General features: G+C 61.2%; 108 protein-coding genes and 2 tRNA genes (1 of these 110 running past the window's edge). 61 read left to right on the forward strand and 49 right to left on the reverse strand.

Features of this window, described 5'->3' with window-relative positions:
* The first annotated feature begins 67 nt into the window (after positions 1-67).
* The 7 genes from AMK05_RS08975 to AMK05_RS09000 all read left to right on the forward strand — a co-directional run bounded on the left by AMK05_RS08975 (position 68) and on the right by AMK05_RS09000 (position 4622).
* Positions 68-466 carry a DUF1236 domain-containing protein gene (locus AMK05_RS08975; protein WP_064838151.1) on the forward strand — a complete coding sequence of 133 codons (399 nt, stop codon included), beginning with the start codon at positions 68-70 and terminating at the stop codon, positions 464-466.
* Between the two features lie 110 nt (positions 467-576).
* Complete coding sequence (locus AMK05_RS08980; protein WP_064838152.1) at positions 577-1401, forward strand: DUF1236 domain-containing protein; 825 nt, start codon at positions 577-579, stop codon at positions 1399-1401.
* 46 nt (positions 1402-1447) lie between these two features.
* Complete coding sequence (locus tag AMK05_RS35165) at positions 1448-1615, forward strand: hypothetical protein (protein ID WP_190237338.1); 168 nt, start codon at positions 1448-1450, stop codon at positions 1613-1615.
* The gene (locus tag AMK05_RS08985; RefSeq protein ID WP_064838153.1) at positions 1612-2193 is read left to right on the forward strand and encodes a BA14K family protein; all 582 of its coding nucleotides are present in this window, start codon (positions 1612-1614) and stop codon (positions 2191-2193) included. Before AMK05_RS35165 ends, AMK05_RS08985 begins: the two co-directional genes overlap by 4 nt.
* Before the next feature lie 92 nt (positions 2194-2285).
* Entirely contained in the window at positions 2286-2600 is a 315-nt protein-coding gene (locus tag AMK05_RS08990; RefSeq protein WP_064838154.1) for a hypothetical protein, read from the forward strand.
* Positions 2601-2700: 100 nt separating this feature from the next.
* Positions 2701-3585, forward strand: coding sequence for a hypothetical protein (locus tag AMK05_RS08995; RefSeq protein ID WP_064838155.1), 885 nt, complete (start codon positions 2701-2703; stop codon positions 3583-3585).
* Between the two features lie 44 nt (positions 3586-3629).
* A complete protein-coding gene (locus AMK05_RS09000; RefSeq protein ID WP_064838156.1) occupies positions 3630-4622 on the forward strand; it encodes a L,D-transpeptidase family protein in 993 nt (330 codons plus the stop codon).
* A gap of 43 nt (positions 4623-4665) precedes the next feature.
* On the opposite strand, the gene AMK05_RS09005 is transcribed toward AMK05_RS09000, so the two are convergent.
* Positions 4666-5457 carry a phenylalanine 4-monooxygenase gene (locus AMK05_RS09005; RefSeq protein ID WP_064838157.1) on the reverse strand — a complete coding sequence of 264 codons (792 nt, stop codon included), beginning with the start codon at positions 5455-5457 and terminating at the stop codon, positions 4666-4668.
* 125 nt (positions 5458-5582) lie between these two features.
* Here AMK05_RS09005 and AMK05_RS09010 point away from each other — a divergent pair, with 125 nt between their 5' ends.
* Entirely contained in the window at positions 5583-6044 is a 462-nt protein-coding gene (locus tag AMK05_RS09010) for an Lrp/AsnC family transcriptional regulator (RefSeq protein WP_064838158.1), read from the forward strand.
* Positions 6045-6086: 42 nt separating this feature from the next.
* Here the strand turns inward: AMK05_RS09010 and AMK05_RS09015 are convergent, their stop codons facing one another.
* Complete coding sequence (locus AMK05_RS09015; RefSeq protein WP_049733185.1) at positions 6087-6587, reverse strand: Lrp/AsnC family transcriptional regulator; 501 nt, start codon at positions 6585-6587, stop codon at positions 6087-6089.
* A 129-nt stretch (positions 6588-6716) separates the two neighbouring features.
* Between AMK05_RS09015 and hppD the strand changes: the two genes are divergently transcribed.
* Genes hppD through maiA form a run of 4 tightly spaced genes read left to right on the forward strand, consistent with a single transcriptional unit; the run spans position 6717 to position 10920 of the window.
* Entirely contained in the window at positions 6717-7826 is a 1110-nt protein-coding gene (hppD, locus tag AMK05_RS09020; protein ID WP_064838159.1) for a 4-hydroxyphenylpyruvate dioxygenase, read from the forward strand.
* Positions 7827-7885: 59 nt separating this feature from the next.
* Entirely contained in the window at positions 7886-9247 is a 1362-nt protein-coding gene (hmgA, locus tag AMK05_RS09025; protein WP_064838160.1) for a homogentisate 1,2-dioxygenase, read from the forward strand.
* A gap of 18 nt (positions 9248-9265) precedes the next feature.
* Complete coding sequence (locus AMK05_RS09030) at positions 9266-10291, forward strand: fumarylacetoacetate hydrolase family protein (protein WP_064838161.1); 1026 nt, start codon at positions 9266-9268, stop codon at positions 10289-10291.
* Positions 10288-10920, forward strand: coding sequence for a maleylacetoacetate isomerase (gene maiA / locus AMK05_RS09035; RefSeq protein ID WP_064838162.1), 633 nt, complete (start codon positions 10288-10290; stop codon positions 10918-10920). The genes AMK05_RS09030 and maiA overlap by 4 nt, the downstream gene beginning before the upstream one ends.
* A gap of 55 nt (positions 10921-10975) precedes the next feature.
* Here maiA and AMK05_RS09040 read toward each other — a convergent pair whose 3' ends face one another.
* The gene (locus AMK05_RS09040; protein ID WP_064838163.1) at positions 10976-11446 is read right to left on the reverse strand and encodes an MEKHLA domain-containing protein; all 471 of its coding nucleotides are present in this window, start codon (positions 11444-11446) and stop codon (positions 10976-10978) included.
* Between the two features lie 135 nt (positions 11447-11581).
* The gene (locus AMK05_RS09045; protein WP_237352198.1) at positions 11582-12664 is read right to left on the reverse strand and encodes a hypothetical protein; all 1083 of its coding nucleotides are present in this window, start codon (positions 12662-12664) and stop codon (positions 11582-11584) included.
* A 35-nt stretch (positions 12665-12699) separates the two neighbouring features.
* On the opposite strand from AMK05_RS09045, the gene AMK05_RS09050 reads away from it, so the two are divergent.
* Both AMK05_RS09050 and AMK05_RS09060 read left to right on the forward strand, forming a co-directional pair.
* Entirely contained in the window at positions 12700-13968 is a 1269-nt protein-coding gene (locus AMK05_RS09050; protein ID WP_064838165.1) for a patatin-like phospholipase family protein, read from the forward strand.
* A 917-nt stretch (positions 13969-14885) separates the two neighbouring features.
* Positions 14886-15191 (forward strand): immunity protein TriTu family protein, encoded by a 306-nt coding sequence (locus tag AMK05_RS09060; protein ID WP_143535823.1) that lies wholly within the window; start codon positions 14886-14888, stop codon positions 15189-15191.
* Between the two features lie 65 nt (positions 15192-15256).
* Here AMK05_RS09060 and AMK05_RS35500 read toward each other — a convergent pair whose 3' ends face one another.
* Together AMK05_RS35500 and AMK05_RS09070 are read right to left on the reverse strand one after the other, a co-directional pair.
* Complete coding sequence (locus AMK05_RS35500; protein ID WP_335725711.1) at positions 15257-15892, reverse strand: ornithine cyclodeaminase family protein; 636 nt, start codon at positions 15890-15892, stop codon at positions 15257-15259.
* Between the two features lie 309 nt (positions 15893-16201).
* Complete coding sequence (locus AMK05_RS09070) at positions 16202-17302, reverse strand: mandelate racemase/muconate lactonizing enzyme family protein (RefSeq protein ID WP_064838167.1); 1101 nt, start codon at positions 17300-17302, stop codon at positions 16202-16204.
* A gap of 144 nt (positions 17303-17446) precedes the next feature.
* On the opposite strand from AMK05_RS09070, the gene AMK05_RS09075 reads away from it, so the two are divergent.
* Entirely contained in the window at positions 17447-18337 is an 891-nt protein-coding gene (locus tag AMK05_RS09075; protein ID WP_064838168.1) for a LysR family transcriptional regulator, read from the forward strand.
* A gap of 434 nt (positions 18338-18771) precedes the next feature.
* On the opposite strand, the gene AMK05_RS09080 is transcribed toward AMK05_RS09075, so the two are convergent.
* The 10 genes from AMK05_RS09080 to AMK05_RS09125 all read right to left on the reverse strand — a co-directional run bounded on the left by AMK05_RS09080 (position 18772) and on the right by AMK05_RS09125 (position 31103).
* A complete protein-coding gene (locus tag AMK05_RS09080) occupies positions 18772-19272 on the reverse strand; it encodes a DUF6998 domain-containing protein (protein WP_210282605.1) in 501 nt (166 codons plus the stop codon).
* Positions 19273-19295: 23 nt separating this feature from the next.
* Positions 19296-19706 carry a hypothetical protein gene (locus AMK05_RS09085; RefSeq protein ID WP_143535824.1) on the reverse strand — a complete coding sequence of 137 codons (411 nt, stop codon included), beginning with the start codon at positions 19704-19706 and terminating at the stop codon, positions 19296-19298.
* Positions 19707-19811: 105 nt separating this feature from the next.
* On the reverse strand, positions 19812-20582 hold the full coding sequence (locus AMK05_RS36185; protein ID WP_442966257.1) for an E2 domain-containing protein: 771 nt from the start codon (positions 20580-20582) through the stop codon (positions 19812-19814).
* Positions 20551-22140 carry an adenylate/guanylate cyclase domain-containing protein gene (locus AMK05_RS09095; RefSeq protein WP_064838171.1) on the reverse strand — a complete coding sequence of 530 codons (1590 nt, stop codon included), beginning with the start codon at positions 22138-22140 and terminating at the stop codon, positions 20551-20553. The genes AMK05_RS36185 and AMK05_RS09095 overlap by 32 nt, the downstream gene beginning before the upstream one ends.
* 13 nt (positions 22141-22153) lie before the next feature.
* Entirely contained in the window at positions 22154-23359 is a 1206-nt protein-coding gene (locus tag AMK05_RS09100; protein ID WP_082935635.1) for an adenylate/guanylate cyclase domain-containing protein, read from the reverse strand.
* 115 nt (positions 23360-23474) lie between these two features.
* Positions 23475-27290: a vitamin B12-dependent ribonucleotide reductase gene (locus AMK05_RS09105; RefSeq protein ID WP_064838173.1), complete on the reverse strand. Its 3816-nt coding sequence runs from the start codon at positions 27288-27290 to the stop codon at positions 23475-23477.
* Between the two features lie 590 nt (positions 27291-27880).
* The gene (locus AMK05_RS09110) at positions 27881-28468 is read right to left on the reverse strand and encodes a hypothetical protein (protein WP_064838174.1); all 588 of its coding nucleotides are present in this window, start codon (positions 28466-28468) and stop codon (positions 27881-27883) included.
* Between the two features lie 194 nt (positions 28469-28662).
* Positions 28663-29157 carry a xanthine phosphoribosyltransferase gene (gene gpt, locus AMK05_RS09115; RefSeq protein WP_049734206.1) on the reverse strand — a complete coding sequence of 165 codons (495 nt, stop codon included), beginning with the start codon at positions 29155-29157 and terminating at the stop codon, positions 28663-28665.
* A gap of 218 nt (positions 29158-29375) precedes the next feature.
* Entirely contained in the window at positions 29376-30218 is an 843-nt protein-coding gene (locus AMK05_RS09120) for a universal stress protein (RefSeq protein ID WP_064838175.1), read from the reverse strand.
* Positions 30219-30326: 108 nt separating this feature from the next.
* Entirely contained in the window at positions 30327-31103 is a 777-nt protein-coding gene (locus AMK05_RS09125; RefSeq protein WP_064838176.1) for a competence/damage-inducible protein A, read from the reverse strand.
* An 876-nt stretch (positions 31104-31979) separates the two neighbouring features.
* Between AMK05_RS09125 and AMK05_RS09130 the strand changes: the two genes are divergently transcribed.
* The 3 genes from AMK05_RS09130 to AMK05_RS35960 all read left to right on the forward strand — a co-directional run bounded on the left by AMK05_RS09130 (position 31980) and on the right by AMK05_RS35960 (position 34681).
* Positions 31980-33911: a hypothetical protein gene (locus AMK05_RS09130; protein WP_064838177.1), complete on the forward strand. Its 1932-nt coding sequence runs from the start codon at positions 31980-31982 to the stop codon at positions 33909-33911.
* Between the two features lie 26 nt (positions 33912-33937).
* The gene (locus tag AMK05_RS09135; protein WP_049734210.1) at positions 33938-34156 is read left to right on the forward strand and encodes a hypothetical protein; all 219 of its coding nucleotides are present in this window, start codon (positions 33938-33940) and stop codon (positions 34154-34156) included.
* 393 nt (positions 34157-34549) lie between these two features.
* The gene (locus AMK05_RS35960) at positions 34550-34681 is read left to right on the forward strand and encodes a hypothetical protein (RefSeq protein ID WP_257784959.1); all 132 of its coding nucleotides are present in this window, start codon (positions 34550-34552) and stop codon (positions 34679-34681) included.
* On the opposite strand, the gene AMK05_RS09140 is transcribed toward AMK05_RS35960, so the two are convergent.
* Complete coding sequence (locus tag AMK05_RS09140; protein ID WP_064838178.1) at positions 34678-35034, reverse strand: antibiotic resistance protein VanZ; 357 nt, start codon at positions 35032-35034, stop codon at positions 34678-34680. The two genes, AMK05_RS35960 and AMK05_RS09140, sit on opposite strands and share 4 nt — an antisense overlap.
* A 218-nt stretch (positions 35035-35252) precedes the next feature.
* Between AMK05_RS09140 and ilvA the strand changes: the two genes are divergently transcribed.
* The 4 genes from ilvA (at position 35253) to AMK05_RS09160 (ending at position 39765) form a co-directional block, all read left to right on the forward strand.
* Positions 35253-36503, forward strand: a complete 1251-nt coding sequence (ilvA, locus tag AMK05_RS09145; RefSeq protein WP_064838179.1) for a threonine ammonia-lyase — start codon at positions 35253-35255, stop codon at positions 36501-36503.
* A 37-nt stretch (positions 36504-36540) separates the two neighbouring features.
* Positions 36541-36867 (forward strand): HlyU family transcriptional regulator, encoded by a 327-nt coding sequence (locus AMK05_RS09150; protein ID WP_064838180.1) that lies wholly within the window; start codon positions 36541-36543, stop codon positions 36865-36867.
* Between the two features lie 255 nt (positions 36868-37122).
* Positions 37123-38394 carry a GGDEF domain-containing protein gene (locus AMK05_RS09155; protein WP_064838181.1) on the forward strand — a complete coding sequence of 424 codons (1272 nt, stop codon included), beginning with the start codon at positions 37123-37125 and terminating at the stop codon, positions 38392-38394.
* A 180-nt stretch (positions 38395-38574) separates the two neighbouring features.
* A complete protein-coding gene (locus AMK05_RS09160) occupies positions 38575-39765 on the forward strand; it encodes an MFS transporter (RefSeq protein ID WP_064838182.1) in 1191 nt (396 codons plus the stop codon).
* 38 nt (positions 39766-39803) lie between these two features.
* Here AMK05_RS09160 and AMK05_RS09165 read toward each other — a convergent pair whose 3' ends face one another.
* Positions 39804-40580, reverse strand: coding sequence for an SDR family oxidoreductase (locus AMK05_RS09165; RefSeq protein WP_064838183.1), 777 nt, complete (start codon positions 40578-40580; stop codon positions 39804-39806).
* Between the two features lie 160 nt (positions 40581-40740).
* On the opposite strand from AMK05_RS09165, the gene AMK05_RS09170 reads away from it, so the two are divergent.
* Positions 40741-41316: a TetR/AcrR family transcriptional regulator gene (locus tag AMK05_RS09170; RefSeq protein WP_064838184.1), complete on the forward strand. Its 576-nt coding sequence runs from the start codon at positions 40741-40743 to the stop codon at positions 41314-41316.
* Positions 41317-41364: 48 nt separating this feature from the next.
* Here the strand turns inward: AMK05_RS09170 and AMK05_RS09175 are convergent, their stop codons facing one another.
* Entirely contained in the window at positions 41365-41979 is a 615-nt protein-coding gene (locus AMK05_RS09175) for an FMN-dependent NADH-azoreductase (RefSeq protein ID WP_064838185.1), read from the reverse strand.
* Between the two features lie 137 nt (positions 41980-42116).
* Between AMK05_RS09175 and AMK05_RS09180 the strand changes: the two genes are divergently transcribed.
* On the forward strand, positions 42117-43085 hold the full coding sequence (locus AMK05_RS09180) for a LysR family transcriptional regulator (RefSeq protein WP_064841317.1): 969 nt from the start codon (positions 42117-42119) through the stop codon (positions 43083-43085).
* Between the two features lie 39 nt (positions 43086-43124).
* Here AMK05_RS09180 and AMK05_RS09185 read toward each other — a convergent pair whose 3' ends face one another.
* From AMK05_RS09185 to AMK05_RS09200, 4 genes are all read right to left on the reverse strand, one after another.
* A complete protein-coding gene (locus AMK05_RS09185) occupies positions 43125-45113 on the reverse strand; it encodes a bifunctional 2',3'-cyclic-nucleotide 2'-phosphodiesterase/3'-nucleotidase (protein WP_064838186.1) in 1989 nt (662 codons plus the stop codon).
* 274 nt (positions 45114-45387) lie between these two features.
* Entirely contained in the window at positions 45388-45795 is a 408-nt protein-coding gene (locus AMK05_RS09190; protein ID WP_049734219.1) for a PilZ domain-containing protein, read from the reverse strand.
* Between the two features lie 85 nt (positions 45796-45880).
* On the reverse strand, positions 45881-46762 hold the full coding sequence (locus AMK05_RS09195) for a DMT family transporter (protein WP_064841318.1): 882 nt from the start codon (positions 46760-46762) through the stop codon (positions 45881-45883).
* 62 nt (positions 46763-46824) lie between these two features.
* Complete coding sequence (locus AMK05_RS09200) at positions 46825-47286, reverse strand: Lrp/AsnC family transcriptional regulator (RefSeq protein WP_049734221.1); 462 nt, start codon at positions 47284-47286, stop codon at positions 46825-46827.
* A 155-nt stretch (positions 47287-47441) separates the two neighbouring features.
* On the opposite strand from AMK05_RS09200, the gene ald reads away from it, so the two are divergent.
* Positions 47442-48560 carry an alanine dehydrogenase gene (gene ald, locus AMK05_RS09205; RefSeq protein WP_064838187.1) on the forward strand — a complete coding sequence of 373 codons (1119 nt, stop codon included), beginning with the start codon at positions 47442-47444 and terminating at the stop codon, positions 48558-48560.
* Positions 48561-48576: 16 nt separating this feature from the next.
* On the opposite strand, the gene AMK05_RS09210 is transcribed toward ald, so the two are convergent.
* From AMK05_RS09210 to AMK05_RS09235, 5 genes are all read right to left on the reverse strand, one after another.
* Positions 48577-49086, reverse strand: a complete 510-nt coding sequence (locus AMK05_RS09210; protein WP_064838188.1) for a DUF1203 domain-containing protein — start codon at positions 49084-49086, stop codon at positions 48577-48579.
* A 345-nt stretch (positions 49087-49431) separates the two neighbouring features.
* A complete protein-coding gene (locus AMK05_RS09220; protein WP_049734224.1) occupies positions 49432-49992 on the reverse strand; it encodes a GNAT family N-acetyltransferase in 561 nt (186 codons plus the stop codon).
* A gap of 5 nt (positions 49993-49997) precedes the next feature.
* Complete coding sequence (gene sseA / locus AMK05_RS09225; protein ID WP_064838189.1) at positions 49998-50867, reverse strand: 3-mercaptopyruvate sulfurtransferase; 870 nt, start codon at positions 50865-50867, stop codon at positions 49998-50000.
* A gap of 18 nt (positions 50868-50885) precedes the next feature.
* On the reverse strand, positions 50886-51623 hold the full coding sequence (locus AMK05_RS09230) for an alanyl-tRNA editing protein (RefSeq protein ID WP_064838190.1): 738 nt from the start codon (positions 51621-51623) through the stop codon (positions 50886-50888).
* Between the two features lie 6 nt (positions 51624-51629).
* Entirely contained in the window at positions 51630-52667 is a 1038-nt protein-coding gene (locus AMK05_RS09235) for a cysteine synthase A (RefSeq protein WP_064838191.1), read from the reverse strand.
* A 225-nt stretch (positions 52668-52892) separates the two neighbouring features.
* Here AMK05_RS09235 and AMK05_RS09240 point away from each other — a divergent pair, with 225 nt between their 5' ends.
* Both AMK05_RS09240 and AMK05_RS09245 read left to right on the forward strand, forming a co-directional pair.
* The gene (locus AMK05_RS09240) at positions 52893-53552 is read left to right on the forward strand and encodes a ChrR family anti-sigma-E factor (protein WP_171899765.1); all 660 of its coding nucleotides are present in this window, start codon (positions 52893-52895) and stop codon (positions 53550-53552) included.
* A 98-nt stretch (positions 53553-53650) separates the two neighbouring features.
* A complete protein-coding gene (locus tag AMK05_RS09245) occupies positions 53651-54484 on the forward strand; it encodes an SDR family NAD(P)-dependent oxidoreductase (RefSeq protein WP_064838192.1) in 834 nt (277 codons plus the stop codon).
* On the opposite strand, the gene AMK05_RS09250 is transcribed toward AMK05_RS09245, so the two are convergent.
* The 3 genes from AMK05_RS09250 to AMK05_RS09260 all read right to left on the reverse strand — a co-directional run bounded on the left by AMK05_RS09250 (position 54485) and on the right by AMK05_RS09260 (position 57816).
* The gene (locus AMK05_RS09250) at positions 54485-55744 is read right to left on the reverse strand and encodes an SAM-dependent methyltransferase (protein ID WP_064838193.1); all 1260 of its coding nucleotides are present in this window, start codon (positions 55742-55744) and stop codon (positions 54485-54487) included.
* A 121-nt stretch (positions 55745-55865) separates the two neighbouring features.
* Positions 55866-57344, reverse strand: a complete 1479-nt coding sequence (locus AMK05_RS09255) for a cryptochrome/photolyase family protein (protein ID WP_064841321.1) — start codon at positions 57342-57344, stop codon at positions 55866-55868.
* Between the two features lie 145 nt (positions 57345-57489).
* Positions 57490-57816 carry a hypothetical protein gene (locus tag AMK05_RS09260; RefSeq protein ID WP_064838194.1) on the reverse strand — a complete coding sequence of 109 codons (327 nt, stop codon included), beginning with the start codon at positions 57814-57816 and terminating at the stop codon, positions 57490-57492.
* Between the two features lie 203 nt (positions 57817-58019).
* Between AMK05_RS09260 and AMK05_RS09265 the strand changes: the two genes are divergently transcribed.
* Both AMK05_RS09265 and AMK05_RS09270 read left to right on the forward strand, forming a co-directional pair.
* Positions 58020-58337 (forward strand): hypothetical protein, encoded by a 318-nt coding sequence (locus tag AMK05_RS09265; RefSeq protein WP_064838195.1) that lies wholly within the window; start codon positions 58020-58022, stop codon positions 58335-58337.
* Positions 58338-58457: 120 nt separating this feature from the next.
* Positions 58458-59135 (forward strand): HAD-IA family hydrolase, encoded by a 678-nt coding sequence (locus AMK05_RS09270; RefSeq protein ID WP_064838196.1) that lies wholly within the window; start codon positions 58458-58460, stop codon positions 59133-59135.
* 22 nt (positions 59136-59157) lie between these two features.
* Here the strand turns inward: AMK05_RS09270 and AMK05_RS09275 are convergent, their stop codons facing one another.
* From AMK05_RS09275 to AMK05_RS09300, 6 genes are all read right to left on the reverse strand, one after another.
* Positions 59158-61815, reverse strand: a complete 2658-nt coding sequence (locus AMK05_RS09275) for a nitrate reductase (protein ID WP_064838197.1) — start codon at positions 61813-61815, stop codon at positions 59158-59160.
* Positions 61815-62165: a nitrite reductase small subunit NirD gene (gene nirD, locus AMK05_RS09280; protein WP_064838198.1), complete on the reverse strand. Its 351-nt coding sequence runs from the start codon at positions 62163-62165 to the stop codon at positions 61815-61817. The genes AMK05_RS09275 and nirD overlap by 1 nt, the downstream gene beginning before the upstream one ends.
* A 4-nt stretch (positions 62166-62169) precedes the next feature.
* Positions 62170-64620 (reverse strand): nitrite reductase large subunit NirB, encoded by a 2451-nt coding sequence (nirB, locus tag AMK05_RS09285; RefSeq protein ID WP_064838199.1) that lies wholly within the window; start codon positions 64618-64620, stop codon positions 62170-62172.
* Positions 64621-64637: 17 nt separating this feature from the next.
* Complete coding sequence (locus tag AMK05_RS09290) at positions 64638-65879, reverse strand: MFS transporter (protein WP_064838200.1); 1242 nt, start codon at positions 65877-65879, stop codon at positions 64638-64640.
* Positions 65880-66274: 395 nt separating this feature from the next.
* Positions 66275-67558 (reverse strand): CmpA/NrtA family ABC transporter substrate-binding protein, encoded by a 1284-nt coding sequence (locus AMK05_RS09295; protein WP_094447768.1) that lies wholly within the window; start codon positions 67556-67558, stop codon positions 66275-66277.
* A 34-nt stretch (positions 67559-67592) separates the two neighbouring features.
* A complete protein-coding gene (locus tag AMK05_RS09300) occupies positions 67593-68180 on the reverse strand; it encodes an ANTAR domain-containing response regulator (protein WP_064838202.1) in 588 nt (195 codons plus the stop codon).
* A 241-nt stretch (positions 68181-68421) separates the two neighbouring features.
* Here AMK05_RS09300 and AMK05_RS09305 point away from each other — a divergent pair, with 241 nt between their 5' ends.
* The 3 genes from AMK05_RS09305 (at position 68422) to AMK05_RS09315 (ending at position 72214) form a co-directional block, all read left to right on the forward strand.
* Positions 68422-70251, forward strand: a complete 1830-nt coding sequence (locus tag AMK05_RS09305; protein WP_064838203.1) for a TRAP transporter large permease — start codon at positions 68422-68424, stop codon at positions 70249-70251.
* 16 nt (positions 70252-70267) lie between these two features.
* Entirely contained in the window at positions 70268-71266 is a 999-nt protein-coding gene (locus tag AMK05_RS09310; protein ID WP_064838204.1) for a TRAP transporter substrate-binding protein, read from the forward strand.
* Positions 71267-71554: 288 nt separating this feature from the next.
* Complete coding sequence (locus AMK05_RS09315) at positions 71555-72214, forward strand: peroxiredoxin (protein WP_017960145.1); 660 nt, start codon at positions 71555-71557, stop codon at positions 72212-72214.
* A 187-nt stretch (positions 72215-72401) separates the two neighbouring features.
* Here the strand turns inward: AMK05_RS09315 and AMK05_RS09320 are convergent, their stop codons facing one another.
* Positions 72402-72977, reverse strand: a complete 576-nt coding sequence (locus tag AMK05_RS09320; RefSeq protein ID WP_064838205.1) for a hypothetical protein — start codon at positions 72975-72977, stop codon at positions 72402-72404.
* 438 nt (positions 72978-73415) lie between these two features.
* On the opposite strand from AMK05_RS09320, the gene AMK05_RS09325 reads away from it, so the two are divergent.
* Positions 73416-74372, forward strand: coding sequence for a lytic transglycosylase domain-containing protein (locus tag AMK05_RS09325; RefSeq protein ID WP_064838206.1), 957 nt, complete (start codon positions 73416-73418; stop codon positions 74370-74372).
* A gap of 91 nt (positions 74373-74463) precedes the next feature.
* Entirely contained in the window at positions 74464-75420 is a 957-nt protein-coding gene (locus tag AMK05_RS09330) for an NAD-dependent epimerase/dehydratase family protein (RefSeq protein ID WP_064838207.1), read from the forward strand.
* Here the strand turns inward: AMK05_RS09330 and AMK05_RS09335 are convergent.
* Positions 75417-76682 carry a glycerate kinase type-2 family protein gene (locus AMK05_RS09335; RefSeq protein ID WP_064838208.1) on the reverse strand — a complete coding sequence of 422 codons (1266 nt, stop codon included), beginning with the start codon at positions 76680-76682 and terminating at the stop codon, positions 75417-75419. The two genes, AMK05_RS09330 and AMK05_RS09335, sit on opposite strands and share 4 nt — an antisense overlap.
* A 200-nt stretch (positions 76683-76882) precedes the next feature.
* Between AMK05_RS09335 and AMK05_RS09340 the strand changes: the two genes are divergently transcribed.
* The gene (locus AMK05_RS09340; protein WP_064838209.1) at positions 76883-77182 is read left to right on the forward strand and encodes a DUF6074 family protein; all 300 of its coding nucleotides are present in this window, start codon (positions 76883-76885) and stop codon (positions 77180-77182) included.
* A gap of 13 nt (positions 77183-77195) precedes the next feature.
* Here the strand turns inward: AMK05_RS09340 and AMK05_RS09345 are convergent, their stop codons facing one another.
* A complete protein-coding gene (locus AMK05_RS09345; protein ID WP_064838210.1) occupies positions 77196-78287 on the reverse strand; it encodes an extracellular catalytic domain type 1 short-chain-length polyhydroxyalkanoate depolymerase in 1092 nt (363 codons plus the stop codon).
* Positions 78288-78497: 210 nt separating this feature from the next.
* Here AMK05_RS09345 and AMK05_RS09350 point away from each other — a divergent pair, with 210 nt between their 5' ends.
* Entirely contained in the window at positions 78498-78905 is a 408-nt protein-coding gene (locus AMK05_RS09350) for a low affinity iron permease family protein (RefSeq protein ID WP_064841322.1), read from the forward strand.
* Between the two features lie 8 nt (positions 78906-78913).
* On the opposite strand, the gene AMK05_RS09355 is transcribed toward AMK05_RS09350, so the two are convergent.
* The 3 genes from AMK05_RS09355 to AMK05_RS09365 all read right to left on the reverse strand — a co-directional run bounded on the left by AMK05_RS09355 (position 78914) and on the right by AMK05_RS09365 (position 82658).
* On the reverse strand, positions 78914-79273 hold the full coding sequence (locus AMK05_RS09355; RefSeq protein WP_064838211.1) for a low affinity iron permease family protein: 360 nt from the start codon (positions 79271-79273) through the stop codon (positions 78914-78916).
* A gap of 156 nt (positions 79274-79429) precedes the next feature.
* Complete coding sequence (locus tag AMK05_RS09360; RefSeq protein WP_064838212.1) at positions 79430-81544, reverse strand: catalase; 2115 nt, start codon at positions 81542-81544, stop codon at positions 79430-79432.
* Positions 81545-81737: 193 nt separating this feature from the next.
* Positions 81738-82658 carry a hypothetical protein gene (locus AMK05_RS09365; RefSeq protein WP_064838213.1) on the reverse strand — a complete coding sequence of 307 codons (921 nt, stop codon included), beginning with the start codon at positions 82656-82658 and terminating at the stop codon, positions 81738-81740.
* Between the two features lie 359 nt (positions 82659-83017).
* On the opposite strand from AMK05_RS09365, the gene AMK05_RS35505 reads away from it, so the two are divergent.
* Positions 83018-83197, forward strand: a complete 180-nt coding sequence (locus AMK05_RS35505; RefSeq protein WP_082336857.1) for a hypothetical protein — start codon at positions 83018-83020, stop codon at positions 83195-83197.
* 835 nt (positions 83198-84032) lie between these two features.
* Here the strand turns inward: AMK05_RS35505 and AMK05_RS09370 are convergent.
* Positions 84033-84107: transfer RNA gene (locus AMK05_RS09370), tRNA-Asn, on the reverse strand.
* 117 nt (positions 84108-84224) lie between these two features.
* Here AMK05_RS09370 and AMK05_RS09375 point away from each other — a divergent pair.
* Positions 84225-84542 (forward strand): hypothetical protein, encoded by a 318-nt coding sequence (locus AMK05_RS09375; RefSeq protein WP_064838214.1) that lies wholly within the window; start codon positions 84225-84227, stop codon positions 84540-84542.
* A gap of 101 nt (positions 84543-84643) precedes the next feature.
* Complete coding sequence (locus tag AMK05_RS09380) at positions 84644-84982, forward strand: hypothetical protein (protein WP_064838215.1); 339 nt, start codon at positions 84644-84646, stop codon at positions 84980-84982.
* Here the strand turns inward: AMK05_RS09380 and AMK05_RS09385 are convergent.
* Positions 84979-85314 (reverse strand): KTSC domain-containing protein, encoded by a 336-nt coding sequence (locus tag AMK05_RS09385; RefSeq protein ID WP_064838216.1) that lies wholly within the window; start codon positions 85312-85314, stop codon positions 84979-84981. The genes AMK05_RS09380 and AMK05_RS09385 overlap by 4 nt on opposite strands.
* Before the next feature lie 259 nt (positions 85315-85573).
* Between AMK05_RS09385 and AMK05_RS09390 the strand changes: the two genes are divergently transcribed.
* Both AMK05_RS09390 and AMK05_RS09395 read left to right on the forward strand, forming a co-directional pair.
* Positions 85574-85647 (forward strand) — tRNA-Cys (locus AMK05_RS09390).
* 470 nt (positions 85648-86117) lie between these two features.
* Complete coding sequence (locus AMK05_RS09395) at positions 86118-86783, forward strand: protein-L-isoaspartate O-methyltransferase family protein (RefSeq protein ID WP_171899766.1); 666 nt, start codon at positions 86118-86120, stop codon at positions 86781-86783.
* 50 nt (positions 86784-86833) lie between these two features.
* On the opposite strand, the gene AMK05_RS35170 is transcribed toward AMK05_RS09395, so the two are convergent.
* A complete protein-coding gene (locus AMK05_RS35170) occupies positions 86834-86989 on the reverse strand; it encodes a hypothetical protein (RefSeq protein ID WP_171899767.1) in 156 nt (51 codons plus the stop codon).
* Positions 86990-87071: 82 nt separating this feature from the next.
* On the opposite strand from AMK05_RS35170, the gene AMK05_RS09405 reads away from it, so the two are divergent.
* The 5 genes from AMK05_RS09405 (at position 87072) to exoR (ending at position 94129) form a co-directional block, all read left to right on the forward strand.
* Positions 87072-87965 (forward strand): PopZ family protein, encoded by an 894-nt coding sequence (locus AMK05_RS09405; protein WP_064838218.1) that lies wholly within the window; start codon positions 87072-87074, stop codon positions 87963-87965.
* Positions 87966-88080: 115 nt separating this feature from the next.
* On the forward strand, positions 88081-90924 hold the full coding sequence (locus tag AMK05_RS09410; protein ID WP_064838219.1) for a valine--tRNA ligase: 2844 nt from the start codon (positions 88081-88083) through the stop codon (positions 90922-90924).
* 399 nt (positions 90925-91323) lie between these two features.
* Complete coding sequence (locus AMK05_RS09415; RefSeq protein WP_064838220.1) at positions 91324-92604, forward strand: OmpP1/FadL family transporter; 1281 nt, start codon at positions 91324-91326, stop codon at positions 92602-92604.
* A 231-nt stretch (positions 92605-92835) separates the two neighbouring features.
* On the forward strand, positions 92836-93303 hold the full coding sequence (locus AMK05_RS09420) for a hypothetical protein (protein ID WP_082935638.1): 468 nt from the start codon (positions 92836-92838) through the stop codon (positions 93301-93303).
* A 22-nt stretch (positions 93304-93325) separates the two neighbouring features.
* A complete protein-coding gene (gene exoR, locus AMK05_RS09425) occupies positions 93326-94129 on the forward strand; it encodes an exopolysaccharide production regulator ExoR (RefSeq protein WP_064838222.1) in 804 nt (267 codons plus the stop codon).
* A gap of 75 nt (positions 94130-94204) precedes the next feature.
* Here exoR and xth read toward each other — a convergent pair whose 3' ends face one another.
* Both xth and erpA read right to left on the reverse strand, forming a co-directional pair.
* Complete coding sequence (gene xth, locus AMK05_RS09430; RefSeq protein WP_064838223.1) at positions 94205-94996, reverse strand: exodeoxyribonuclease III; 792 nt, start codon at positions 94994-94996, stop codon at positions 94205-94207.
* 124 nt (positions 94997-95120) lie between these two features.
* Complete coding sequence (gene erpA / locus AMK05_RS09435) at positions 95121-95453, reverse strand: iron-sulfur cluster insertion protein ErpA (protein ID WP_064838224.1); 333 nt, start codon at positions 95451-95453, stop codon at positions 95121-95123.
* 222 nt (positions 95454-95675) lie between these two features.
* Between erpA and AMK05_RS09440 the strand changes: the two genes are divergently transcribed.
* The 13 genes from AMK05_RS09440 to AMK05_RS09500 all read left to right on the forward strand — a co-directional run bounded on the left by AMK05_RS09440 (position 95676) and on the right by AMK05_RS09500 (position 111171).
* A complete protein-coding gene (locus AMK05_RS09440) occupies positions 95676-96893 on the forward strand; it encodes a deoxyguanosinetriphosphate triphosphohydrolase (RefSeq protein ID WP_064838225.1) in 1218 nt (405 codons plus the stop codon).
* Between the two features lie 62 nt (positions 96894-96955).
* Complete coding sequence (gene argS, locus AMK05_RS09445; RefSeq protein WP_064838226.1) at positions 96956-98713, forward strand: arginine--tRNA ligase; 1758 nt, start codon at positions 96956-96958, stop codon at positions 98711-98713.
* 61 nt (positions 98714-98774) lie between these two features.
* A complete protein-coding gene (locus AMK05_RS09450) occupies positions 98775-102038 on the forward strand; it encodes an SPOR domain-containing protein (protein ID WP_064838227.1) in 3264 nt (1087 codons plus the stop codon).
* A gap of 110 nt (positions 102039-102148) precedes the next feature.
* On the forward strand, positions 102149-103162 hold the full coding sequence (gene nagZ, locus AMK05_RS09455) for a beta-N-acetylhexosaminidase (RefSeq protein ID WP_064841324.1): 1014 nt from the start codon (positions 102149-102151) through the stop codon (positions 103160-103162).
* 18 nt (positions 103163-103180) lie between these two features.
* The gene (locus AMK05_RS09460; RefSeq protein ID WP_064838228.1) at positions 103181-104038 is read left to right on the forward strand and encodes a segregation and condensation protein A; all 858 of its coding nucleotides are present in this window, start codon (positions 103181-103183) and stop codon (positions 104036-104038) included.
* Positions 104035-104751, forward strand: coding sequence for an SMC-Scp complex subunit ScpB (gene scpB / locus AMK05_RS09465; RefSeq protein WP_064838229.1), 717 nt, complete (start codon positions 104035-104037; stop codon positions 104749-104751). Before AMK05_RS09460 ends, scpB begins: the two co-directional genes overlap by 4 nt.
* A 186-nt stretch (positions 104752-104937) precedes the next feature.
* Positions 104938-105129, forward strand: coding sequence for a twin-arginine translocase TatA/TatE family subunit (locus AMK05_RS09470; protein ID WP_003538990.1), 192 nt, complete (start codon positions 104938-104940; stop codon positions 105127-105129).
* 51 nt (positions 105130-105180) lie between these two features.
* Positions 105181-105804, forward strand: a complete 624-nt coding sequence (tatB, locus tag AMK05_RS09475) for a Sec-independent protein translocase protein TatB (protein ID WP_064838230.1) — start codon at positions 105181-105183, stop codon at positions 105802-105804.
* A complete protein-coding gene (tatC, locus tag AMK05_RS09480; protein ID WP_064838231.1) occupies positions 105801-106628 on the forward strand; it encodes a twin-arginine translocase subunit TatC in 828 nt (275 codons plus the stop codon). The genes tatB and tatC overlap by 4 nt, the downstream gene beginning before the upstream one ends.
* Positions 106629-106727: 99 nt before the next feature.
* Positions 106728-108011, forward strand: a complete 1284-nt coding sequence (gene serS / locus AMK05_RS09485; protein ID WP_064838232.1) for a serine--tRNA ligase — start codon at positions 106728-106730, stop codon at positions 108009-108011.
* 4 nt (positions 108012-108015) lie between these two features.
* A complete protein-coding gene (gene surE / locus AMK05_RS09490) occupies positions 108016-108789 on the forward strand; it encodes a 5'/3'-nucleotidase SurE (protein ID WP_049734268.1) in 774 nt (257 codons plus the stop codon).
* On the forward strand, positions 108786-109439 hold the full coding sequence (locus AMK05_RS09495; protein WP_064838233.1) for a protein-L-isoaspartate(D-aspartate) O-methyltransferase: 654 nt from the start codon (positions 108786-108788) through the stop codon (positions 109437-109439). The genes surE and AMK05_RS09495 overlap by 4 nt, the downstream gene beginning before the upstream one ends.
* A 139-nt stretch (positions 109440-109578) precedes the next feature.
* A complete protein-coding gene (locus AMK05_RS09500) occupies positions 109579-111171 on the forward strand; it encodes a peptidoglycan DD-metalloendopeptidase family protein (protein WP_064838234.1) in 1593 nt (530 codons plus the stop codon).
* Positions 111172-111224: 53 nt separating this feature from the next.
* Here the strand turns inward: AMK05_RS09500 and AMK05_RS09505 are convergent, their stop codons facing one another.
* Positions 111225-112097 (reverse strand): ATP-binding protein, encoded by an 873-nt coding sequence (locus AMK05_RS09505; protein ID WP_064838235.1) that lies wholly within the window; start codon positions 112095-112097, stop codon positions 111225-111227.
* 202 nt (positions 112098-112299) lie between these two features.
* Here AMK05_RS09505 and yajC point away from each other — a divergent pair, with 202 nt between their 5' ends.
* Both yajC and secDF read left to right on the forward strand, forming a co-directional pair.
* A complete protein-coding gene (yajC, locus tag AMK05_RS09510; RefSeq protein WP_003573534.1) occupies positions 112300-112647 on the forward strand; it encodes a preprotein translocase subunit YajC in 348 nt (115 codons plus the stop codon).
* A 42-nt stretch (positions 112648-112689) separates the two neighbouring features.
* On the forward strand, positions 112690-113172 hold the 5' portion of the coding sequence (gene secDF / locus AMK05_RS09515) for a protein translocase subunit SecDF (RefSeq protein WP_064838236.1). It continues 2058 nt past the right edge of the window; only the first 483 of its 2541 coding nucleotides appear in the window; it begins with the start codon at positions 112690-112692; its stop codon lies off the right edge, out of view.

Here is a 113172-nt window from a genome sequence, read left to right on the forward strand (position 1 = left end):
ACCCCGTCTCCAACAGGTTGGTTTGGCAGCGGTCACCAGGGCCGCTTCAAAACAGAAGGAGGAAAATATGCTCTCCAAGCTTATCGTCTGTGCGGCAACTGCCGCGACCCTCATGTCAGGCGTGGCATTCGCCCAGTCATCGACCGTCAATGGCGCGGCCGGCGGCGCAGTCGCGGGCGCGATTGTCGGTGGCCCGGTTGGCGCTGCTGTCGGCGGTGTTGCCGGCGCCGTCGTCGGCACCGCGATCGATCCGCCGCCGCAAAAGGTGGTCACCTATGTCCGCGAGGCTCCGGCACCTTCGGCGCGCGTGGTCGTAAAGGAGAAGGTTGTCGTCGGGCAGCCGCTGCCGGAAACGGTCGTGGTAACGCCAATCCCGGATGATCCGACCTATGCCTACGCGGTGGTCAACGATGAACGTGTCATCGTCGAACCGTCGTCCCGCAAGGTAATCCAGGTCATCAAGTGACCTGATGCCCAACGCGGCCCTCTGCCGCGTCTTACTTCACAAATCATCGTTTAGATCAGCCGCACGATGGACGGCAGCGTCGTCGTGCGGCCAAAATCAGTGAGATTGTTATGAAGAGCAAGACACTCGCCGTTTTGATGACGGCACTCTCGATCGGCGTTTCTCCGGTCGGCATGATGTCCGCCTCGGCGCAGGATGCGCCCATCCTTCCCAAGAAGGGTGCCGCGCAGAGCGGCCAGTCCAGCGACGGTGCGGCCCAGCAGCCGGATGCGGGCGGTGCTGCTTCGGGCGGCGCAGACGCATCGACCAGCCAGAAGACGCAGCAGCCTTCGGGCTCCGATGGAAGCTCGTCGGGTGCATCCTCGGGAACCACTGAGCCTGGTGCCAAGACTCAGTCCGGCGCCAAGACGCAATCCGGAAACTCGGACAGTTCGACGACGCAGAAGTCGGGGCAGTCCGCGACGGAAGGCCAGAAGCCTGCCGGCAGCAAAGAAGGGACGTCGACCGGCACCTCGAACAGTTCTGGCGAAACACCAAAATCCGGCGATGCCGCGACGTCCTCCGGCGGCTCGACCGAAACCCAGTCGAACAGCAAGACGAACGTCGAGAACAACAATACCTCGGTCGACGCCAACGCCAAAAACGCCACCAAGACCGAGACGAACAACACGACAAACGTCAACATCTCGGTCGAGCAGCAGACGGAAATCCGGACTGTCGTGAAGGAGGTTCATGTTGAGCCGGTGCGGGACGTGGACTTCACGGTCTCGGTGGGCACGACCATTCCGAAGAAGATCAGGCTGGAGCCACTGCCGCCGCGGATCGTGGAGATCGTTCCGCAATACAAGGCCTATCGTTTCTTCATCCTCGCCGACGGCCGGATCGTCATCGTCGATCCTTCCGCGTTCACGATCGTCTACATCATCACGGCATAGCAGCCGGCGCCCGGCGGCCTTGCGCCGCCGGGACGAGGAGAGGAACATGATCTATTCCGAACAGAAATCCACTGGTCTGGCCCTGCCGCTCGTCGCCATTCTGCTGGCGATCGCCGGTATCCTCGCCGTGCTTGTCGCCACCGGCGGCCGGCACGGCGACACGGCCGGCCGCGTCTGGGTTCCACAGGCGCAACAGCAGGGGGCGGGGCAATGAACGGCCTCGCCTCCGTCGCCTTCGGCATCGTCAGCTCGGTGTGTGCCTGCATAGCAGCAACATCCGTTGCCTCGCACGTCGTGGCGGATACCGAAACCCAGGCCTTGCAAGATGTTGCAGAGCCGGATCTCTGGACGACGGGGCCGGTCAAAATCGATCCTCGGCAGCAGCGTTATCAGCGGATCGCGCCCCTCTATTCCAGCTATGTCACTGAGGCGCCGGCTATGATGACGGCAAGGGCGAAGCCGCAACCGGCTGGCCCGTCAACCGAACGCCTGGCACCGCAACCGCAATTTCCGCCCGAACATCTCGCCTGGTGCGCACAGCGTTACCGCTCCTTCGATCCTGCGACCAACAGCTATCGATCCTACAGCGGGGAGATCCGCGCCTGCTCTTCGCCGCACCAGCCGGATGTCGCCGCGGCCGACGAAGGCGGGGGCATAAAAGTGAACCCGCAGGCGGCGGCCTGGTGCGCCGCTCGCTACAGGTCGTATCGGCCTGAGGACAATACATATCAGCCGTGGGACGGCCCGCGGCGCAGCTGCGACGCGCCGGTCATCGTGGCGGCGAGCAATTGATCACCGCCACGCCGCGCCAATGTCGGACCAAAGTCCGTGTTTCAAACGCTACGGTTGTGATATCGGTTGTATTGAGGGGTGGAGATCAGGGGATGGCGACGACGCTTGTAACGGAAATCCAGAGGGCGCAGGCAAGGCTCCGGTTCCTGAGCAGGGCGGACCGAGGCGCCCTTATCGTCCGTATTCTGCGCGAGCTGCAGACGCATCGGCACGAGGTTCTCGGCCATGTGCCGGCCGATCGCTGCGTCTGGATCGACAGGCTCATTGCCTCCGTTTCCTCGACGATAGCGGAGATCATCGGCATGCCCGACGCCGAATTCAATCGCGTCTTGAGCGAATTCGAAAAGCTGATGGCGACGCTGCATGATATCTCGCATGACGAAACGCGATTGAAGACAATTCACTGAAGAGGAATTGCCGGCGGTTATCCTGTTCTTCCGCGTGCAAACTGGGCGCTATCGGCCGCCCCACCGGAAACCGATCCCTTCGCGCAAGCGTTCTCCTTCCATGAGCGAAACGAAATCCCCGACCAATCGTGACGAGGTGTTGTCCAGCGATGACGCCCCCAAGCCGGGCGCCGACGTTTCCTTTCCTTACGACAGAATGACCGTCGAGCAGTTCCGAAAGCGTTTCCCCCGTGCCCGGTGGAGCGACGTTCGCAAGGCCTGGTTCGTTCCCGGACGCACGGCGCCCCGCCGCATCGGGAAATGGCTTGCCGAGCTGGAGGCCGAAGCCGACGCCCATGCCGATGCGAAGGGACGCGACGCCTTCGTCTTCGAGCCGATCGACAGTCCCTATCTTCAACTCGGCAAGGCAGGCTTTCGAATCCGCACGCCATACTCGAAAACCGTTGTCGATGAACTGCGTGAAGTGCCGTTTTCCCGATGGGACGGCGATCTCAGGCTATGGCACGTTCCCTTCCGATCCTATGAGGACCTCAGACACAGATGGCCCGCTATCGAAGCGGCAGCGCGCCGAAACGAGCCGGAGGAGAGACGGCGCCGCGCCGAGGAGCGAAAGGGGACCGAACAGGAGATGCGCAGCAGGCTGCGCTCGGCGGAACGAAAGCGTCATCGCTACCCGCTTGCCGGCGACGATCTGCCGCCGATCGGCAGACCGGTCGCCGTCTCCTATGGCATTGTCGTCTTTACCGAGATCACCGGCGAACTGGCCGAGCCGGGTATCGTGGCGGACTTCTACCCCAGCGTGACCGAGGATCACGTCTGGGGATATTGGCGGGCGCCGACACTCGAAGAACTTGTCCGCACATGGCCTGCGAAAACCCCTCCGGCTGAGGACGCCACGTGGTGGCTGCCGACGATCGAGGAACTGAGGCCGGCGCGCCGCGCCGCAAGATCGCGAGAAGCCAAAAGCTCTGCGAAGATGCCGTGATCTGGACCATGGAACAAGTTCCGGCGTCGGCCATTTTGTCGTCTATGAAAACAGCCCTGCCGATGTCGCTGCTCGCTCTAATCGTCTCCGTTGGCGATGCCGCCGCGGTGGACCTCAAACCCGATGCAATCAACGCCGCTTCGATTGCTTCAATCAAAGCAGAAAAGCGCTCGTCCGAAGATCCTGACCCGGCAATCGTCCGCCTTCAGGTCCTGCTCGACCGTGCCGGCGCGTCTCCCGGCGTCATCGACGGGCTCGCCGGCGAGAACGTCAGCAAGGCGGTGGCCGGTTTCGAGGCGATGAACGGGCTTCCTGTCGATGGCAGGCCGGATGCCGAGGTGGTGTCCCGCCTGGAAGGCGATGCCACGATCGTCGAAAGCTATGTCGTTTCGGCCGACGATGCCAAGGGCCTCGTCGACAAGATACCCGAGGATTATGGCGAGAAGGCCAAGATGCAGAGCTTGGGATATACCAGCGTTGCCGAAAAGCTCTCCGAGCGGTTTCACATGGGCATCGATCTCGTCAACGCGCTCAACCCGGCTTCGCCGTTTGCTCCAGGCGATACGGTGTGGGTGGTGAACCCCGGCCCCCCAAGGGAAGGCAAGGTCAAGAGGATCGAGGCTGACAGGAAGACGGGGCAGGTTCTGGCCTATGCCGAGGACGGAGCGCTGCTGGCCGTCTATCCCGCGACGATCGGCAGTAAAGACAATCCGTCGCCCTCGGGAAAACACAAGGTCAAGGGCGTCGCCAGGATGCCGGTCTATCGCTATGACCCGGAGCTGAACTTCAAGCAGGGAAAGAACGACAAGGTCCTGACCATTCCGAAAGGGCCGAATGGCCCGGTCGGCACCGTCTGGATCGACCTGACCGAGCCGACCTATGGCATCCATGGCACGCCGGAGCCGAAGCTCATCGACAAGGTCGGCTCGCATGGCTGCGTGCGCCTGACGAACTGGGACGCCGAAGAGCTGGCCGGCATGGTCAAGCTGGGCGTCCTGGTCGATTTCGTCGATCGCAGTCCCGCCGCTCCGAAGTGAGACGCGGCATTTCGAACACCGACCGTTTCCCGTCGGGTAGCGGTTACGAGGCCTTGGCTTCGAAAGCCGGGGCGAAATCACCCAGCGATTTCGCCTTGAGGATCATGCCGCCGATATCTTGCTCCACGATCGCTTCCAGATCGGCAAAGCTGTCGATGACATAGTAGATCGGCTGGAGGATATCGATGCGGTAGGGGGTCCTGAGAACGCTCATCAGATCGAACGGCCGGAATTCGCACGCCGTGCCTTCGGTTGCCGCCTTGGCTTCGCTCGGCGACGAGACGATGCCGGCGCCGAAGCAGCGGCGGCCTTGCGGCGTGTTGATCAGGCCGAATTCGACGGTGAACCAGAATATCCGGAACAGATGCCAGGAATAGCCTTTGCCGAGGCGGGCGGCGGCTTCGCCGAAATGCCTGACGAAATTGGCATAGCTCTGGTTGGTCAGGAGCGGGCAGTGGCCGAAGACCTCGTGGAACAGGTCCGGCTCCTCGATATAGTCGATATGCTCGCGGCGGCGCAGGAAGGTTGCCAGCGGGAATTTGCCTTGCGACAGAAGCTCGTAAAAGCGCGAGGGCGGGATCAGCGCCGGCACGCCTTCGACGCCGAAGCCGGTAGTTTCGTGCAGGCGTCTGTCCACATCGAGAAGCTGAGGCACTTTCTCCGGCTTGAGCCCCAGCAGATCGACGCCATCCAGGTATTCCTGGCAGGCCGTGCCGGCCAATATCTTCATCTGACGCCGGTAGAGTTCGCCCCAGATCGCATCTTCCTCGGGGCTGTAGTCGTAGAGGCCGTCCGGGCCGGGCAGTTTCGCGGTGTAGCTGCTTTCTTTGGTCATCGGCACTGATCCTCCCAGGAATGGCGCTATGTCTGCGATTATGCTCCGGGGCCGGCGGATTTTCTTTTCTTTTGTGCCGCTTCTCGCCATAGTGATGAAAAATATTCTCGATCAAAGGGGCGAAAATGAAAGAAACTGGGAACTTTCGACGCACCCTTCTGCAACTCATCCAGGCCGACGGCAGCCTTTCACTGGCAGATTTGGCTGAGAAGGCCGGCATGTCGCAAAGCTCGGCCTGGCGGAAGATCCAGGAACTGGAAGCCGACGGCGTCATCCGCAAGCGCGTGACGCTGCTCGACCCCGGCAAACTCGACCTCAAGCTCTGCGTGATCGCCCATGTCACGCTGGAGGATCATCACGAAGAGGCGGTCGCCTCTTTCGCGTCGGTGGTGCTGGAGCGGCCGGAGATCATGGAGTGCTACGCCTTGTCGGGCGCTTTCGATTACATGCTGAAGATCCGGGCGCGGGACGTGGAAAGCTACGAAGCCTTCATGACCCGTTATCTCATGCGCAACCCGCATGTGCGCACCGTGGTATCGAGCTTCGTGTTGCGCGAGCTCAAATTCTCGACCGAACTGCCGCTTTGACGCTTGTGGCCAAGCAAGTCTCCGGTCGGTGACGATTGAGGGTCATCGCGCGCTGTCGCCGTGCCAGCTGCCCGGCATGCGCACCGGAAAGCCTTCGAAGGTCTTCAGCGTGTCGAGCACGATCGAGGTCTTCACGTGCTGCACAGACTCGTGCGGCAACAGAACGTCGTTCACGAATTTGGAGAGGTCGGCGAGCCCGCGGGTGGCCACCTTCAGATGGTAGTCCATTTCGCCGGTCAAAGCATAGGCTTCGAGAACCTCCGGCAGTCCGTTGATCAGTTGGGAGAAACGCTGGGCATTGTCTCTGTTGTGGGTCGCAAGCGTCACCGAAATGACCACCAGCATATCCAGACCCAGCTTTTCCCGGTCGAGATAGGCCCGGTAGCTGCGGATATAGCCCTCGGCCTCCAGCCGTGTGCGCCGGCGCGAGCATTGTGAGGGTGAAAGCGCGATCCGATCGCCCAGCTCGTTATTCGTCAGCCTGCCATCCTTTTGCAGCTCTTGCAGCAGGCGCAAATCCAATTTGTCGATCTGTTCATCCATTGCGTAAAATCTCCAAAACACTCACGAACCGTGCATAATATCTTCCGCAAGCATGAAGAATGCAAGGATATTGCACGCGTTTTGGGTCACACTTTGCGCAGTTAAACTCCATCTCGTCAGGAGGAGAAAATGGGTCCTTTCCCGCATGATGCGCCGCCATCCGAAATCACCGCCGACAACCCGGCCGGCACCGACGGCTTCGAATTCGTCGAGTTCGCGCATCCAGAACCCGAGAAGCTCAGCGAACTCTTCACACGCATGGGCTATGTTGCCGTTGCCAGGCACAAGACGAAAGACATCACCGTCTGGCGCCAGGGCGACATCAACTATGTCGTCAATGCCGAGCCCGGCAGCCATGCCGCCCGCTTTTTCGAGCAACATGGTCCCTGCGCCGCATCGATGGCCTGGCGTGTCGTCGACGCCAAATACGCTTTCGACCATGCGGTGTCGAAAGGCGCCGTTGCCTATGAGGGTGATGACAAGATGCTCGACGTCCCGGCCATTGTCGGCATCGGCGGCTCGCTGCTCTATTTCGTCGAGACTTATGGCGCCAAGGGGTCGGCCTACGATGCCGAGTTCGATTGGCTTGGTGAGCGCAATCCGCGTCCTGAGGGGATCGGCTTCTATTATCTCGACCATCTCACGCACAATGTCTTCCGCGGCAATATGGACAAGTGGTGGGATTTCTACCGCGAGCTGTTCAATTTCAAGCAGATCCACTTCTTCGATATTGACGGCCGCATCACCGGTCTGGTCAGCCGCGCCATCACCTCGCCCTGCGGCAAGATCCGCATTCCGCTGAATGAATCGAAGGACGACACCAGTCAGATCGAGGAATATCTGAAGAAGTACCGGGGCGAGGGCATCCAGCACATCGCCGTCGGCACCGAGGATATTTACGGGGCCACCGACCGGCTTGCCGACAACGGCCTGCGCTTCATGCCGGGTCCTCCGGAGACCTATTACGACATGTCCTATGAACGGGTGAACGGCCATAGCGAACCGATCGAGCGCATGAAGAAGCATGGCATCCTCATCGACGGCGAAGGCGTGGTGAATGGCGGCATGACGAAAATCCTGCTGCAGATCTTCTCCAAAACCGTGATCGGCCCGATCTTCTTCGAATTCATCCAGCGCAAGGGCGACGAGGGTTTCGGCGAAGGCAACTTCAGGGCGCTGTTCGAGTCGATCGAGGCCGATCAGATCAAGCGTGGTGCCATCGGGACGGCTGCGGAGTAAACTCTCTCGCACGTCTGAAACGACGCGCGGCGCAGCGAGAGTGATGGGAGGAGTTGAGCATGGACCAGACATCGATCCAGACGTCCGGCGGTGAAGCCGCGGCGACGGACACACTGAAATATATGCCGGGTTTCGGCAACGACTTCGAAACCGAGTCGCTTCCCGGCGCTTTGCCGCAAGGCCAGAACAGCCCGCAGAAATGCAATTACGGCCTCTATGCCGAGCAGCTGTCCGGCTCGCCGTTCACCGCCCCGCGCGGCACGAACGAAAGATCCTGGCTTTACCGCATCCGCCCGAGCGTGCGCCACACCCGCCGCTTCTCCAACGCTTCCTATCCGCTCTGGAAGACCGCACCCTGCCTCGATGAACATTCGCTGCCGCTCGGCCAGCTTCGCTGGGGTCCGATCCCGGCGCCCACCGAAAGACTGAATTTTCTGGAAGGGGTACGGACGATCACGACGGCAGGCGATGCCGTGACCCAAGTCGGCATGTCGGCCCATGCCTATGTGTTCAATGAGGACATGATCGACGATTACTTCTTCAACGCCGATGGCGAACTGCTGATCGTGCCGCAGCTCGGCGCCCTCAGGGTGTTCACCGAAATGGGCATCATGGATGTGGAGCCGCTGGAAATATGCCTCATCCCCCGCGGCATGATGTTCAAGGTCCTCAGGATCGGCGAGCAGCCGGTCTGGCGCGGTTACATCTGTGAGAACTACGGCGCCAAATTCACGCTGCCGGAACGTGGCCCGATCGGCGCCAATTGCCTGGCGAATCCGCGCGATTTCAAGACGCCTGTCGCCGCCTACGAGGACAAGGAGAAGCCTTGCCGCGTTCATGTGAAATGGTGCGGCAAATTCTATGTCACCGAGATCGGCCATTCGCCGCTCGATGTCGTGGCCTGGCACGGCAATTATGCCCCGTTCAAATACGATCTCAGGACATTTTCTCCGGTCGGCGCCATTCTCTTCGATCATCCCGATCCGTCGATCTTTTCGGTGCTGACCGCCCCGACCGAAGATGCCGGCACGGCGAATGTCGACTTCGTGATCTTTCCGCCGCGCTGGCTGGTCGCCGAGCATTCATTCCGTCCGCCCTGGTATCACCGCAACATCATGAGCGAGTTCATGGGCCTGATCCATGGCCAGTACGATGCCAAGGAGGAGGGCTTCGTGCCCGGCGGCATCAGCCTGCACAATATGATGCTGCCGCACGGGCCGGATGCGCTCGCATTCGAAAAGGCAGCCAATGCCGAGCTCAAACCGGTGAAGCTCGATCACACCATGGCCTTCATGTTCGAGACCCGATACCCGCAGCAACTGACGAAATACGCCGCCGAGCTGGAAACGCTGCAGGAGGATTACCTCGAATGCTGGGACGGGTTGGAACGCAAGTTCGACGGAACCCCGGGTATCAAGTGATAGCATCGGAATTGGAAAATGAAACTTGCGACCTTGAAGGACTCGACCAGGGACGGCCGCCTCGTCGTCGTGTCCCGCGACCTGACCCGCTGCTCCGAAGTCGGCCATATCGCCCGCACGCTGCAGGCAGCCCTCGACGACTGGGAGCATGTGGCGCCGAGACTCCGGCTGATTGCCGAAGGCATCGAGACCGGCGCCCAGCCGGCGCTCCGTTTTCACGAGCATGACGTTACGTCACCTTTGCCGCGGGCCTATCAATGGGCCGATGGTTCCGCTTACGTCAACCATGTCGAATTGGTGCGCAAGGCCCGCGGCGCCGAGATGCCGGCAAGCTTCTGGACCGACCCGCTGATGTACCAGGGCGGCTCGGATGTCTTCCTCGCGCCGCGCGATCCGATCGTCGCGGCCGACGAGGCCTATGGCATCGATATGGAGGGCGAGGTCGCCGTCATCACCGGTGACGTCGCCATGGGGGCAAGCCCTGAGACCGCCCGCGACGCCATCCGCCTGGTGATGCTCGTCAACGACGTGTCGCTGCGCGGCCTGATCCCCGACGAGCTGGCCAAGGGGTTCGGTTTCTTCCAGTCCAAGCCGGCCTCGGCCTTTTCGCCGGTTGCAGTGACGCCGGACGAGCTCGGCGACGCCTGGGATGGCGGCACGCTGCATCTGCCGCTGCTGGTGAACTTGAACGGCAAGCCCTTCGGCAAGGCCAATGCCGGCATCGACATGACGTTCGATTTCGGCCAGCTGATCGCCCATGCCGCCAAAACCCGCAGTCTCGCGGCCGGAACGATTATCGGCTCGGGAACGGTGTCCAACAAGCGGGACGGCGGCCCGGGCCGGCCGGTCGAAGACGGTGGCGACGGCTACTCCTGCATCGCCGAAATCCGGATGATCGAGACGATCGAAACCGGCGCGCCGAAAACGCCCTTCATGCGGTTCGGCGATCAGGTCCGCATCGAGATGAAGGACCGCGCCGGCCATTCGATCTTCGGGGCGATCGAGCAGACCGTCGAACGCTACGGGGGAGAGGCAGCACAATGAGCGAGGTCGTTCTTTACGACTACTGGAGATCGTCGGCGAGCTATCGTATCCGCATCGCGCTCAACCTGCTGGAGATCGACTACAGGACCGTACCGGTCAATCTACTGGAGGCAGCCCATAGGAAGCCGGACTATCTCACGCTCAACCCGCAGGGGCTGGTGCCGACACTGGTGATCGACGGAAAAGCTCTCACCCAGTCGCTGGCCATCATCGAATATCTGGCCGAGTTGCGGCCGGAAGGTGGATTGCTGCCCGGAGACAGCGCCGGCCGCCAGCATGTCCGCGCGCTGGCCTATGCGGTCGCCATGGACATCCATCCGATCTGCAATATGCATGTTGCGACGCATCTCATGGCCATGACCGACAAGGCCGACGCCCGCGAGGAGTGGATGCAGCATTTCATCGCCGACGGACTTGGCAAACTGGAGGCGATGATCGCTGGCGCCGATGGAACCTTCAGCTTCGGCAAGACACCGACGATGGCTGACCTCTGCCTTGTCCCGCAAGTCTACAACGCCCGTCGCTGGGGCGTTGATCTCACGCATCTCAAACGCATCTTCGATATCGACGCCCGGTGCGCCGAACTACCGGCCTTCCAGGCGGCGCATCCCGACCGCGTAAAGCCGTGACGTCACCGCCCGGGTACAACCCATCAGGCCGAGGCCCGGCGATTGGACGGAGAGACTACGCGTCCCGCCACGAAGGGAACGTCGCAGCCTGGCCCAGCCGCTTGCCCGTTTCATCGATAAGCTGCCAGACGGTCACGTTCTCGATCCAGAAACGGCGCCCGGATTTTGCGATCCTGACGCCGCGGCCATTCTCGACAAAACCATCGCGGGTCACGCTATCCAGCAGCCGCTGACGCTCGGCGCGGTCAGGCTGCTCGGCCGAAAGCCGCGACGGCAAGGAAGTGAATTCGTCCCAGCCATATTCGAAGCAGTTCTGCGCCGTGCGGTTCGCGTAGATGAAGCGTGGATCGGGCAGTGTATTGTGCGCGAGGACCACAAAAGGCGCATCGTGGTAAAGCCAGCCCGGCCCCTGTCCGTCCTCGGCAAGACGACGGCCGACGATGCGCCCGTAGCTTCCGGTCAGCAGGGAAAAGAAATCGGGATCGCTGGTCAGGTCGAGAGCGTGATTGTCATAGATAGAAGTCACGAACTGCCTCGCTGGTCAAATGCTTCGGTGCAGGCGGCATAGCTGAGCGCACAAATCCGGAGACGAGCAACTGCGGGGCCAGCTTGCCTGAAGCAGATGCGGTCAGCTGCGGTGACTGTGGCAGGGCGAAGACGTTCAGCAGCCGTCCAGCGCCGTGATTTTCGAAAGCAACGTCTTGCCGAATGCGTAGGTGGTCTGGACATCGGCGCGCCCCTGGCAGCGGCGGCCGTCGTTGGTGACATATTCGTAGGAAACCCGGACGTTATCATTGCCGCGCAGCGCCGTTCCGGTGAGTTTGAGCGGCTGCGACATCGCGCCGAAGAAGACATGGATCGACGCTTCGTTGAAGGGGCCTTTGCCGCGCTTTTCCGGAATGACCAGAGCCGAGGCGGTTTCACCATCGGCGACCGCGAGTGCGGAGTAGAACGCCGTCACCGTGCCCATCGGATCATACGGCAACGTCTTACCTTCCTCGGACGTCGCATTCGCCGCGTCCAGTTGAACCGTCTCGTAGGCAATGCCCACGCCCTGCGCCTTGTCAGGGGTTAGCCATTCGATGCCTTCAGGCGGCGCCGATGTTACGAAAGCGACGGCGGTGTCGGACAATCCGAGCTGGTTGAGGTAGGCTCCGACAAGCGCGTTCGCGACGCCGCTCTCGCTGGCCTTGCCGTCAATCACGCGATAGGCGGCATGGAAGCCGAGATTGGATGTGGCCTCAAGCATGCGCGGCGTACCGGCAAGCCAGGTGAGGGCGCAAGCTGAAGCGCACAAGGTCCCCGGCGGGACCGCGGTGGCAAAGTTTCGAAGGCGGATGGCGCGCCCGATCTCAATGCCGGCTTTGAGATCCCCGCCCTCGCTGTTTAGAAAAACCAGCGCCTTATTGGGGGCCGCGGCGACGTTTCTGAAGAGGATTTCGTCACCTTCGTTCAGGACGCCGGTGACGGAGATCAGGTCGGTGTCACCCTCCAACGGCTCGCGCGTGATCTCCGCTGCAGACAGAGGAAACGCGCATAGAAACAGCAAGCCAGCAACAGTGTACCGCATCGATTCCCCCGCCTTTGCGAGGGTTATTGAACATTGCGAGGAATGTTTTGCAAGACTGATCGTGCAGTCCTCCAGAGAGGTTCGGCCGGCGGATCGAAGTGAAAGATGAGACCAGACGCCAATCTCTGGCAATCCGCTATGACATTCCTTCGCGCCGGTCTCGATCTGATACAAATGTCATCATCCTTCTTAACGTGATAGGACAGAGCATGTCAGAAGGGGAGCATCCCGAGGAAAACAGCGTCTTGTCTGGATCCGACGAACCCGAGAAGCCGGCCGAGCGCTACCGGCTCGGCCTTTGCCTTTCGGGCGGCGGCTATCGGGCCATGCTCTTCCATGCGGGATCGCTGGCGAGGCTGAACGGGGCCGGCCTTCTGGCGAAGCTCGATATGATCTCGTCGGTCTCGGGCGGATCGATCGCCTCCGGCCTGCTCGCCTATGTATGGCCGCGGCTGGTCTTTGAGAATGACGTCGCCGTCAACTTCAAGACGGAATATGTCGATCCCATTCTGGCCTTCAGCCAGGTCTTTGCGGATGGGCCGAGTTTCCTGAAGGGCGTGTTCAATCCCTTATCGAGTGCGGCGGAGGAAGCCGCCAAACTCTACGAGCGTCATCTCTTCGATGGAAAATCGCCAAGCCTGAAAGACCTGCCTGAAACGCCCTGGTTCGTCTTCTGCGCCAGCAATCTCAGCACCGGTTCGCTCTTCCGGATGTCCAACCGCTATATCGCGGATTACCGGATCGGCGTGTCATTTCATCCGGCACTTCCGCTCGCGACCGCGGTTGCCGCGTCGGCGGCATTCCCGCCCGTGCTGTCCCCGCTGCGATTGGATCTGTCGCAGTTTTCCTGGAAGAGGGAAAAACTCGACGACACCGTCGGCGAACCCGTTGCTCCCGGCAGGGCAATCCTCAGCGATGACGGCGTTTACGACAATCACGGCATCGAGCCGGCGCTGAAACGCTGCGACTGCCTGCTCGTCAGCGATGCCGGCGCGCCCTGGCGTTCCTCCACCCGCGGATATTGGAACTATCTGAGCCAGCTCAAGCGCGTTCTCGATACCACCGACAATCAGGTGAGGTCGTTGCGGCGGCGAGACCTGATCGGCGGCTTCAAGGCGGCAAAACAGGCTGATATGCTCGGCCTCGACCCTCCCTCGAAATCGGCTTTGCGCGCGAGAACGCATGGCGTCTACTGGTCGATCGACAGCAAGGATGCCGAACTCGAACCCTATGCATCCTACACGCTGCCGCCGTCGTCGGTCGTTCCCTCTGACGTCGGCACCTATCTTCATTTCCTCGGCGCAAGGGAAACGGAGGTTCTGACGAATTGGGGTCATTATGTCTGCGACGCGATGCTCAATCGCTTCTATCCATCGCCACTGACGCCATCGCCCGGCCCGCCATTGGCGGCGGGGACGGTGAAGCCCTCCTGGGCGGCGAGCGCCAGCAAACGCCTGTTCGGCTTCCTGCCGTTCTAAACCGCCATCTGCGCTGCAGACCCACGCATTGAGCGCATCGACGACGTAGCTCGCCATCATCAGATCGAGATGCGCGCCGCGTGGGGACAGGTTGCCCCATCCACTAAGCGACAGGCGGCATGAAAGCCGATATTGAACTCGGGCTGAAGAAACCTAGCCGAGCCGGTAAGCCATGTGGGGGCGCGAGCTGACGCGTATCAAGTCCCCCCGCGGGGTCGCCGTTGGCAGAGCCGCGAAGGCGAATAACGCGTCCCATCTCAATCCTTGCTTTGAGATCCCGCCCTCGCTGTGAGGGAATGCGCATAGAAATGGCTCCTGCGGCTCAATGCCTCACGCGATTGACGCGTTTAGACGCCCTCGGTACGCATGCTCATAAGCAACAGGAGACCGATGATGCGAACTTTGGCTGCGGCATTTTCCGCTCTGGTAATTCCGACACTGGCGGGTTGTACGACGACTTCGGGTGGCATTACCACGGAGAACAGGAGCCTTACTGCGGTTAGCGCTGAGAGGACGCGACTGGGGCAGACTTGGCACCTCAAAGCCGATTGCTCACAATCGACCCGGCCGAACGTTCGAACACTCTCTCCGCCAGCTCATGGTAAGCTCGAAATCGTTCCGGAAGAGATAGTTGCGAATTCGAAAAAGTTTCCCAAATGCGCTGGTGTGAAAGCCCCAGGCATGATTGTTTACTACACTTCTGCAGCCGGATACATCGGCCCTGACAAGGCAACTTACAGGGAGTCTTATGGAGACGGTGTTGTTCGCGACGTGATTTTCGGCCTCAACGTAGTCAAGTAGACGGCGTGGCATTTCATCAGCTCTCGTTGCGGCGCCATGTTGAACCGCAACACCCGCCCAAAGATCATGCCGTTCTGGGTGACGGCGTTTGCGAGTTCTAAATTTTGGTCTGCTAAATGCCTGACGCCCCACTGATTGATGGGTTCATTGCCTGGGGAACGAGGCTTGCAGCAACTCCGTCCTCAAGCTTGAGCATCGATGTTGAAGTTTGCACGCCCACGTCGAATCCAGCCGCCAAAATCGACTTTGAAAGCAGCGAACTTTTCGGGCGCATTACATTGTGGTCCGACGGGAATTTCTATGCCGAGGCAATTGACGCAGCAACATCAGCGACAATCCTTTCCCTTCACGGTCACGCAGCGGCGAGCGCCACCTTCGGCGAGGAATTCAGCGATATTTTGAAACTGTTCGCAATTCATTGAACGTCCACGCCATGCCGATGGCCATTAATAGGTTCACAGCCTAAACCGCCATCTGCGCTGCAGATCTACGCATTGACCGCATCGACGACGTAGCTCGCCATCATCAGATCGAGATGGGCGCCGCCGCCATTCTTGAAGATCGTGATCTGGTCGTCGGACTGGCGGCTTGTCGTGCCCGCTGCCACGAGATCGTAGAGATCTCCCCTGATATGCGAGCGGTCGATGGCGCCGGACGCAATCGGCTGCGTGATCTCGCCGATCTGGTCCATCACCGTCTCCATGAAATCCACATAAACGAGCCCGGCGGCGATCAGCGTGTCATCCGCCTCGCGCATATCGGGCGTGAAGGCGCCGATCAGATCGACATGCGTGCCGCGGCGGACCCATTCGCCCCGAAGGATCGGGGAACGGGCCATGGTCGCAGCCGAAACGATATCGGCTGTCCGAACCGCGTCCGCCACATCGGCAGCCGTGACTTCGGCGCGCAGATCGCCGAGCGTGGCGGCCAGCGTCTCGGCTTGTTCCGGACGGCGCGACCAGATCGAGATGCGCTCGATATCAGGAAAGGCGGCGTCATAGGCCCGCGCCAGAGTGCCAGCGACGGCGCCGGCCCCCAGGACGACCAGATGGCGGCTGCCGGCGCGCGCCAGGCATTGCGCGCCGAGAAGGGAATCGGCCGCCGTCTTGTAATGCGTGACCAGCGGCTATCGATGACCGCCCGGACGGCCCCGCAATCGGGATCGAACAGCAGAACCGCCCCCTGAACCGAGGGCAGTCCTTTTCGGGCATTGCCGGGAAAGACGCTGTCTGCCTTCACCGCAAAGCCGAGACCTTCAATCCGGGCGGCGCGGTTCAGAAGCCTTGCTTCGTCCGAGCCGAGCAGCAGGTCTCCCTGTTCGGGCCGGGGCCGCTGGTGGCCGCGCCGCAAGGCGTCGACCGCGCCGGGCCAGCTCAGCTTCGATACGCTTGCTTCATAGGTCAGCAGAGCAGGGAGCATGGCGTGGCCTCCATCAGGAAAAGCTGGCCACGGGCGCGCCGAGCAGCGACCGGTCGACCGTGATGCCAAGACCGGGGCCGGCCGGGGCGGCACCCCGGCCATTGCGGCTGCGCGGCTGATAGCCGGCCACATGCTCGTTCGTCCAATCGTTGAAGAAGGAGGTGTGCATCAGATTTTCCGGGAAGGCGCTGGCTGCGACATGCGACACCGCTGCCGCCGTCACATCGCCGCCCCAGACGTCCTCGATGCAGAAATGCATGCCGAGATCCTGCGCCGCGTTTCGCATGGCAACCGCAGGAGTAATGCCGCCGAGACGGCCCAGCTTGATGTTGACCGCAGCCGCGCTCACCTCATATTTGGCGCGATAAAGATCGGCATGGGTGAGGACCGCTTCATCCAGGACGATCGGCAGCCCGCTAATCCTGCGCAGCATGGCGCAATCGGCGATATCCCGGCAGGGCTGCTCGACATAGAGGTTCGTATCCTCAAGCGCGCGCATGGCGACCTGGGCTTCGAGCAGCGTATATCCGGCATTCGCGTCGACGAAGAAGAAGATGTCGGGGAAGGCTTTGACGATGGCGCGGGCGCGGGCGGCGTCCTTCACCGGATCGTCGCCGATCTTGATCTGGTAGCGCATGATGCCCTCAGCGCTGCGCTTGCTGACATAGTCGAGGCTTTCCTCGGTCGAGGACAGCGGAACGGCCTCGAAGATCGGCAGCTCGGTGCTGAGCACGCCGCCGATCAGCGCCGAGATCGGCAGATCGACGGATTTGCCGAAAATATCCCAGCAGGCGACGTCGAAGGCGTTCTTGGCATTGGCTTGCCCCATCAGGACACTGGACATCAGCCGCTGCAGATGTGTGCTTCTGCGCGGATCTTGCCCGATCAGCAGCGGCGCGAGCTCGCGCAGCGCCGCACGCGTGCTGCCGGCAAAGACCGGCAGGTAATTGCCGGAAAGCGTCGCGGCCTCGCCCCAGCCTTCGATGCCGCTGTCGGTGATGACGCGCACGAGATTGGACGGCTGCTGTTTTGCCGACCGGCCCTTGGACATTACATAGGTCCCATGGGAATAGGTCAGGTCGTATTCGTAAAGCTCGATGGCCGAAATCTTCATGGCTGTCATCATCCCTGCTGAACGTCGCTCCCTGCTTGAAGCAGCGCGACTTGGTTGCTGCATGAGCCACGATTTCATGAGCGCGGACTTGCGACAAACCAGTTTTCGGCGATAGAAGGGTCAGAAAATCTAGGCCTCAACCCCATGTCCATTTCGCCGCCATTCGACAGATTGCCCTCGCTGAACGCGCTGCGCGCCTTCGAGGCCGCCGCCCGGCTGGGCAGCTTTCGCCGCGCCGCCGATGAGCTGATGGTGACTCCGGGCGCCGTGGCCGCGCAGATCAAGGCGCTGGAGGCCGAATTCGGCGCCGAACTGTTTCACCGCCAGGCGAGGGGTGTCAGCCTGACCGCCCTTGGGCAGCGCGTCGCTCCCCGCTTCAGCGCCGCCTTCGATGCGCTTGGCGGGGCGGTGCGCGAGCTGCGGCGTCACGCGGCCCCGCGCAAAGTCCATATCGTCACCTCGCCGGCGCTCGCCCAGCTGTGGCTGGCGCCGCGCCTGTTGCATCTGCGCGCCGCGCTGCGCGACGTGGACATTTCGGTGACCGCGCTCGAAGAGCCGCCTGATCTCAAGCGCACGCCTTTCGATCTGTGTCTGTTTTATGCCGAGCCCGGCCCGGACAAGATCACCTTGTGGGATGAACAGCTGCTGCCGGTCTGCATCCCTGGATTGGCCGCAGCGCTTGCCGATCCCGCCGATCTTGCGACGGTCAACTGCATCTCCGATGTGGTCTGGCAGGACTGGCGGATCTGGGCCGCTTCCGCCATGCCCGACAGCCCGGTGATCCCGACCGGGCCCGGCTTCTCGCTCTACGCGGTTGCCGTGCAGGAAGCTTTATCAGGCGCCGGCGTTCTGATGGGACGGCAATCGCTGGTGCAACCTCATCTGAACAGCGGCGCCCTCGTCGCCCCCTTCGACCGCCCCGTGCCGCTCGGCCTTTCGATCACGGCCTGGATGCTGCCGGAAAGCAGCAACGACAGAGCTGTTATCGCCGTCGCCAACGGACTGCGCCAGATCGCCGACGTCCAGTTCCCGTGAAAACCTTAAACCGCTGCGCCGGCACGTCTGGTGCTATGTGTAAGTCCTGTAATCGTCATATGTCGAAACCCCGTTCGGCAACAACATCAACAATCACACGCTAAGCCGGAAGGTGGAGCCATAACACCGCTTACCTAGGAATGGCACAAATGTGATGCCAACTCCCGGAGGTATGACGAGTAAGCAGCGCTGGTCCGCAGGCTAGGCGCGGCAATTACCTAGGCGAGACGGTCATACCGGTGACTGCCATAAAGCGATGGCGCCTAGCGCGCCGTGTGTCCTTTCGAACGCGCAAAGGACGCTCTAACACTTTGAAACCGCGCATCGTGGCCGAGGTTTGTACCAGAGATATTCCGATCTGGGACTGGCGATGCCGCCATACATCGAGCGATCACCGCTTGTATTTAAACTAGGACAATAGGGCTCTTGGGCTGTCAATCGTCACGAATGACCAAAGACCAGTCGACAATTGGCAGACGATCTTCCGACGGGATCTGTGCATTGATCCGCTTGAGTTTTCCTCGTGCGACAGTGCGTTGTTTCCCACCCCAATCCTCGGGCATATCGTTCAGGACCAGATGTTCTGGCCCGTTGTACATCACTACTCCAACTTCCTCGTTGAAGTTAAAATCGATGAAAATCAAATGGCTGGCTCGCTGATCAACTTGGCGAAAAGCGGCGCCCCCCTTCTTGCCAGTAGCCTTGATCTGCACGTCTATTCCACTTTGCGTCCTGCCGTCGATTCCGGTCCCGCCCCCAGGTTTGAGATCAATGCCATAAACTTTGGAGGCAATGACTTCGCCGATGTCGCCGACGAGTTTTCCATCAAGTGTGAAATCGACCCCCGGAACATTGTAGTGCTCCTTCACTCTGTCACGGGCCGCAATGAGATCTTTGATGACAGGGGGGAGTTTGAGGCGAATAGTTTCGGTCACTGGGTGTCTCGCGCGTCAAGGAGCTACTTAAGCAAATGCCAAACAGATGCTCCGATAAGAACTGACATCGCAATGAACGGAATTAAGAGGAGATGACTTAACGCGAATGCAATGAGCAACCCAATTCGACCGCGACCGGCATATCTGAACGCGATCTCGTCTGCGATGAACCGATTTAACATCATCATTCTATATGTGAGAAAAGATGCGAGGAGCGCGAGCGAGCCCACGCCAACGTAAGCAAGACAAAACACAATCCTTTCCCTTGCGATAAATTCGATCTCCAGCCCGCGATAGGCTACGACCACCGCGATCCAGGTCGAAACCATGCGCAGTAGGTAATTTGTGTATTCGAACACAGGTTTCTCGTAGTCAAGAAGTCGACGAACACTGTCGTTGAGTTCCAACAAATCAAGCAATGCCGCATTAGACAAGATCGCCTGCTCTTCAGCCCGGCGCTCGCGCCTTGTACGAGGGTCGATGCCAAATCCTTTCAGTACAAACGCTAGATTACGGCGGTTTAGGAAGCTGGAGCACCCTCAATCACGTATTGAGGGGCTGCTCGAGTTCCTGGTTGGCTCAAGTCCACAATGAAGCATTCGGCCACAGCATTTCTCACCGATAAGTCGGCAGAGCGAGTAAAAATCATCGACTTCTTGCCGCCGCTTCCGCTCGTGATAAAGCAGTTCATAAACGCGTTGCGGATCGCAACATTCGGAACGGGCGACACGGCGGCCATCGCGCATGCAGCCACGAGGGCAGGGAAGGTGTCGGTGTTGCAGCCGCTTGCGCTTATCATCCAGCTTCGGTGAAGGTTGGGTGAACCATTTGTCTTGGCCCTTCAGCATTTCGAGATATTCCTCTTCAATGCCGAGACTTCGAGCGGCGTCCTGCGCAGCCAAATGATGCGGCCCGGCGAGGCCGTGCGATAGCTGTTTGGTTGGCGGCCACTGTCTTGTTCGCTCCGCTACTCGCTGGAGGAACAGGTATTCTTGAAGAAGGCCCCACCACACTTTCGCGGCGTCGAGCGAGTCAGTCCGATCTCCTGCCTGATAACCTATGCAGAAATTTCCGTCGGACTGCACATGACGTTCATGGCAGATGGTAGGGTAAACTGTTCCTCTGACGGTCTCGCAGACGGTAATTTTTGAACCCGCAACACTGACGGTAAGCGCGACGACGATTGATCCTGATCCACCGGGTACGTCAAGGCATGCCATCCCCCTCAGTTCGAACTCTTGCGTGCAACTGCGCTCGAACCATGAAGGAGTGGCAGTTCTAATGAAGTCTAGAGGTGATAGGATCGACATTCGAGTGTGGTGCCGCCGTTGCCGTGACGTTGCCGCTGGTTACTTGAGCCGGTGCACTTAGGTGGTCACCGACCGACTGCGCGTCTAGGCCATAGGCGACGCCGCCCGTGAACAAGCGCCGGATGCTAGCCGGAGCGTGCTGAAGTGCCGTCGGCCCAAGAGCTGTCTGATCGCCCTCGCATTTGCTTTGGAGTGCTTCCGATGCCGATACTGCTCGGCTAACAGAGCAGCGGATGCTTCGGTCGCCACGAATGCCGATCCGCGTAATAGGCGTGGGGCCGTATTCGATACCGATCGCCAAGCCGAGATCTGCAATTCCGTTCAGCTCTTCCTGGCAGAGCTCGAAGCTTGACCGCAACCCGCCTGCTGCCTGCACAGCCGCTCGAACCGAGCCGGACGAGTCCGTCGTCATGGCCGTGCCTTCCGCAATCAGCCCATGTACGCAGTCTCCGATAAACCTCACTTTCTTGCCTTTGAAATCGTCTTTCAGCGTAGCAGCAAGTTCACTTCGAATGGTGTGAAGGTTGGCGACCATTTCGCCGATCCTGCTCGTCGCGATGCACCGGTCGACGTAAGCTGTGAAGCCGTCGATATCGGCAAAGATTGACAGAAGTTCCATCCTGATCGAATTGGATGGGCTGAGTTCGGCGAACTTGATCGAGCCGAGCGGCGGCGTGTGACGATGGAACGAAAATGAGCTGGAATCGCGAGAACTTATAGCGACGCGAATGCTTGCTGCTGAGGCGGCACGATCGATGAGTTGCTGATTTGCTCGCTTGGCCTGGAAGCCCATTCTGTTTCCGAACGAGTGGCCATCGACATCAACGTAATGCTGCCGTTCCTCGTTCAAGATGTTTAGGCCGACCAATTCCTGCTGGCCGAGATCCCGTCTGATGCGGTTGGAAACAAAGATACCCTCGACAGGTCCGTCTGCGAGTTTTGCTGCATAATTGGCGGCCGGCCCTAGGAAGAGAGGCTCTCGTTCATGCTGCACGCCACCGTTGATAGCCACTGAACGCCCGGAATCCAGACCGGCACGGATGCGGGTAGAATAACGGCCGTTCGCCGTGATTCGACTAGCCTCCTTGATCGCCTTCGTCACGGCATCTGCGAATGCAATTGCACGCTCGGCGCGTTCCGCGGCTAATGCCGGTCCCACAGGGGTGGCTATGACTGCGTGCATCCTGGCTCCATGGAAATCGACCCGTTGAGCCTCGAAGCTTTCCGCGATCTCATCGCAAACTGAGTAATGGAGATGCAGCATTGAAAGCACGCGTTGATGACTGCCCTCGGTCTCCCGTTCAGCATCAATCATCGCCGACGCGAAATCCATCATTTGGATGTAGACATGGACACCATCAACGACGACGGCGGTCCGCAGAGGGATATTGTCCAGCGGTGACTCGCGAACACCGTCGAGCTTCAGGCGCCCCTGAATCGCTTTTGCGCGCGCTGTCCAGTAAAAGTCATCAAAATTATCAATGCTGACTGCGGTGCTCGGAGCATCGGCATAGAACTTCTGAATGCGCTGGCGGCTGCGTTCCTTAGACCACGCCATAGTGCTTCGCTCCTCAAAAATGGGCGATGCGGCTTTTGTGCCGCACGCCGTTCTTGTCCCTCAGGACCCTCGTCTCTGCCTCAAACATTCCCTCGCCCTCAGTTCCGATGATGCGGGCAAAGACGTCCTCGCTTATGCGCAGTCGGCCAAGGGGATTTCCACTGGAACATTCGTAGGCCTGTTCGTAGCGGCTGGCGTTGTTTACTGTTGTGCCGATCGTCGTGAACGCAATTCGGTCACCACCGCCGAAGTCGCCAAAGAGCACGGGGCCGATATGCAATCCGATCCGGATGTCACAGGGAATGCCGTTCTCAGCGAAGTAGGCGTCGAGGTCTACGAGACAGTCCTTGGCGGCGGCAACGGCTCCGCGACATGCCTTCACTTGCCGATCGGTGTCCGGCGCCTTCCAGAACGCCATCAATCCGTCGCCCATGAATTTGTCGATCTGGCCGCCATGATTCATGATGACCCGCGTCTGGATATCCATCATCGATCGCAGCGCCTGCGCAACCGCATCCGCAGGTTGAGAGAAGGCGAAGCTCGAGAAGCCCTTCAGGTCACTGAACCAAATGAGTGCTGTGCTGCTCTCGACAGGGATTCGATTGGTCATCTCGCCGTCATCGAAAGCGGCGTTTGCGGCCTGCGCACCTTCATCGCAGACAAAACGCTCGATCACATTCTCCAGCGCTTCCTCGTGTTTGCGAAGTTGAGCTCGCAAAACGGACGCTTCATCTAGTTTCGCGGCCCGAACTCTTGCGCAGGTTTCGTGCCATACGGCTTGTTCACTGTCTGGCAGAGAGGCGATCACCGAGTAATCGATCTTGAATGCAGTCGATGGTCCTGAAGCTTTGATGGTTGCCCCACGGGTGCGATTTCCGCCGGCATCATTGAGCCGATAAAGCGCCTGTTCTCCGATAAGTTCGCCAGGGAGTCGCCGGCCGATCAGATGCGTGTCTTCTTCGATGCGATATTCACCCGAGGCCACGATCCAGAGTTCGTGTGCGATGTCGCCTTTGTGGCAAAGGCAATGACCGTCGCGCGTCCGAATGAGACGATCCGAGGTCAAGATTTTCGCCAGCACTTCGGGATCGGGGCAGAACCTCGAAAGGAAGCTTTCAATTGGCGACTGGGCGGCCGATCCTGGCACCCCGATAAAGGACATTTTTTCCCTATTTGTTCCCTTAATCGCCTTCCGGATGCGATGCATCCGGAAGGTCATGCTGCATTTGCGTCGATCCACCAGACAAACCGGCGGGATTTTCGTCCGTTATCCAATCAATCTCGCCCAGGGCGATGTTTGCTTGATGGGATAGCCATCAGAGTAGTAAGGGCACTCAGCTGCACCCACTCGTCGCCCCACATGTATCGCACTTCTCGCAGGTCCCGTTCCGCACCATCGTGAAGTTCTGGCACTCCGAGCACATGTTGCCGGTATAGCCCTGCATGATCGAGCGCTGGCGGCGTTCGGCTTCCACCTTCTTGGCTTCGGTCTTGGCCGTTGCCGCATCGGCTGCCGCCTTGTCGGAGAAGAGGGCAGTGGCGTCGCTGGTGATTTCCTCGATCACCTCTTCGGCGATCTCCTCGGCCAATTCCTTGGCGCGCTCCTCGTAATCGCGCTTGAAGGCGACGATTTCGGAGGTGGAGATGGCGACCGTCGGTTCCAGCTTGCGCGCGGCGCTGCCGGCAAAGGCGGTCACCGTGCCGGTGGACGCGGCGCGGGCAGGGGCTGCCGTTGCTGCACCCTTGGGTTCGCCCGCCTGGCGTTCGCCGCCGGTGCCGGAGACGAGCGTCGGCTTGTAGCCGCGGGTCCAGCCGGTCGACAGCAGGTTGGTCTTGCCTTCCTGGATGCCTTTGCCGAGTGCTGTGTTGGAGAAATCCGACGTATCGACATGGGCGAGGTCATGACGGCCGAGATAGGAGACGGCCAGTTCGCGGAAGACGTAATCGAGGATCGAGGTGGCGTTCTTGATGGCATCGTTGCCGATGACCATGCCGGCCGGCTCGAACTTGGTGAAGGTGAAGGCCTCGACATATTCTTCGAGCGGCACGCCATATTGCAGGCCGAGCGAGATGGCGATGGCGAAATTGTTCATCATCGCGCGGAAGGCAGCGCCTTCCTTGTGCATGTCGATGAAGATCTCGCCGAGGCGGCCGTCGCCGAATTCACCGGTGCGGAGATAGACCTTGTGCCCGCCGACGGCGGCCTTCTGGGTGTAGCCCTGGCGGCGGTTCGGCAGCTTCTCGCGTTCGCGCGAAACCCGTTCGATCACCCGCTCGATGATCTTCTCGGTGATGGTGACGGCCTGGGCGGCGACCGGCGCCTGCAGCAGGTCCTCCAGCGCTTCCTCGTCGTCCTCGTCTTCGATCAGCGAGGCGTTGAGCGGCTGCGACAGCTTCGAGCCGTCGCGATAGAGCGCGTTGGCCTTGAGGCCGAGCTTCCAGGAGAGCAGATAGGCGTTCTTGCAATCCTCGACGGTGGCGTCGTTCGGCATGTTGATCGTCTTGGAGATCGCGCCGGAGATGAAGGGCTGGGCGGCCGCCATCATGCGGATATGGCTTTCCACCGAGAGGTAGCGCTTGCCGATCTTGCCGCAGGGATTGGCGCAATCGAAGACCGGCAGGTGCTCGGCCTTCAGGAAGGGCGCGCCTTCCAGCGTCATCGCGCCGCAGACATGGATGTTGGCGGCTTCGATGTCCTTCCTCGAGAAGCCGATATGGTCGAGCAGGCTGAAGCTCATGTCGGCCAGCTGTTCGTCGGAAACCTTCAGCGTCTCCTTCAGGAAATCGGCGCCGAGCGTCCACTGGTTGAAGACGAACTTGATGTCGAAGGCGCTCTTCAGCGCAGCATTGACCGCGTCCACCTTCTCGTCGGTGAAGCCCTTGGCCTTCAGCGTCGACGGGTTGATTGCGGGCGCCTGGTTCAGGTTGCCGTGGCCAACGGCGTAGGCCTCGATTTCGGCGATCTGGCTTTCCGAATAGCCGAGCGTGCGCAGCGCGTCGGGCACGGCGCGGTTGATGATCTTGAAGTAGCCGCCGCCGGCGAGCTTCTTGAACTTGACGAGGGCGAAGTCGGGCTCGATGCCGGTCGTGTCGCAATCCATGACGAGACCGATCGTGCCTGTCGGCGCGATGACCGAGACCTGGGCATTGCGGTAGCCATGCTGTTCGCCAAGCTCAAGCGCCTTGTCCCAGGCCGATTTGGCATGGGCAGCGAGATCCTGGTCCGGGTTTTCCGAATGGATCAGCGCGACCGGGTCGATCGACAGGGCTTCATAGCCGGAGGTTTCGCCATAGGCGGCGCGGCGATGGTTGCGGATGACCCGCAGCATGCTCTCGCGGTTCGGCGCGAAGTTCGGGAAGGGCCCGAGTTCGGCAGCCATTTCGGCCGAAGTCGCATAGCAGATGCCCGTCATGATCGCGGTCAGCGAACCGGCGATGGCGCGGGCCTCAGTGGAGTCATAGGGAATGCCTGAGGACATCAGCAGGCCGCCGATATTGGCGTAGCCGAGGCCGAGCGTGCGGTATTCGTAGGAGAGTTCGGCAATGCGCTTCGACGGGAACTGCGCCATCATGACCGAGACTTCGAGCACGACGGTCCACAGCCGAACGGCGTGTTCGTAGTCGGCAATGTTGATGCGCTTGGTGGCCTTGTCCTTGAACTGCAGCAGGTTCAGCGAGGCGAGGTTGCAGGCCGTGTCGTCGAGGAACATATATTCCGAGCACGGGTTCGAGCCGCGGATCGGGCCGCCGGCCGGCGAGGTGTGCCAGTCGTTCATCGTCGTGTTGAAGTGGATGCCCGGATCGGCCGAAGCCCAGGCGGCGTAGGAAATCGTTTCCCAGAGGTCGCGCGCCTTCAGCGTCTTCATCACTCGGCCGTCCTTGCGGGCGGTCAGGTTCCATTCGCCGTCATTTTCGACGGCGCGCAGGAAGTCGTCCTTGATCGACACGGAGTTGTTGGAGTTCTGGCCGGAGACCGTGAGATAGGCTTCCGAATCCCAATCCGTGTCGTAGGTCTTGAATTCGAGATCCTTGTAGCCCTGGCGGGCGAACTGGATGACGCGCTGGACGTAGTTCTCCGGAACCTGGTCCTTCTTGGCGGCGCGGATTTCGCGCTTCAGGGCAGGGTTCTTGGCCGGATCGAAGCAATCGCCATTGTCGCCGCCTTCGCAGTTGAAGCAGGCCTTCATGATCAACTTCAGGTGCCGGGCGACGATCTTCGAGCCGGTGACGAGGGCCGCAACCTTCTGCTCTTCCTTGACCTTCCAGTTGATGTATTCCTCGATATCGGGATGGTCGATATCGACGACCACCATCTTGGCGGCGCGGCGCGTCGTGCCGCCCGACTTGATGGCGCCGGCGGCGCGGTCGCCGATCTTCAGGAAGCTCATCAGGCCGGAGGAGCGGCCGCCGCCGGAAAGCTTTTCGCCTTCGCCGCGCAGCATCGAGAAGTTGGAACCGGTGCCGGAGCCGTATTTGAACAGGCGCGCCTCACGCACCCACAGGTCCATGATGCCGCCTTCGTTGACGAGATCGTCTTCGACCGACTGGATGAAGCAGGCATGCGGCTGCGGATGTTCGTAGGCCGACTTGGACTTGGTCAGCTTGCCGGTGAAGGGGTCGACGTAGAAATGGCCCTGGCCGGGGCCGTCGATGCCGTAGGCCCAATGCAGGCCGGTGTTGAACCACTGCGGCGAGTTCGGCGCGACGCGCTGGGTGGCGAGCATATAGGCAAGCTCGTCCTTGAAGGCGGCCGCATCTTCTTCCGAAGAGAAATAGCCGCCCTTCCAGCCCCAATAGGTCCAGGTGCCGGCAAGACGGTCGAAGACCTGGCGCGCATCGATTTCGGAGCCGGTCTGCTCATCCCTAGGCAGGGTCTTCAGCGCCGCATCGTCGGGAACGGAGCGCCACAGGAAGGATGGGACGTCGTTTTCCTCGACCTTCTTCAGCCGGGTGGGGACGCCGGCCTTGCGGAAATACTTCTGCGCCAGAACGTCGGTCGCGACCTGGGAGAACTGCGCGGGAACGTCGATATTCTCGAGGCGGAACACGATCGAACCGTCGGGGTTCTTGATCTCGCTCGTCGCCTTGCGGAATTCGATATCCGCATAGGCGCCTTGCCCGGCCTTCGTGAAACGACGTTCGATGCGCATGGTCTTGACCTCGTGTTGGCGCCCGGTCCCCGCGACCGGGGCGCAAAATTTCTATCCGGCGGCACATTGTCGTCGTGCAGCCAGTCTCGTTTCCGTATTGTCACAGGGGTGTCATCCGGAGATGTCCTTCCTGTATCTTGTGGTGATGGTGGCTGCAAACGCTAAATATAGTATTAACAGCTTATTATCGCCAGTCCCGACGTCACTTTTTTTGGAGGCTGAAAATCGCGCAGAGATCCTGTCAGGTCTGACACCGTTCCCGGTACATCGCCCTGATTCCGCGTCCTAATTTTCAATAGGGAACCGGGCTCGTTACCTCCGGTCCTGTCGCCGCCGCAACATCAGGGACAGTAAGTTTGAAACGGGTGATTCCGTCAAGGGCTGGCCGTTAATTGATTGCTAACCACAACATCTTGTGGATGCGCCTGTGGAGATTGGGGAAAGCCGGGGAGCCCTGAAATTACAATGGCTTGCAAGCGCAGCTGGCTAGGGAAAAGGCTTGAACGGCAAAAAAGCGTCCGGCGGCAAATCTTGGTATGGCATTTTCGGTGCAAATGCGCATGCCGATTCGGCGCGGAAATCGGCCCTGTTCAGAGCGCATCGATGGCGATGGTGACGGTGGCGACGCCGATCGGCTTGTCCTCTTCATCGATGACCACGAAGCTCGCCTGCGTTTCGAGCATCTGGGTGGATTGGTTGCGTTCCGCCCGGTCGACGAAGATCTCTCGGGAGCCGTCGGCGAAGGTTCTGAGGTATTTCTCTTCGTCGCCCTGCCAGTAGTCGGCGGTAATGGTGCTTTGCCCCACATTCAGCCCATGACTGTCGGTGACGAAAAATTCGACGATCGCCCCCTGCGAGGCGTCCTGCCTGGTTTTCAGATAATTCGACACGGATTTGTCGAGCAGCAGTTGGACCATCTGCAGATGGTGCCGATCGACCTCCGACCGGTAGGTCTCATCGAGCACCCGCAGGTCGATTTCGCTGACATCGGTGAATTTGGCATTCTGCTCGGCGATGGCTTTCAGCACCAGCGGCGTTTCCACCATCGGCCGGATCCGCGTCTCGACATAGTCGCGCACCAGGGGAATATAGGCAGGCTCGGCGCGGGCAGGCGTGAGCGGAAGCAGACTTGCCGCCAGCCCGACGGCAACCGCCGCAACATCTCCCCACCGCGCCATCGTCGTTTCCTCCTACCGCATCGTTTTCCTGCACGCTTTAAGCGCAGTTTGATGCGATTCGCAGCTGTCGAGTTTATGCGAATAAGTTAAAATAGATGTGCATATCCCGATAGCGGATTCAGGAAACCTCGCCGACAAAAACTGGAACAATTTCAAGTGGTAAATACGATGGGTGCGCGCTGCGATCTGTGCGCTCAGCGCGGTCCCTTGGCGATCGGCTCCTGGTAGGTGAAGCCCATGTCCCAGGGGAAGTAGATCCAGGTATCCTGGCTCACCTCGGTGATGAAGGTATCGACAGTCGGAACACCCTTCGGCTTGGCATAGACGCAGGCGAAATGCGCCCGCGGCAGCATGGTGCGCACCTGGACGGCGGTCTTGCCGGTATCCGTCAGGTCGTCGACGACGAGCACCCCTTCGCCGCCGTTTTCGGCAAGCTCGGGCGCTATTCCCTTGAGCAGGGTCATGTCGCCCTGGTTGACATAATCATGGTAGGAGGCGACGCAGACGGTCTCGATCAGCCGGATGTTCAGTTCGCGCGAAATGATCGCGGCCGGAACGAGGCCGCCGCGGGTGATGCAGACGATCGCCTTGAACGTCTGGTCAAGGCCGGCAAGCCGCCAGGCAAGGGCGCGCGCATCGCGGTGGAACTGATCCCAGGAGACGGGAAAGGCTTTATCGGGAAGGGACATCGGGCTGCTCCGCGGCATGAAAAAACAACACGCCGTTTTGCGGCGACCGGACGGGCTTGAGGCGGCGATCGACCAAACAGGAAATCGCACACGCTGCACTGCGCGAGTTCGCGAGCTGCGCTGCGTGAGTTGTGGCCGAGGCTCGAAGCCGTCATCGGTCGCCGCAATTAACGGAATTTGCCGTCAAAAGGCAAGAGCGCCAATGATCGCGGCGTGGGTCAGCGCGACAACAGCGTCAGCGCCGTCATCGATTGCAGCAAACTCTTGGTCGTGCCGCCGAAAATCATCTGCCAGAGCCAGGAATGCGTAGACGCGCCCATGACCAGAAGATCGATGCTGTCGTCCGACAGCCGGTTTTCGATTACATGCGAGGTGTTCTTATCCACGCTTCGGGCCGTCGCCAGTGTCGTCTTCACGCCGTGGCGGGCAAGCGTTGCGGCGATCGCGGCGCCTGCGGTCAGCGGCGATTGCAGCGCCGTGTCGGCCGGGTCGACCGAAAAGATCTCGACCTCCTCGGCGGCTTTGAGGATCGGCAGCGCGTCGAAGGTTGCGCGCGCCGCTTCCTTCGAGCCGTTCCAGGCGATCAGCACGCGCTTGATCGGCTTCGGCTGGCGGATGATGTAGGGGATGATCAGCACCGGCCGGCCGGTTTCGAAGAGGAAGCTGTCGACGTCGACATGGCTGTCGGAGGCTTTGGCCGGATCGGCCTGCGAGGCGATCAAGAGATCGGCGCTGCGGGCGCTTTCGATCAGCGGTGCGGAGCCGTAGCCGATGGAGGTGGCAAAGCTGCGCCACTCCGAGGAGCCGCCTGAGGCCTCGGCCTTGGCGCGAAAAATTCGCTCCACCGCGATCGTTTCGCTATGCGCCATATCCTGCAGCGCCTGCACGGCGACCGGATCGGGGATTTCCATCGGCGCCACCAGCGGCACGGCGGAGATGTTTTCGGCATGCAGGCCGATCACATGAGCGCCGCTTTCGGCGGCAATGGCAAAGGCGAAATCGGCAACGGCGGCGCTATTGTCTGCTGTATCGAGAATGGCGAGAATGGTTTTGTAAGACATATCAATTCTCCTTGCGCTGAAATGGCGTGCGCGAGGGAAGGAATGCACCGGACCGTTCTTCCGTTCCTTGACGGGGATCAAGCCTGGTCCCCGGTTCCGGTCTTGTCCTCAAGCCTCGGCGGAATGGTTTTCGGCGATGTCCTTCCTCTGGCGGATGGCGTCGATCATCGCTTGCACATCGGTGCCGGCCGCATCGATGGCCGCCTGCGCGCGGCCGCGCACGACGATCTCGGTCGAGAATTTCTGGCCGATATAACGGGGGTAGGAACCGATGCTGGTGTCCGGATGGGCTTTCTGGATCGCCGTCAGGGGCGTGCCGATCTCGCCTTCGCCGTAAGGGCAGGCGATGGCGAGCGACAGCACCGGCGTGCCGGTTCGAAGCGTCGGCAGCACATTGTCGACCATCGCCTGGAAAACCTGCGGCACGCCGGCCATGACATGGACATTGCCGATGATGAAGCCCGGCGCCGTCGACACCGGATTGGCGATATGAACGGATCCGCGCGGCATGCGCGCCATGCGCTGGCGCGCTTCGGTGAATTCCATCTCGCGGCGCCGGTACATATCGGCCAGCAGCCTCATCGCCTCGTCATCATATTCGCAGGGCACCCCGAACGCCCTGGAAATGGCATCGGCGGTGATGTCGTCATGCGTCGGCCCGATGCCGCCTGACGTGAAGACGTAATCATATCGGGCGCGAAGCGCGTTCAGCGCCTCGACGATCGCCTCCTCGTCGTCGGCGACGATGCGCACCTCCTTGAGATCGATGCCGGAAAGATTGAGCAGGTCGGCGAGATGGCCGATATTCTTGTCCTTGGTGCGGCCGGAAAGAAGTTCGTCGCCGATGGCGAGCATGGCGGCAGTGACGACGGTGGCGTGGCTCATGGGATGTTCCGTGATGTGAGGCTGGTCAATAGGTAGCGCCCTTCGGCCGCTTTGCAAACATTGCTGGTGAAGGACGAATTCGGATGGGAGCTGTCCCGGTTCGACGGTTTTCCCTCGCAATGAAACCCACAGGCCTGCGGTGACGCCCATCTTCTTATCGGTGGCGTGATCTGTATCGGCATATGGTGCGGACGGCGGGGGTCGAACCCGCATAGCCTAGGCCGAGGGATTTTCTTACCGCTACGGCTTTCGCCGCCGCCTTCCGGCGTTTGTGGTCTGGACTATACCTTCACCCTAGCATCTGCCTTAGGTGCTGCCCGTCTAGTCTCTACACCTTCCCCTTGCAGGGCTTGGCTCGGGATTGCCATCTGACAGGTTTCCCCGACTTTGAGCAGTTCTACATCAGGCGTTTCCGCCAGTGCACTCAATTTTGTTTAAGTCCCTTGTGTCTACCGATTCCACCACGTCCGCGTGGCTCTTTCTGCTAACAAAGAGAGGCGGCATTCTCAACCGATATTCGGTGTCCAGGTGCAATTCGGTTTCAAAGTCCAGAAGCCCTCAATCGCTTCGTCGCTTCGAATGTCCAGCTGAGCGGGGCCGTCCGGCGCGCCGATCCAAAACTTCGGCAAGCAACTGCGCGCCAGGAAGTTTCAAAATTCCGTTGTCGCCCTGCAAGGTCGCGACAGTCGATTACAAAATTTCATGCCAGCCAGCGTAGAAAACTGAACACAACCCTTGCGACACAAGCTTGTTGAATTTCGCCGGACATTGGGACAAAGTGCTGGCAGGGGTAGCGTTTGCGATTTTTACTGTTGCAATACGTGCATTGCACTTTCCATCGCGAACATTGGGACATGTGGTGACTTAAAGGGCGAAATGGCTTTTGTTCTGAAGACTTTCGGGAGGCTGCAACTCATTGACGGGGAGGGAAATGCTGTTGCGTTTCCTGAGAAAGGCCTGCTGCTTCTCGCCTATTTATTTACAACCGACCAAGCTTCGGCGGATCGAACGACCGTGGCCCGCTTCCTGTGGGGCGAAGCCGACAGGGATGTGGCACTGTCGACTTTGCGGAAGGTGATTTCCAGAGTTAAGGCCCGTCAGGACGATCTCGGCGTAAACATCCTTTCGTCTCAGGGCAGCATGCTCATCCTTGACCGGGCGGCTCTGTCTTCCGACATTCTGCTCGCCAGCGAGGAGGACGAGGTGGAGCCGTTCTCCCGGCTGAGGCAGTTGGTGGCGCTGATGAATCAGCCTTTTCTGGAGCCGGTTCACAACCATAGCCGTCAGTTTCAGCGCTGGCTCGCCGAACGTGAAAATTTCCATAACGAGCTTCTCGCCCGTAGTGTGAGAGCGGCGTCCCAGCTTACCCCGTCGCCAAAGGAATCCGAGCTCCTGAGGAAGGCCGCGGTTATCCTCTTTCGGACCGAGCCGAAGGATCCGGAAACGCTGCAGCTGCTCATACGGATCTTCAAGGCGGAAGGGGAGGTTGAATCCCTTCGCAGCTACTTTGAACAGCGGCGCAATTCGACGGCGAGAGGTATCGCTGCGCGCAGGGAATCCAATGAGGGTGACGCGAGATCCCCGCGTCCGCCATCCGTGTCGTCAACGGCGAAACTCGAGGCTGCTCTTCCCCTGGAGCCCGAGGACATGCGGATTGCCGTTCCCCGCCTGGTGCTGCTTCCCCCGAAGAATCAATCCGTTCGGCCGCAAGCCGGTTTTCTGGCCGCGTCTTTGGTGGAGGATATCACGATCGGATTTTGCGTCTTCAACAGCCTGGAGGTCATAGCCCCGTATTCGGCGGTTCAGATCGGCCATCAGGTGGAGACGCAGAAGGTCTTCTTTGAGCGGCATCGCGTCAATTATATCCTCGACACCCGGATCAGCAATATCGGCGATGAAGTGACGCTGTTCGCCCAGCTGATCTTTTTCGATCAGAATCAGATTGTCTGGGCCGAACGGTTCAGCCTCGATCGGATGGATCTTGCCAGAGACAGGAGAGTGGTTGCCCGGCAGATCGCTCTGTCCGTGTCCAGCGAAATCGAGCGCCATGAGGCATTGCGCGAAGACCTGAATCCCGTCGCCTACCACAGATATCTTGTCGGCAGGCGGCACTTGGCGCGGCTGACGCTTCCCAACCTGCGGCGCGTTCGCAAGGAAATGAAAGCCGCGCTCAGCGTAAGCCCCGATTTCACCCCGGCGCTGAGCTCGATGGCGCGGACCTACTCCAAGGAATGGTTGCTGACGGCGCGGGGGGATATCGATCTTTTACAATTGGCGGAGACCTTCGCAAAACAAGCCACCGGGACGCGTTCGGACTTCGCCGATGGCTATCGCGAGCTCGGTGTCGCCAAGCTGCTGCAGGGCGCGTTCGATGAAAGCGCCGAAGCCATGGAAGTGGCGGAAAGCCTTGCGCCGCACTACGCCGACGTGATCGCCGATTATGCCGACACTTTGGTTCATTGTTCGTTGCCCGCCATGGCCTTGCGAAAGATCGAGCGGGCAATCGAGCTGAACCCGCTCGGTCCCGATACCTATTTCTGGACTGCTGCAGGAGCAAATTATGCCCTCGGCGAATTCGAAGCGTCGTTGGACTATATCGGGCAGATGGCCGATCCTAATTTAGCGGATAGGTTGTCCGCTGCAAGTTGGGCCATGTTGGGTCATCAGGACAAGGCGCGGATATTCGTACGAAGGTTTCGTGAAGGCAATCCGGACTTCGATGTGGACAAATGGTTGTCTGCAGTTCCAAGTAAAGAGCAGTGGCATAAAGATCTTTATCGTGAAGGCCTGAAGAAAGCTGGATTTTAAACATCAATCGTTAGAAGGGGCAAAGCATGGCTACAGTTGTTGTTATCAGTGTTGAAGGTCAAGACGGGCTCTGGGTCGCCGATCTGGACGCCGGCACCGTACTGCCGCTCCCCGTCCCCAAGGCGGGCGGCTTGAAAGTGGTCACCGATCTTCGCGCCACCGGCGCGACGGTGACAAAAGGCGTGAATGTGGCTGTCACCGTCAAGTCTGCGGAAGCGGCATTCTCCGGTCATTATGACGGCTAGACGTGATGATGTTATAGCGCCGTTGCGTCTTTCAGGCGCGTGACGGAAGCTGTAGCACTTTTGATTATCTGTGATTTATTTGGATTCAGATCTTAAGAAGCTTTGCAGAAGTGCGAGACGGCGAGCGGGAAATAGACCTGCTCCCCGTCGAGCATAAATGCGGTGCTCTGCGATTAATCGTCGTTATTCCCGCACCGACAAGGTGTAGCGGTCTCAGCGATACTATCGGCTGGGTTAGCGGGTTCGTGTCCTCTTGCCCACACAGCTTCATAATACCGTTTGAATATGCACGTATATCGGGGATATAAGCGCGTGATCGCTTGACAAGGGCAATATCGGTGCAAGGATTGCGCCGCGGCGGTTTAGTAAGTGTTGTCTTGTGGGAGTAAGGCGATGGTTTACGATTGGACTGGAGCTAAGGTTCGGCGCATCCGGATCTTCAAGACCAGTGTCGCGCTTGTTCTGGGAACCGCGACGGCTGCGATACCGCTGTTCTTCTGGGCCATGGAGTTTCGCGGTTTCTAACCTGAGACAATCACCGTCTCGCGCCACCTGTTGATCACCCAGCCGGCCAGCAGCCCGAGGGCGGCGCCCATTGCCTTGATGCCGGCGTCGTGCAGGCGCGGATGGCGCGTCGGCGAGAGATACTGCAGATATTCGATGGCGACGGCGCCAGCGATCAGCAGCACGGCCACCAATTTCCACTGTTTCGGATAGGCGAGCGCAAAGGCGAGGCCGACAAGAATATAGGCGGCTGCGCGGTCGGTATCGACAGTCGTGACGGTCTCCGGCCTCAGCCCGATCGGCGAAACCGTGACGAAGAGAATGAAGGCGAGCAGCAGCCAGGCCACAGGTTTTGCGAATTTGAAGATCATCATCGTTCCATATAATTGGCAGGCCTTTGCATTGACAGTTAAAATCAGTTCATCTGCCGCCGAGTTCGTGATTGGCTTAAGAAAGGCTTCCTGAGGCTGGACCCGGGATCAGGATGCGAGCGGCTCGGTCAGCGAACCGGAAATGGCCGGAGCGGGCTTTCTTTTGCCGGCCGGCCTGTGCCATAGCGGCGGCGGCTAATCTTTAGGAATGGACCACGCTCGTGACGAGACTTGAAGTCGAAAGCGCCGAAGCGGCAATGCGCAGCCTTTTCCCGGCGACGCCGCTGCAGCTCAATGACCATCTTTCCGCTCGCTACGGTGCCGATATCTGGCTGAAGCGCGAGGATTTGTCGCCGGTGCGTTCCTATAAGATCCGCGGCGCCTTCAATTTCTTCCGCAAGGCGATCGGGCAGGGCGCTTCCGGTAAGACCTTCGTCTGCGCCTCGGCCGGCAATCATGCCCAGGGCTTTGCCTATGTCTGCCGCCATTTCGGCGTGCCGGGCGTCGTCTTCATGCCGGTGACGACACCGCAGCAGAAAATCGACAAGACCCGCATGTTCGGTGCCGAATTCATCACCATCCGGCTGTTCGGCGATTTCTTCGACCAGTGCTACCAGGCTGCGCGCGACCATGTCGAAGCGGTCGGTGGCGTCATGGTGCCGCCCTTCGACCATGCCGACATCATCGAAGGGCAGGCGACCGTCGCCGCCGAGATCATGCAGCAGCTGCCTGAGGGAATGGTGCCCGATATGGTCGTGCTGCCGGTCGGCGGCGGCGGCCTTGCCGCCGGCATTACCGGCTATCTCGACGGCACCGTGGCGAAATCGGCCTTCGTATTTACCGAGCCCGCCGGCGCGCCGAGCCTCAGACGCAGCATCGAGGCAGGTGAGGTAACGACGCTCGCCAAGGTCGACAACTTCGTCGACGGCGCCGCCGTCGCCCGCATCGGCGACCTGAATTTCGCCGCCCTTCGCGATTTTCCGGCAAGCCAGGTGCAGTTGATGCCGGAGAACGCCATCTGCGTCACCATCCAGGAAATGCTGAATGTCGAGGGCGTCGTGCTGGAGCCGGCCGGCGCCCTGTCGCTGACGGCGATCGCCGCGATGGACGCCGAGGCGATCCGCGGCAAGACCGTTGTCGCCGTCGTCTCCGGCGGCAATTTCGATTTCGAGCGCCTGCCTGACGTAAAGGAACGAGCCATGCGTTACGCAGGGCTGAAGAAGTATTTCATCCTGCGGCTTGCCCAGCGCCCGGGGGCGCTCAGGGATTTCCTCAATCTGCTCGGGCCCGACGATGATATTGCCCGCTTCGAATATCTGAAGAAATCGGCGCGCAATTTCGGCTCGATCCTGATCGGCATCGAAACCAAGGCGCCGGAGAATTTCGCTAGGCTGATCGGAAATTTCGAAGCTGCCGGCATGGGTTACGAGGATATCACCGAAAACGAGATCCTCGCCAACCTGATCATTTGACTTGGCGACAGCGATATCGCCGTGCTAAAGGCGGAGCATGGCTTCGTTCCTTTCAAATCTCTTTTCGATGTTCTCCGGCGGCGGCAAAGCCGCCTCGGAGGCGGCAGGCCCTTCCGGCGAGCCGCAGCTTTACAACGACTGCACAATCTATGCGGAGCCGCGTAGGGAAGGCAGCCAGTATCGGCTTGCCGGCCGCATCGAAAAGAAGGTCGGCGACGAGGTGCTGGTGCGCAATTTCATCCGCGCCGATCTGTTCTCGTCCTCCGACGATGCGCTCGAATGCACGGTGCGCAAGGCGCAGCAGATCATCGATCAGCATGGTTCGTCACTCTTCGGTGACGGCGAGAAGCTTCGTCAGGTCTGAGGCCGGGGTTGGCCGCATCTGCATCGGATGCCGGATCACAATTATTCTTGTTTTTCAATCCTGTGACGCGACGCCGCCGCCGGTGATCGGGATCTCGCTCACGCAATCTTAAAGGATTGCAGTCAAAGCTATTGCCTGCAGCATGTGCAGGGCCGCCCTCGTGTTTGACTTTTTCGGACGATCGACCAAAGGATCCGCCGTCGCGGCCATTGCGCCCGCGTTCGGTTCAGGGCACCGGCCTGAAGCCGGGGTGCTCTGATGGAGACGCTCAACCTCGCGCTCTTTGCCGTCGAAGCCATCGCTTATTTCGCGCTGATGGTCACCCTTCTGCATTTCCGTCATCGGCTTGGTCTCGGGGTTTTCCTGACGGCGCTCGGCGTCATGCATTTCATGGAGACCTATCTGGCGGCGGTCTTCTATATCACGCTGCCGTTCGGCGATGTGTCGCCCGGCTCGTCGGTCTTCTTCTCCGGCAAGCTGATGATGATCCTGATGCTTTACCTGCAGGAGGATGCCGCGACGGTTCGCCAGCCGATTTACGGCCTGTTCCTCGGCAACCTGCTGACCGTCGGCATTGCCTGGGTGCTGCAACTGCACCTGCCGCTGCAGATGTCGCCCAGCCGCACGCCGGATGTGGCTTTCCTCCAGGAAATGGGCTGGCTGATGGTCTGGGGCACGGCGCTGCTTTATGTCGATTCGCTCGGCATCATTCTGCTTTACGAAAAACTGGGCGATTTCTTCCGCCGGCGTGTCGTCCTGCGCTTCCTGATTTCCGGCTTCGTGCTGCTGACCTTCGACCAGATCGGCTTCTTTGCGGCGCTGAATTATTTCCTGGATGTGCCGATCGCCGCATTCTGGGCAGGTTGGAAAGCGAAAATGCTTGCCGTCTGCCTCTATGCGGCAATGTTTGCGATCTACGAATATCGCATTCGCCGCGGCGGCGCGGCCATGTCGGCGCGCTCCATCAGCGACGTCTTCGGCGACCTGACCTTCCGCGAGCGCTACAACGATCTGCTGGAGCGCACCGGCCGCGATATGCTCACCGGTGTCTACGATCGCACGCGCATGGAACTGGAAGCACCGCTGATGCTGAATGAGGCGCTGAGGCAGGGGGTGTTTGCCACCATCCTGATTATCGACGCCGATCACTTCAAGGATGTCAATGACGGCTACGGCCATCTCCAGGGCGATGAGGTGCTGAAGGCGATCGCCGCCCGGTTGGGCACGACTTTGCGTTCCAGCGACCGCATCTTCCGCTTTGGCGGCGAGGAATTCGTTGCCGTTTGTCCAGGCACCGCCCATGAGGAAGGTCTGCTGCTGGCAGAGCGCCTGCGCTGGACGATCGCCACCAGCGTCAAGACGCCGGACGACAGGCCGGTCACGGTCAGCATCGGTGTTGCCACCGCCGACGAGGACGGCGCTGATTTCACTGCAGTGCTGACGGCCGCCGACGATAGGCTCTATGCGGCCAAGAAGAGCGGCCGCAACTGCGTCGTCGGCCGCTCCGGCGTGGTGAAACTCGGTTGACCCGATCAACGCAATGCGTCGGTTGCCGGTGTTTGTGATGTTGCATAAACACAAACAGACATCACCAATAGCCAGCCTTTTCAATAGGTTATAGTAGCAATAAAAACATCTTGTTAGCATAGCGCAAACGTGATCTCCATTGCCGCAACGGATCAGCTTTCCTGCGAGGGGCGTGGAGACATGGGTGATGCAGTTGCACGGACGAAGGTCGATGGCGGCGAGTTCGCCGTCTTGTGTATCGGGGGATTTCTTCTTTCGATCGCCTATGGCGTGACCTTTCTGATCCCGGTGCTGGTCGGCCAGCGCGGCGGCAACGAGGCGCTCGCCGGCCTGATCATCTCGGCGGCAACCATCAGCACCGTTATTCTGGTCATCCTCTCCGGCCACATTGCCGATGCCATCGGCTCTGCGCGGGCAGTGGCGATTTCCGGCCTGTTTCTCGCGGCATCGGGGCTGGGCTTTGCCACGGTCCCGGCAGCCGGGCTCAGCCTGATGACCGTCGGTTTCGTCCTCGGCATCGGCTGGGGCACGTTCTACGCGCTCGGCCCCATCCTGATCGCAGCGATCACCGAGCCCGAGCACCGGATCAGGTTCTTTGCCCTGCTTTCGGGATCGATGATGTCGGGCATCGGCGCCGGACCGATCATCGGCCGCATTGTCACCGGCTGGTCCCTGCCGATCGAGACGGCCTTCGCCTTTGCTTTCCTGTCCAGTCTCGCCGGCGGCGCCCTTTATTTCCTGCTGCACGTCAGGCTAACCAATGCCGGCAAGATCCTGCCGCATGTCAACAAGATCTCCTTTGCCGCAGCACGTCAGGTGATCGGGTCGCGGGCGATCTATTCCATCGCCATGGTCGGCATCGGCGGCGCGATTTTCGGCGGGCTTTCCAGCTTTCAGACCAGCTACGCCAAGGCGCATGGCTTCGATTATTCGCTGTTCTTCATCGGCTTCATGTCCGCTGCCATCCTGAGCCGGCTGTTCGTGGCGGCCTATGTGGTCAAGAAAGATCCGTTCTATTCGCTTCTGGTGCTGACCAGCCTGACGCTCGTTTCCATCCTGCTGTTCCTGGTGGTGACGTCAAATCAGCTGGCCTATCTCGGCGCCGCGGCAATACTGGGGCTGGGCTATGGGCTGACCTATTCGGTCATCAACGGCCTTGCCGCAAATGAGGCGCCCACAGGCCTCATGCCGCAATCGCTTCTTTTGTTCTCGCTATCCTATTTCATCGGCGTCTTCGGCTTTCCACTGATCGCCGGCAACCTGATCGTTTCCTCCGGCATCCAGGCCATGCTGCATGTCTTGCTGCTGCTTGCCGTCGCCAATTTGGCGATCGTCCTGTTTCGTATTGTCCAGCGCGTCAGTAACCCCTGACCGAGGCCGGGCAAGATGACTTTGCCCGGCCCTCGCTGTTACGCGGCCCGGAAGATCTTGGCGCCGGACGGGGCGCTCGTCATGCCGCCGTCAACGGTCATTTCGATGCCGGTGACATTGGAGGAGTCATCCGAGGCCAGATAGAGCGCGGCCTTGGCAATTTCCTCGGCTTCGCTCATGCGGCCGAGCGGGCTCATGCCGCCGATGCGGGCTTCGAGTGCCGACATCGCATCTTCCGTCTGAGCCATCGGTGACCAGATCGGCGTCTTCGTGCCGCCGGGGGTCACCTGATTGACGCGAATGCCGCGCGGCGCAAGCTCCGAGGCCATATTGCGCGTCATCGCCCGGACCGCGGCCTTGGTCGCCGCATAAGCCGACCAGCCGGGAGCGCCGAGCACGGCATGCACCGAACCGTTGAGGATGACCGAAGCGCCGTCGCTCAGATGCGGCAGGGCAGCCTGCACTGTGAAGAAGACGGCGGTGAGATTGGTGCTGATGATCTGATTGAACTGTTCCGGCGACGTGTCACCGAGCGGTGTGGCACCGCCGATGCCGGCATTGGCAAAGACGATGTCGAACTTGCCGACCCCTGCTGCGGCTTCCGCAAAGGCCTTCTCGGTGGCGGCGGCATCGGTGACATCGACCTTCAGCGCAACGACACCGGCCCCAAGCGCCTTTTCGGCGGCCGCCAGCGTTTCCGGATTGCGGCCGGTGATCACCACCTTCGCACCTTCGTCGATAAAGACTTTGGCGGTCGCAAGACCGATGCCGCTGTTGCCGCCGGTGATCAGCGCGACCTTGTTTTGTAGACGCATGATTCATGCTCCTCTTGGAATTGGCAACGATCTGGATTATGATCGTTATCTCTAAGGATTATGATTGTAATCCACGTGAGTCAAGGAGCATGATGCCGAAAAGTGTAAGCGGTTTTCGGCCGACATCATGCTCATTCGAATTTATTACGGGGAGATTCGGATGGGTCGTTCGCAGCTGGAAAAACAAAAGACGCACGAAAAGATCGTCGAGACTGCCTCGAGGCGGCTGCGCGAGGAGGGGCTGGAAGGTGTCGGCGTCGCCGATCTGATGAAGGAGGCCGGACTGACCGTCGGTGGCTTCTATAAGCACTTCGCCTCCCGCGACGATCTGGTCGCCGAGGCGATCCAGTCCGCCTTCGATTCATGGGGACGCAAGCTGCAGGCCGAGGGCGTGGACCCGGCAAGGATGACGGCTGCCGATATCGCCGATCGTTATGTCAGCACCTATCACCGCGACAACCCCGGCGAAGGCTGCCCCTTTGCGGCGCTGACCTCCGATATCTCCCGCAGCGGCGCGAAGGCGCGGGCGATCGCGACAGACGGGCTCAGGCGTAATTTCGAGGGCTTGGCGAGTAAGGCCGCGGGAGCGGACGAAGCGGAGAGACGGCGTAAGGCGATCACGGCCTTCGCGATGATGGCCGGCGGCGTCGGCCTTGCCAGACTATCCTCCGACGAGGCTCTGTCTGCCGAAATCCTGGAGACGGTCCGGGATTTCGTTTCCGGTATCGACAAATGAGAAACGGCCGGCGAAGGCCGGCCGTTTCGTGAAATATCCGCGAGCCGATCAGGCGGCCAGCGCGATTTCCTGGACGCGCGACTTGGCGGCGTCGATGGCCTTTTCGGCAGCTTCCGGACCGAAAGCCAGACCTTCGACATAGATGGTCTCGACATCGCTGATGCCGAGGAAGCCGAGAACCGACTTCAGATACGGCACGGCATGGTTCAAGGGGGCAGCCGGTCCCTGCGAGTAGACGCCGCCCGAGGTGAGCACCACGTAAACCTTCTTACCGGTGAGCAGGCCGACCGGGCCGCTTTCGGTGTACTTGAACGTCACGCCGGCGCGGGCGATGTTGTCGATCCAGGTCTTCAGCGACGAATAGATATTGAAATTGATGAGGCCGGTGCTGATGACGATCGTATCGGCGGCAAAGAGTTCGTTGACCAGTTCGTCGGAGGTCTTGACGGCGGCGACTTCCTCGGCGGTGCGGGCCTCGGCCGGCTTGCGGATGGCGCCGGTGAAGAGGTCGTCGATATGCGGCAGCGGGCTGGCGGCGAGGTCGCGGCGAACGAGGACGCTGCCCGGATTCTGGTTCTGCAGCTTTTCGGCAAGTTCGACGGCGATCGGCGTCGAGAGCGATTCGGCGCGCGGGCTGGACGTCAGAAGAAGGATGGACGACATGGTGCATTTCCTTTCGAATTGGATTTGACGGCCCGTTGCTGGGAGGTGAGCCGCAGTCTCGAAGCGGAAAATAGGTCTGGCCCGCTATCGAAAAAACGGTGATAATGTCGATCGAAATTATCGATGGAATGGATGGTATGCTTCCGAACCCGACTTTGGACCAATTGCAGGTATTTTTGACCGTCGCCGAGACCGGCAGCTTTTCGGCCGCGTCGCGGGCGTTGAACCGGGCGCAGTCGGTCGTCAGCTATACGATCGCCAATCTGGAGGCCCAGCTTGAAATGCCGCTTTTCGAGCGCTCCGGCGCCCGACAGCCGAAGCTGACGGCGGCGGGCAAGGCGATGCTGGAGGATGCGCGCCGTATCCTCGGCGACCTGCAGGTCATGCGGGCACGCGTCAAGAGCCTGAAGGAAGGGCTCGAAGCGGAGGTCTCCGTCGCCATCAGCGTCATGGTGCCGTCAAAGGCGGTGGTCGATGTCCTTCACGAATTCCGCGAGATGTTCCCGTCCGTTTCGCTGAACCTCAACGTCGGCGAGCTTGGAATGGTCATGGATCTGGTCATGAGCGGCAAGGCGACGATCGGCATCGGTGGCGCGGTGCTGAAGCAGGCCGATTCCGTCGTCACCGAGCGGATCGGCCATTCCTTCATGATGCCGGTCGCCGCGCGCAATCATCCGCTTGGCGGGATCGATCGGCCGTTGACGCTCGGCGACGTGCGCGAGGAAGTGCAACTTGTCGTCACCGATGCATCCGGCCTGACGAAGGGGCGCGATTTCAACGTTCTGTCCTACAAAACCTGGCGTGTCAGCGATATCGCGACGAAGCATCAGCTGATCAAGGCAGGCCTCGGCTGGGGCGGCCTCCCGGCGTCCCTCATCCATGACGATCTCCTGAGCGGCGCGCTCGTCCATCTCGATCTGGATGCCTACGAACAGGGGGAGTATCCGATCTATTCGCTGCGCCGGCTCGCCAACCCGCCCGGACCTGCCGCCACCTGGATGATCGACGCCTTCCGAACGAGGCTTACCCATTGCCCGAGCCAGGCGGATTTCCACGCTCAGATCGCTGAGCTGCGCGAACCCGTAATCCCGCTTGCGGCCGAATGAGGAAGGCGCGGGTGCGCCTTCCTCGAAATTTCCTTGCCCTTACAGGACGAGCCTGAACTTCGAGAAGCCCTCGGCGCCGTCGCCGGCATCCTCGATCTTGACGCTCTTGACTGCCGAGAGGAAGTGCTTTGCCTTCGGGCCGCTTTCGAAGGTCGCCGTCGTGCCCGGCAGCGGCTTGAAGGTCCAGTTCGCATCGGCCGACGGATTGATCGTGCCCTGGTCGTGGACATAGCGGACGATGACGTCGCGGTTGGTGTCCGGCGCCTGGAAAATCACCTTGTCGGCTGCGATCTCCGGGAAACTGCCGCCGCCGCCGGCGCGGTAATTGTTGGTGACGACGACGAACTTCTGCGCCGGATCGATCGGCTTGCCGTCGAAGCCGAGGTTCTGGATGCGGTTGGCATCCGGATTGATCGCCTTGCCTGAGGAATCATATTTCGGCGGCTGCGACAGGTCGATCTGGTAGGTCACGCCGTCGATGACGTCGAAATTGTAAGACGGGAAGTCGGCATTGAGCAGCGGCGCATCCTTCGCGCCGGCCTCGATGTGATTGAACATGCCGGCCGACATTTCCAGCCAGTTCTTCACTTGGGCGCCGGTGATGGCGACGGCCTGCACCGTATTCGGGTAGAGATAGAGGTCGGCGACGTTCTTGATGGCGATATCGCCGGCCGGGACGTCGGTATAATAGTCGGCGCCGCCACGGCCGCCTGCCTTGAAGGGGGCCGCCGCTGAAAGCACCGGCAGATCCTTGTACTTGGTGTCGGCCAGCATCTGCTTGATGTACCAGGTCTGGGCCTGGCTGACGACCTGCACGGAAGGATCGTCGGCGACGAGCGCGAAGTAGGAATAGAGCGGTGCCGACGTCTTGCCGACCGGGGTGCGGACATAGGCAAGGGTGGCCTCGTGCTCGGCCTTGGCGGCTTCGACCACGTCCTTCTTGTCGGCGTAATCGGCGACCACCTTCTTCTTGTCGTCGCGATGGTAGATCGGCCGTGCTTCCGAGGTGAAATCGACGATCTTCCAGCCGTTGCCGTCCTTTTCGAGCAGCAGGTCGATGAGGCCGAGATGCGAGCCCCAGAAGCCGGCCATCACGGCGGGCTTGCCATGCAGCGTGCCCTTGACGGGATCGGCATTGGCGATGCCGTCCCAGCTCTTCGGGCCGGGAAAGACGAGATGCTGGTGGCCGGTGAAGATCGCGTCGATCCCGTCGACGGCGGCAAGATGCAGCGAGGCGTTTTCCATCTTTTCGGATGGCGCGGCGCCATCGATGCCGGAATGGGAGAGCGCGATGACGATATCGGCGCCGGCTTCCTTCATCGCCGGAACCCAGGCCTTGGCGGCCTCGACGATATCGCGGGTCTGCGCCTTGCCTTCGAGGTTCTTGATATCCCAGAGCATGATCTGCGGCGGCACGAAGCCGATGAAGCCGATCTTCACCGGGCTCTCCCTGCCGGCGCCGTCTTTGATCTGCTTTTCCACGATGATGTAGGGCTTGAAGAAGAGATCGTCCTGCTTCGGATCCGAGGCGAGTTGGCCCTTGGTCAGGTTGGCGCAGACGAAGGGAAAGTTTGCGCCGGAGAGGACCTTGAACATGAAGTCGAGGCCATAATTGAACTCGTGATTGCCGAGCGTCCCGACAGTGTAGCCGAGCGTGTTCATCGCCTTGATCACCGGATGGACGTCGCCGTCCTTCATGCCGTGCTGATAGGCCATGTAGTCGCCCATCGGATTGCCCTGTAGCACGTCGCCATTGTCGATCAGTAGCGAGTTGACGGCCTCTGCGCGGATATTGTCGATGATCGTTCCGGTGCGCGACAGTCCCATCGTGTCGTTCGGCTTGTCGGCGTAATAGTCATAGGGGAAGACGTTGACGTGAATATCCGTCGTTTCCATCAGACGGAGATGGGCCTGGTTGGCGCTGGCACGGGCGCTGAAGGGATGCAGCAGCACCAGGGCGGAGGTGGCGGCAAGGCCGCCGAGCAGGGAACGGCGGCTCATGACGCCAACGTCGAAAATGGAAGACATCGAAACTCTCCTATAGGGATCATGCATCGTCCGGCCCGTCAGAATTAGGACGATTTGGCGAGGAGTACACATCAAAAGTGACAGGACGGCAAAACAATCCGTCGTGGACGCGGCATGGCTGCGAAATGCAATTCATGCTGCAGTCGGGCTGCCGGGGACAGGATCAATTATAGGCTCAGTGCCAGACTGCCCCAGCCGGGGGCGGTCGATCTGGACGTCGACGTCGGCCGCTGCGGCTGGAACGATCTCAACCGCATCTTCGGCGCGAAGGCGGTCAGCGTGACGGTTTCGGCGTCGACGTTGCCAAATGAGGTGGGCGGTCGCCGCTGGTCGCGGCCCTAAGCTGACGCACCGCCAGCACCGGTCGTATCTCTTTATGAAAAAAGCGAAAATAGGAGGAGACCTGTGCCCGCGCATTCGAATTCACATCGAACTGGATGCCGATGCGGCCGTTGTGCTTCCAGCGGATGATGCCTTCCAGCAGCCCGATATTTTCAGCCTCGATGCGCACTTTGCTGCCGGAAGCGGCATGGAGCGGCGTCTTCGTCTCCAGCGCGGCGCCGGTTGCCGACAGGTTAAGGATGCGGACATCCACCTCGCTATTCAAATATTTGACGCTGCCGAAGACGCGACAGTTTTTGCGGTCGGCCTTGCGGGCTGTAATTTTCAAATTGTGGCTCATATGTTCTCCCTCGAATATAATGGGGAGCATAGCGCACGAAAATTGAAATGGTTTTAGGGGCTTGGCTAAAATTGCAGTGAAATCATCACCTACCCGCGGCCGTCTTGCGGCCCACCACATGTTCGCGCCAAATGGTGAAGATGCCGGCGCAAACGACGATCACCGAGCCGATGATCGTGTTGATACTGAGCGTTTCGTCATAGATCGTCACACCGATGATCGAGGCGTAGACCAGTGACAGATAGGTGAGCGGCTGAACCGCGGCGGCATCGAGAAGATCGTAGGCGCGGATCAGGAAATAATGGCTGGAAATGCTGGTCATGCAGACGAGCGCCATCCAGCCCCAGTCTCCCGCAGACATAGAGCTCCAGTAGAACGGGCCGATGAGGGTCATCGTGATGCCGCCGATGACGCCGGTATAGAAGAAGCTGGTCATCGATGAATCATCGCGGCTGACGAGGCGGGTGGCGATGACATAGAAGGCGAAGTTGAAACAGGAAATAATGGCCAGAAGCAGTTTCACATCGAAAAACTCGCCTTCCGGCTTCAGGATCAGCAGCACCCCGAATAGTCCGGTGCCGATCGCTGCCCACCGCCGCCACCCGACCCGCTCGCCGAGAATCGGCATCGCCAGCAGCGCGATCAGGATCGGCGTCGCGGAAAAGATCGCCTGTGAACGGGCAAGGCCGATCACGGCAAAACAGGTGATGGCCAGAACCACCTGAACCGCAAGCAGAATGCCGCGTATCACCTGCAGGTAGGGGCGCTTGGTGCGGGCGGTCGCCTTGATACCGCCGCGCATCTTCGAGGCGAGGATGATGGTGAACAGCGCGAAGGCCCAGTAGCGAATCATCGTCACGAAGATCGGCGGGTAGGTCGACGCCAGATGTTTCGAGATGGCGTCCTGCAGAGAGAAGATGGTGATCGCCAGCAGAGCGAAAATATAACCGTGGGTCTTCGATGTCATGATATGCCGTTGAGCGGGAAACACCGAAAGTCTGGGCAGGCTTTCCGCCAATATGCAAGGCCTCAAAGCCCGACATTCGGCTTGTCGATGATTTCTCTGAGCGCGAAACTGGAATTGATCTTGACGACGTGGGGCAGGGCCGAGAGCCAGTCACGATGGATGCGCTCGTAATCCTCAAGGTCGCGGGCAGCGACCCTGAGAATATAGTCGTATTCGCCCGACATCAGGTAACAGACGAGCACGTTCGGGCAGAGCTTCACCGCCGCCTCGAATTCCGCCAGCGTCTTGGCGAACTGGCCGGAGAGCGAGATATGCACGATGGCGATCATCTTGTAGTCGAGCGCCTTGTGCGAAAGCCGCGCGTGATAGCCGCCGATGACGCCGCTTCTCTCCAGAATGTCGAGCCGGCGCGAACAGGCCGAAGGCGACAGGCCGATCCGTTCGGCAAGCTCGGCATTGGTGATGCGGGCATTGGCCTGCAAAGTCCGGAGAATCGCAAGATCGATGGTATCGAGATCGGCCATTCGAATAACCTTCGAATTAAGAGGCATTGAGCGCAATAATCACCGAAAAATCACCTATTGGCAAATCGTCTTTGCAAGGACATTTCGCTGTCTTGATGGTTGGATTCCTCATCCGAAAAATCCGCGGCCGCGGAGATAAAATGAGAGGAACGCCAATGCGTGTCGGTTGCCCGAAGGAAATCAAGAATCATGAATATCGCGTCGGCCTGACGCCGGCTTCGGTGCGCGAATACGTCGCCCATGGCCATGAAGTCTGGGTGGAGACGAAGGCGGGTACCGGCATCGGCGCCGATGACGCCGCTTATGCCGCGGCCGGCGCGAAGATCGCCGCCTCCGCCAAGGATATCTTTGAAAAATGCGACATGATCGTCAAGGTAAAGGAGCCGCAGCCCTCCGAATGGGCGCAGCTGCGCGACGGTCAGCTTCTCTATACCTATCTGCATCTGGCGCCCGATCCGGAACAGACCAAGGGTCTGATTGCCTCCGGCGTCACCGCGATCGCCTATGAGACGGTAACCGACGAGCGCGGCGGCCTGCCGCTGCTGGCGCCGATGTCGGAAGTTGCCGGCCGCCTGTCGATCCAGGCGGGCGCGACCGCGCTGCAGAAGGCCAATGGCGGCCTCGGCGTCCTGCTCGGCGGCGTGCCCGGCGTGCTGCCGGCCAAGGTCGCAGTCATCGGTGGCGGCGTCGTCGGCCTGCATGCCGCGCGGATGGCCGCCGGCCTTGGCGCCGATGTCAGCATTCTCGACCGGTCGCTGCCGCGCCTGCGCCAACTCGACGATATCTTTGCCGGCCGCATTCACACGCGTTATTCCAGCATCCAGGCGCTGGAAGAGGAGGTCTTCTCGGCCGATCTCATCATCGGCGCCGTGCTGATCCCCGGTGCCGCCGCGCCGAAACTCGTCACCCGCGAAATGCTGTCCGGCATGAAAAAGGGCGCCGTCATCGTCGACGTCGCCATCGACCAGGGCGGCTGCTTCGAGACTTCGCATGCGACGACCCATTCCGACCCGACCTACGAGGTCGAGGGCGTGGTGCATTATTGCGTCGCTAACATGCCGGGCGCTGTCCCCGTCACTTCGGCGCATGCGCTGAACAATGCGACGCTGGTTCACGGCCTGGCGCTTGCCGATCGCGGCCTGCGCGCCATCGCCGAAGACAAGCACCTGAGGAACGGCCTCAATGTGCATAAGGGCCGCATTACCAACAAGCCGGTTGCCGAGGCGCTTGGCTACGAGGCCTTCGCGCCGGAGAGTGTGCTTAACGTAGCGTAAGCTGCTTGACTCAAGGTCAGGTTAAGGCGCCGGTCTCCGCAAAGGCCGGCGTCTTTACCTTGTCGATCCGGCACTGGAAGCAGTTGTTGCGCGCCGAGCGCACATGCACGTAAGCGATACCAGGCCGCGCCAGCAATGTCTCGGCATAGGCCGGAATATCGGCAATCTCGGTCACCGCCCCGGTGCCGTAGACGATACGGTCGTTCTCGCCATAGCCACGGACGATGAAGTCGGGACTGGTCGTCAGCACCGGCGGCAGTATCTCTTCGGCGGCGTAGCGCTTGCAAGGTTGCTTGTGCAGGAAAATCGGCCCGGTCTCGGCATAGGGCTGCAGCTCCGGGAAGGGCCGGTAGGCGAAAACCAGAAACTCGTCGCCCTCTTCGATATCCTGCAGGCAATGGCGGCACGGGTTGCCGTCACCGTCCGATATCATCGTCTCGGGAAGGTTGTCATAGGCGTCGCGGCCGCCGTTCCAGAGGGCCTCGGCATCGGCAGTCGGCATGGCGGAAAAACGAATGGCGGTCATGGCAAATCTCCTTGTGATCGCCATGAAATTGCACCCGGGCGGTTGCCCAAGCCACCCGATTCTTGCGCGTTGCCAATTGTCGCCGGCTCATCAACGATTGGTGGAGAATTTCCACCTCTCCTCCCTCATTCCTGTGCTCGTCACAGGAATCCAGTGCGCCCAAGTCCTTGGGTGCGATAGACTTTTTCGGTTATGGTATTGCTTCATTCACGGCGCGGACGCGCCGTGGCTGGATTCCTGTGACAGGCACAGGAATGAGGAGGAGAGGTGGGGCGTTCACCGCATAGCCTAGGTATCTAAGTGGTCATTAGGCAGACAGATGCACCGGAAAAGCAGCCCAAACCCTCAGCCTTTCCGGGCCATCTCCAGCAACTCTTTGTCGCTGAGCGGCCGGACAATGCCGGTGCCTGTGGAGACCGGGGAGAAGCCGTACATCTGATAGAGTTGCAGCGCGCGCGGGTGGTCGAGATTGTTGGTGGTGGTGGTGACCCGCTTTGGATTGAGCGACCAGATGGCGTAGAGCGCCTGCAGCAGAAACCATTTGCCGATGCCGAGGCCGAGCGCATGTTCGATCAGGCCGAAATGGCTGAGCTCGATCGTATCCTCGTCCTCGCAGAAATATTCGTAGAAACCGGCGGGCGCGCCATTCACATAGAGAACGCTGATATTGTTGCGCTTGTCGTTCAGCGTCTGGGCAAGTTGCTCGTCGCTCATGCGCAGCCGGTCCACCCATTGCCAGCGCGCGCCGACCTGCCGGTAGAGATAGCGATAGAACGGCAGCGGGATCGCCGGCGCGCGCATGATCGCCGTCTGGATATTGACGGGCACCGGCATGCTTGCCTTCGGCGCCGCCGTCATTTCGAGCCGCGTGATGTGAGCTTTCAAAGAAGCAGGTGTCTTCCCCATGGCGATCAGGCTTCAACCGGTGCCGGCGGACCGGTGACGATGGGCGTGTCGTCACGGCTGCCCCATTCGCTCCACGAGCCGTCGTAAAGCTTGTTGTCGTGATGGCCGAGCGATTCCAGCGCCAGCGTGATGATGGCGGCGGTGATGCCCGAGCCGCAGGAGGTGACGACCGGCTTGGAAAGATCGATGCCGGCATCCTCGATGGTCTGGCGCAGTTCGGACAGCGATTTGAACCGGCCCTGGTTGGCGAAGACACCGGAGGGCAGGCTGCGGGCGCCCGGCATATGGCCGGAGCGCATGCCGGCGCGCGGCTCGGGCTCGGCGGCGGCAAAGCGGCCGGCGCTGCGGGCGTCGGCGATCTGCATCGCGCCGCTTGCGACGATGTCGCGCATCGTATCGAGCGTCACCACGCGGCTCGCGTCGAAATCGGGCGTGAAGACCGCCGCCGCAGGACTGGGCACCGCGGTTTCGAGCGGACGACCCTCGGCCTTCCAGCCGTCGAGGCCGCCGTCGAGCACGAAGACGTTCCTGGCCCCCATCACCCGGAACAGCCACCAGACCCGCGGCGAGGCGAACAGGCCGATGCCGTCATAGACGACGATGCGATCGTTCTCGCTGATGCCGAGCCGGCCGACTTCGGCAGCGAAATAATCGGGCGAGGGGATCGTGTGCGGCAACGACGTCGAATGGTCGGCGATCTTGTCCTGATCGAAGCGGATGGCGCCGGGAATATGGCCGGCCGCATATTCGGCGTCGGCATCGCGTTTCTGCGCCGGCAGGTAGAAGGAGGCGTCCAGCACGCGCAGATCCGGTTTGCCGAGCTCGGCCTGCAGCCAATCGGCCGACACGACGAAACGGCTCTTGGTCTCACTCATGATGCTCTCCCTTGATGCTCAGGCTTCGTCGCCGGGCATGCCGAAACGGATGCGGAAGCGCCGGTTCTCCTTGCCCTTCTTCTCGATCTTGGCGATGTGAATCTGGCCGACTTCCTGTGTCTCGGAGACATGTGTGCCGCCGCAGGGCTGGCTGTCAATCGAGGAGTTTTCGCCGATGCAGACGAGGCTGACGCGCCCGAGCCCGATTGGTGGGCGCACGTTCTTCGATTTGACGATATCGGGATTGGCGGCAAGTTCCTCGTCGGTGATCCATTGCAGATAGACCGGATGGTTCTGACCGACCAGTTCCATCAGCTTTGCCGTAACCTCGTCCTTGTCGATCGTCTCGCTCATGTCGAAATCGACGCGGCTTTCCTCCTCGCCGACGGCAGCCCCGGTGACCGGATAAGAGCAGACGACCGACAGCAGATGGCAGGCCGTGTGCATGCGCATCAGCCTGTAGCGGCGCAGCCAGTCGACATGCAGCACCAGCGTCTCGCCGACCACAGGCCGCGGCTCGTTTTCAAGCGGCACGTGGATAACAATATCCTTGCTCGGACCATGTTTCGTCTGGCCAAGCGCGATCTTGCTGCCGTCGGCGCGTTCCAGTTCTCCGGTATCACCCGGCTGGCCGCCCGACGTCGCATAGAAGCAGGTCTGGTCGAGTTCAATGCCTCCGTCCTCGTGCACGGCGATGACGACCGCCTCGCATGTCGAGAGATAGAAGTCGTCACGATAGAGGGCATTGACGGGCATGGGGTCTCACGCGGGTTCGTAGGGCACGTCTATATCGGGCGAGTTGGCCATCCAGCCCGGAACCGGCAGCCCCTTCGAGGTCAGGAAATCAGGGTTGAAGAGCTTCGACTGATAGCGGTTGCCGTAGTCGCAGAGGATCGTCACCACCGTGTGGCCGGGGCCGAGATCCCGAGCGAGTTTGACCGCGCCGGCAATGTTGATCGCCGTCGAGCCGCCAAGGCACAGGCCCTCGTTTTCGACGAGATCGAAAAGATAGGGAAGCGCTTCGGCATCGGAGACCTGATAGGAAAAATCGGGAGTGAAGCCTTCGAGATTGGCGGTGATGCGGCCCTGGCCGATGCCCTCGGTGATCGAGGAGCCCTCGGATTTCAGTGTGCCGTTCTGATAGAACTCATAAAGAGCAGCACCGTCGGGATCGGCGATGCCGATCTTGATATCCGCCTTGAAAGCCTTGAGGCCGGCAGCCACACCGGCCAGCGTGCCGCCGGAGCCGACCGAGCAGATGAAGCCGTCGACCTTGCCGTCGGTATCGTTCCAGATTTCTCGAGCGGTCGTTTCGACATGCGCCTGGCGGTTGGCGACATTGTCGAACTGGTTTGCCCAGATCGCCCCATTCGGCTCGGTCTTCGCCAGCTGCTCGGCGAGCCGGCCGGAAACCTTCACATAATTGTTCGGGTTCTTGTAGGGAACGGCGGGCACCTCGACGAGTTCGGCGCCGAGCAGTTTCAGCGCGTCCTTCTTTTCCTGGCTCTGCGTTTCGGGGATGACGATGACGGTGCGGTAGCCGAGCGCCTTGGCGACCAGCGTCAGCCCGATGCCGGTATTGCCGGCCGTGCCTTCGACGATGACGCCGCCGGGCCGAAGCAAGCCCTTCCGCTCTGCGTCGCGGATGATGTAGAGCGCGGCCCGATCCTTTACCGACTGGCCGGGGTTTAGGAACTCCGCCTTGCCGAGGATGGTGCAGCCGGTCGTCGCCGACGCGCCCTTGAGTTTGATCAGGGGCGTATTGCCTATGGCTTCGAGGACGGAAGGGTGGAAGGTCATGGAATCTGCCTCTATTCGAACTCTTACTTTAGGAACGGTCTTTTCCCTTCACAAGGCTGAGTTGGCAAGAAATGCTATTCCACGCCTCTGTCGGGCACGATAAAATTTGGCCTTCGTCCCCCGAAATGACGCATGGCCCGCAATCCCGCCACGCGCAGGGTGATCCGAAGATTGACTTTCCCCGTACGGATGACGACAAAGCGAAACGGAGCGCGGCAACGGGGCGTGACCAAAACCGGCATGATTGACGAGCAGATCGACACGATCGATGCATTGATGGCGCATTATGTCGCCGGCTCCTTGCCCGAGCCGGCGCATGTACTGGTGCGGTCCCATCTCGAAATGAAGCCGGACAATCGCAGCCTGGTGGACAGCCTCGAGTTGCTGGCGGGGGAGGCGCTCGAAAGTGCGTCCGGCACCGCCATTGCCGACCGCGACCGGCGGCTTCAGGCGATCTTTTCCTCCGCCGCTCCGGTAGCGGCGCCACGGGCGGCCGCACGGCCGGAGAACGCGCTGTTTCCCCAGGCATTACGTGATCTCGTCGGCTTCGAAGCCGAGAATGTGCCCTGGCGCCGGCGGTTGCCGGGCTTCAAGGACTATTGCCTTGAGATGGACGGCTGTGAGGTCAGCCTGATGTGGATCCGTCCAGGCCGCGCCCTGCCGGCCCACACCCACAAAGGCATGGAACTGATCCTCATCCTCGACGGCGCCTTCAACGATGAACGCGGCCGTTTCGGCCCCGGCGACATCTCCATTGCCGACGAGACGGTCGACCACCGGCCGGTCGCCGAAAAGGACAGGCCCTGCATCGCCTTTGCCGTTTCGGACGGCCCGGTCAGGCTGACGGGATCCTTTCGTCAGATGATCGGCGACCTGATCGGCTGAAAGCAGCCACAATGGTGTGATAGAGCCATAAATCCGGGAGCAACAGAAACTTCCGGAGCTGTTTTCGTGTTGGTCAGGCAGAGCCGGAGGAAGATGTCATGCGTGATTTCATCGCTCGTCCCGAACATGGAATCGTCTGGATCACCGGGGCGAGCTCCGGTATCGGCCGGGCGCTTGCGCTGAAGCTCGCGGCCGAGGGATACAAGATTGCCGTTACCGCCAGACGTCACGAAAAGCTGGTCGAGCTGCAGGCCGAAGCCCGCGGCCTTTCCGGCAGCATCGCCGTTCTCGACGGCGACGTGACCGATGCCGAGGACATGGAACATATCATGGCCTCCATCGAATATCAGCACGGCACGCTCGCCATGGCGATCCTCAATGCCGGCGTCTATCTGCCGGTTCATGCCGAGGATATGAACCGCGCCGATTTCGAGAAAAGCTTTGCCGTCAATCTTTCCGGCGTCGTCAACTGTCTGTTGCCGGCGATCGGCCATATGAAGACGAAGGGGCAGGGGCAGATCGCCATCGTCTCCGCCGTCAACGGCTATGGCGGCCTGCCAACAGGGGCGGCCTATGGCGCCACCAAGGCGGCTCTGATCAATATGGCCGAAAGCCTGAAATTCGATCTCGACAAGATCGGCATCCGCATCCAACTCGTCAGCCCCGGTTTCGTCGATACGCCGGCAACGCGGAAGAGCGCCTTTCCCACGCCGGCGCTGATATCGGTGGAGGAGGCCGCCCGGGAGATTGCCGCCGGTCTGAAAACACAGGCTTTCGAGATCACCTTCCCGAAGCGCTTCGCCACCATGCTGAAGCTGGCGCGCCTGCTGCCCTATGGGGCTTATTTCCCGCTGGTGAACCGCGTAACCGGCTGGCGGGAGCGGCCTCCATCGGCCGGTCACCATCCGGTGACGCCGCATCTGGCGGAATGATCACCGGCGCGAAAACACCACTTGGCGCACATCGATATTGCGGGCGCGGAAACCGGCCTCGCAATAGAACAGATAGAATTCCCAGAGCCGCTTGAAACGCTCGTCGAAACCCATCGGGCGGATACGTTCCCACACCGACCAGAAGCGCTCGCGCCATTCGGCCAGCGTGCGGGCATAGTCGAGTCCGAAACCGAAATCCTTGTCCAGCGACAGATCGACCTTGCCGGCAAGTTCCGCCAGGTGATTGCGCGTCGGCAGCATGCCGCCGGGAAAGACATATTTCTGGATGAAGTCGGGATTGCTGCGATATTGGTCGAAGGATTCCGGCTGGATGGTGATGATCTGCAGGCCGGCCTTGCCGCCCGGCTTCAGACATTGCCTGAGTTTGGAAAAATAGGACGGCCAGTATTTCTCGCCGACCGCTTCGAACATTTCGATCGAGACGATCCGATCATAAAGCCCGACCTCGTCGCGGTAATCCTGGAAGCGGAATTCGACGCGGTCGCCAAGGCCGGCCTTGCGGATGCGCTCTTCGGCGAAGGCGAGCTGCTCGCGGCTGATCGTCAGCCCGGTCACCTTGCAGTTCAGCTCGCCTGCCGCGAATTCGGCAAAACCGCCCCAGCCGCAGCCGATCTCCAGCACGTGATCCCCAGGCCCGATGCCGGTCGCCTCGGCGAGCGCGCGGTATTTGGCATTCTGTGCCGATTGCAGATCGTTGGCCCCGGTGGAATAGAGTGCCGAGGAATAGGTCATGCTCGGATCGAGCCATTGCCTGTAGAAATCGTTGCCGAGATCGTAATGGGCAGAGATGTTGCGCTTCGAGCCCGTCCTGGTGTTGGTGTTCATCCAATGGCGGACGCGCTCGAGCAGGCGGCCAAGGCCGCCCTTGCCATGCGCATAGCTGAAGGCGGCCTCGCCGTTGACAAGAAAGAGTTCGAGAAAGGCGGTGATATCAGGGCTGTCCCAGTCGCCGTCCATATAGGTTTCGGCAACCCCGATCGTGCCGCTGGCAAGCGCCCGATAGGCGAGGTTCCAGTTGTGGAGGCTGAGAGCCGCTTTCGGCCCGGCCTTCTTGCCCTCGACCAGCAGCCTGCGGCCGTCGGGGAGCGTGACGGCGAGCGAACCGTGCTGCATGTGCAGAAGTCCGCGCAGCGCCAGCTTTGCCTTGAAGGGCAGACCCTTCGCCATGCGGGACATGTTTTCGGCCGTCAGCGTCACCGCATCACGAGCCAGCAGATTCCAGTCCTGCGCCTTGCTCATCTCTCCTCCTCCAGCATTTTCTTGCCGGTTAGGGACGACGAAGCACCCTCTCTTATTCGCGCGGCCGCCCCCCGGCCATTGCATCGAAGGCTACCGCATAATTCCCGAAATCGGAACAGATTTAACCGGCCCGGCGCGGGGAGCTGCGCGTCGATGCGCTATCTTTGGTGGCGTTATAAGCTGCGAGTGCCCGGCTGCGCGCGCTCGCGTGGTCGACGATCGGTTTCGGATAGGTTTGGCCAAGCGTGATGCCTGCCTCGGCGAGCATGCTTCTCGGCGCTTCGAACGGCCGGTGGATGTATTTTGCCCCGAGTTCCCGAAGCTCCGGCACGTAAGCCCTGATATAATCGCCGTCCGGATCGAAGGTCTGGCCCTGCAGCACCGGATTGAAGATGCGGAAGAAGGGGGAGGCATCGGCTCCCGAGCCCGCCACCCACTGCCAGCTTGCCGCATTGTTGGCGGGATCGGCATCGACCAGCGTGTCGCGAAACCAGGCTTCGCCCCGGCGCCAGTCGACCATCAGGTCCTTGATGAGGAAGGAGGCGACGATCATGCGCACGCGATTGTGCATCCAGCCATGGCGCCAGAGCTGGCGCATGCCGGCATCGACGATCGGGTAGCCCGTAAGTCCCCGGCGCCACGCGTTGAAATCACCATCATCGTTGCGCCATTCGAAGCCGTCGAAACGATTGTTCCAGTTCTCGGAGGCAAGCTTCGGGAAATGGAACAACAGGTGATAGGAGAATTCGCGCCAGGCGATCTCCTTGCGGAAATGGACGGTATCGGCCGCCGATACGCGTTTTGACAGACCGCGTGTCGCATCCCAGATGCGGGCAGGGGAGATCTCGCCGAGCGCCAGATGCGGCGACAGCATCGATGTCGCCTGCTTCGCCGGAAAGTCGCGGTTTTCCTTGTAGCCGTCGAGGGCGTCCTCGACGAAGGCGCGGAGCCTCTCCTTTGCGCCATGCTCGCCCGGCGTCCAGAGATCGCTAAAATTCTTCGCCCAGTCGGGCTTCATAGGCAGCAGCTTCCAGCTCTCCAGCGGTTCCGACTTCGCAAGCTCCGATGCCAGCCGCAGTTTCGCCGGCGGGTCCAGCGGCGGCTCCGGTTCGCCGGCGCCCTCCAGCGCCCGCCAGAATGGCGTATAAACGCGATAGGACGTGCCATTGCCGGTCATCAGCCGGGATGGTTCGTGCAGCAGCTGGCCGCCGAAGCTTCTTGTCTCGATCGCCTGCTTTTCCAATTCCTGCTTGATGCGGATGTCGATGGATATTCCTGACGGATCGTAGCGGCGGTTCCAGAAGACGGCTTCGGCACCGCTCTCTCGGATCAAAGCGCAGAGCACCTGAAGCGCCTCGCCGCTGGCAAGCACCAGCCGTCCCTGCCGCTGGCGCAGCGACGTATCCAGCGCCTCAAGCGAATGGTGAAGCCACCAGGCCTGCGCAGCGCCCAATGGGCCGGCGCCCGGCGCGGGCTCGCTGATATAGACGGGGATGATCGGTCGCCCGGAGAGATGGGCAGCGTTCAGCGCCTGGTTATCGTCGAGGCGCAAATCCTTGCGAAACCACAGAATGACAGGTTGTGCCGCGTCTTTTGTCAATGAAACCATTCCCTGCATGTGTTCCCTGCTACGGCTCTACGGAACGGCCGGATCAAAAGTTTCATCCGGAAGAATGCTTTCATCGCTGTCGCCATATGAAAAGGCCGGCGTGAACCGGCCTTTTCTGACAGTGGAGAGCCGCGCTTTAGTTGTCGTATTCGCGGCAGGCTTCGCTGATCGATGCGCCGCTCTGACCGCCGCGTGTGTCGACGCCGGACATCTGTTGCGGCATGCCGGGGCATTCCATCGTTTGCGGTCGACCGATGCTCTGTGTGGTGGTCGGATCGACCGGCGCGGCCTGCACCGGATACATGCCGTTGTCACTGTTGGTGTAATCCGACGAATAGTTACCCGAACTTGGATCGGTCGAGCCGCCGTTCGTCGGCCCGATCGTGTCAGGGTTCGACTGGGCAAAGGCCGACGATGCCATGCCGATCGCGAGCAGCGACGCGGCAATGAGGGACTTGGTCATGAGGATATCCTCCTTTGATTTTCATCTTGGGTGGCCCTCGGCTAACTGCCTGTCGGAACCATTGTTCCAAAGTTTTGCGAAAAACCTGCACGCACGCCTTGCATGGTTACGCATAAACCTTAACCGCCGAAGCCGCTGGATCGTCGCTGCCGCCTGCCTTAGGGACATGCTGAAACGCTAGAAATCAGCTGCATGAGGCCGCTATGTTCGTTTCCCCTCGCGAGGCCGCAGATCTCGGTCTCCAGATCGCCCTTGCACTCGCCCTGACGGCAAGCGGCATGGCAATCGCGTCCTCTGCCATGGGCGGCCAGAAGCCCGGTATCTCGGCGATCGACATCAGCCGCCCCTCGCTATGGACCGCCATTCCCAAGCGCATCGATCCGACGACACAGGCCTATCTGCGCGCCGACGCTCCGGCCGGACCGGAACTCGCCGGCGGCACCGACGACCTCTGCCACGATCCGATCGGCCTTCGCCTTTCCTGTGATCTGATTGCCACCTCCGGCATAGCGGCTTTTTAGCGGCGGCAGTTTTGGGGCGTCGCCTCTTCCTGCCGAAGCTTGCAAAAGGGGGTGATTTGCCGTTTCATTGCGCAATAGCGACCACATCCGTCCGACTCTTTTCCTGAAGGATTCAGCCTTTTGTCCCTGCCGATGCCCCGCGGCTTCGAGAAGCCTTATGCCGCCTTCCTGTTCGATATGGACGGCACCATCCTCAATTCGATCAAAGCGGCCGAGCGTGTCTGGAGCGACTGGGCAAGGCGGCACGGGCTCGATGTCGCCGACTTTTTGCCGAAGATGCATGGATCGCGCGGCATCGACACCATCACCCGGTTGAACCTGCCAGGCGTCGATCCAGAACATGAGGCCAGACTGGTGACCGAGGCGGAGATCGCCGACGTCAGCGATGTCGTTGCCATCTCGGGTGCCGCGGCCTTCCTGAGTTCGCTGCCGCCGGATCGCTGGGCGATCGTCACCTCCTCACCCTTGCGTCTTGCCCGCCGGCGGCTGGAGGCGGCAGGCCTGTCGCTGCCGAAATTCATAGTGACGGCGGAGGACGTCAAGGTCGGAAAACCCGACCCGCAATGTTATATTCTGGGCGCCGAACGCCTTGGCGTCAGCACGCGGGACTGCCTGGTGTTCGAAGATGTCGCCGCCGGCATTGCTGCCGGCGAGGCGGCGGGCGCTGATGTCATGGTCGTCACGGCGACCCATCATGACAAGCTGGAAACGGCCCACCCGACCCTCGCATCCTATGACGAGATCTCGATGCGCATCTCAGCCGACCATAAGATGTTCATCGTGCCGAACGCGGCCTGATAGCAGCCGCGTTTCCGGCCTCTCACTCCGCGGCCGCGGCAAGACAGCGATCGATGATCCTGCCGATTTCGCCGCGGCAGGAGCCGCAATTGGTGCCGGCGCTGGTTTCCTTGCCGACCGCCTCGACGCTGTGGCATCCGCCGCGCACGGCGGCCGCGATCTGGTTGACCCCGACGCTGAAGCAGGAACAGACGGTGGCGCCTGGATCCGGCCTTCCGGCCCCGGGACGGCCCGCGACGAGCGCAAAGCGTTTCCTCAAATCGCCGTGTGCGATGGAGAGCTGCGAGATCGCCCAGTTGCGCGCGACCGCAACCGGCTCGCGAGCGAGGAACAGCGCGGCAAGCAGGGTCTCGCCGTCGAAGAAAGCAAGCCTGAGGTCGCCGGATTGCCGGTCGGCGTAACCCAGCGGTTCGATCTCATCGGGAATGGCGAAAACCGACCGGCACCAGCCCGTCCAGTCGTCGACGGCCTGGTCGAAGGCAAGCTCCAGCCGCCAGCCGCCTTCGGCTTTCGCCAGCGCCCAATAGGCGGCGTCGGGCGTTACGGGTTTTGTCGCCGAGACGGCGAAACCGTAATGGGTAGCGGGGAAGGGCCGGACGGCGACGGCGACGTTTTTCGACGCCGGCTGACCGGAAACGGGATCGGTGATCGGCGCGACCACGGCGTCGATCCGCGCCTTTGCCGCGAACTGGTCGTTCCAGTGCATCGGCGCAAAGATGCCGCCGCGCGCCTGACGATCGGTCACCAGCGCCCGGACGATCGCCTTGCCGTGGGGACTGTCGATCTCGACGAGGCCGGCGCTCGATATGCCGGTCTCGATCGCGTCGCGCGGATGGATCTCGGCAAAGGGTTCGGCGATATGGGCGGAAAGCCGCGCGCTCTTCCCGGTTCGCGTCATCGTGTGCCACTGGTCGCGGATGCGCCCGGTATTCAGCGTGAAGGGGAAGTCGGCATTGGTGCGATCTGTTGACGGCGGCTCCACAGCGACAAAGCGCGCCTTGCCGTCGGCGTGGTAGAAACCGCCATCGGCGAAGAAGCGGGTGACGCCGGGTTCTGTGCCTGCCGCCTGCGGCCACTGGAAGGGCGACAGTTCGTCATAGGCGGCACCTGAGATACCGGCGCGGGCGCCGATGTCGAAATCGCGGCTGCCGTTGTTTTCGAAGGCGGAAAGGGCGGCGTGTTCGGCGAAGATTTCGGTCGGCGCGTCGAAATCGAAGGCGGCAGCAAATCCCATACGGCGTCCGACTTCCGCAAGCTGCCACCAGTCGGCTTTCGCATCGCCGGGAGCGCCGAGAAATGGCCGCTGCCTGGAAATGCGCCGCTCGGAGTTGGTGACGGTGCCGTCCTTCTCGCCCCAGCCGAGCGAGGGCAGAAGCACATCTGCATGCCGGGCCGTATCCGTCTCTCTCAGGATGTCGGAGACGACGACAAAGGGACAGGCGGCGATCGCGCTTTCGACGCTGTTCGCATCCGGCATCGAGACGACGGGATTGGTGGCCATGATCCAGAGCGCCTTGATGCGCCCATCGGCCACGGCGCGGAACATGTCGACCGCTTTCAAACCGGGTTTTGCGGCGATGACCGGCGATTGCCAAAAGCGCTGCACCCGGTCGCGGTCTTCAGGATTTTCGATCGCCATATGGGCGGCGAGCATGTTGGCGAGACCGCCGACCTCGCGCCCGCCCATGGCGTTCGGCTGGCCGGTCAGCGAGAACGGGCCCATGCCCGGCCGGCCGATGCGGCCGGTCGCCAGATGGCAGTTGAGGATGGCATTGACCTTGTCGGTGCCGGAGGAGGATTGGTTGACGCCCTGGCTGTAGCAGGTGACGACTTTTTGCGTCGTCTCGAACAGACGGAAAAATTCACGGATCTGCATGGCCGGCAGGCCGGTCCGTTCCAGCAGATCGTTGATATCAAGTGCTGCGGCTGAAGCAAAGGCGCCGGCGAAGCCTTCGGTGTGCGAGGCGATATAATTCTGGTCGATCGCAGGGCTTGTCGCGAGATGCGCAAGCAGCCCCATGAACAGCGCGACATCGCCGTCCGGACGGATGGCCAGATGCAGATCGGCGATATCGCATGTCATCGTCCGGCGCGGATCGATGACGACGATGCGCATGTTCGGCCGCGACGCCTTTGCGGCGGCCAGCCGCTGGTAGATGACGGGATGACACCAGGCGAGGTTGGAGCCGGTGAGCACCACCAGATCCGCGAGTTCGATATCCTCGTAGGTCCCCGGCACCGTATCGGCGCCGAAGGCGCGGCGATGCCCGGCCACGGACGAGGACATGCAGAGCCTGGAATTGGTGTCGATATTGGCCGAGCCGATGAAGCCCTTCATCAGCTTGTTGGCGAGGTAATAATCTTCGGTCAGCAGCTGGCCGGAGACGTAGAAGGCGACGGAATCAGGCCCGTGTTCGGCGATGGTTTCGGAAAAACGCCGGGCGACCAGATCGAGCGCCTCGTCCCAGCCGCTGCGTGCGCCTGCGATTTCGGGATAAAGAAGCCGGCCGTCGAGATCGATGGTTTCGGCAAGCGCCGAACCTTTCGAGCAGAGCCGGCCGAAATTCGACGGATGCTCGGGATCGCCCTTGACGCTGACGGCGCCGGCTTCGTCGACCGTGGCGATAACGCCGCAGCCGACGCCGCAATAGGGGCAGGTGGTCTTGACCTCAGCCGCCATTATTCAGCCGCCATCAACAGGCTTTCGAGCGCGATGAACAGGGCGCCGTCCTCATTGCGGACCGGTATGGTCCGTACCTCGCCCTGGTCGGCGCCGAGCGCCTTGCCGGTTTCGAGAGAGATCACCCAGTTGTGCAGCGGGCAGGTCACCGCCTTGGCATGCACGATGCCTTGAGAGAGCGGGCCGCCTTTGTGGGGGCAGTGATCCTCGATGGCGAAGACCTCGTTTTCGGCCGTGCGGAAGACGGCGATCTTGCCTTGCGGCGTCTTCACGCAGCGTGCACCGCGCAAGGGGATGTCGGAGATGTCGCCGATTGGATGCCAGTTTTCTTTGGGCCAGTTCATGTCCATCTCCTTATTCGGCAGCCTGCGGATAGCCGATCGTCGCCATCGGCTTGAACTCGTGCTTGTCCTTGCCGGAAACACGCTCCGACCAGGGATCGACCTGGGCAAATTTCTGGCTGAAGACGAAGCGCTCGTAATAGGCTTTGCGCTTTTCGGCATCGCCCATGATCTGGCGGCGGATTTCCTCCAGGCCGACGCGCTTGGCCCATTTGTAGATGCGCTCGAGATAGCGGGCCTGTTCCCGATACATCTGCGTCAGCGCCACGATATGCTTCAGCGCCTCGTCCTCGGTCTTCACCAGGCCGAGCACCTCGGTGCCCTTGATGTCGAGGCCGGCGGCACCGGCGAAATGGATCTCGAAACCGGAATCCACGCAGATCACGCCGATATCCTTGCAGGTTGCTTCGGCGCAGTTGCGCGGGCAGCCGGACACGGCCAGTTTCAGCTTGGCCGGGGTCCATGAGCCCCACATGAATTTCTCGATGCGGATGCCGAGACCGGTCGAATCCTGGGTGCCGAAGCGGCACCAGTCCGAACCGACGCAGGTTTTCACGGTGCGCAGGCCCTTGGCATAGGCCTGGCCGGACACGAAGCCGGCCTTGCCGAGATCGGCCCAGACGGCGGGCAGGTCTTCCTTCTCGATGCCGAGCAGGTCGATACGCTGGCCGCCTGTTACCTTGACCATCGGGATTTCGAACTTGTCGACGACATCGGCGATGGCGCGCAGCTCGTTCGAATTGGTGACGCCGCCCCACATGCGCGGAACGACGGAGTAGGTGCCGTCCTTCTGGATGTTGGCGTGGACGCGCTCATTGATGAAACGCGACTGGTAGTCGTCGGCATATTCGTCCGGCCAGTCGCTGACTAGGTAGTAGTTGAGCGCCGGCCGACACTTGGCGCAGCCGCAGGAGGTCTTCCATTCCAATTCCTGCATGACGGCAGGAATGCTCTTCAGACCCTTGGCCTTGATCAGGCGGCGAACGTCGTCATGGCCGAGTTCGGTGCAGGTGCACATCGGCTGCACGGCGGCCGGATTGTAGCCGTCGCCGAGCGTCAGCGCCATCAGTTGTTCGACGAGGCCGGTGCAGGAGCCGCACGAGGCGGATGCCTTGGTATGGGCGCGCACGTCGTCAAGCGACGTCAGCCCTTTGCTCGTGATCGTCGAGGTAATCTTACCCTTGCATACGCCGTTGCAGCCACAAATCTCCGCGTCATCCGGCAAGGCTGCAACGGCCGCCATAGGGTCCAGCGGCGACCCTCCCTGGTAGGCCTGACCGAAGATCAGCGTCTCGCGCATCTCCGAAATATCGGTGGCCTTCTTCTTCAGATCGTTGAACCAGGCGCCGTCGGCGGTCTCGCCGTACAGCACGGTTCCGATGATCTTGTTGTCTTTCAGCACGAGGCGCTTGTAGACGCCGGCTGAAGCATCGCGCAGCACGATCTCCTCGCGGTCGTCGCCATCGGCGAAATCACCGAGCGAATAAAGCTCGATACCGGTGACCTTCAGCTTGGTCGGCGTGTCCGCATGCACGAAAGCCGGGGAACGGTCGTCCGAGAGATGTGCCGCGGCAATGCGGGCCATTTCGTAGAGCGGCGCGACGAGGCCGTAGACCATGCCGCCCACCTCGGCGCATTCGCCGAGCGCAAAGATATCGCCGTCCGAGGTCTGCATGCCGGCATCGACGACGATGCCGCGATTGACCGCAAGGCCGGCGTCCTTCGCCAGGCCGACGCTCGGACGAATGCCGACGGCCATGACGACGAGGGTCGCCGGGATGATGCGGCCGTCGTCGAGTTCGATGCCTTCGACCTTGCCATTGCCGATAATCGCCTTGGTATTGGCCTTGCAGATGACCTTGATGCCGCGTTCCTCGACCGCCTTCTGCAAGAGATAGCCGGCCGCGGGATCGAGCTGGCGCTCCATCAGCGTCGGCATGACGTGCAGCACGGTGACGTCCATGCCGCGCTGGGCAAGGCCGGCCGCCGCTTCGAGGCCAAGCAGGCCGCCGCCGATGACGACGGCCTTTTCGCGCGACTGGGCGGCAAGCAGCATCGCCTGCACGTCGTCGAGATCGCGATAGGTGATGACGCCGGGCAGATCCTTGCCGGGAACCGGGATAATGAACGGCACCGAACCGGTGGCGATCACCAGCTTGTCGTAGCTTTCGGTGACGCCGTGATCGGAGGTGACGGTCTTGGCGACACGATCGATATTGACGATCTTGTGGCCCTTGTAGAGCATGATGCCGTGTTTGATGTACCAGCCGTCACCGTGAATGATGATCTGCTCGTAGTCCTTTTCGCCGGAGAGAACCGGCGACAGCATGATGCGGTCGTAATTGACGCGCGGCTCAGCATTGAAGATCGTAACTTCATAGCGTCCGGGCGCCCGTTCGAGGAGGTGCTCCAGCATGCGCCCGGGCGCCATGCCATTGCCGATGATGACGAGTTTTTCTGTCATATTTCCAAATCCTTAGATCAGGTTGCAGCCACGGGCGCCGAGTGCCCTTGGCGCGACAATTGCTTCACGGACAGGTGCATCCAGACGAGCGAGATCGCGACGATTGCGAAGAGCAGCAGGAAGCAGCTGGACCAAAGGCCGGTCATGTCCTTGAGGAAACCGAAGGCGATCGGCAGGATAAAGCCGCCGAGACCGCCCATCATCCCGACGATGCCGCCGACGGCGCCGACGCTTTCGGGATAGTAGGCCGGGATGTGTTTGAAGACGGCGGCCTTGCCGAGGCTCATGAAGAAGCCGAGCACGAAGATGACGACGATGAAGATCACAGGGGTGATGGTCGTCGCCGGCAGGGACAGAATGAGCGTGGCCACGGCCGACACGGCCAGCATCGCATACATCACGCTGCGCGCACCCTTCTTGTCCGACAGCACGCCACCGAAAGCGCGGAAGATGCTGCCCGGGATGGAGTAGGCAGCCGCGATCATGCCGGCAGTTTCGAGGTTGAAGCCGTAGACGCCGACCAGGTAGCGCGGCAGCCACAGGGACAGGGCGACGAAGCCACCGAAGGCGAAGAAATAGTAGAGGGAGAAACGCCAGACCTGAACATTCTGCAGCGGCGCGAATTCCTCGGCGAAACTTTTGGAGGCGACGCTGCGCTCGCGGCGAAGACGGAAGGCCGGATCGTCCGATGTGGTGAACCAGAAGACGATTGCCATCAGCGCCAGACAGACGGCCCAGATTTCCGCAACCGCCTGCCAGCCCCAGGCGAGCAGAACGAAGGGTGCGGCGAATTTGGTTACGGCTGCGCCGACATTGCCGGCGCCGAAGATGCCGAGCGCCGTTCCCTGCTTTTCCGCCGGGAAGAAGGGCGAGACGTAGGCGACACCGACGGCGAAGGAGCCGCCGGCAAGCCCAACGCCAAGGCCGGCGATCAGCATCTGCGTATAAGTCTGGGCGTAGGAAAGGAGAAAGGTCGCCAATGCGGCGGCAAGCATGGTGAGCGTGTAAACCAGACGGCCGCCGTAACGTCCCGTCCAGATGCCGAGGACGATGCGCACGAGCGAGCCGGTGAGAACCGGGGTGCCGACCAGCAATCCGAACTCGGCCTCGTTCAAGCCGAGGTCCTGCTTGATGCGGATGCCGATGATCGCAAAGATCGTCCAGACCGCGAAACAGAGGGTGAAAGCGACTGTGGAGATCCACAATGCTTTGGCTGGTTCGCCGTCGGACATGGGCTGCACTTTCTCGATGACAGACATGGCTTCTCCGTGACCCGACAAAGGTCGGGCCGATCCATCGCTGGGGGTTAAAAACAAAAAGCCGCTGGTCAGGCTGCGCAGGCACGAGGCGCGCGAAATATCCTGATCAGCGGCTTTGCTGGTAGCGCCCGCCGTTGGACGCCGAATTCATGGTCTGATGCGAGCGCCTATTGGGCTCTCATACTGCGCTGATCGCCATTGATCTGTGCGGTAATAGCCTTGCAAGCTGCGTGCCAGTTTGGTGTCTTTGATTTAAGGTATTGAATAGAAATGATATTTTTAACATCCGGCCATTTGCTCGTTTTTGCGGCTGCCAAAAACCGTGCAAATCTTTTGTGCGTTGCAGTGAGCGCGTGCGGCAAATTTTGCTGGCGTTTTGTGCAGGCCGGCCTGGATCAGGTCTCATCGCTGTGAGAAGCGAAGGGCAGGGCGCTCTTGACGGCAAAGCGGGCCACATAGTCCGGCAACTGCCCCGGATCGAAGACATGGCCGTCCATGAAGCGGTCGCCCTCGTCATTACCTTCGATGCGGATATCGGCGTCATCGGGCGCGTTGGCGTCGCCGAGCGCCGTGCGATAGAGATCCGAGCGGTAGGCGGACGCGGCGGCGCGCGCCTTGCTAAGGCTGGTCTCGGCCTGTCCCCAGCGGATCATCTGGCTGTAGATCCACAGCGCATGGCTTGGCCGGGGATAGTTGGCGAAGCCGGAATGGAACTGGAAGTAATCGGCAATGACGCGGCGGTTGCCCCTGGCGTCGAGGCTGAATTCGCCGGCGAGAACACGGCGAATGATCTCGACGGGTGCGGCGATATAGCGGGGATCGGCAAGAACTGCTGCCAGCGCGTCGTGATTATCCGCCCGGTCGCACCAGCGGGCTGCCGCGTCGAGCGCCACGATCAGCCGGGAAACGGTCTCCGGATGGCCTTCGGCCCAATCCGGCCGCATGCCGATCACCTTTTCCGGGGCCGACGGCCAGATATCCTGTTTGGCGGCGACTATGCGGCCGAGACCGCGCTCCGAGGCGACCATATTCCACGGCGCGCCGACGCAGAAACCGTCGATTGCGCCAGCTGCCAGGGCATCCGAGGTCAGCGGCGGCGGCACGACGACGAGCTTGACGTCCCTGTCGGGATCGATGCCGCCGGCCGCCAGCCAGTAGCGGAATTCGTAATTGTGCGAGGAGAAGGGATAGGTGACCCCGAAGGTCGGCAGCGGCTCGCCGCGCGCTTTGATCGCTGCCAGTGTCTTCGCCAAAGCCTGGGCATTGTCGAGCGCATTTGCCGTTTCCGGCAATCCCGCATCATCCCGCATCCTGTCGAAAAGCCGCGTCGACAGCGTGATCGCATTGCCGCCCCGCCCCAGCGAAAACGGTGTGATCGTCGGCGAGGGATTGGAGCCGAGGCCGAGCATGGAGGCGACCGGCATCGGCGACAGCATATGGGCGATGTCGAACTGGCGGAACGCCAGGCGGTCGCGCACATTCGCCCAGGAGACGTCCTTGACGAGATCGAGCGTCAGGCCTTCCTTCTGCGCGAATCCGAATTCCGCCGCCGCAATCAAAACCGACGCGTCGACGAGCGGAATGAAACCGGCCCGCAGCACTTTCGGCCCTTCGTCGTTGATGCGTGCGGGCGAGGGTAGCTCGCCGCCGGATTTGGCGGTCGTCGTCATCATATCCACTCCGGTTTCCTCCGGAAATCTAAGAAGCCTGCCGTCACATCAACAGTCCCGCGGCGGTGACGACGCTCTGGGCGATTTCCGACATCTTCTTCTTTTCGTTCATCGCCGTCTGGCGCAGCAGCGCGAAGGCCTCTTCCTCCGACAGTCCGCGCATTTTCATCAAGATGCCCTTGGCGCGCTCGATGAGCTTGCGTTCCTCCAGCGCCGAGCGGGCATCGGCAAGCTCCCGCCGCAGCCGGCTGAAGGCATTGAAACGGCTGACGGCCATGTCGAGGATCGGTTTGACCCGTTCCTTCTTCAATCCGTCCACGATATAGGCCGAGACGCCGGCATCGACAGCCGCCTCGATCGAAGCCGTGTCGGAGCGATCGACGAACATGGCGATCGGGCGAGAGACCGTGCGCGTCAGCTGGAACAGATGCTCCATCATGTCGCGATTGGGGTTTTCGATATCGATGATGATGACGTCGGGCATCAGCGTTTCGATGGTGCGCGCGATGCCGTTGACCTCATGCACCACGGTGACGCGCGCATGCCCTGCCTCGCGCAGTCCTTCTTCGATGATGGAGGCGCGTATGGCATTTTCGTCGATCACCAGAATTGTCAGATCGAGATGCGTCATGACTCTATTTATGACGCGCTGCAGCAATTCTGGCAAGGTGCAAGCCTCAAAAATGTGCATGAATATGGATGCCTAAAAAATGACCATATTGCCGTTGTTTCGGGCTGCGCCGCTGGTCAGCAGTTTCCGGCCCGTCACCGCTTGAGGAAGCGATCCGTTTCGGCGAAAAGGCGTGACGCTTTTTGACCTCCATCTTGTGAGGGGCCAGCAGCGCGTGATCCTCGGGCGGAAGGCAAGTAGAATGGCCACCAGCGACTTTCATCCGATCGACCGGATCGCTTCGGACAATGGAGCGGCAGCCCGCTTGCTGCGGGCGATCGAGGCGGTTCTCGGCATCGCGGCAGCGTTGGTTCTCGCCGTGTTGCTCGTCATGGTGCTCGTCACGGTCTGCCTGCGCTATTTCTTCGGCACTGGCTTCATCGGCGCCGAGGATTTCGGCATCTGGCTGAACGTGGCCCTGGTCGCGCTCGGCGCGCCGCTCAGCCTCAACAGTGCGCTTGCCATGCGCCTCGATGTTTTCGTCAGGATGCTGCCGGAAGGCCTGCAGAGGGTCACGCGCATCGGCGCCGATGTCTTCACCGTGCTTTCGGCGTTGATCCTCGCCTTCGGCGGCCGCGAGATCATGACGATGCTCGGCGGCGTCTCGCCGACGCTCGGCCTGCCGGAATGGATCCGCTTCGGCTTCCTCGGCGCCGGCGGCGCGCTGCTCCTCATCGTGCTGCTTCTGCAGCGCATCGCCGACGGCCGGGTCCTGCCGGTTGCTCTTTCGCTGGTCCTCGGCATCGCGCTCTATGCCGGCATTCCGCATATCTCGGTTGATCTCGACTGGCCGCCGAGCATTTTCCTCGGGCTGATCGCGGCGATCGGCCTGGTGCTTGCCGCACCGCTGCCGCACGCCTTTCTCGCCGCAGCCTATGCCGCCATCGCTTTCGGCAGCGGCCTGCCGGAGCCGGCGATCGTTTCTGCGACCGTCACCGGTATCTCGAAATTCCTGCTGCTCGCCATTCCCTTCTTCCTGCTCGCCGGCGGCCTGCTGACGGCGTCGGGCGTCGCCAATCAGCTCGTGCGCTTTGCCGCCGCCATGGTCGGTCATCGCCGGGCCGGACTGGCGCAGACGACGCTTCTGACCAGCGTTCTGTTTTCCGGCGCTTCCGGCTCTTCGGTCGCGAATGCCGCTTTCGGCGCATCGACCTTCCAGCCCGAGCTGGTCAAACACGGTTATCGCCCGGCGCAGGCGGCGGCGATCATCGCTTCGACATCGGTTCTCGACAACATCATCCCACCTTCGATCGCATTTCTCATCCTTGCCTCGGCGACCAATCTTTCCGTCGGCGCGCTGCTGGTCGGCGGCTTCTTCGCCGGCGGGCTGATGGCAATATGCCTGGCGGTCGCCATCCATCTGACCGTGCGTGAGCAGGCGCCCTTGCCGCGGACCAGCGCGAGACAGCGCTGGCAATCGGCGGTCCAGGCGATCCCGGCCTTCGGGCTGGGTGTCATTGTCGTCGTCGGAATCCGCATCGGCATCGTCACGACGACGGAGGCGGCAGCGCTCGCCGCTTTCTATACGCTGCTGCTCGGCATCGGCGCGCGGCTCGGCATCCTCTCGCTCTATGCCGCCTTCCGCCAGGCGGCGGTCGAGACGGCGGCGATCGGCCTGCTGATCGGCACGGCCGGCCCTTTCGCCTTCCTGCTGGCGGTCGACGACGTGTCTTCGCTGATCGCCCATTTGACGACGGCGCTCGGCGGCAGCGCGCTGGCCGTCATCCTTTTGTCGAACGTCATTCTGCTGGCCGTCGGTCTCGTTCTCGACATCGGCGCCGCGATCCTGCTCTTCGGCCCGATCCTGCTGCCGGCAGCGATCGCAGCCGGCATCGATCCGATCCAGTTCGGCGTCATCATCGTCGTCAACCTGATGATCCACGGACTGACACCGCCGCTCGGCATGCTAATCTTCGTCGTCAGCGGCGTCACCCGCATTCCCGCCTCAGAGCTCTTCCGGGCGGTGGTTCCCTATCTGCTCGCTCTCCTGGTCTCGCTCGCAATCCTCTGCGCCTGGGCCATCATTTTCTAATCAACAGGACAACCCTATGAACAATCTTGACCGCCGCAATTTCCTGAAAATCGCAGCGCTCGCCGGAACGGCGCTCGCAGCGCCCGCCTTCGTCCGCACGGCCGCCGCTCGCACGACGACGATCACGATTGCCTCGCTGCTCGGCGACGACAAGCCGGAAACCAAGATCTGGGTGAAGATCGGCGAGCTGGTCGAAGCCAGGCTTCCCGGCCAATTCAAGTTCAACATCGTCAGGAACGGTGCGCTCGGCGGCGAGAAGGAAGTGGCCGAGGGCGTGCGCCTCGGTTCGATCCAGGCGAGCCTCTCGACGGCCTCGTCGCTTTCCGGCTGGGCGCCGGAGCTGCAGATCCTCGATCTGCCCTTCCTCTTTCGCGATGCCGACCATGTCCGCAGGACCGTCGGCGGCGATGTCGGCGCCGATCTCAAGCAGAAGCTGCAGGCGCAGAATTTCGTCGTCGGCGATTTCATCAATTACGGCGCCCGCCATCTCTTGACCAAGGAACCGGTCACTCGGCCCGAGCAGCTCAAAGGCAAGCGCATCCGTGTGATCCAGAGCCCGCTGCACACCAAGCTCTGGAGCGCATTCGGCACCACGCCGATCGGCATTCCGATCACCGAGACCTACAATGCGCTCGCAACCGGCGTCGCCGACGCGATGGACCTGACCAAATCGGCCTACTCAGGCTTCAAGCTCTATGAGGTCGTGCCCGATATGACCGAGACGGGCCACATCTGGGCATCAGGCGTCATCTATTATTCCTCGGCCTTCTGGGCTGGCTTGAACGACGATCAGAAGACCGTCTTCCAGCAGGCTTCCAGCGAGGGTGCGGCCCATTTCAATCAGCTGATCGTCGACGACGAGGCGAAGTCCGTCGAGACGGCGCTTGGTCATGGCGGAAAGCTGTTGACGCCGGAAGCCTTCGAGGAATGGCAGAAGGGCGCGCAGGGTGTCTGGGCCGATTTCGCGCCGGTTGTCGGCGGCATAGACCGGATCAAAACCGTTCAGGCGGCCTGAAGCGGGGGAGGGCGGACCGCTGACGTTCCGATAGGGCCGACTGAAAAATCGGCCCTGTCGTCGTTCGGGTGTATCGGAAAAATAATGCCGCCGCAGGCCTGAAATCGAAAGAGCATGCCTTCGGCGATCGTGGTATATGACTTACTTAAAATCCTGGAATGGGAAGTTTTTAATCTTCGGCCGGTGCGATCCTGTTGACCGCAATCTCGCGACCGCTTCCGGCGGACAGATCCCATGGCCTCGATTTGAAACAAACAACATTGAACACAAGGCTTTGGAGGGCCGACCATGAGCTTACGCATCAACGATATTGCCCCCGATTTTACCGCCGACACCACCCAGGGGCCGATCAGCTTCCATGAGTGGATCGGCAATGGCTGGGCCGTCCTGTTCTCGCATCCGAAGAATTTCACGCCGGTCTGCACGACCGAGCTCGGCGCGATGGCCGGCCTGGCGGGTGAGTTTTCCAAGCGTGGCGCCAAGATCATCGGCATCTCCGTCGATCCCGTGGAAAGCCATGCCAAATGGAAGAACGACATCAAGACCGCCACCGGCTTCGACGTCGAATATCCGCTGATCGGCGACAAGGACCTCAAGGTCGCCAAGCTCTACGACATGCTGCCGGCCGGGGCCGGCGAGAGCTCGGAAGGCCGCACGCCCGCCGACAACGCGACGGTGCGTTCGGTTTTCATCATCGGTCCGGACAAGAAGATCAAGCTGATCCTCACCTATCCGATGACGACAGGCCGGAATTTCAACGAGATCCTGCGCGCCATCGACTCCATCCAGCTGACGGCCAAGCACCAGGTGGCGACACCGGCGAACTGGAACCAGGGCGAGGACGTCATCATCACCGCCGCGGTTTCCAACGAAGACGCGATCACGCGTTTCGGCTCCTTCGATACGGTTCTGCCCTATCTCCGCAAGACCAAGCAGCCGACGGCCTGATCGCTGTTTTCAAATCTTTCCTGAAGCCGCCGCGGCCATTGGCCCGGCGGCTTTTTTGCGTCGTCTGCCCACAAGTCCGCCGCTTTGCCGCGCCTTCACATACACGGTCTCCCGGTCGCACTTTGAACAAGATACTTCACGCAGTTGCGCCTACCGAGAAATGGGTTGCGGCCACGTAGACCCGCGATCAGGGCTTTTCAGATTTCGCTGGCGCATCCAACAACTGGATCAAAACGCCATCGCTCCCCCTGAGATCGGTCAAATCGAGAAATGTGTGAGGGCCGTAAACATTGTCCCACGTTGTCACGGTATTGCCGTTTGAGCTGGTTCGTTTGGAGGTGTTCTGGCTCAGGTGAAGTGTTCTGACGATGTCATCAAAATATGCGCGTTTGTTTGGCGTATTGGATGCCACTCCGCAGTTTGTGGCGTTGATAGTGGGCCCGCTGATCTTCTCAAGAAGTAAGCTGAAGGGACCTGTGGTGAGATTTCCTTCAAAGACTTCGAGGTGGCGCGTGATATCTGGGCTCTGCTTTTCCGTCTTATCCACTGACTTCCGCATGACCATCGCCTGCGCTCTCGCACTGATATGTTCAAAGTTCTCGGGCTCAAGCGTGCACATCACCTCAAACGCGTTGATGACCGCATCATCATGATTCTTCAAAGGACCCGTCGCCGTGGCGTGTTCGGCGGTTGCTGCAAAAGCTGAAACGGAGTGAATGGTGCTCAGCAGGATAACGCCAATACCGATCTTAGTCACAGGCATGTTTAGTCTCCACTCTGGTGGTCCGGGCGTCTAATAGAGCGCGAGCCGCGACAAGCGAAGCCGTACCTGCACAAGCTGAACTGGAAATGAACGACGAGATTGACATCAGTTTGGTAGGCGGTGTGTCGGGTCGCAATTCGACTAACATGCTTTAAGCTGTTTCAAGCCCGCGGCTATGACGGAATGGCTGCTTCGTGGCCCATCAGCGGATATCAGTCTAGCACGCTGCATCCCGCCGGAGTTCCCGACCTAAAGCAGGTGCGACAATTGGCTCACGGCAAACTCGCCACCCACCTCTCATCGTGACGCTGACACTCGTTACGAGATTCGCCGACGGACATTGATCCTTGCGCCACGCCAAATGGGGAAGCGTCGCGCCTCGATTGATGTTATCTAGAAATCCAGCGTCGTGATGGAAGTCGAACCTGCCGAGATCCGATGATAGGGCGAAAGCGTCAATCCGACATGGGGAGGAGAGCGGCGAGGGCCGTGCTTTCGCTCGGCTTTGTGTTTTCCGCTGCAGCCACCGGAAATGCCCAGCCGGAAGTAAGCGCTGCCGAGCCGGCCTGCCTCTTTTCCGGGCCTTCGGCGTCGGGATCGGGTGAGACGCTCTGCATCCGCAAGGACAGTTTCAATCGCGACCTCTGCGCCGCGATCGAGCATTTCGCCGACGCCAATCAATTGCCGCCGGATTATTTCGCCCGTCTCATCTGGCGCGAAAGCACTTTTCGCCCCGATGCCGTCAGCTTCAAAGGGGCGCAGGGGATTGCGCAGTTCATGCCGGGAACGGCGAAACTGCGCGGCCTCGAAGACAGCTACCAGGTGCTGGAAGCGCTGCGGAAATCGGCGCAGTATCTCGATGAATTGCGCAACCGTTTCGGCAATCTCGGCCTTGCCGCCGCCGCCTATAATGCCGGCGAAAACGGTCTTGCTTCTTACCTTGCGTCAGGCAGATTGCCTTACGAGACGCGCAGCTATGTCATGGCGATCACCGCCCATACGGTGGAGGAGTGGAAGGACAATCCGCCGGAAGACGCGGCGGCCCCGCTCGACAAGGACAAGCCCTTTGTCGACGGCTGCGTGGCGCTTGCCGAACGCCGGATATTGAAGGACACGCCCTGGCGTCCGGAGGGCGATTGGGCGCCCTGGGGCGTCCAGCTTGCCGCGAACGCCAATGTCGCGGTCGCCCGGCGCATGTTTCGTGATGCCGTGGAAGATCTGCCCGCGCCGCTCAATGCGGAACAGCCGCTGATCCTGCGCCAGCGCGATCGCAGCTTCGGCTTTCGCCCGCGTTATGCCGCCCGCATCGGCCGGCAGACGCGCCTGGAAGCCAACAATCTCTGCAACCAGATCCGCAAGCACGGCGGCACCTGCCTTGTTTTCAAAAATCAATAGCGGGGCCGCCATCCTTGGCGAAAAGTCCGCTTGCAGGATCGCGACACGGCGCAGCATAGTCGACGCAGATATCCCAAAGGGAGGAACGACAATGCGGGTTTTGGTCATCGGGGCAACGGGCCATGTCGGAACCTATCTGGTTCCTCGCCTGGTGGAGGCAGGTCACGACGTCGTCACGATCAGCCGCGGCGCGGCAAAGCCTTACACCGAAAACCGCGCCTGGGCTTCTGTCGATCAGCGCCAGATGGATCGCTCAGCGATGGAGCGGACGGGTGAATTCGGCCTGGCCGTGCGAGAGTTGGAAGCCGATATCGTCATCGACATGATCTGCTTCACGCTGGAGAGTGCCGAGCAGCTGGTGACGGCGCTATCCGGGCATGTCGGTCATTTCCTGCATACCGGCACGATCTGGACGCATGGCCACCCCGTGGCCGTGCCGACACTCGAAGAGGCGTCGAAGTCGCCATTCGGTGACTATGGTATCCAGAAGGCTGATATCGAAACCTATTTGCTTCAGCAGGCAAGGCTTCACGGCTTTCCGGCGACCATCATCCATCCCGGCCACATTGTCGGCCGCGGATGGGCGCCGCTCAATCCTGCCGGCAATTTCAATCTGCAGGTCTTTTCGACCCTTGCCCGCGGTGAGCCATTGGCGCTGCCGAATTTCGGCCTGGAGACGGTCCATCACGTCCATGCCGATGACGTGGCGGCGATGTTCATGGATGCGATCGCCAACTGGAATGCGTCGACCGGCGAAAGCTTCCACGCGGTTTCGGCGCAGGCGCTGACGCTTCGCGGTTATGCCGAAGCCATGTCGCGATGGTTCGGGCGGGAGCCGAAACTCAGCTTCGCCCCATTCGACGCCTGGGCCGAAAGCCAGACAGCCGAAGACGCGGAGGCGACATGGGAGCATATCGCCCGCAGTCCGAATTGCTCGATCGCCAAAGCCCGGCGCCTGCTGGGTTACTCCCCAAGATATACGTCGCTGCAGGCCGTGCAGGAGGCTGTCGGCTGGCTGGTCGGGCAGGGGAGGATCTCGACCCGCTAACGGATCAGTATAGCCCTGAAATCATTGACGTTGGTGCCGGTCGGGCCGGTTTCGAAGAGATCGCCGACGGCGGCAAAGCCCGAATAGCTGTCATTGCCGTCGAGCAGCCGGCGCGGATCGAGCCCGGCGGCGCGCAGGCGCTTGACCGAGCCGCCATCGGCAAAGGCGCCGGCATTGTCTTCGGAGCCGTCGATCCCGTCCGTGTCGGCGGCCAGGATATGAATGCCCTCGGCACCATCGATCGCAAGCGCCATGGCGAGCGCGAATTCGCCGTTGCGTCCGCCCTTGCCGCCCTTGGCACGGAGCGTCACCGTCGTCTCGCCGCCGGACAGGATGACGACGGGTTTCGAAAACGGCCTGTTCCGGCCGAGCACCTCGCGGGCGATTGCCGCATGCACCTGCGCCACGTCGCGTGATTCTCCCTCGATCGCATCCGATAGGATGGCGGGCTCGATCCCTTGCGACTTCGCCAGGGCGGCCGCGGCCTCCAGCGACACACCCGCAGAGGCGATGATGTGATGCTCGTGGCGTAGGAAGACCGGATCCTCCGGCCGCGGCGCATCGGCCTTCGGCGAGTTGAGATGGTCGAGGGCTGCCTGGGGCAGCCGCAATCCATATTGCTTGATGATGTCAAGCGCATCGTGCCGCGTCGAACCATCAGGCACCGTCGGCCCGGAGGCGACATGGGCCGGGTTGTCGCCGGGAATGTCGGAGACGATCAGGCTGACCACCCTTGCACTGGTGGCTGCCGCAAGTCTCCCGCCCTTGATGGTCGAGAGATGCTTGCGCACCACGTTCATCGCCGAGATCGGCGCGCCCGAGGCAAGCAGCATTTCATTGAGCGCAATCTCGTCTTCGAGGGTCAGCCCCTCCGGCGGAGCAGGCAGCAGCGCCGAGCCGCCGCCGCAGATCAGCGCGACCACCAGATCGTCTTCCGTCAATCCGTTCACCGTCTCCATCAGCCGTCTTGCCGCGGCAAGTCCTGCCGCGTCGGGAACGGGATGGGCAGCCTCGATGATCTCGATGTCGCGTGTCTCGCAACCATAACCGTAGCGTGTGACTACCAGACCCGTAAGCGGCCCGTCCCAGACGCTTTCGAGCGCCCGCGCCATCTGCGCCGCACCCTTGCCGGCGCCGATCACCACGGTCTTTCCCTTCGGCGTGTCGGGCAGGTTCGCCTTGATGCCGGTCAGCGGATCGGCGGCGCGAACCGCCGCGTCGAACAGGCTTTTCAGGAAATCGCGGGGAGCGCTTATCGTCATCGGTGGTCTCTGCTGCCTCAAGTGTCGATCGTGATGCGGACTGTCGGCGCATGGGCGTGCCGGCGTCAAGGTCGAAGATGAGGCAATGTGACGCCCTTGGGCTGCAAATTCTGAATCGTCGAAATGAACGCATAGGAACGATAGAAAGCATTAACCATAGTCCCGTAGACAACGAACAGGATCAAAGGAACCTGTGTTCGATGGCTACTGAAATGACCTGCCGCCCTGCCGCCCCCAATGAAGGCGTGGTGATTGCTTTTCCCTCCGGAACCGGAACCGCCAATATCGAGCGCTGCGCCCGTGAACTCGGCCGGCGGCATGGCGCGGATGCGATCGCATTCTGGAGGGCCGAATGCCGCAGGCTTGCCGATCAGCTTCTGGCAGCCGGGATGTCGGAGAGCGACGTCGGCGAGCGGGTGCTGCAGTTTCAGCAGGATGTCCAGATCGAACTCGTCCTCAGCCATCAAAACGGGCCAGTGCCCAAGTCACAAAACCGCTAGCCCGATCTGATATTTACCGCAGCAGCCCGGCGGACCGCAGGGCGTCTTCAATGACCTTGTGAATGCCCCCACGGTTGCTGCCCGCGGCGAATGGATCTGCGGTATTTTCCGGTTGCGCCGCGGAGGGTTCGGCATTGCGCCGCTTCTCAAACGAGGGAAGCAGACCCCAGGATCTGGCAATTTCGACCGTCGAGGAAATTCCGACGTCAAGCATGAACGGGCCGCTTGCCCCGTAGCCGGAGCCGACATCGAGCGGCGTGCCGTGATCCATGCCGGCAATCGTATGGAGCTCGATCACCTCCACCCCATGCGCATCGGTCCAGACCCTTCGCTGATGTCGTCCGATATTTTCCACGCGCGCTGGCGATGTGTCGACGCCGTGGATATTTCTCCATTGCTCCACAATCACATTCGCATTGGACGGGACGACGGTTCTGTCGGCGCTTCCCTGCCAGAGCGACACTGTCGGCCACGGGCCTTTGTGGCCTGAAGCGTTTCTCAATCGCTGCTCCAACTCTTTGGCGGTCGGCCCGCCATGACCGCGCATTCGGTCGAACGCCTCGGGAACGGTCGTGGCACTGGCATAGGGCAGACCTGCTATGATCGCGCCGCCGGTAAAGACTTCCGGATAGGTGGCAAGCATCGCGGCGGTCATGGCGCCGCCGGCCGAAAGCCCGGTCACGAACACGCGCCTGGCGTCGATACCGTGTTCCGCCACGACCTTCGCGATCATCTGGCGAATGGAAGAGACCTCGCCGTGATCCCGGCTTATGTCCTCCGGGTTAAACCAGTTGAAGCAGAGGTTGGGATTGTTTGCCCTTCGTTGCTCGGGAAACAGCAGCGCGAAACCATAATCCTCTGCCAACCCAGACCACCCCGATCCGATATCATAGCCTGATGCAGTCTGGGTGCAGCCGTGCAGGACGACGACCAGGGCCATGTCTTTTGCGCGGTTCGACGGCAGGTAGGTGTAACCTCCCAAAGCCCCCGGGTTCGCACCGAATGCGCCCAAGGCGACGAGATTGGGATTTTCCTGCGCGGGGCGGGGGCGAAGCGTGCCTCGCAGGGCAGCAAGGCGTGCGAGGGTGTCTGACATGGATCTCATCAAAGTCTCCGCCAATCAGCTGCCGAAATGGCGGTGATGCCTGACTAAACGCCTCAGCCGGCAGAAAGTTGCTGCGCTGCACAATATTTTCCGAGTAGCCGGATTTCCGGGGACGCGGACAGCTCGGCAGTGCGAGGAACTTCGGCCCGAAAATGGCGTTGATGTTGTCGATTGACAGCATGGATGCTGCAATCCAGCGAGGCTTTTCAGATGTCGAACAAACCCAACTTCTTCTCTTCCTTTGCAACCATCGTCGCCGACTTATCGGGAAAACCGTTCACCTTTGTCGCGGCGCTGACGCTCGTACTCGCCTGGGCGGTATCCGGCCCCTTTTTCGGCTATTCTGAAACCTGGCAGCTTGTGATCAATACGACCACGACCATCATCACCTTCCTGATGGTGTTTGTGCTGCAGAACAGCCAGAACCGCGACGGCAAGGCGGTGCAGGCCAAGCTCGACGAGCTTATCCTGACGAGCCAGGCCGCCAACAAGTTCGTCGGTATCGAAAAGCTGGAGGAGGAGGAACTCAGGGAAATGAGCAAGACGCTTGCCGCGCAGGCCGAATGCGTCGAGGAAAAAGCGGATGAAAAATCTGCAGCCGATGCAGCGTCCACCTGATGCGCGTTTCAGGTCGTTGTCTCTGAGATCTGGTCGTGGTGTTGCCGACGCATTTCCTCAATGGCCTCGGCATCTCTCTTCTCAGCCGAAATCCAGTGATTTCTTGCCTTGCTCGATCGGATCAGTTCGTCGAGCTTGGCATGCAGCGCCATCATGTCCCGATTTTGGGAATTCTGCACCAGCAGCAAAATGAAAAATATGATGAGCGTGCCGACCATGTTGGTCAGCAGAAACCATTGCCGCGGGAAGGAAAAATGCAGACCGGCTGCCGCCCATAAGACTGCCAATATGATCAGTGTCACAGGGACCGCGCGATGTCCTGCCCACAAGACGGCAAAGTCGGAGACCTGTCGAAAACGCCAGCGCATACGTCTCTCCACAGCGCACAACATTGAAGATGGGGCAAATCGAAGCTGTTTCCATCACCCCGGCTCAATAAAATCCGCGTTGCCAACAGTATAAAACCCGCGTTTCCGCGGGTTTTAATCTATGTCACCGAACGGCGACGAGCCACGACGACAAAGTCAATTCAGTTTGAGCGACGGCTCCCGGCCCCAGACACGCAATTTGCCGAGCGCCTTGATAAAGGCCGCGACATCTCCGGCTGCTTTAAGCGCAATCACGCCTTCATCCAGTGAATCGGCAATGCCGGCCTTTTGCATCAGCGGCAGCGCCGTTTCCACATAGCCGATGAACTTGCAGTGCACGAAGGCATCCGAGACGAAATCACGGGCCGTTGCCTCCTTCAGCAGATCACTGCTTCCCGCCGACGAGGGGAGCAGCGCGACGGCGTCGTAGAGCACCGAAGGTCCGCCGTCGATCATCTGGTGCGCCTCGATCCAATTGCCGTCCGAGAGCGTCACGCCGCCGATCTTTGGCGCGATCACTTCGAATACGGCCTTCTGTTCGGTAATTTCGGCAAGCAGCGCCCTGAAGATCGCGGCATCGGCGCCGTCGGTGACAAGAATGCCGAGCTTGCGTCCTTCGAACCGCTTGGGGCCGCGCTCGACGATGCTGAGCGCCGGCGACGGCTCGAGATCCTGGCGTGTCGGCATGGCGGCATCGGCGGGCTTCGGCATCGATTTGAAGCCGAGTGCGTGGCCGACCTTGCTCGCCAGCGTCTCATCGATGTTGATGAGATGGGAAACCATGCGCTCGCGAATGACCGGTGTTTCGACCTTGCTCAACTCGAAGATCAGCGCTGCCGCGATATGGCGTTGCTCCGGCGGGGTCTGGCTGATGAAGAACTGCCTGGCCTGGCTGTAGTGATCGGCAAAGCTTTCCGGCCGCAATCGGACCTTGGCACCCTGCTCCTCGGCCGGGAAGTGACGATAGCCCTGTACCGGCGATTCCCGCGGCCCCTGATTCCAGGAATTCGGCTGGTAATTGACCCGCCCGACAGGATTGCGCATCGCCATGTGGCCATCCTGCTGGAAATTGTGGAAGGGACATTTCGGAGCATTGATCGGCAGATGGGTGAAATTCGGGCCGCCCAGACGTTTCAGTTGCGTGTCGAGATAGGAAAAGTTCCGCCCCTGCAGCAGCGGGTCGTTGCTGAAGTCTATGCCGGGCGGAACGTTCTGTGTCATGAAGGCGACCTGCTCGGTCTCGGCGAAGAAGTTTTCGGGCATTCGGTCGAGCACCAGCCGGCCGACCGGTTTGACCGGAAGGATCTCCTCCGGAATGATCTTCGTCGGATCGAGGATGTCGAAGTCGAACGTGTCGGCGAAGTCCTGGTCGAAAAGCTGGACGCAAAGTTCCCATTCCGGGAAGTTTCCTGACTGGATCGACTGCCAAAGGTCGCGGCGGTGGAAATCCGGATCCGCGCCATTGATCTTGACCGCTTCGTTCCAGGCGACGGATTGCAGGCCGAGTTTCGGTTTCCAATGGAATTTGACGAAGGTCGATTCATCGGCGGCGTTGACGAAACGGAATGTGTGCACGCCAAAGCCCTCCATGAAACGGAAGGAACGCGGGATGGCGCGATCCGACATGACCCACATGATCATGTGCATGCTTTCGGGGGTGAGGGAGATGAAGTCCCAGAAATTGTCATGCGCCGACTGCGCCTGCGGAAATTGCCTGTCGGGTTCCGGCTTTACGGCATGAATGATGTCGGGAAACCTGATCGCGTCCTGAATGAAGAAGACCGGGATATTGTTGCCGACCAGATCCCAATTCCCCTGCTGCGTATAGAGCTTCACCGCGAAGCCGCGCACGTCGCGCGCCAGATCGAAGGAACCCTTGCTGCCGGCGACTGTCGAAAACCGGACGAAGGCCGGCGTCTTTTCGCCGGGCCGCTGGAAGAGATCGGCCCGGGTATAGGCGGCCAGCGATTCATATGTTTCGAAATAGCCATGGGCGCCGTAGCCGCGCGCATGCACGACCCGCTCGGGGATGCGCTCGTGATCGAAATGAAAGATCTTTTCGCGGAAATGGAAATCATCGATGAGGGCGGGGCCACGGGCGCCGAGACGAAGCGTGTTCTGATCATCGGAGACCGGGCCGCCTTGCGCCGTGGTTAGCACCGGCATGCCGTCTTCGGCAAACTGATGAAGCTCACCACCTGCACCCCGATGCAGTTTCTGATCATGAATCGTCGCGTTGTCCGAGGGCGAGGTCTTCGTCTTCTTGGCCATCTATTTTCTCCGGAAAGGGTGTGACCTATCCGAAGCTCAAAAATGGCCACATGTTCCGTTTGATGAGAAATAAACAGCCACTGTGGAAAGAAGCCGCCTGACGGCGGCAGATGATCCAACAACACCAAAGCCGCGGCCCGCACAAAAATAGGGTGCGGGGCCTTTCGACCCCGCACCCCGGTTTCAATCAATCCTAGATACGAGGCCTGACGAGGAGATCTTCCTCTTCGTCGCGTTGAGATCCGCCGAACGCGGCGGCGGCGGAGGCAATGAAAGCCCCGACCAGAAGCGACAGCGAGCCGAGCAGGGCGGTGGTCGAGGCCGCCTTGCGTGCCTCGTCGGCAGCCTTCTGGGTGGCGACCTTGGCATCGTCGATCCGCTTCAGCACCGTATCGACGCGGGTGCGTGCGTCGGCCTCGGAAAGGCCGGTTCGCGAAGAGACGATGGTGGCGAGATAGGCCTTGTCGTCCTCGGGAACCTGGCCCGCGGCGGCGCCGTTGAGCAGGATGCGGGACACTTCGGTTGTTGCCGCGGCATCGTTGGATGTCGCTGCGGCGCGCGCCTGATCGGGGCGCAGCAGCGCGTCGGTAAAATAGGACGTGGACAGATCCACCGGCGAGGTGGCCGACGATGCTGCCGCGGTACCGGCGGCGGTGGCGGTCGATCCCACGGCCTGTGCGGCCGCACCCACGGCCTGTGCACCGGCGCCGGCGAGCGAAGTCAGCGACGAGGCCAGAAACCCGGCAACGAAGACGGTCGCCAGAGCCCAGCTCAAGAACCCATGCGCGGTGTCACGGAAGAAAACCTCATCCGTGTGGACGGCCGCCCATTTCGTCCGCAGCCGGCCGGTAATATAGCCGCCGAGCGCCGAAGAGAGCCATTGCACGAGAACGAGCCAGATTGCCGCCGTCACACCGAGTGTCCCGAGCGAACTGCTTTGCCCCGACCAGGGCGACACCATCGTCAGCCCGAGCCCGGATCCGAGCAGCAGAAGGATGAGGGTCACGCCGATGGCCGCCGCGGCGCCCCCGAAGATAGGCCCCCAGGTCATAGCCGATTTGGAGGATTCGACCGGAGTGGCAACCTCTCCGGAACCTGTCATTGAAACCGACATGATCTGTTCCTATCGCATAAACAGAGCCAGAAGAATGATGATAGGCAGTGGAACACCGAGCAGCCAAAGTAGAATACCGCGACCCATAAGAGACCTCCTGTCAAAGCTGACGTTACGTGGTTGATGCCACTCAACTTTTAACCACGGCGTTTGTTCCCGGCCGGCGTGATCGTCGACGATCTTCAGACGCGGATGATGAAGATCGACGAAATCTGGGCGCTCGCGCTAACGCCAGCCGAGGCGCGCGCCTATATCTTTAAACTCAGGGTGGTCTGAGAGTGCGTTCTGGGGAAATACTCGGGTGGCTCCCAAGGGGAGGCACTCATGGCTGCATCACAGCGTAGACGGGAGAAGCATCGATGAACAGATTTCGGGCATTTGCAGCAGCCGGCGCCATTAGCCTTGCCGCCATGATTTCCGCTTGCGCGACGCCACCGAATTCATATGGCAACGCATCGGGATATCAGCCGGGAGATTCCATGAACCCGGCCTGCGCCGACGGCTTCCGACCCGGCGACGGTCGTTCGTGCAGCTACTAAGGTGGTTGGCTCTGCTTGCCGGAGGCATCAGGTCGGCTTTTGGCGAACGCGCAATGTCTGGCCGGTAGGATCGATCGGCTTCAGGCGTCATTTCCGTTTGATGGTAGCCCCGACAGCAGCACCGCGCGCAATGCTCATCGCGCCGTCGTCAATGATCGAGAGAGAACGGCCACGTGATCTCGTGGCAGCGACGTGACGTCAATCTGCCGCCCGACCCCATTCTTAAGTTAATGGCAGTCGCGTCCTGCCGTAGTCTCTATACCATCAAGCCGGCAACGCAAAGATGGCCGCTTCGTCGCTTGTTGCTTTGCTAAAGGCGAATGCGAGGACGCCCCAGCCCCGGAGTAATCACCGTCGATAACGCTGGCGCCCCGCGACGCTGTTCTCTTGCGACCCTGAATTTCTGGGCCGATTCCAACAATGTCACTGGCCGCTAAGGGGCAAGGCATCGATCAACTGGTGCACCTTATCGGTTGCGTAGACGATATCCTCGCGGGGCAAATGCACCGTGATTTCGATCTCCTGCCATCGACCGCCATTATTTCTAGCGTAACTCACGGCGGCCTGTAGAGATTTGAATTCAACTGCGGGCGCGGGCGTTTTGTTTCCAGCGTCTGAACAAAGAAAAGGTCGGGGCGAATCCTCGCGCCGACCTCTTTGATGCATCAGAACGGTGCCAGTACATCCGTGGTCACCAGCAAAAGCTATCCGATGGATTGAGTTTATGCGTCTTGTGAATTTTCGCAAGGATTAGGCGGATGCTGATTTGGGGCTAAAAGTGAGAATGAAACGCCTGTTTTCGGATTCATCAACGAAACAGGCGATTTCTTGAAAATGGCTCCCCGGGCCGGATTCGAACCGGCGACCTGTCGATTAACAGTCGAATGCTCTACCGCTGAGCTACCAGGGATCACTGCTTGGCGCGGTGTGAGTGGGCTAATACAAATGCTTGCCCGATTTGCCAAGCGGTTTTTTCAAAAAAATGAAATGAACTTGTATTTGGGTCGTCTGTGCCCATCTCTGGGGAATGACGAACGGGAATGAGCGCGAAGAGACGAGGGGCGGCGAAAAGCCCGGGAAGCGGGCAAGGCGCTTCGGCATCGATCATGCAAGCGGCAGGCTCATGCTCGGTTCCTTCAGCATCGGCATGCCGCGGTCCCGTATCGCGCGGATGGCGATCGGTGTCGCCCTCATTCTTTGCGGCTTCCTGGGCTTCCTGCCGATCCTGGGCTTTTGGATGCTGCCGCTTGGTTTCCTCGTGCTCTCGCACGATCTGCCTGTCGCGCGCCGGCTTCGCCGGCGGCTGGCGGTCTGGTGGCACAGGCGGGGGAAGCCGGCTGGCTGAGAGAGCATCCGAAGAGAGGTCGCGGAAAAGCGACTGGATTTTCGCCTTCTTGGTTTATGGATTGTAAGATGCGAAACGCGTCAAAATGGTCAGCTGAGGACATGAAAGCACTTTTTGTTGTCGCCCTTTCGGCGGCGACGATTCTCTCAAGCGTTCCCGCCGAGGCCCAGGCCGTCGACAGCCGGGGTTTTGACGCTCGCGGCATCTGCCGCCGTCCAGAGGGCTGTACGGTCGATCACGGCCAGGGGGGTGGTTATGACGGGCCACGCAACTATCGCAATTTCAACGGCCGGAACGAGCGTGATGGCAATAACGACCGCGACCGAAACGATCGCCGCTATCGTAATCAGAATAGAAGCGACAATTTCGACGGCCTGAGCAATCGCCTGGCCGCAAGCCCTGTTGCCGTTGAGGCGGGTGCATCGCTCAGGCGAATCTAGTTGGACCTGAGTTCGCTTTCCTCGAAAACGCCGTTGGGGCCTTGATCGAGGCTGGTCACCATCAGCAGGCTGCTGACGGCAAGGAGGAGGACGAGCTTCAGCACGTAGGAAAGGGACAGCTGATGCCGGCTGCCTCGTGAGACGCGGGAAGGTGCAACATAATATTTGTAGTAGAAGTGCGGATCGCTCGTTTCCAGCAGGTTCTGGTAGACGTGCGGCGGAATGTCCGCATGTTTCACCGGTGGAGAACCCGGGAATTTTACATGAAGATCCCGGCTTTCGGCATCATATGCCGCATGCACGTGCTTCGATTTGAGGGCAGCCCAATCCATTGCAGCTCCTATCACCCTCCCAGGGCCAATATGAGACCCGCAGGGCGATGGTCAAGCTGACAATTTGTTTCAAATGCATAGATTGGCAGGAAACGGGACATCATCGGCGGCAGGGAAATTCCACCCTGCGCTCGTGCCGGTCGGGCACGGGAAATAGCCTTTGGGGCAGCGGCGGATTGGCGTTTTTCCGAAATGCCCTCTTGCGATTTCCTTACGATCATTCTAAACGCTCGCCACGGCTCAGATAACGAGCGCGTGAGGCCTCGTGGCGGAGTGGTGACGCAGAGGACTGCAAATCCTTGTACCCCGGTTCAATTCCGGGCGAGGCCTCCAAACTTTCCCACACGACATAACACGGCTGAAATGTACCCGAGCAGCGACGCTCTGAGGTGTATCGCCGCGTGGCCGTCGCATGGCCTGATGCTCGCTGCATGAGATTGCCGCAGACGTTATGCGGGAACTATCTTTGAGCGCGCTTCGGCACCCGTGTCACTTCAAGGTCGTTTCGCCATCCAGCAGCCCGCAGCAGAATATGCCGATGAGCGCTGCGATGATGAAAAAATCGAACAGCGTCAAATATTCGAAAATCGCAGACATGGCCTGCACCTCCTACTTTCCTCCGTTGAAAATCATAACATGAAGGGGAGGGCGATTCCACGTTTGCATTGGAGAGCCTCGTTGCCTCTGTGGCGCGGAAGAAGCGCCTGCCGGATTCTTTTCGCCGGCGGCTGCCAAGCCTTGAAAGCATCGGTGGCGGGGATTAAGAGACGAGGGACAGGAACCGCTTTCAAGAGCGAGAGGACATGATGGATTTCGAAGCAGCGCGCGCAAAGATGGTCGACACCCAGGTTCGCACGACGGACGTTACCTCGCATTCCGTGCTGACGGCGCTTCTCACAGTGCCGCGTGAGGCATTCGTGCCGGAGAGGGCGAAGCTGCTGGCCTACATCGACAACGATGTCGAAATATCGGCCGCCGCACCGGGAAAGCCGGCCCGCTTCCTGATGGAGGCATCGCCGCTCGCCAAGCTGCTGCAGCTGGCCGCGATCACCAAGGATGATTTCGTCCTCGAAGTCGGCTGCGGCACTGGTTACACGTCGGCGCTGCTGTCGATCATTGCCGGCTCGGTCATCGCGCTCGAATGCGACGAGGCGCTGGCCGCCGAGGCAAAGGCCAAGCTTGCCGACTACGCCAAGATCGAGGTGGTCACAGGGCCGCTCGAAAAGGGCTACGCTGCCGGCGCTCCCTATGATCTGATCTTCGTCAACGGCGCAGTCGAGGAGGTTCCGGCAGCGCTTCTCGGCCAATTGCGCGATGGCGGCCGTCTGATCACGGTCGAAGGCTATGGCAATGCCGCCCGCGCCAAGGTGTTCGTCGCCGAGCGCGGCGCGATTTCGGAAAACGTCTTCTTCAATGCCTCCGTGAAGCCGCTGCCGGGTTTCGCCAAGGCGCGCGAATTCGTTTTCTGATCCCGTTTTCATCGATGAATTCAGCAACGGGCGCCATCGGCGCCCGTTTCTCATTGCAGCGCCTTTTGGCGCTGCAGCAGTTTGACTCTACGCATCGCCGGAAAGCCTTCACAAACATCGTTTATCCTGCCGCCGCCGCCTCGCAAACATCGGGTAACAAAACTGTGCATGGCCTCATTCATTTGATTCGCGATGATTTTTTTCACGTCTGAGGTATTCTAAGGTCGCGGTGATTCGGATGACCGCTCCACATCGTCCGGTCGTTGTTTTTGGATAACGGGGATTGAAATGGCTCAGCCAAGTGTAGCGCGTGAACCGTCAATGGAAGAAATTCTGGCCTCCATCCGCCAGATCATCGAAAGCAATGAGCCCGGCGCCGGCAAGGCGATTTCCGCATCCCTGCCGCCAGTCTACGGCGCCGACGAGGATGAGAACGGCTCCGAGATCCATCTGACGGTTGATGATACCTATGCCGGCGTGGAGTTCCCCGAACCGGCCATGCGCTCCTCCGATCCACGTTTCGTTGCCGCCAATTCGGCCGGCACCGCCCCCGAACCCGAAGTGCCGGCCCGCGCCCTGTCGCTTGCCGATGTCGCCGCCCGCGTGCGCGCCGCCTCCGAGCGCAGCGCTGTCCAGGCCGGCCAGGCACTGCGTGAAATTCCGAGCGGCTTCCGTCAGCCCGAACCGCAGCCGGCCCCGATGCCGGAAGCGCCGCGGGCAGCAGTACCGCAGCCGCAGCCGATGCAGCCTGTTTTCCCCCCGGCTGCTGTAGCACCCGTTCCGCAGTCCATGATCGAGCAGCCGGCCGAGCCGGTATTTGTAGAAGCACCGCGGGCCGCGGTCGCCGAGCCGGCGCCCGCAGTCGCTGAGCCCTTGGCCGCCGTCGAGACGGCGCCACCGGCTTTGGAACCGGCTCAGCCTCCGGCAGCAGCTTTCCTGCCGAGCCTTATGGACGAGGTTCAGCCGACGCTGCTTTCGGAGGGCGCCGGTCTGCAGATCAGCCGCTCCTTCGAGGAGCTTGCCGCCGCCATCGACGGTGCGGAGCGCCGCTCGCTGGATGAGATCGCAGAGGATATGCTGCGCCCGATGCTGCGTGAATGGCTTGATGATAATCTGCCGACGCTGGTCGAGCGGCTGGTGCGCGAGGAGATCGAGCGCGTGGCGCGCGGCCCGCGCCGCTGATCGGATTGCTTTTTCCTGAAAAGCCGCTCCGGTCTCCGGGGCGGCTTTTTTATTGACTTGCCCGTGCCCATCCTATTTACAAACGCCACCCTCGAACCTCGAAATTGGTCAGAAAATGCTCGACAAGACCTATGATTCTGCTGCCGTCGAACCCAAAATCGCCGCGAAATGGGATGAGGAGGATGCTTTCCGCGCCGGCGCGAACGCCAAGCCCGGGGCCGAGACCTTCACCATCGTCATTCCGCCGCCGAATGTCACCGGTTCGCTGCATATGGGCCATGCGCTGAACAACACGCTGCAGGACATCATGGTGCGCTTCGAGCGCATGCGCGGCAAGGACGTGCTCTGGCAGCCGGGCATGGACCATGCCGGCATCGCCACGCAGATGGTCGTCGAGCGCAAGCTGATGGAACAGCAGCTGCCCGGCCGCCGAGACATGGGCCGCGACGCCTTCATCGACAAGGTCTGGGAATGGAAGGCTGAATCGGGCGGCCTGATCTTCAACCAGCTGAAGCGCCTGGGTGCGTCCTGCGACTGGTCGCGTGAACGCTTCACCATGGACGAGGGCCTGTCGAAGGCGGTTCTCGAAGTTTTCGTCACACTCTACAAGGAAGGCCTGATCTACAAGGACAAGCGCCTGGTCAATTGGGACCCGAAGCTCCTGACGGCCATTTCCGACCTTGAAGTCGAACAGCATGAGATCAAGGGCAATCTCTGGCATCTTCGTTATCCGCTGGAGCGGGGCGTCACCTACCAGTACCCGATTGCTTTCGACGAGGAAGGCAAACCGACCGAATGGGAAACGCGCGACTACTTGGTCGTTGCCACCACACGTCCGGAAACGATGCTGGGCGACACCGGGGTTGCCGTCAATGCGAAGGATGAACGCTACAAGAGCATTATCGGCAAACATGTCATTCTGCCGATCGTTGGCCGTCGGATTCCGATCGTCGCCGACGATTATGCCGACCCGACGGCCGGTACAGGTGCCGTCAAGATCACGCCTGCGCATGACTTCAACGACTTCGACGTCGGCAAGCGGGCTGGCCTGCGCGCGATCAACATCATGAATATCGATGGCACGATTGCCATCAAGGACAATGAGGATTTCCTCGAAGGTCTCGATAATCCGGCGGCGCTGCACGGCGCCTGGGATCGCCTGGAAGGGCAGGACCGCTTCTTTGCGCGCAAGGTCATCGTCGAGATTTTCGAAGAGGCCGGTCTCGTCGACAAGATCGAGCCGCACAAGCACATGGTTCCGCATGGCGACCGCGGCGGCGTGCCGATCGAGCCGCGGCTGACTGAGCAATGGTATGTCGATGCCAAGACGCTCGCCGAGCCGGCGATCGCCTCGGTCCGCGAAGGCCGCACCAAGATGGTGCCGAAGAGCTGGGACAAGACCTATTACGAATGGATGGAAAATATCCAGCCCTGGTGCGTCTCCCGTCAGCTCTGGTGGGGGCATCAGATTCCCGCCTGGTACGGCCCGGACGGCCAGGTCTTCGTCGAAAAGACCGAGGAAGAGGCGCTGCAGGCGGCGATCCAGCATTACCTCTCGCACGAAGGGCCGATGAAGGCCTATGTCGAGGACCTGCTCGAAAACTTCAAGCCGGGCGAGATCCTGACGCGGGACGAGGACGTGCTCGACACATGGTTTTCCTCGGCGCTCTGGCCCTTCTCGACGCTCGGCTGGCCGGACGAGACTCCTGAGCTTGCACGTTATTACCCGACCAACGTGCTCGTCACCGGCTTCGACATCATCTTCTTCTGGGTCGCCCGCATGATGATGATGGGCCTGCACTTCATGAAGGATGAGGACGGCAATCCCGTCGAGCCCTTCAATACCGTCTATGTCCACGCGCTGGTGCGCGACAAGAACGGGCAGAAGATGTCGAAGTCGAAGGGCAACGTCATCGATCCGCTGGAACTGATCGACGAATACGGCGCCGACGCGCTGCGTTTCACCCTGGCGATCATGGCGGCACAGGGCCGCGACGTGAAGCTCGATCCGGCCCGCATTGCCGGCTACCGCAATTTCGGCACCAAGCTCTGGAACGCCACGCGTTTCGCCGAGATGAACGGCGCCAAGAGCGATCCGCATTTCGTGCCGGAGGCGGCCGAACTCACCATCAACCGCTGGATTCTGACGGAGCTTGCCCGTACGGAACGTGACGTAACGGAAGCACTCGAAGCCTTCCGCTTCAACGATGCCGCCGGCGCGCTCTACCGCTTCGTCTGGAACGAGGTCTGCGACTGGTATCTCGAGCTTTTGAAGCCGGTCTTCAACGGCGAGGACGAGGGCGCCAAGGCCGAGGCCCAGGCCTGCAGCGCCTATATCCTCGAAGAGATCTACAAGCTGCTGCATCCCTTCATGCCGTTCATGACCGAAGAGCTCTGGGCTCATACGGCGGGCGAGGGCAAGGAGCGCGACACGCTGGTCTGCCATGCCGAATGGCCGTCGCCCTCCTATGCCGATAACGGGGCTGCCGACGAGATCAACTGGCTGATCGACCTCGTCTCCGGCATCCGCTCGGTGCGCGCCGAAATGAATGTGCCGCCGTCGGCGACGGCTCCGCTTGTCGTCGTCAAGGCCAACAACCTGACGCGCGAAAGGCTGTTCCGCCACGACGCCGCCATCAAGCGGCTTGCGCGTGTCGAGGCGATATCGCTGGCCGACGACGCGCCGAAGGGGGCTGCCCAGATCGTCGTCGACGAGGCCACGATCTGCCTGCCGCTCGGCAATCTGATCGATCTGTCGGCCGAAAAGGCGCGGCTTGAGAAGGCGATCGGCAAGATGGAAGGCGAGATTTCGCGCATCGACGGCAAGCTCTCCAACGAGAAGTTCGTCGCCAATGCCAATCCCGACGTGGTCGAGGCCGAGCGCGAGCGCCTCGAGGAACTGAAGGGGCAGATCGCCAGCCTGAAGACCGCCCTCTCCAGGGTGAGCGAAGCCGGATAAGCTTCATCACTCGTTTTGGTAGGTTATTTCAAGGACGCGCTCCCGCGATGGGCGCGTCTTTCATCGTTTTGGGCGCGCTTGATTCGGTCCTCAAAGCGGCTGTTTCAGGCGCTGAGCCTGTGGATTGTGGCTTCGCGGGCATCCTGCGGGCGAAAACTGTCACTGTTGTCGGATTGATACAGCTTCCGCAATGTGTGGAATGAAAACCCAAAACCCCATCCGAAAACCGATAACTCTGGAATAAAATTTTATTAACCAGATTTTTTGACGTGTCCGTCAATTTCTTTACGTAAGTTGGTCAGTGTAATGCCTGGGAGTGCCGCCGTGGGGCGCGTTGCCATGTCGAGCGAACACTTACTAGAGTGACGTCACATCAATTGCTGGAGTGGGGGAGACACAATGGCATCGCGTAGGTTTTCCAAGGGCGTAACGTCGCTCGTTCTTCTTTCGTCGCTTGCGTCGCCGTCCTTCGCCGGCGGACTGGAGCGCGGCGGCTACAATATCGATCAGCTGTTCGATACGTCGCCTTTCTCGTTTCAGTCGGGCGTGACCTATGTCACGCCGCAGCGCAAGCTGAAGGATGTCCGTGATACGGATACGTCGACATCTCCCGGCGGTGGCAATCTGAACAGCCGGCCAAACACCGCCGACGACAGCTCGAACTACACCATTCCTTACATTGGCTTTAAAGCAGGTTTCGGCGACGCCATCGACTGCCTCGTCGACTATTCCGAGCCCTTCGGCGGCCATACCGATCCTGGTTTGAACTGGGCTGGCGCCAACAATAATATCGAAACGGAAATCAAAACCCGCAACTATGGCGGCACCTGCTCCTATCGTTTTGATGTCGGCCCTGGGCAGCTTCGCTTCATTGGCGGCGCTTTCTATCAGGAGGTCGAAGGTTTCAAGGAACGCCTGGTCTCGACGGTTCCAATTCTGGTCGGTACCGGCACCGGCGTCGGCCGCCTAGATCTCGACGATAGTGGCTGGGGCTGGCGCGCCGGTCTCGCCTACGAGATTCCGGAATATGCGATGCGGGCAAGCCTCGTCTATAACAGCCGCGTCAAGTACGATAACCTGACCGGTACGGTCGATCTGACGCAGGTGACCGCGCCATTTGCACCGCTCAACGGCGCTCCTTACGGAAGGGTAACGGACGTATTCGGCTCCGCCGAAGCGCCGGATTCGCTGGAGCTGAAGCTGCAGAGCGGTATCGCTCCGGATTGGCTCGCCTTCGGATCGGTCAAGTGGACGAACTGGAGCGTCCTGCAGTCCGTGCCTTTCTGCCCGACGTCGACGAAGGGCGTGGTCGCCTGCCGATCCGGCGGCGCGACGGAGCTGACCTCGCTCGACCTTCTTTATCGTGACGGCTGGACGATCTCCGGCGGTGTTGGCCACAAGTTCAACGAGCAATGGGCCGGCGCAGTCAGCCTGACATGGGACCGCGGCACCAGCCAGGGCTATGGCGCCCAGACCGACAGCTGGACGGTGGGTCTCGGTGCAGCTTACACCCCGACCGAACATATCGAATGGCGCGTCGCCGGTGCCGTGGGCGTGTTGACGAGCGGTTCGTCCGGCGTTGTGACCCAGGACGGAGTCACGTTTGGAGATGATGTCTCCTATTCCTTTGGCAACGATCTGGTCGCTGCACTGTCGACGAGCCTAAAGATTAAGTTTTAATTCCCCGATTTGAAGAATTGATGAGCCCGGCACTGCCGGGCTCTTCTTTATCCGCGCCCGCTAATTATACTATTTTCTGATCCCGTTTTGTGACGATTCCGCAACACTTTTTTACGACGATTGGCGTAAGGTGGCAGCGGGGTGAATTTGTCCATTTCCCGCCACAAAGAGAGCGCAGCGATATTTGCGTACGAGGAGACGGGCAGGCTTGCGGTGCGTGTAAATTGTAGCATGGGTCGATTTTTTTCCGGTAACACCAGATCGCGCGATACGATTGGCGGCAATCGTTTGATTGCGGTCGTTTCGCTTGCCGCGCAAGGCTGTTCCAGCCGCCGATCCGGCCTCGCGGCGGCGCCGTCTGGCCGTTCTTTGTTGTCGTTTTCGGCCCGCTCGAATGAGCAGCCCGGCCTTGCTGGAGATGTCGATACCGGTTTCGTCACATTTGCTGTTTACGAATATGGTGAAGGCGGGAAGGCGGATGCAGCACCTGCCGAAAGAGTGCCACGGAGATTGCAGTCGGGCCATGCCGGGAGCCGGGTGGTTCTGAATGATGCACTGAGAACTCGGCCTTCGATAGAGGGCCAGTGGGCTGGATGCGACGCGGGCAAAGGAGCCATGGAGCTCGCCGCGGGATCGCTCGCCTCGACGAAATACATCCGCGGAATGCACGGCGCGAGCGCCGCTGCTTCCTGCCTGTGATGAGCGAAAGAAATCGGTTGAAATGGTAACGTCCGAGTTCAAACTGTTCAAGATCATGCTGATGGGCATGTCGATGGCCGTAGCCCTGGCGCTGTCCGGCCCGGTCCGCGCATTCGACATCAAGGCGGGCGTCAGCAAGGAATCCGGCCCATTCGATCTCTTCAAGTTCGGCTTCAAAGCCTATAAGAACGGCCAGAAGGAAGAGGCGGTCGAAGCCTATAAATATGCTGCCGAAAAGGGCCATACCGGCTCGCGCTGGGCGCTTGCCAACATGTATGCCGATGGCGACGGCGTCACGCAGGATGATTTCGAAGCCTTCAAGATTTACAGCGAGATCGCCCAGCAGGGTGTCGAGCCCGGCTCGGAAGACACCGGCTTCTTCGTCAACGCGCTGCTCTCGCTCGCCAATTATTACAAGCACGGCATTTCGGGCAGTCCTGTCCGGATCGACCTCAGCCAGGCGCGCCAGCTTTACTTTCAGGTGGCCTCCACCTTTGGCGTCCCCGAGGCGCAGTTCCAGCTGGCGCAGATGATGCTGGCCGGCGAGGGCGGCAATGCCAGCCCGCAGCAGGCGAAGAAATGGCTGAACCAGGCTCGCAAGAGCGGTCATCCCGGCGCCATGGCGGTCTTCGGCAATATTCTTTTCGACGAAGGCCAGACGGCCCGCGGCTTGGCGCTGATGACGGCAGCACTCGACCGCTGCAAGCCCAAGGATTGCAACTGGATGGAAGCGCTGCAGGAACAGGCCTTCTCAGTTGCCAACGAGGCCGACCGCCGCACGGCGGTATCCCTCTCGCACAGCATCGCCAGCGGCTCGGACGACTGAGGCAGGATAAACATAGAGCATTTCCGTGATTCTTCAAATTGCGGAAACGCTCTATCTCTTTGTTTTCATGCAATTCTAGGCCGCGAAATCGAAATAGGCGATCACAGGCACGTGGTCGGATGGTTTTTCCCAGGCCCGCACGTGTTTTTCGATCGCAGCCGACGTCATCCGGTCGGCGGCCTCGGGCGACAGCAGCAGATGATCGATGCGAATGCCGTTGTTCTTCGGCCAGGCACCGGCCTGATAATCCCAGAAGGAATAGAACTGCGTCGCATCCGTCGTCGCGCGCACTGCATCCGTCAGCCCGAGATTTTCGAGCCGGCGGAACGCCTCCCGCGTCTGCGGCAGAAACAGCGCATCGCTTTCCCAGACCTTGGGATCGAAGCAGTCGTGCGGTTCCGGGATGACATTGTAATCGCCGGCAAGCACCAGCATCTCCTCATAGGCCAGCCGCTCGGCGGCAAAGGTCCGCAGGCGCTCCATCCAGGCGAGCTTGTAGGGATATTTCTCGGTGTCGACAGGATTGCCGTTCGGCAGGTAGATGCAGCAGACGCGCAGGATGCGTGTGTCGGGCAGCGTGAACACAGCTTCGAGGAAACGCGACTGTTCGTCCAGCAGATCGCCGGGCAGGCCGCGGTTGACTTCGGAAGGCGAACTCTTCGAGAGGATCGCCACGCCATTGAAGCCTTTCTGGCCGTGCGTCTCGACATGATAGCCGAGTGCCTCGATCTCCAGCCTGGGAAACCCTTCGTCGACCGTCTTGATCTCCTGCAGGCAGACGATATCCGGATCGGAATCCTTGAGCCATTGCGTGAGATTGTCGATGCGCGCCTTGACGCCGTTGATGTTCCAGGTCGCGATCTTCATGGCTCTGTCCTGTTCGCTTCGTGCGCTTCTTTTATCGTGGTCTTTCCTAGCAGGACAAGACGATAAACCCGCCGGAGTCACTTCTTCGGCCAGTTCATTAGGACAGTGCGATGCGTCTGGATATTCAGATCGAGAAGCTGGTGCCGCAGCCGCAGCTTGCCACTGCGTTGGGGTTCTTGATCTGGAAGGATTGACCAAGCAGATTGTCGACGAAGTCGATCTCCGAACCCGCCATGTAGACGAGCGACAGGCTGTCGATCAGCACCTTGGCGTTGTTCTTTTCGACGACGACGTCATCGTCGCCGGCGCTGTCGGCAAGATCGAACTTGTAGGAAAAGCCGGAACAGCCGCCGCCTTCGACGGAGACGCGCAACGCGCTCTTGCCGGCCTCGGCGCCGACGATCGCAGCGATACGCTTTGCGGCGGCATCTGAAAGGGTTACACTCATATCCGTCATGTTTCCTCCTGCCGGGGTCAAGATCCGGAGAGAATGGGTTTTGGCACTTGAATGTTCAAATACCTGATATCAAACGAACTTATCATGATCTTCGGAAAAAGGCCATGATGCGCGGAGGTGGTTGAGTAAGCGCCTCTTTGCCGTTTCTTCGGGCTATAGGTATGAAGAGCGCAAAGCGGCGTCAATGGGCAGATGCGGCAACATGCAGGATGACGGTGAAGAATGACGATCGATACGCGTGCTTTAGGTTTCGGCAGCAGTGAAAGGGCAGTCTATGCGGCAGACCCCTGGACGAGCCGCGGGCGGCTCTATCCGGAGGACGGCAGCCCGACGCGCTCCGATTTCCAGCGCGACCGCGACCGCATCGTCCATACCACCGCCTTCCGCCGGCTGAAGCACAAGACCCAGGTCTTCATCGCCCAGGACGGCGATCATTACCGCACCCGGCTGACGCATACGATCGAGGTGGCGCAGATCGCCCGCGCGCTCGCCCGCGCCCTGAAGCTCGACGAGGATCTGGCCGAGGGCGTGGCGCTGGTGCATGATTTCGGCCACACGCCGTTCGGGCACACCGGCGAGGACGCGCTGCACGAGGTGCTGTTGCCCTATGGCGGTTTCGACCACAATGCCCAATCGCTGCGCATTGTCACCAAGCTGGAGCGGCGCTATGCCGAATTCGACGGCATCAACCTGACATGGGAAAGCCTCGAAGGCCTGGTCAAGCACAATGGCCCGCTGCTGACGCCGGATGGCGTGGGCACGCGCGGCCCGGTTCCGCAGCCGATCCTCGATTATTGCGAGTTGCACGATCTTGAGCTGGCAACCTATGCCAGCCTCGAGGCCCAGGTCGCGGCGATTGCCGACGACATCGCCTATAACACCCACGATATCGACGACGGCCTGCGCTCCGGCTACCTGACGTTCGATATGCTGGAGGAAATCCCGTTTTTGGCCGGGCTGATGGCCGAGGTGAGGGTGCGATATCCGCATCTGGAGCCGAGCCGCTTCACCCATGAGATCATGCGGCGGCAGATCACCCGCATGGTCGAAGACGTGATCGCCGTTGCGCAGGAGCGCCTTTCCCTGCTGCGGCCCGAGAGTGCTGCCGACATCCGCGCCGCCGACCGGGTTATCGCCACCTTCTCCGATCGCATGGCCGAAACCGACAGGCAGATCAAGGCGATGCTGTTCAAGCGCATCTACCGCAATCCCGATATCATGCGCATCCGCGCCGGTGCGGCAAAGATCGTCACCGATCTCTTTGCCGCCTACATGGCCAATCCCAAGGAGATGCAGAGCCATTACTGGGTCGATCATATCGCCGGTCTCGCCGATGCGCCGAAGGCCCGCCATGTCGGCGACTATCTCGCCGGCATGACCGACACCTATGCAATCAGCGCCCACAGGCGATTGTTTGACCACACTCCGGATTTGCGATAGGCAGCGGTCGCCCCGCCAAGGGCCGATTTGCCTTTGGCACAGCCTATGCATGGAAGAGTGCGATGAACCTTTTTACCGACTTCGAAGCCAGGATCAAAACCGCCCTTGAACAGATCGATCTGGTCAGGGAAAAGCGATCCGAGCTCGATTTCGGCCGTATCGCCGTCGAGCCGCCGCGTGACGCGAGCCACGGCGACGTTGCGACCAATGCCGCGATGGTGCTGGCAAAACCGCTCGGAACCAACCCGCGCGCGCTGGCCGACATCATCATCGCCAAGCTCAGGGAGGACGCCGACGTCGCCGATGTTTCGGTCGCGGGTCCCGGTTTCATCAACATCCGTCTCTCTGTCGGTTACTGGCAGCGGCTGCTCGCCGCGATGATCGGCGCCGGCACCGATTACGGCCGCTCAACGCTGGGTGAGGGGCGGAAGGTCAACGTCGAATATGTCTCGGCCAATCCGACCGGGCCGATGCATGTCGGCCATTGCCGCGGCGCCGTCGTCGGCGACGCGCTCGCCAACCTGCTCGCCTTTGCCGGCTACGGCGTCGAGAAGGAATATTACATCAACGATGCCGGTTCGCAGATCGACGTGCTCGCCCGTTCCGTCTTCCTGCGCTATCGCGAGGCGCTCGGCGAAAAGATCGGCGAAATTCCCTCGGGCCTCTATCCGGGCGACTATCTCGTGCCTGTGGGACAGTCGCTTGCCGCCGATTACGGCGTGCGGCTGCACAACATGCCGGAAGACCAATGGATGCCGATCGTCAAGGACCGCACCATCGATGCGATGATGGTGATGATCCGCGAAGACCTGGCGGCGCTGAACGTCCATCACGATATCTTCTTCTCCGAGCGCACCCTGCATGCCAATGGCGCGGCTGCGATCCGCACGGCGATCAATGACCTGACCTTCAAGGGCTATGTCTACAAGGGCACGCTGCCGCCGCCGAAGGGCCAGCTGCCCGAGGATTGGGAGGATCGCGAACAGACGCTGTTCCGCTCGACCGAAGTGGGCGATGATATGGACCGGCCGCTGATCAAGTCCGACGGTTCCTATACCTATTTCGCCGCCGACGTCGCCTACTTCAAGAACAAGTTCGATCGCGGTTTCGACGAGATGATCTATGTGCTCGGCGCCGACCATGGCGGCTACGTCAAGCGCCTGGAAGCGGTGGCACGCGGCGTTTCGGACGGTAAGGCGAAGCTGACGGTGCTGCTCTGCCAGCTCGTCAAGCTTTATCGCAACGGCGAGCCGGTGAAGATGTCGAAACGCTCGGGCGATTTTGTCACGCTTCGGGATGTCGTCGAGGAAGTCGGCCGTGATTCGGTCCGTTTCATGATGCTTTACCGCAAGAATTCCGAGCCGCTCGACTTCGATTTCGCCAAAGTGACGGAACAGTCGAAAGATAATCCGGTTTTTTACGTGCAATATGCGCATGCCCGCTGCATGTCGGTCTTCCGGCAGGCGAGAGAGGCTTTCGGCGACCTCGATGTTTCCCCTGCCGAACTGGCGCAAACCATTGCAGGCATTGGAGATCCGGCCGAATTGCAGCTCGTCGCCAAGCTCGCCGAATTCCCGCGGATCGTCGAAGCGGCAGCTCAGTCGCAGGAGCCGCATCGGGTCGCTTTTTACCTCTACGACCTCGCAAGTTCTTTCCACGCGCACTGGAACAAAGGTAAAGATCAGCCGGAATTACGATTTGTTAATGATAAAAACCGAGAATCAACTATTGCCAGACTTGGGCTGGTGTACGCCGTCGCGTCGGTTTTGAAGTCGGGACTTGCCATTACAGGCACTGCCGCACCGGACGAAATGCGATAACGTCACCATTTCCCCACAATGCGCTGGCATTTCAGAGTTGGCGTTTGCGAGTGGGATAGGCATGGCTGATAAACAACTTGCGTATGATACGCGCGGAAAAGACGAACTGTTTGCCGACGACGATCCGTTGGCCGAACTTGCCCGTATCGTCGGCTTCGAGCCGCGTGTTGCAGCAAATACGATGACCGAAGCGCGGCGCGAGCCCGCCCTCGATCTCGAAGACGAGCTTGGGCGCGAGTTCGACCGCTACGATTCGCCCCGTCCGCTCGCAGAGCTCGACCGGCCCGCCGAGCCGATCTCCGATGACGACACGCCCGAAGATTACATCGAGCCCGTTCTCGATGTGTCTCCCGCCGTTGAGCGGCCTGAGGTTCCTGAGCCGGCTTTCGTTGCCTCTGTTGAGGCTGAGGAAGAAGCTCTGCCTGCCACAGTCACCTGGGACGCGCCCGCCGACGACCAGGCGGTTTGGCCGCAGCAGCTCTCCGTCGAGCCCGCTCACGGGACGCCGGTACAATCGGCCCTCGGCGGTGCGCGCGACCTGATCGAAGAGCTCGAGCTGTCGATCGGCGCTGCTCCGGTTTCAGCAGTGCCGCAGCCTGCCAAGGCGCCGCAGTGGTCGGCCGCCAGCATCCGGCTGCCGCTTGCCAATTTCCACGCCGCTAAACGAGAAGAAACGGTGGTTGCGCCGGAACCTGTGGTCGAAGCGGCCGCAGAGCCGCTGGCTGAAGCGCCGTCCGTCGATCTTGCCGCTGCAGAGCCGCAGCCCACAATCGAGCCGTCCACCCCGGTCGTCGAGCCGGCGGCGCCCGTCGTCGCTGCCGAGCCGTCCGAGGAGTTCGAATCCGCCTCTCCGTCGCTTGGCTTCCCGGCCGAGCTCGATCGCCATGACGAGGTGATCGCGTCCGAAGAGGTTGCCGAGACCGAGGACTTCGTCGAAATCGAAGACGAGCTTGAAGATTTCGGGTCCGACGCCGGTTTCGATCTCCTTGCCGCCGCCGTTGAAGGCGAGATCCAGGCCGATGCGGCGCTGACCGAGGTCGTGCCCGAAGTTCCGCACACTGCCGGCACTTTCGATCTTGACGATCTGCTCGCCGACGTCTCGCGCTATCCGGTGCCGCAGCGCCCCAATTCGTCGCCCGTTTCGCCGCAGGCCGAACCGATCGAAACAGCGCCCATTGCTGCCGCCCCCGTTGCCGCCGCGCCTATGGCCGCCGCATTTGTCGAGCCGCGGGTGATCGCGCCCGCACCGGTCGCCGCGGCCCCCGCTCGGCCCGCCCCGGTCGAGCCAGCGCAGGTCTACGCCGCCGAGGCCGCAAGGCCGGCCACGCTGCAGCCTGCCGAGGTCATAGCGCCCCAGCCTGCCGCAATGGCGTATTCGCGGGCGCCACAGCCTGTGCCTGAGGCCGACGACCCCTTCGCCGGCCATGATTTCGAGCTGGATCTTGCCGGCATCGAGCTGGAGCTCTCCGATCTCGATTTCTCCGAACCGGCCGAGCCTGCGCCGCAGCCGCCGGTCCGTGCCCCTCAGCAGGCCGCTGCCGTCTCTTCTCGGTCCGCCCCGGAGGTTGCGCCCGCGGAGTTTGCGCCTGAGCCGCAAACTCCGGCTTTCCAGCAGGCGGCTTCCACTGCTGCACCGCCTGCTCCGGTCATCGTTCAGTCCCAGGCTCCAACCGCGGCCCCGGCTCCGGCCTTCAACTGGGCGCCTGTCGCCGAATCGACCGAGGATCTGCCGTTTGATCCGGCGATGATCTCCGATCCGGAGGATCGTCCTGAGGCGGTCGAGGACATGCACGTGCCGGCGTTGCCGCCGGTCGAGCAGCCCGCGCCGGTCGCGAAAACCCAGGATTTCGATTTCGATCTCGACGCCGAGATCGCCAGCTTCTTCGAGCCGGCCAAGCCGCGCGAAACGCCGGCTCCGGTTCGCGATACGGCTGCCGCCGCAGCAAAGCCGGTCAAGCCAACCATCGCCGATGGCCTCGATGATTTCGAACGGGCGCTTGAGGAGGATTTCCGCCGCAGCGTGCGCGAGCCGGTCGAGCGCCGCGAGACCTCCGAGGTCCGTATCGAATCGGCAAGCCAGGCGGCCGATTTCAGCCGTGCCCGGTCGATGCGCCGGCTGCTGGCCGGAGCTGTCGTGCTCGTGGTCTTTGCCGGTGTCGGTTACGGCGTCTATTCCTCCGTCTGGAACGGCGAGGGGCTCGGCATTGTCGCATCCGGCGAGCCGCGCGTGATCACCGCCGACAAGGAGCCGGTCAAGGTCGTCCCGGAAAATCCCGGCGGCAAGACCGTGCCGAACCAGGACAAGGCCGTCTACGACCGTGTTGCCGGTTCCGCCGAGGAGCCGAAGCAGAAGGCGCTGGTTTCTTCCGACGAGGCGCCGGTCGATGTCGTCCAGCGCACGCTGACACCGGAAGCGCTGCCTGAGGACGACGAGAACGCCAGTGCCGGTGATCAGGTCACGCCGACTGCGGTCGGTGAGACGGAAGATCCGCGTCTGCTGCCGAACCAGGACAATGCGGACAACGCTGCCGCAGGCGGTGCCGACAAGACGCCGTCGGTTTCGCCGCGCAAGGTCCGCACGATGATCGTCAAGCCTGACGGCACCCTGGTCGCCCGTGAGGATTCAGCGCCCGCCGACCAGCCTGCTGCCCCGGCAACAGCGTCTGCACAGGCCGCTCAGCCGATGCCGGCGTTGACGGCCCCGTCGGCGCAATCGGCTTCACCAGTGCCGCCGGTCGCCGGAACGGCCGCAAGCTTCCCTTCAAATGCCGAGGTTGCCTCCGCCGATGCCCGCTCCGCGGCGCCTGTGGAAACCGCGCCGGCAAAGCCGCCGATTGCTACCGACGCCGATGCGCAGGCCGCAAATCCGGCCCCGGTCGATGCGCCGGTGCGCCCGGTCAAGACCTCGGCGATCGGCGATACCGCGCCTGTTCCGACCGCCCGTCCGGTCGACCAGCCGGTCAACGTCGTCGGCACGGTGACCGAGAAGGGCAATGTCCGCCCGGCCGCCCAGCAGCCGAAGACGGAAGTTGCGGCCGCAGCACCTGCCGCTGCCAAGCCGCAGCAGCAGGCCGCCTCCGCCGGCGGCTACGGCATCCAGATCGCCTCGCTGCCCTCGGAAGACGAGGCGAACAAATCCTATGCCAGCCTGTCGAAGAAATTCGCCGGCGTGCTTGGTGGTCGCGCTCATGAGATCCGCAGGGCCGATGTCGCCGGCAAGGGCACTTTCTACCGCGTCCGCATCCCGGCCGGTTCCAAGGACGAGGCCGCGGCGCTTTGCGAACAGTATCGCGCGGCGGGCGGAAGCTGCCTGATCTCCAGGTAACTTCGCATCTTTGATTTAAAGAGCGGCGGGCCGGTTCGGTCCGCCGCTCTTTTTTGTGCATCGCGCCCGACCTTGCTCGCATTTGGCCGGCCGCAGTCTATGATTCTGAGATGACCGAATCAAAAGCGATGATCCTGGGCTGCAGCGGCCTTGCCCTCACATCCGAAGAGAAGGCCTTCTACCGGGGCGAACGGCCCTGGGGCTTCATCCTCTTCGGGCGCAACATCTCCGAAGCAGGGCAGATCGCCGATCTCGTCGCCGAACTGCGCGACAGCGTCGGCTGGCATGCGCCGGTGCTGATCGACCAGGAGGGGGGCCGCGTTCAGCGCATCCGTCCGCCGGTTCTCGCGCGTTATCCTTCCGGCCAGGCGCTCGGCGATCTCTATCGCCGCGACCCGGCGCTCGGCCTGCGCGCCGCCTGGGCGATGTCGCGGCTGCATGCCTTCGATCTTTCGCGCCTCGGCATCGATGTCGATTGCCTGCCGGTGCTCGATGTGCCGGTCGAGGGCAGCAGCAACGTCATCGGCGACCGCGCCTATGGCGGCGATCCCGAGACCGTCATCGCCATGGGCCGGGCTGCTGCCGAAGGGCTGAAGGCGGGCGGCCTGCTGCCTGTCATCAAGCATATGCCCGGCCACGGCCGCGGCTTTGCCGATTCCCATCTGGAACTGCCTGTCGTCACCGTCTCGCGCGAGGAATTGGAGGCTCATGATTTCCCGCCGTTTATCGCGATGAAGGACGAGTTGATGGCGATGACCTGCCACGTCGTCTTCACCGCCATCGACCGGGACAATCCGGCGACGACCTCGCGCACCGTGACCGAGGGCATTATCCGCAAGCATATCGGCTTTAACGGTCTGCTGCTTTCCGACGACAGTTCGATGAATGCTCTTTCCGGCACGATCGGCGAACGTGCGGCGAATATTATTGCAGGCGGATGCGATATCGTGCTGCATTGCAATGGCCATATGGACGAGATGCTGGATGTCGTGGCAAATGTTCCGCCGCTCCGCGGCGCGTCGCTTGCCCGCGCGAAAGCGGTGGAAGCAGGTTTTGCCGCTCCGGATGCCGCCGATGAGGCGGAGTTGCGGGCGGAATTCGAGGCGATATTTGCGATGGTGTGATCGCAGAGGAGCAGGGTGGTGAGTACGGTCAAAGGCACGGAGCGTCCGCAGGCGGCAACGCCGATGGACAAGCTGTGGCAGGATAACGGCGCCGAGCGCGCCAGCCACGAGCCGGCGCTGGTGATCGACGTCGCCGGTTTCGAAGGCCCGCTCGACCTGTTGCTCTATCTCGCCCGCAACCAGAAGGTAGACCTGTCGCGCATTTCCGTGCTGGCGCTCGCCGAGCAATATCTGCAGTTCGTCGAGAGCGCCCGGCGTATCCGCATCGAGCTTGCCGCCGATTATCTCGTCATGGCGGCCTGGCTTGCCTATCTCAAGTCTCGGCTGCTGATACCCCAGCAGATCAAGGATGACGGTCCTTCGGGCGAGGAGATGGCGGCAACGCTCGCCTTCCGGCTGAAACGCCTCGAAGCCATGCGCCAGGCGGCGGAGGGCCTCGTCAACCGCAACCGCCTCGGCCGCGACATCTTCGTGCGCGGCGCGCCCGAGCATATTCCCGACCGGCAGCAATCCGCCTATGCGGCAAGCCTGTACGACCTTTTGACCGCCTATGCGGCGCTGCGCCAGCGCAACGCCGTTACCCAGGTGACCATCGAGAGACGCAGCGTCTGGTCGCTGACCGATGCGCGTGAATTGCTGACCCAGATGATCGGCGAGGTCGGCGACTGGACCGCGATGGAGCATTATCTGCTGCGTTATCTCGCGACGCCCGAGGAACGCGTCACGGCGATCGCCAGCGCCTTTGCCGCCTCGCTGGAGCTGGTGCGCGAGGGCAAGCTGGAAATCCGCCAGGACGGCGCCTTCCAGCCGATATACATGCGTCGCGGACCCAAACACGCCACGCTGCAGGTGGTGGAGCAGGAGCAGCCGGTTTGATCGATCCGCAGAGCGAAGAGGATTTCGAGGACGATTTCGAAGGCAGGAGCCGCGACCTGCAGGCGGAGATCGAGGCGGAACGCATCGCCGAAGCGCTGGTCTTCGCCTCCTCGCAGCCGGTCTCCGAGAGCTTCCTGGCTGAGCGTCTAGCTGAGAATACTGACGTGCGCGCTATCATGCAGCGCCTGAAAGCGCACTATGCGCCGCGGGGCGTCAACCTCGTGCAGATCGAGGGCGCCTGGGCTTTCCGCACCGCCGCCGATCTCTCCTTCGTCATCCGTCGCGACGACAACGAGGTGAAGAAACTTTCGCGCGCCGCATTGGAAGTGCTGGCGATCATCGCCTATCACCAGCCGGTGACGCGTGCCGAGATCGAGGATATCCGCGGCGTCCAGACCTCGCGCGGCACGCTCGACGTGCTGATGGAGGCGGGCTGGGTGCGGTTTCGCGGCCGCCGGCGTACGCCTGGCCGGCCGGTGACATTGGGTACGACACGCGATTTTCTCGACCATTTCGGCCTCGAGGAATTGCGCGATCTGCCCGGTCTCGAAGAATTGAAGGGCGCGGGCCTGCTCTCGGGCCGCATTCCAGCGAATTTCAATATTCCCTCGCCATTGATGAACGACGAGCTGAGCGAGGACGAAGACCCCATTACCCAGATGGATCTCGAAGAACTTGGGTTGCTCGCCCCGCGTTCTACCTCCGAAGATTGAAGGACTTCGTCTTGCTTTCGCCACGCATGACGAAAACAATGGTGCTCATGATTTTTCGGGGGGCTGTGGCTTGTCACACGGGGCGATACCGTGACATTAAGCGCAGTTCGAAGGACTTGATGTTGGAAACGATGTCGGAAATCCTTACATCATGGGAACATCGAATAAAGGGAGTAAGCGCAAATGATGGGTTCTTTTAGCATGTGGCACTGGTTGATCGTTCTGGTCATCGTGCTGTTGTTGTTCGGTCGCGGCAAGATCCCGGAACTGATGGGCGATGTCGCCAAGGGCATCAAAAGCTTCAAGAAGGGCATGACGGACGAAGACGCGCCGGATACGGCCAAGACCGTCGATCACAAGGCCGACGAAACGAAGTAACCAAGTGCGGGAAAAAGCGCAGCCCCCGCGCTTCCCGTCCAGGAGCCTTGCATGTTCGATATTGGCTGGACCGAGCTTTTGGTCATCGCGGTCGTCCTGATCGTGGTTGTCGGTCCCAAGGATTTACCGCCGATGCTGCGCGCTTTCGGCAAGATGACGCAGCGCGCCCGCAAGGTGGCGGGTGAATTCCGGGCGCAGTTCGACGAAGCGTTGCGCGAGGCCGAGCTTGATGATGTCCGCCAGACGCTGAGTGACGCCCAGAAGCTCAATCCGGTCAACAGTCTGCGCGAGGCGATGAACCCGCTTCGCCAGATGGGCAACGAGATCAAGGCCGACCTGCAGAAGGCTGCTGCGCCCGAGAACAAGACCGAAGTGCCGCCAGCTGCGGTTTCAGTGCCGACGCCGTCAATGAGCCTGCCGGAAACGCCGCCGCTGGTACCCGAGCCCGCGCCGACGCCGGAACCCGTTGCTGCAGCCGTCGCTACGGCCGATGCGGTTGCCGCCAAGCCGAAAGCTGTGCGCAAGCCGCGCGCCAAGGCCGCAGATAAGGCCGCCTTTGCCATCGCCGCGCCCGTGGAAAGCGCGGCTGCGGAAAAGCCGAAGCGCACGACGGCTGCCAGAAAGCCCGCAGCACCGAAAGCGTCCGTGCAGAAGAACAAGAAGGACGAGGCATGAGCGGTGATATCGAAGACAAGCCGCAGCCGCTGATCGAGCACCTGATGGAGCTGCGCACGCGGCTGATCTGGTCGATCGGCGCGTTTTTCGTCGCCTTCATCGCATGCTTCTTTTTTGCCAAGCATCTCTTCAACTATCTGGTCGTTCCCTACAAGACGGCCGTGGAGTGGGCGCATCTCGACGTCGAGAAGGCGCAGCTGATTTATACCGCGCCGCAGGAATTCTTCTTCACGCAGGTCAAGGTGGCGATGTTCGGCGGCCTGGTGGTCGCTTTCCCAATCATTGCCGCGCAGGTCTACAAGTTCGTCGCGCCCGGTCTCTACAAAAACGAGCGCCAGGCCTTCCTGCCGTTCCTGATTGCTTCGCCGGTCCTGTTCCTGATGGGCGCGGCCCTCGTCTACTTCTTCTTCACGCCAATGGTCATGTGGTTCTTCCTGTCGATGCAGCAGGCGCCGGGTCATGACGAAGTGGCGATCTCGCTGATGCCGAAGGTCTCGGAATATTTGAGCCTGATCATGACGCTGGTCTTCTCCTTCGGTCTCGTCTTCCAGCTGCCCGTCATCACCACGCTGCTTGCCCGTGTCGGCCTGCTGACATCACAATGGCTCGCCGAAAAGCGCAAGTTCGCCATCGTGCTTGCTTTCGTCGTCGCCGCGGTGCTGACGCCGCCGGATCCGATGTCCCAGATCGGCCTTGCGATACCGACGATCCTTCTCTACGAGATTTCCATCCATGCGGCGCGACTCGTGGAGCGCCAGCGTGCCCGGCAGGCGGTCGAAAAGGACACCGAATCCGCGGACGTTGCCAAGACGGACAGCGTCTGAGCGGCAATCCGGAAATCCTTTCAAGAACGCCGTCTTATCCGGTCGAAGCCCGGTCAGGCTTTGGCCGGCTCACTTCTGTTGCAACGACCTGGAACGACGATGCTCGATATCAAATGGATCCGTGAGAATCCCGAAGCGCTCGATGCCGCCCTTGCCAAGCGCGGTGCGGAGCCCCTGGCACAAAATCTCGTTGCCCTCGATGAAAAACGCCGCTCCGCCGTGCAGAAGGCGCAGGACCTGCTGTCCCGCCGCAATCTCGCCTCCAAGGAGATCGGCGCGGCGCTATCCCAGAAGAACGGCGAACTCGCGGAGAAGCTGAAGGCCGAGGTCGCCGAGCTGAAAGCGCTGTTGCCGACGATCGAGGAAGAGGATCGGCAGCTGACGGCCGAGCTCAACGACGCACTCTCGCGCATCCCGAACATACCTTTCGACGATGTCCCGGTGGGCAAGGACGAGCATGACAATGTCGTCACCCGCACCGTCGGCGAAAAGCCGCGCTGGAACCACACGCCGAAGGAGCACTTCGAAATCGGCGAGGCGCTCGGTTATATGGATTTCGAGCGCGCCGCCAAGCTCTCCGGTTCGCGCTTCACGGTGCTGACCGGGCCGCTCGCCAGGCTCGAGCGCGCACTCGGCCAGTTCATGATCGATCTCCACACCCGCGAGCACGGTTATACCGAAGTCAGCTCGCCGCTGATGGTTCGGGCTGAAGCGGTGTTCGGCACCGGCAGCCTGCCGAAGTTCGAAGAGGATCTCTTCAAGACGACGGATGGCCGCTATCTCATTCCAACCGCTGAGGTGACGCTCACCAATCTGGTGCGCGAGGACATCCTCGACCAGGAAAAGCTGCCGCTGCGCTTCACCGCGCTGACGCCGTCTTTCCGCTCGGAAGCGGGCTCGGCCGGCCGCGACACCCGCGGCATGCTGCGCCAGCACCAGTTCTGGAAATGCGAACTCGTCTCGATCACCGATGCCGAGAGTGCCATCGCCGAGCATGAAAGGATGACCGCCTGCGCCGAAGAAGTGCTGAAGCGGCTCGGCCTGCATTTCCGCACGATGACGCTGTGCACCGGCGACATGGGCTTCGGCTCGCGCAAGACCTACGATCTCGAAGTCTGGCTGCCGGGACAGAACGCCTTCCGTGAAATCTCCTCCTGCTCGGTCTGCGGCGATTTCCAGGCCCGCCGGATGAATGCGCGCTACCGCGGCAAGGACGATAAAAACAATAAGTTCGTCCACACGCTGAACGGCTCCGGCACCGCCGTCGGCCGCTGCATGATCGCCGTGCTTGAAAATTATGTGAACGAGGACGGTTCCGTCACGATTCCGGACGTTTTGCTGCCTTATATGGGCGGATTGACCAAGATCGAACGGGCGGCCTGAGGCGATGCGCATCCTGCTGACGAATGACGACGGCATTCACGCCGAAGGCTTGGCCGCGCTGGAGCGGATCGCCCGCACGCTGTCCGACGACGTCTGGATCGTGGCGCCCGAGACCGACCAGAGCGGCCTTGCCCATTCGCTGAGCCTGTCCGAGCCTTTGCGGCTGCGCAAGATTTCCGACAAGCATTTCGCCCTGCGCGGCACGCCAACCGATTGCGTCATCATGGGCATTCGGCAGGTGATGGACATCAAGCCCGATCTCGTCCTTTCCGGCGTCAATTCCGGCTCGAACGTCGCTGATGACGTGACCTATTCCGGCACGATCGCCGGCGCCATCGAGGGCACGATGCAGGGGGTGCGCTCCTTCGCGCTGAGTCAGGCCTATCTCTATGAGGACGGTGCGCGCATCGTGCCCTGGGAGGTCTGCGAGACGCATGCGCCGGCTCTTCTGGAAAAGCTGATGGTTCTGGACCTGCCGGAGGGCACGTTCCTCAATCTCAACTTCCCGAACTGCCGTCCCGGCGATGTCGACGGCGCCGAGGTGACCATGCAGGGCAAGCTCGCCTTCAACCTGCAGGTCGATGCCCGCTCCGATGGCCGGGGCTTTCCCTACTATTGGCTGAAATTCGGCGAACGCGCCGGCGCCTTCATCGAAGGCACCGATATTCACGCCTTGAAGCATAACAAGATTTCGGTAACGCCTTTGAAACTGGATCTGACCGATTATTCCGTAACGGACCGCGTGGCGCGGGCCCTGGGATACGGAGCACAGGTTTGACGGCAAGACTGGCCGAGAAGGAGGGCTTTGCGGCGCTCGTCCTCAGATTGCGTGCCGAAGGCATCTCCGATCTCGATCTGCTGACGGCGGTCGAGCAGACGCAGCGCTCGCTCTTCGTGCCGCCGCAATATTCCGATGACGCCTATTCGAGCCGGACGATCCCGATCGAATGCGGCTCCTTTCTCGAAGGCGTCGATTTTGTCGTCCGCATCCTGCATCACCTGAAGCTCAAACCCGGGCAGCGCGTCCTGGAAATCGGCACCGGCAGCGGCTTTACCGCCGCCGTCATGGGCCGCATGGCCGAGCGGGTTCTGTCCATCGACCGCTACAAGACGCTGACATCGGCCGCGCAGCGGCGCATGGAATCGCTTGGTCTGCGCAACGTCATTATCCGCCATGCCGACGGCAGCGCCGGCATGCAGGGAGAGGGCACTTTCGATCGCATCCTGGTGACGGCTGCCTTCAATGCGATGCCGCGCTTTTATACCGACCAGTTGGTTTCCGGCGGCTCGATGATCGCGCCGCTGATGATCTCCGAGAACGAATGCCGCATGGTGCGGCTGACGAAAACCGGCAGCCGTTTCGAGCGCGAGGAACTGTTCGAAGCCCCTTATCTGCCGATCGTTCCGCGCCTTGCCTCGCTGCTGTAGGCGCTGCGATTTTTCACCCGTAAGCTATGGTTATCAACTTCTCAAAAATATCGCACTGATTCCAGCATCTTAACTGCGTGGTAATACTAACGCGTTTTAATAGACTCACAAATGGTTGCGTTCTCAGTGGGTCGAGTCAATGCGTTTCAGTCTTTCGCCGAAGTTCGGGAAGTCAGCCAGTAATCTTCTGGTTGTGGGCCTGCTGGCAAGTGCCGCAACGGGCTGTAGTTCCGATGTGACACGGTTTGGCGGCTTGTTTTCCTCCTCAGGGCAGGATCAGATCACCACGAGCTCGATTCCGCGCAGGGGCGGTGTTCAGGGTGATCCGGTGCCGCGCGCCGATCTCGGCGGCTCCGCCGTTGCCAGCCAGTCTGGCTATGGTGGCGGCAATGGCGCGCTGAATCAGCCTTATCCGTCGAGCCCGAGTTACGATCCGGTCCGCACGTCGAACGCCCGTATGGCCTCCGCGCCGGTTGCGGTCCAGCGTTCGGAGCTTTCGGCTCCGACGGCGGCGGCACCATCCCGGCAGCGGGAAAAGGAAGTCGCTCTCGCCCAGCCTTTCCCTTCGGCACCCCAGGCGGAAAAAAATCGGCTGGTGGCCCCGACTGCGCCGAAGCTGGCGCCCGATCCTTTGACGACGAGCACGACGCCGAAGGTTTCCGGCTGGTCCGGGACCAATGCCCCTTCCGTGACGCTGCGTCCGGGTGAAAGCATCGCCACGCTGTCTAGGCGCTTCGGTGTTCCGGAAAAGGAAATCCTGCGGGTCAACAACCTGAAGACGGCTTCCGCCGCCACGCCCGGCCAGGCAATCCTGATCCCGACCTTCAATGGCGGCAATGCCGCCAAGGCGGCGTCGCAGGCGGCCGACCTCTCCAAGCCCGGCAAGATGCCGGAGCCGGTGAAAGCGCCTGAGCAGAACGTCGCCGTCGTTCCCGGCGCCAATTCCGCCCGCGACAAGACCGTGGCGAGCGCCGAGCCCGCCGGCAAGCTTCCGGCCGGCGCCGGCAAGGATCCGAAAGCGCCTGCAGGCACCTATGTCGTCAAGCAAGGCGATTCGCTGGCAAAGATCGCCAAGGCGACCGGCACCAAGATCGACGATCTCAAGGCCGCCAACAATCTGTCCGCCAGCTCGGTCCGGATCGGTCAGGCGCTGAAGATCCCGAACGGCACCGCCGACAATATCAAGACCGCCTCGATCTCGACCGAGAAGGCCGATCCGAAGCCGGCGCAGACGGCGCCCGTCCAGCAGACGGCCTCCGTTGAACCCGCACCCTACAAGGCGCCGGTCGCCACCCAGACGGTCGACGATGTCGAGAAGAAGTCCGACGTCAGCTCCGCCGCACCGGAATCGACCGGCATCGGCAAATATCGCTGGCCAGTCCGCGGTCAGGTCATCGCTTCCTACGGCGCCAACGTCAACGGCAATCGCAATGACGGCATCGACATCTCGGTGCCGCAGGGAACGCCGATCAAGGCCGCCGAAAACGGCGTCGTCATCTATGCCGGCAACGGCCTGAAGGAACTCGGCAACACGGTTCTCGTCCGTCACGACGACGGCACCGTCACCGTCTACGGCAATGCCGATACGCTGAGCGTCGCCCGCGGTCAGAAGATCCAGCGCGGCCAGACCGTCGCCGTCTCCGGCATGAGCGGCGACGTCAAGCAGCCGCAGGTCCATTTCGAGGTGCGCAAGGACGCATCTCCGGTCAACCCGATGACTTTCCTGGAATAGGTACAGCGTCCCAGGAAGCGCAAAAGCCCGGCCACCCGCCGGGCTTTTGTATTTTAGCCGCGGTCGATGTGAACGCGCATGCGCCCGGCCAGATCCTGGATATATTGCCAGGCGACGCGGCCGGAGCGCGCGCCGCGCGTCGTGGCCCATTCCAGCGCCTCGGCGTGCATCTTGGCGCGGTCAAACCCGAGCTTGAAATGATCGGCATAGCCGTCGATCATGCCGAGATAATCTTCCTGGCTGCATTTGTGGAAGCCGAGCCAGAGACCGAAACGATCGGAAAGCGAAACCTTCTCCTCGACGGCCTCCGACGGATTGATCGCCGTCGACTGCTCGTTTTCCATCATGTGGCGCGGCAGCAGATGGCGCCGGTTCGAGGTGGCGTAGAAAAGCACATTGTCCGGCCGCCCTTCGACGCCGCCGTCGAGCGCCGCCTTTAGCGACTTATAGGCGGTGTCGTCGTGATCGAAGGAAAGATCGTCGCAGAAGACGATAACGCGGTAGGGCGTGTCCTTCAGCAGGTCGAGCAGGGTAGGGAGGCTGGCGATATCCTCGCGATGCACTTCGACGAGCTTCAGCGCGACGCCGCTTTCACGCCTGACATCCTCGTGCACGGCTTTGACGAGCGAGGATTTTCCCATGCCGCGCGCGCCCCAGAGCAGCACATTGTTGGCGGCATAACCCTCGGCGAACCGCACCGTATTCTCGTGCAGGATATCGCGCACATGATCGACGCCGCGGATGAGCTTCAATGCCACCCGGTTCGGCTTGGCCACAGGCTGCAGATGCTGACGCGACGGCGCCCAGACAAAACAGTCGGCGGCATCCCAATCGTTGACGGCAGGCGCCGGCCCGGCAAGGCGCTCGACGGCATTTGCAAGCCGTTTCAGTTCGGCAAGCAGGGCGGTGTTGATTTCCTCGGTCATCGCGGCTCCTGATTTCTTGCTGCGGCAATCCGCTTTATCTTTCGATGCGGGGTAGCATGGCGTTTTGACGGCGGAAAGGTTATGAGGCAGCGGAATCGGTACTGTTTCCGGCTGTTTCTGTTGCATTCATCGAAGCGGCAACTATAGTCCGGCAACCTGAAAAAACAGGCGGAGTTCCGCCGCCAAGCCTGAGGAGTTTAGCATGTTCATCACCCCGGCATTCGCCCAGAGTGCGACCGATACGGCAACCGGTTTCGGCGGCTCCGGTTTCGAAATGATCATCCTGTTCGTGCCGCTGATGGTCGTCTGGTACTTCCTGCTGATCCGTCCCCAGCGCGCACAGGCCAAGAAGCGCGAGGAAACCCTGAAGGCGATCCGCCGCGGCGATCAGGTCGTCACCGGTGGCGGTCTCGTCGGCAAGGTCACCAAGGTCATCGACGACAAGGAAGTCGAAGTCGAAATCGCCGATGGCGTTCGTGTGCGCATCGTCCGCAGCGGTATTTCGGATGTGCGCGTCAAGGGTGAACCCGTCAAGGCCGACGCAGCGTAACAAGCGATAACTCAGCCGCCGGATCGGAAGATCGTCGAGAGAATGTTGCATTTTTCCCGCTGGAAAACACTTCTGATCTGGCTGGCCGCGTTTGCGGCCATCGTCATCGCTGCGCCCAATCTGCTGAGCGAGGCGCAGCGTTCCGCTCTGCCGGACTGGCTTCGGCACGACCGCGTAACGCTCGGTCTCGATCTGCAGGGTGGCTCGCACATCGTCCTGAAGGTCGAACGTTCCGATATCGTCAAGGACCGCCTGGAAGAGGCGGTCGCCAATGTGCGCAACGCGCTGCGCGGCGCCGGCATCCGCTATACCGGGTTGACCGGCAACGACCAGACAGTCACCGTCCGCATCACCGATCCGGCTGAGACCCAGAAGGCGGTCGATCTCCTGAAGCCTTTGACGGCGGCCGGCGGCCGCTCCGAACCCGGTGTCGCGCTGCAGCAGGGCGAAGAGGGGCAGCTGTCGCTGCAGATTTCCGACGCCGGCATCACCGCCGATGTCGCCGCCGCCCGGACCCGGTCGCTC

This window comes from Rhizobium sp. N324 (assembly GCF_001664485.1).
Taxonomy (GTDB): domain Bacteria; phylum Pseudomonadota; class Alphaproteobacteria; order Rhizobiales; family Rhizobiaceae; genus Rhizobium.

Excerpts from the sequence above, each read along its gene's own strand:
- AMK05_RS09245 (WP_064838192.1), top strand. The coding sequence starts at position 53,651 with ATGCGTGATTTCATCGCTCGTCCCGAACATGGAATCGTCTGGATCACC.
- tatB (WP_064838230.1), top strand. The coding sequence starts at position 105,181 with ATGTTCGATATTGGCTGGACCGAGCTTTTGGTCATCGCGGTCGTCCTG.
- AMK05_RS35960 (WP_257784959.1), top strand. The coding sequence starts at position 34,550 with ATGGTTTACGATTGGACTGGAGCTAAGGTTCGGCGCATCCGGATCTTC.
- AMK05_RS09120 (WP_064838175.1), bottom strand. The coding sequence starts at position 30,218 with ATGTCTTACAAAACCATTCTCGCCATTCTCGATACAGCAGACAATAGC.
- ald (WP_064838187.1), top strand. The coding sequence starts at position 47,442 with ATGCGTGTCGGTTGCCCGAAGGAAATCAAGAATCATGAATATCGCGTC.
- yajC (WP_003573534.1), top strand. The coding sequence starts at position 112,300 with ATGTTCATCACCCCGGCATTCGCCCAGAGTGCGACCGATACGGCAACC.
- AMK05_RS09360 (WP_064838212.1), bottom strand. The coding sequence starts at position 81,544 with ATGGCCAAGAAGACGAAGACCTCGCCCTCGGACAACGCGACGATTCAT.
- AMK05_RS09405 (WP_064838218.1), top strand. The coding sequence starts at position 87,072 with ATGGCTCAGCCAAGTGTAGCGCGTGAACCGTCAATGGAAGAAATTCTG.
- nirB (WP_064838199.1), bottom strand. The coding sequence starts at position 64,620 with ATGACAGAAAAACTCGTCATCATCGGCAATGGCATGGCGCCCGGGCGC.
- AMK05_RS09450 (WP_064838227.1), top strand. The coding sequence starts at position 98,775 with ATGGCTGATAAACAACTTGCGTATGATACGCGCGGAAAAGACGAACTG.
- AMK05_RS09305 (WP_064838203.1), top strand. The coding sequence starts at position 68,422 with ATGGCCACCAGCGACTTTCATCCGATCGACCGGATCGCTTCGGACAAT.
- AMK05_RS08985 (WP_064838153.1), top strand. The coding sequence starts at position 1,612 with ATGAACGGCCTCGCCTCCGTCGCCTTCGGCATCGTCAGCTCGGTGTGT.
- AMK05_RS09230 (WP_064838190.1), bottom strand. The coding sequence starts at position 51,623 with ATGCCCGTCAATGCCCTCTATCGTGACGACTTCTATCTCTCGACATGC.
- AMK05_RS09320 (WP_064838205.1), bottom strand. The coding sequence starts at position 72,977 with ATGCCTGTGACTAAGATCGGTATTGGCGTTATCCTGCTGAGCACCATT.
- AMK05_RS08980 (WP_064838152.1), top strand. The coding sequence starts at position 577 with ATGAAGAGCAAGACACTCGCCGTTTTGATGACGGCACTCTCGATCGGC.
- AMK05_RS09350 (WP_064841322.1), top strand. The coding sequence starts at position 78,498 with ATGTCGAACAAACCCAACTTCTTCTCTTCCTTTGCAACCATCGTCGCC.
- AMK05_RS09210 (WP_064838188.1), bottom strand. The coding sequence starts at position 49,086 with ATGACCGCCATTCGTTTTTCCGCCATGCCGACTGCCGATGCCGAGGCC.
- argS (WP_064838226.1), top strand. The coding sequence starts at position 96,956 with ATGAACCTTTTTACCGACTTCGAAGCCAGGATCAAAACCGCCCTTGAA.
- AMK05_RS09060 (WP_143535823.1), top strand. The coding sequence starts at position 14,886 with ATGCCTGACGCCCCACTGATTGATGGGTTCATTGCCTGGGGAACGAGG.
- AMK05_RS09105 (WP_064838173.1), bottom strand. The coding sequence starts at position 27,290 with ATGCGCATCGAACGTCGTTTCACGAAGGCCGGGCAAGGCGCCTATGCG.
- AMK05_RS09140 (WP_064838178.1), bottom strand. The coding sequence starts at position 35,034 with ATGATGATCTTCAAATTCGCAAAACCTGTGGCCTGGCTGCTGCTCGCC.
- AMK05_RS09200 (WP_049734221.1), bottom strand. The coding sequence starts at position 47,286 with ATGGCCGATCTCGATACCATCGATCTTGCGATTCTCCGGACTTTGCAG.
- AMK05_RS09345 (WP_064838210.1), bottom strand. The coding sequence starts at position 78,287 with ATGAGATCCATGTCAGACACCCTCGCACGCCTTGCTGCCCTGCGAGGC.
- AMK05_RS09175 (WP_064838185.1), bottom strand. The coding sequence starts at position 41,979 with ATGTCGTCCATCCTTCTTCTGACGTCCAGCCCGCGCGCCGAATCGCTC.
- AMK05_RS09470 (WP_003538990.1), top strand. The coding sequence starts at position 104,938 with ATGGGTTCTTTTAGCATGTGGCACTGGTTGATCGTTCTGGTCATCGTG.
- AMK05_RS09110 (WP_064838174.1), bottom strand. The coding sequence starts at position 28,468 with ATGGCGCGGTGGGGAGATGTTGCGGCGGTTGCCGTCGGGCTGGCGGCA.
- surE (WP_049734268.1), top strand. The coding sequence starts at position 108,016 with ATGCGCATCCTGCTGACGAATGACGACGGCATTCACGCCGAAGGCTTG.
- AMK05_RS09440 (WP_064838225.1), top strand. The coding sequence starts at position 95,676 with ATGACGATCGATACGCGTGCTTTAGGTTTCGGCAGCAGTGAAAGGGCA.
- AMK05_RS09195 (WP_064841318.1), bottom strand. The coding sequence starts at position 46,762 with ATGACATCGAAGACCCACGGTTATATTTTCGCTCTGCTGGCGATCACC.
- AMK05_RS09335 (WP_064838208.1), bottom strand. The coding sequence starts at position 76,682 with ATGACGATAAGCGCTCCCCGCGATTTCCTGAAAAGCCTGTTCGACGCG.
- hppD (WP_064838159.1), top strand. The coding sequence starts at position 6,717 with ATGGGTCCTTTCCCGCATGATGCGCCGCCATCCGAAATCACCGCCGAC.
- AMK05_RS09395 (WP_171899766.1), top strand. The coding sequence starts at position 86,118 with ATGATGGATTTCGAAGCAGCGCGCGCAAAGATGGTCGACACCCAGGTT.
- AMK05_RS09380 (WP_064838215.1), top strand. The coding sequence starts at position 84,644 with ATGAAAGCACTTTTTGTTGTCGCCCTTTCGGCGGCGACGATTCTCTCA.
- AMK05_RS09070 (WP_064838167.1), bottom strand. The coding sequence starts at position 17,302 with ATGAAGATTTCGGCCATCGAGCTTTACGAATACGACCTGACCTATTCC.
- AMK05_RS09375 (WP_064838214.1), top strand. The coding sequence starts at position 84,225 with ATGACGAACGGGAATGAGCGCGAAGAGACGAGGGGCGGCGAAAAGCCC.
- AMK05_RS09150 (WP_064838180.1), top strand. The coding sequence starts at position 36,541 with ATGGCTTCGTTCCTTTCAAATCTCTTTTCGATGTTCTCCGGCGGCGGC.
- AMK05_RS09010 (WP_064838158.1), top strand. The coding sequence starts at position 5,583 with ATGAAAGAAACTGGGAACTTTCGACGCACCCTTCTGCAACTCATCCAG.
- AMK05_RS09365 (WP_064838213.1), bottom strand. The coding sequence starts at position 82,658 with ATGTCGGTTTCAATGACAGGTTCCGGAGAGGTTGCCACTCCGGTCGAA.
- AMK05_RS08975 (WP_064838151.1), top strand. The coding sequence starts at position 68 with ATGCTCTCCAAGCTTATCGTCTGTGCGGCAACTGCCGCGACCCTCATG.
- AMK05_RS09185 (WP_064838186.1), bottom strand. The coding sequence starts at position 45,113 with ATGTCTTCCATTTTCGACGTTGGCGTCATGAGCCGCCGTTCCCTGCTC.
- AMK05_RS09340 (WP_064838209.1), top strand. The coding sequence starts at position 76,883 with ATGGCTACTGAAATGACCTGCCGCCCTGCCGCCCCCAATGAAGGCGTG.
- AMK05_RS09325 (WP_064838206.1), top strand. The coding sequence starts at position 73,416 with ATGATAGGGCGAAAGCGTCAATCCGACATGGGGAGGAGAGCGGCGAGG.
- AMK05_RS09235 (WP_064838191.1), bottom strand. The coding sequence starts at position 52,667 with ATGACCTTCCACCCTTCCGTCCTCGAAGCCATAGGCAATACGCCCCTG.
- gpt (WP_049734206.1), bottom strand. The coding sequence starts at position 29,157 with ATGTCCCTTCCCGATAAAGCCTTTCCCGTCTCCTGGGATCAGTTCCAC.
- AMK05_RS09050 (WP_064838165.1), top strand. The coding sequence starts at position 12,700 with ATGTCAGAAGGGGAGCATCCCGAGGAAAACAGCGTCTTGTCTGGATCC.
- AMK05_RS09030 (WP_064838161.1), top strand. The coding sequence starts at position 9,266 with ATGAAACTTGCGACCTTGAAGGACTCGACCAGGGACGGCCGCCTCGTC.
- AMK05_RS09075 (WP_064838168.1), top strand. The coding sequence starts at position 17,447 with ATGTCCATTTCGCCGCCATTCGACAGATTGCCCTCGCTGAACGCGCTG.
- AMK05_RS35165 (WP_190237338.1), top strand. The coding sequence starts at position 1,448 with ATGATCTATTCCGAACAGAAATCCACTGGTCTGGCCCTGCCGCTCGTC.
- AMK05_RS09015 (WP_049733185.1), bottom strand. The coding sequence starts at position 6,587 with ATGGATGAACAGATCGACAAATTGGATTTGCGCCTGCTGCAAGAGCTG.
- AMK05_RS09250 (WP_064838193.1), bottom strand. The coding sequence starts at position 55,744 with ATGAGCAAGGCGCAGGACTGGAATCTGCTGGCTCGTGATGCGGTGACG.
- AMK05_RS09330 (WP_064838207.1), top strand. The coding sequence starts at position 74,464 with ATGCGGGTTTTGGTCATCGGGGCAACGGGCCATGTCGGAACCTATCTG.
- AMK05_RS09355 (WP_064838211.1), bottom strand. The coding sequence starts at position 79,273 with ATGCGCTGGCGTTTTCGACAGGTCTCCGACTTTGCCGTCTTGTGGGCA.
- AMK05_RS09310 (WP_064838204.1), top strand. The coding sequence starts at position 70,268 with ATGAACAATCTTGACCGCCGCAATTTCCTGAAAATCGCAGCGCTCGCC.
- AMK05_RS08995 (WP_064838155.1), top strand. The coding sequence starts at position 2,701 with ATGAGCGAAACGAAATCCCCGACCAATCGTGACGAGGTGTTGTCCAGC.
- tatC (WP_064838231.1), top strand. The coding sequence starts at position 105,801 with ATGAGCGGTGATATCGAAGACAAGCCGCAGCCGCTGATCGAGCACCTG.
- sseA (WP_064838189.1), bottom strand. The coding sequence starts at position 50,867 with ATGAGTGAGACCAAGAGCCGTTTCGTCGTGTCGGCCGATTGGCTGCAG.
- AMK05_RS09265 (WP_064838195.1), top strand. The coding sequence starts at position 58,020 with ATGTTCGTTTCCCCTCGCGAGGCCGCAGATCTCGGTCTCCAGATCGCC.
- AMK05_RS09415 (WP_064838220.1), top strand. The coding sequence starts at position 91,324 with ATGGCATCGCGTAGGTTTTCCAAGGGCGTAACGTCGCTCGTTCTTCTT.
- AMK05_RS35505 (WP_082336857.1), top strand. The coding sequence starts at position 83,018 with ATGAACAGATTTCGGGCATTTGCAGCAGCCGGCGCCATTAGCCTTGCC.
- AMK05_RS09290 (WP_064838200.1), bottom strand. The coding sequence starts at position 65,879 with ATGTCTGTCATCGAGAAAGTGCAGCCCATGTCCGACGGCGAACCAGCC.
- AMK05_RS09125 (WP_064838176.1), bottom strand. The coding sequence starts at position 31,103 with ATGAGCCACGCCACCGTCGTCACTGCCGCCATGCTCGCCATCGGCGAC.
- AMK05_RS09170 (WP_064838184.1), top strand. The coding sequence starts at position 40,741 with ATGGGTCGTTCGCAGCTGGAAAAACAAAAGACGCACGAAAAGATCGTC.
- nagZ (WP_064841324.1), top strand. The coding sequence starts at position 102,149 with ATGACCGAATCAAAAGCGATGATCCTGGGCTGCAGCGGCCTTGCCCTC.
- AMK05_RS09000 (WP_064838156.1), top strand. The coding sequence starts at position 3,630 with ATGAAAACAGCCCTGCCGATGTCGCTGCTCGCTCTAATCGTCTCCGTT.
- AMK05_RS09100 (WP_082935635.1), bottom strand. The coding sequence starts at position 23,359 with ATGACCTTCCGGATGCATCGCATCCGGAAGGCGATTAAGGGAACAAAT.
- AMK05_RS09180 (WP_064841317.1), top strand. The coding sequence starts at position 42,117 with ATGCTTCCGAACCCGACTTTGGACCAATTGCAGGTATTTTTGACCGTC.
- AMK05_RS09300 (WP_064838202.1), bottom strand. The coding sequence starts at position 68,180 with ATGACGCATCTCGATCTGACAATTCTGGTGATCGACGAAAATGCCATA.
- AMK05_RS09275 (WP_064838197.1), bottom strand. The coding sequence starts at position 61,815 with ATGGCGGCTGAGGTCAAGACCACCTGCCCCTATTGCGGCGTCGGCTGC.
- nirD (WP_064838198.1), bottom strand. The coding sequence starts at position 62,165 with ATGGACATGAACTGGCCCAAAGAAAACTGGCATCCAATCGGCGACATC.
- hmgA (WP_064838160.1), top strand. The coding sequence starts at position 7,886 with ATGGACCAGACATCGATCCAGACGTCCGGCGGTGAAGCCGCGGCGACG.
- AMK05_RS08990 (WP_064838154.1), top strand. The coding sequence starts at position 2,286 with ATGGCGACGACGCTTGTAACGGAAATCCAGAGGGCGCAGGCAAGGCTC.
- AMK05_RS09190 (WP_049734219.1), bottom strand. The coding sequence starts at position 45,795 with ATGAGCCACAATTTGAAAATTACAGCCCGCAAGGCCGACCGCAAAAAC.
- AMK05_RS09315 (WP_017960145.1), top strand. The coding sequence starts at position 71,555 with ATGAGCTTACGCATCAACGATATTGCCCCCGATTTTACCGCCGACACC.
- AMK05_RS09385 (WP_064838216.1), bottom strand. The coding sequence starts at position 85,314 with ATGGATTGGGCTGCCCTCAAATCGAAGCACGTGCATGCGGCATATGAT.
- AMK05_RS09095 (WP_064838171.1), bottom strand. The coding sequence starts at position 22,140 with ATGGCGTGGTCTAAGGAACGCAGCCGCCAGCGCATTCAGAAGTTCTAT.
- maiA (WP_064838162.1), top strand. The coding sequence starts at position 10,288 with ATGAGCGAGGTCGTTCTTTACGACTACTGGAGATCGTCGGCGAGCTAT.
- AMK05_RS09500 (WP_064838234.1), top strand. The coding sequence starts at position 109,579 with ATGCGTTTCAGTCTTTCGCCGAAGTTCGGGAAGTCAGCCAGTAATCTT.
- AMK05_RS09165 (WP_064838183.1), bottom strand. The coding sequence starts at position 40,580 with ATGCGTCTACAAAACAAGGTCGCGCTGATCACCGGCGGCAACAGCGGC.
- serS (WP_064838232.1), top strand. The coding sequence starts at position 106,728 with ATGCTCGATATCAAATGGATCCGTGAGAATCCCGAAGCGCTCGATGCC.
- AMK05_RS09410 (WP_064838219.1), top strand. The coding sequence starts at position 88,081 with ATGCTCGACAAGACCTATGATTCTGCTGCCGTCGAACCCAAAATCGCC.
- xth (WP_064838223.1), bottom strand. The coding sequence starts at position 94,996 with ATGAAGATCGCGACCTGGAACATCAACGGCGTCAAGGCGCGCATCGAC.
- exoR (WP_064838222.1), top strand. The coding sequence starts at position 93,326 with ATGGTAACGTCCGAGTTCAAACTGTTCAAGATCATGCTGATGGGCATG.
- AMK05_RS09505 (WP_064838235.1), bottom strand. The coding sequence starts at position 112,097 with ATGACCGAGGAAATCAACACCGCCCTGCTTGCCGAACTGAAACGGCTT.
- AMK05_RS36185 (WP_442966257.1), bottom strand. The coding sequence starts at position 20,582 with ATGTCGATCCTATCACCTCTAGACTTCATTAGAACTGCCACTCCTTCA.
- AMK05_RS09135 (WP_049734210.1), top strand. The coding sequence starts at position 33,938 with ATGGCTACAGTTGTTGTTATCAGTGTTGAAGGTCAAGACGGGCTCTGG.
- erpA (WP_064838224.1), bottom strand. The coding sequence starts at position 95,453 with ATGACGGATATGAGTGTAACCCTTTCAGATGCCGCCGCAAAGCGTATC.
- AMK05_RS09005 (WP_064838157.1), bottom strand. The coding sequence starts at position 5,457 with ATGACCAAAGAAAGCAGCTACACCGCGAAACTGCCCGGCCCGGACGGC.
- AMK05_RS09260 (WP_064838194.1), bottom strand. The coding sequence starts at position 57,816 with ATGACCAAGTCCCTCATTGCCGCGTCGCTGCTCGCGATCGGCATGGCA.
- AMK05_RS09420 (WP_082935638.1), top strand. The coding sequence starts at position 92,836 with ATGGGTCGATTTTTTTCCGGTAACACCAGATCGCGCGATACGATTGGC.
- AMK05_RS09130 (WP_064838177.1), top strand. The coding sequence starts at position 31,980 with ATGGCTTTTGTTCTGAAGACTTTCGGGAGGCTGCAACTCATTGACGGG.
- AMK05_RS09220 (WP_049734224.1), bottom strand. The coding sequence starts at position 49,992 with ATGGGGAAGACACCTGCTTCTTTGAAAGCTCACATCACGCGGCTCGAA.
- AMK05_RS09160 (WP_064838182.1), top strand. The coding sequence starts at position 38,575 with ATGGGTGATGCAGTTGCACGGACGAAGGTCGATGGCGGCGAGTTCGCC.